Origin of the sequence: Alteromonas macleodii ATCC 27126, from assembly GCF_000172635.2 — a bacterium.
Classification (GTDB): Bacteria; Pseudomonadota; Gammaproteobacteria; order Enterobacterales; family Alteromonadaceae; genus Alteromonas; species Alteromonas macleodii.
The window spans coordinates 3,287,276-3,402,618 of sequence record NC_018632.1 but is presented as its reverse complement, the minus strand read 5'-3'; the positions used below and the strand labels follow the sequence as shown (position 1 = coordinate 3,402,618).

General features: G+C 45.6%; 99 protein-coding genes and 1 pseudogene (2 of these 100 running past the window's edge). 65 read left to right on the top strand and 35 right to left on the bottom strand.

Annotated features, from left to right (window positions below; translation table 11 throughout):
- The 3 genes from MASE_RS14570 to aceK form a co-directional block, all read right to left on the bottom strand.
- Positions 1–780, bottom strand: partial view of a HAMP domain-containing sensor histidine kinase gene (locus MASE_RS14570; RefSeq protein ID WP_014950503.1) — the 5' portion only. Its footprint begins 621 nt before the window's first position; only the first 780 of its 1,401 coding nucleotides appear in the window; it begins with the start codon at positions 778–780; its stop codon lies off the left edge, out of view.
- Positions 777–1,457 carry a response regulator transcription factor gene (locus MASE_RS14565; RefSeq protein ID WP_014950502.1) on the bottom strand — a complete coding sequence of 227 codons (681 nt, stop codon included), beginning with the start codon at positions 1,455–1,457 and terminating at the stop codon, positions 777–779. The genes MASE_RS14570 and MASE_RS14565 overlap by 4 nt, the downstream gene beginning before the upstream one ends.
- Positions 1,458–1,756: 299 nt before the next feature.
- Positions 1,757–3,487 carry a bifunctional isocitrate dehydrogenase kinase/phosphatase gene (gene aceK / locus MASE_RS14560; RefSeq protein WP_014950501.1) on the bottom strand — a complete coding sequence of 577 codons (1,731 nt, stop codon included), beginning with the start codon at positions 3,485–3,487 and terminating at the stop codon, positions 1,757–1,759.
- A gap of 179 nt (positions 3,488–3,666) precedes the next feature.
- Here aceK and MASE_RS14555 point away from each other — a divergent pair, with 179 nt between their 5' ends.
- Complete coding sequence (locus MASE_RS14555) at positions 3,667–4,065, top strand: response regulator (RefSeq protein ID WP_014950500.1); 399 nt, start codon at positions 3,667–3,669, stop codon at positions 4,063–4,065.
- 104 nt (positions 4,066–4,169) lie between these two features.
- Here the strand turns inward: MASE_RS14555 and arsB are convergent, their stop codons facing one another.
- The 6 genes from arsB to MASE_RS14525 form a co-directional block, all read right to left on the bottom strand.
- Positions 4,170–5,198: an ACR3 family arsenite efflux transporter gene (gene arsB / locus MASE_RS14550; protein WP_014950499.1), complete on the bottom strand. Its 1,029-nt coding sequence runs from the start codon at positions 5,196–5,198 to the stop codon at positions 4,170–4,172.
- Between the two features lie 22 nt (positions 5,199–5,220).
- Complete coding sequence (gene arsH, locus MASE_RS14545; RefSeq protein ID WP_014950498.1) at positions 5,221–5,988, bottom strand: arsenical resistance protein ArsH; 768 nt, start codon at positions 5,986–5,988, stop codon at positions 5,221–5,223.
- The gene (locus MASE_RS14540) at positions 5,988–6,455 is read right to left on the bottom strand and encodes an arsenate reductase ArsC (RefSeq protein WP_014950497.1); all 468 of its coding nucleotides are present in this window, start codon (positions 6,453–6,455) and stop codon (positions 5,988–5,990) included. Before MASE_RS14540 ends, arsH begins: the two co-directional genes overlap by 1 nt.
- Positions 6,456–6,626: 171 nt before the next feature.
- Complete coding sequence (locus MASE_RS14535; RefSeq protein WP_041693540.1) at positions 6,627–6,971, bottom strand: metalloregulator ArsR/SmtB family transcription factor; 345 nt, start codon at positions 6,969–6,971, stop codon at positions 6,627–6,629.
- A 142-nt stretch (positions 6,972–7,113) separates the two neighbouring features.
- On the bottom strand, positions 7,114–7,626 hold the full coding sequence (locus tag MASE_RS14530; protein ID WP_014950495.1) for a protein-tyrosine phosphatase family protein: 513 nt from the start codon (positions 7,624–7,626) through the stop codon (positions 7,114–7,116).
- A 347-nt stretch (positions 7,627–7,973) separates the two neighbouring features.
- Positions 7,974–8,741: a hypothetical protein gene (locus MASE_RS14525; protein ID WP_014950494.1), complete on the bottom strand. Its 768-nt coding sequence runs from the start codon at positions 8,739–8,741 to the stop codon at positions 7,974–7,976.
- Between the two features lie 173 nt (positions 8,742–8,914).
- Between MASE_RS14525 and MASE_RS14520 the strand changes: the two genes are divergently transcribed.
- The 3 genes from MASE_RS14520 (at position 8,915) to MASE_RS14510 (ending at position 11,583) form a co-directional block, all read left to right on the top strand.
- Positions 8,915–10,213, top strand: a complete 1,299-nt coding sequence (locus MASE_RS14520) for a sensor histidine kinase (protein WP_014950493.1) — start codon at positions 8,915–8,917, stop codon at positions 10,211–10,213.
- On the top strand, positions 10,210–10,854 hold the full coding sequence (locus MASE_RS14515) for a response regulator (protein ID WP_014950492.1): 645 nt from the start codon (positions 10,210–10,212) through the stop codon (positions 10,852–10,854). The genes MASE_RS14520 and MASE_RS14515 overlap by 4 nt, the downstream gene beginning before the upstream one ends.
- 96 nt (positions 10,855–10,950) lie before the next feature.
- A complete protein-coding gene (locus tag MASE_RS14510; RefSeq protein ID WP_014950491.1) occupies positions 10,951–11,583 on the top strand; it encodes a carbohydrate binding domain-containing protein in 633 nt (210 codons plus the stop codon).
- Between the two features lie 88 nt (positions 11,584–11,671).
- Here the strand turns inward: MASE_RS14510 and MASE_RS14505 are convergent, their stop codons facing one another.
- Positions 11,672–12,829, bottom strand: coding sequence for an S-(hydroxymethyl)glutathione dehydrogenase/class III alcohol dehydrogenase (locus MASE_RS14505; RefSeq protein WP_014950490.1), 1,158 nt, complete (start codon positions 12,827–12,829; stop codon positions 11,672–11,674).
- A 189-nt stretch (positions 12,830–13,018) separates the two neighbouring features.
- Between MASE_RS14505 and MASE_RS14500 the strand changes: the two genes are divergently transcribed.
- The 6 genes from MASE_RS14500 to ung all read left to right on the top strand — a co-directional run bounded on the left by MASE_RS14500 (position 13,019) and on the right by ung (position 22,549).
- Positions 13,019–13,897, top strand: a complete 879-nt coding sequence (locus MASE_RS14500) for a LysR substrate-binding domain-containing protein (RefSeq protein WP_014950489.1) — start codon at positions 13,019–13,021, stop codon at positions 13,895–13,897.
- Between the two features lie 81 nt (positions 13,898–13,978).
- Positions 13,979–16,519 carry an excinuclease ABC subunit UvrA gene (locus MASE_RS14495; protein WP_014950488.1) on the top strand — a complete coding sequence of 847 codons (2,541 nt, stop codon included), beginning with the start codon at positions 13,979–13,981 and terminating at the stop codon, positions 16,517–16,519.
- A 376-nt stretch (positions 16,520–16,895) separates the two neighbouring features.
- On the top strand, positions 16,896–19,361 hold the full coding sequence (gene thrA / locus MASE_RS14490) for a bifunctional aspartate kinase/homoserine dehydrogenase I (RefSeq protein WP_014950487.1): 2,466 nt from the start codon (positions 16,896–16,898) through the stop codon (positions 19,359–19,361).
- A 170-nt stretch (positions 19,362–19,531) separates the two neighbouring features.
- Positions 19,532–20,476, top strand: coding sequence for a homoserine kinase (gene thrB / locus MASE_RS14485; protein WP_014950486.1), 945 nt, complete (start codon positions 19,532–19,534; stop codon positions 20,474–20,476).
- A gap of 118 nt (positions 20,477–20,594) precedes the next feature.
- Positions 20,595–21,878: a threonine synthase gene (gene thrC / locus MASE_RS14480; RefSeq protein ID WP_014950485.1), complete on the top strand. Its 1,284-nt coding sequence runs from the start codon at positions 20,595–20,597 to the stop codon at positions 21,876–21,878.
- A complete protein-coding gene (ung, locus tag MASE_RS14475; protein ID WP_014950484.1) occupies positions 21,878–22,549 on the top strand; it encodes a uracil-DNA glycosylase in 672 nt (223 codons plus the stop codon). The genes thrC and ung overlap by 1 nt, the downstream gene beginning before the upstream one ends.
- A 259-nt stretch (positions 22,550–22,808) precedes the next feature.
- Here ung and MASE_RS19950 read toward each other — a convergent pair whose 3' ends face one another.
- The 3 genes and pseudogenes from MASE_RS19950 to tal all read right to left on the bottom strand — a co-directional run bounded on the left by MASE_RS19950 (position 22,809) and on the right by tal (position 25,970).
- Positions 22,809–22,985, bottom strand: coding sequence for a DUF3545 family protein (locus MASE_RS19950; RefSeq protein ID WP_012519516.1), 177 nt, complete (start codon positions 22,983–22,985; stop codon positions 22,809–22,811).
- Positions 22,986–23,347: 362 nt separating this feature from the next.
- Positions 23,348–24,996: pseudogene (gene pgi, locus MASE_RS14470) on the bottom strand (glucose-6-phosphate isomerase).
- Between the two features lie 14 nt (positions 24,997–25,010).
- Positions 25,011–25,970, bottom strand: coding sequence for a transaldolase (gene tal, locus MASE_RS14465; protein WP_014950483.1), 960 nt, complete (start codon positions 25,968–25,970; stop codon positions 25,011–25,013).
- Between the two features lie 376 nt (positions 25,971–26,346).
- Here tal and yaaA point away from each other — a divergent pair, with 376 nt between their 5' ends.
- Together yaaA and MASE_RS14450 are read left to right on the top strand one after the other, a co-directional pair.
- Entirely contained in the window at positions 26,347–27,123 is a 777-nt protein-coding gene (gene yaaA / locus MASE_RS14455) for a peroxide stress protein YaaA (protein WP_014950481.1), read from the top strand.
- Between the two features lie 44 nt (positions 27,124–27,167).
- Complete coding sequence (locus MASE_RS14450) at positions 27,168–27,521, top strand: RNA recognition motif domain-containing protein (protein WP_014950480.1); 354 nt, start codon at positions 27,168–27,170, stop codon at positions 27,519–27,521.
- 60 nt (positions 27,522–27,581) lie between these two features.
- On the opposite strand, the gene MASE_RS14445 is transcribed toward MASE_RS14450, so the two are convergent.
- On the bottom strand, positions 27,582–28,841 hold the full coding sequence (locus MASE_RS14445; protein WP_014950479.1) for an MFS transporter: 1,260 nt from the start codon (positions 28,839–28,841) through the stop codon (positions 27,582–27,584).
- A 643-nt stretch (positions 28,842–29,484) separates the two neighbouring features.
- Here MASE_RS14445 and MASE_RS14440 point away from each other — a divergent pair.
- Genes MASE_RS14440 through MASE_RS14430 form a run of 3 tightly spaced genes read left to right on the top strand, consistent with a single transcriptional unit; the run spans position 29,485 to position 31,026 of the window.
- Positions 29,485–29,976, top strand: a complete 492-nt coding sequence (locus MASE_RS14440) for a helix-turn-helix domain-containing protein (protein ID WP_080589203.1) — start codon at positions 29,485–29,487, stop codon at positions 29,974–29,976.
- Positions 29,973–30,695: an AzlC family ABC transporter permease gene (locus MASE_RS14435; RefSeq protein WP_014950477.1), complete on the top strand. Its 723-nt coding sequence runs from the start codon at positions 29,973–29,975 to the stop codon at positions 30,693–30,695. The genes MASE_RS14440 and MASE_RS14435 overlap by 4 nt, the downstream gene beginning before the upstream one ends.
- Entirely contained in the window at positions 30,685–31,026 is a 342-nt protein-coding gene (locus tag MASE_RS14430; RefSeq protein WP_014950476.1) for an AzlD domain-containing protein, read from the top strand. Before MASE_RS14435 ends, MASE_RS14430 begins: the two co-directional genes overlap by 11 nt.
- A 28-nt stretch (positions 31,027–31,054) precedes the next feature.
- On the opposite strand, the gene msrA is transcribed toward MASE_RS14430, so the two are convergent.
- Entirely contained in the window at positions 31,055–31,666 is a 612-nt protein-coding gene (gene msrA, locus MASE_RS14425; RefSeq protein WP_014950475.1) for a peptide-methionine (S)-S-oxide reductase MsrA, read from the bottom strand.
- Between the two features lie 430 nt (positions 31,667–32,096).
- Here msrA and MASE_RS14420 point away from each other — a divergent pair, with 430 nt between their 5' ends.
- A complete protein-coding gene (locus MASE_RS14420; RefSeq protein WP_014950474.1) occupies positions 32,097–32,531 on the top strand; it encodes an OsmC family protein in 435 nt (144 codons plus the stop codon).
- 154 nt (positions 32,532–32,685) lie between these two features.
- Here MASE_RS14420 and sodC read toward each other — a convergent pair whose 3' ends face one another.
- Positions 32,686–33,231 carry a superoxide dismutase family protein gene (gene sodC / locus MASE_RS14415; RefSeq protein ID WP_014950473.1) on the bottom strand — a complete coding sequence of 182 codons (546 nt, stop codon included), beginning with the start codon at positions 33,229–33,231 and terminating at the stop codon, positions 32,686–32,688.
- A 419-nt stretch (positions 33,232–33,650) separates the two neighbouring features.
- On the opposite strand from sodC, the gene MASE_RS14410 reads away from it, so the two are divergent.
- The 3 genes from MASE_RS14410 (at position 33,651) to MASE_RS14400 (ending at position 36,916) form a co-directional block, all read left to right on the top strand.
- Positions 33,651–34,292 carry a glutathione S-transferase family protein gene (locus MASE_RS14410; protein WP_014950472.1) on the top strand — a complete coding sequence of 214 codons (642 nt, stop codon included), beginning with the start codon at positions 33,651–33,653 and terminating at the stop codon, positions 34,290–34,292.
- A gap of 235 nt (positions 34,293–34,527) precedes the next feature.
- Complete coding sequence (locus tag MASE_RS14405; RefSeq protein WP_014950471.1) at positions 34,528–36,372, top strand: DUF885 domain-containing protein; 1,845 nt, start codon at positions 34,528–34,530, stop codon at positions 36,370–36,372.
- Between the two features lie 208 nt (positions 36,373–36,580).
- Positions 36,581–36,916 carry a VOC family protein gene (locus tag MASE_RS14400; protein WP_014950470.1) on the top strand — a complete coding sequence of 112 codons (336 nt, stop codon included), beginning with the start codon at positions 36,581–36,583 and terminating at the stop codon, positions 36,914–36,916.
- Here MASE_RS14400 and MASE_RS14395 read toward each other — a convergent pair.
- From MASE_RS14395 to MASE_RS14375, 5 genes are all read right to left on the bottom strand, one after another.
- The gene (locus MASE_RS14395; protein ID WP_014950469.1) at positions 36,913–38,991 is read right to left on the bottom strand and encodes an NADPH-dependent 2,4-dienoyl-CoA reductase; all 2,079 of its coding nucleotides are present in this window, start codon (positions 38,989–38,991) and stop codon (positions 36,913–36,915) included. The two genes, MASE_RS14400 and MASE_RS14395, sit on opposite strands and share 4 nt — an antisense overlap.
- A 331-nt stretch (positions 38,992–39,322) precedes the next feature.
- Positions 39,323–39,796, bottom strand: coding sequence for a DUF4426 domain-containing protein (locus MASE_RS14390; RefSeq protein ID WP_014950468.1), 474 nt, complete (start codon positions 39,794–39,796; stop codon positions 39,323–39,325).
- 96 nt (positions 39,797–39,892) lie between these two features.
- Positions 39,893–40,429 (bottom strand): YggT family protein, encoded by a 537-nt coding sequence (locus MASE_RS14385; RefSeq protein WP_014950467.1) that lies wholly within the window; start codon positions 40,427–40,429, stop codon positions 39,893–39,895.
- 20 nt (positions 40,430–40,449) lie between these two features.
- The gene (gene proC / locus MASE_RS14380) at positions 40,450–41,271 is read right to left on the bottom strand and encodes a pyrroline-5-carboxylate reductase (RefSeq protein ID WP_014950466.1); all 822 of its coding nucleotides are present in this window, start codon (positions 41,269–41,271) and stop codon (positions 40,450–40,452) included.
- Positions 41,272–41,341: 70 nt separating this feature from the next.
- Complete coding sequence (locus tag MASE_RS14375; RefSeq protein ID WP_014950465.1) at positions 41,342–42,028, bottom strand: YggS family pyridoxal phosphate-dependent enzyme; 687 nt, start codon at positions 42,026–42,028, stop codon at positions 41,342–41,344.
- A gap of 27 nt (positions 42,029–42,055) precedes the next feature.
- On the opposite strand from MASE_RS14375, the gene MASE_RS14370 reads away from it, so the two are divergent.
- The 3 genes from MASE_RS14370 (at position 42,056) to MASE_RS14360 (ending at position 44,678) form a co-directional block, all read left to right on the top strand.
- Positions 42,056–43,099 (top strand): type IV pilus twitching motility protein PilT, encoded by a 1,044-nt coding sequence (locus MASE_RS14370; RefSeq protein WP_014950464.1) that lies wholly within the window; start codon positions 42,056–42,058, stop codon positions 43,097–43,099.
- 8 nt (positions 43,100–43,107) lie between these two features.
- Entirely contained in the window at positions 43,108–44,220 is a 1,113-nt protein-coding gene (locus tag MASE_RS14365) for a PilT/PilU family type 4a pilus ATPase (protein ID WP_014950463.1), read from the top strand.
- Between the two features lie 140 nt (positions 44,221–44,360).
- A complete protein-coding gene (locus tag MASE_RS14360) occupies positions 44,361–44,678 on the top strand; it encodes a putative signal transducing protein (RefSeq protein ID WP_014950462.1) in 318 nt (105 codons plus the stop codon).
- A gap of 46 nt (positions 44,679–44,724) precedes the next feature.
- Here the strand turns inward: MASE_RS14360 and ruvX are convergent, their stop codons facing one another.
- The 4 genes from ruvX to MASE_RS14340 all read right to left on the bottom strand — a co-directional run bounded on the left by ruvX (position 44,725) and on the right by MASE_RS14340 (position 47,664).
- The gene (ruvX, locus tag MASE_RS14355) at positions 44,725–45,156 is read right to left on the bottom strand and encodes a Holliday junction resolvase RuvX (protein ID WP_014950461.1); all 432 of its coding nucleotides are present in this window, start codon (positions 45,154–45,156) and stop codon (positions 44,725–44,727) included.
- Positions 45,149–45,715 (bottom strand): YqgE/AlgH family protein, encoded by a 567-nt coding sequence (locus MASE_RS14350; RefSeq protein ID WP_014950460.1) that lies wholly within the window; start codon positions 45,713–45,715, stop codon positions 45,149–45,151. The genes ruvX and MASE_RS14350 overlap by 8 nt, the downstream gene beginning before the upstream one ends.
- Before the next feature lie 128 nt (positions 45,716–45,843).
- Entirely contained in the window at positions 45,844–46,797 is a 954-nt protein-coding gene (gene gshB, locus MASE_RS14345; RefSeq protein ID WP_014950459.1) for a glutathione synthase, read from the bottom strand.
- A gap of 138 nt (positions 46,798–46,935) precedes the next feature.
- Positions 46,936–47,664, bottom strand: coding sequence for a 16S rRNA (uracil(1498)-N(3))-methyltransferase (locus MASE_RS14340; protein WP_014950458.1), 729 nt, complete (start codon positions 47,662–47,664; stop codon positions 46,936–46,938).
- Between the two features lie 908 nt (positions 47,665–48,572).
- On the opposite strand from MASE_RS14340, the gene MASE_RS14335 reads away from it, so the two are divergent.
- Complete coding sequence (locus MASE_RS14335; RefSeq protein ID WP_014950457.1) at positions 48,573–49,415, top strand: mechanosensitive ion channel family protein; 843 nt, start codon at positions 48,573–48,575, stop codon at positions 49,413–49,415.
- Positions 49,416–49,559: 144 nt separating this feature from the next.
- Here the strand turns inward: MASE_RS14335 and MASE_RS14330 are convergent, their stop codons facing one another.
- The gene (locus tag MASE_RS14330; RefSeq protein ID WP_014950456.1) at positions 49,560–50,357 is read right to left on the bottom strand and encodes a M48 family metallopeptidase; all 798 of its coding nucleotides are present in this window, start codon (positions 50,355–50,357) and stop codon (positions 49,560–49,562) included.
- A gap of 501 nt (positions 50,358–50,858) precedes the next feature.
- Between MASE_RS14330 and MASE_RS14325 the strand changes: the two genes are divergently transcribed.
- The 4 genes from MASE_RS14325 (at position 50,859) to prsR (MASE_RS14310) (ending at position 57,850) form a co-directional block, all read left to right on the top strand.
- On the top strand, positions 50,859–52,661 hold the full coding sequence (locus MASE_RS14325) for a choice-of-anchor I family protein (protein ID WP_014950455.1): 1,803 nt from the start codon (positions 50,859–50,861) through the stop codon (positions 52,659–52,661).
- Between the two features lie 407 nt (positions 52,662–53,068).
- Entirely contained in the window at positions 53,069–54,193 is a 1,125-nt protein-coding gene (locus tag MASE_RS14320; RefSeq protein ID WP_014950453.1) for a beta-ketoacyl-ACP synthase III, read from the top strand.
- 147 nt (positions 54,194–54,340) lie between these two features.
- On the top strand, positions 54,341–56,413 hold the full coding sequence (gene prsK, locus MASE_RS14315; protein ID WP_014950452.1) for an XrtA/PEP-CTERM system histidine kinase PrsK: 2,073 nt from the start codon (positions 54,341–54,343) through the stop codon (positions 56,411–56,413).
- Positions 56,414–56,488: 75 nt separating this feature from the next.
- A complete protein-coding gene (prsR, locus tag MASE_RS14310; RefSeq protein ID WP_014950451.1) occupies positions 56,489–57,850 on the top strand; it encodes a PEP-CTERM-box response regulator transcription factor in 1,362 nt (453 codons plus the stop codon).
- 93 nt (positions 57,851–57,943) lie between these two features.
- Here prsR (MASE_RS14310) and MASE_RS14305 read toward each other — a convergent pair whose 3' ends face one another.
- From MASE_RS14305 to MASE_RS14290, 4 genes are all read right to left on the bottom strand, one after another.
- Positions 57,944–58,261, bottom strand: a complete 318-nt coding sequence (locus tag MASE_RS14305) for a GFA family protein (RefSeq protein WP_014950450.1) — start codon at positions 58,259–58,261, stop codon at positions 57,944–57,946.
- A gap of 18 nt (positions 58,262–58,279) precedes the next feature.
- Entirely contained in the window at positions 58,280–60,412 is a 2,133-nt protein-coding gene (locus MASE_RS14300) for a GGDEF domain-containing protein (protein WP_014950449.1), read from the bottom strand.
- Between the two features lie 128 nt (positions 60,413–60,540).
- Positions 60,541–60,864: a hypothetical protein gene (locus MASE_RS14295; RefSeq protein ID WP_014950448.1), complete on the bottom strand. Its 324-nt coding sequence runs from the start codon at positions 60,862–60,864 to the stop codon at positions 60,541–60,543.
- A complete protein-coding gene (locus tag MASE_RS14290) occupies positions 60,824–61,519 on the bottom strand; it encodes an AAA family ATPase (protein WP_014950447.1) in 696 nt (231 codons plus the stop codon). The genes MASE_RS14295 and MASE_RS14290 overlap by 41 nt, the downstream gene beginning before the upstream one ends.
- Positions 61,520–61,744: 225 nt before the next feature.
- Here MASE_RS14290 and MASE_RS14285 point away from each other — a divergent pair, with 225 nt between their 5' ends.
- The 6 genes from MASE_RS14285 (at position 61,745) to prsR (MASE_RS14260) (ending at position 69,215) form a co-directional block, all read left to right on the top strand.
- Positions 61,745–62,485 carry a glutathione peroxidase gene (locus MASE_RS14285; RefSeq protein WP_014950446.1) on the top strand — a complete coding sequence of 247 codons (741 nt, stop codon included), beginning with the start codon at positions 61,745–61,747 and terminating at the stop codon, positions 62,483–62,485.
- An 84-nt stretch (positions 62,486–62,569) separates the two neighbouring features.
- Positions 62,570–63,658: an alpha/beta hydrolase gene (locus MASE_RS14280; protein ID WP_187289714.1), complete on the top strand. Its 1,089-nt coding sequence runs from the start codon at positions 62,570–62,572 to the stop codon at positions 63,656–63,658.
- 235 nt (positions 63,659–63,893) lie between these two features.
- A complete protein-coding gene (locus tag MASE_RS14275; RefSeq protein ID WP_014950454.1) occupies positions 63,894–64,289 on the top strand; it encodes a hypothetical protein in 396 nt (131 codons plus the stop codon).
- Positions 64,290–64,433: 144 nt separating this feature from the next.
- On the top strand, positions 64,434–65,558 hold the full coding sequence (locus MASE_RS14270) for a beta-ketoacyl-ACP synthase III (RefSeq protein ID WP_014950453.1): 1,125 nt from the start codon (positions 64,434–64,436) through the stop codon (positions 65,556–65,558).
- Positions 65,559–65,705: 147 nt separating this feature from the next.
- Positions 65,706–67,778: an XrtA/PEP-CTERM system histidine kinase PrsK gene (gene prsK, locus MASE_RS14265; RefSeq protein WP_014950452.1), complete on the top strand. Its 2,073-nt coding sequence runs from the start codon at positions 65,706–65,708 to the stop codon at positions 67,776–67,778.
- Positions 67,779–67,853: 75 nt separating this feature from the next.
- Positions 67,854–69,215: a PEP-CTERM-box response regulator transcription factor gene (prsR, locus tag MASE_RS14260; protein ID WP_014950451.1), complete on the top strand. Its 1,362-nt coding sequence runs from the start codon at positions 67,854–67,856 to the stop codon at positions 69,213–69,215.
- A 93-nt stretch (positions 69,216–69,308) separates the two neighbouring features.
- Here prsR (MASE_RS14260) and MASE_RS14255 read toward each other — a convergent pair whose 3' ends face one another.
- The 4 genes from MASE_RS14255 to MASE_RS14240 all read right to left on the bottom strand — a co-directional run bounded on the left by MASE_RS14255 (position 69,309) and on the right by MASE_RS14240 (position 72,884).
- The gene (locus MASE_RS14255) at positions 69,309–69,626 is read right to left on the bottom strand and encodes a GFA family protein (RefSeq protein WP_014950450.1); all 318 of its coding nucleotides are present in this window, start codon (positions 69,624–69,626) and stop codon (positions 69,309–69,311) included.
- Between the two features lie 18 nt (positions 69,627–69,644).
- Entirely contained in the window at positions 69,645–71,777 is a 2,133-nt protein-coding gene (locus MASE_RS14250) for a GGDEF domain-containing protein (RefSeq protein WP_014950449.1), read from the bottom strand.
- 128 nt (positions 71,778–71,905) lie between these two features.
- Positions 71,906–72,229: a hypothetical protein gene (locus MASE_RS14245; protein ID WP_014950448.1), complete on the bottom strand. Its 324-nt coding sequence runs from the start codon at positions 72,227–72,229 to the stop codon at positions 71,906–71,908.
- Complete coding sequence (locus MASE_RS14240; protein WP_014950447.1) at positions 72,189–72,884, bottom strand: AAA family ATPase; 696 nt, start codon at positions 72,882–72,884, stop codon at positions 72,189–72,191. The genes MASE_RS14245 and MASE_RS14240 overlap by 41 nt, the downstream gene beginning before the upstream one ends.
- 225 nt (positions 72,885–73,109) lie before the next feature.
- Between MASE_RS14240 and MASE_RS14235 the strand changes: the two genes are divergently transcribed.
- The 6 genes from MASE_RS14235 to MASE_RS14210 all read left to right on the top strand — a co-directional run bounded on the left by MASE_RS14235 (position 73,110) and on the right by MASE_RS14210 (position 82,367).
- Positions 73,110–73,850, top strand: coding sequence for a glutathione peroxidase (locus MASE_RS14235; protein WP_014950446.1), 741 nt, complete (start codon positions 73,110–73,112; stop codon positions 73,848–73,850).
- Positions 73,851–73,934: 84 nt separating this feature from the next.
- A complete protein-coding gene (locus tag MASE_RS14230; protein ID WP_187289714.1) occupies positions 73,935–75,023 on the top strand; it encodes an alpha/beta hydrolase in 1,089 nt (362 codons plus the stop codon).
- Between the two features lie 235 nt (positions 75,024–75,258).
- On the top strand, positions 75,259–75,720 hold the full coding sequence (locus tag MASE_RS14225) for a hypothetical protein (RefSeq protein WP_014950444.1): 462 nt from the start codon (positions 75,259–75,261) through the stop codon (positions 75,718–75,720).
- Positions 75,721–75,908: 188 nt separating this feature from the next.
- The gene (locus tag MASE_RS14220; protein WP_014950443.1) at positions 75,909–77,330 is read left to right on the top strand and encodes a TolC family protein; all 1,422 of its coding nucleotides are present in this window, start codon (positions 75,909–75,911) and stop codon (positions 77,328–77,330) included.
- A gap of 5 nt (positions 77,331–77,335) precedes the next feature.
- Positions 77,336–79,117: an efflux RND transporter periplasmic adaptor subunit gene (locus MASE_RS14215; RefSeq protein WP_014950442.1), complete on the top strand. Its 1,782-nt coding sequence runs from the start codon at positions 77,336–77,338 to the stop codon at positions 79,115–79,117.
- Positions 79,110–82,367, top strand: coding sequence for an efflux RND transporter permease subunit (locus tag MASE_RS14210; protein ID WP_014950441.1), 3,258 nt, complete (start codon positions 79,110–79,112; stop codon positions 82,365–82,367). The genes MASE_RS14215 and MASE_RS14210 overlap by 8 nt, the downstream gene beginning before the upstream one ends.
- A gap of 85 nt (positions 82,368–82,452) precedes the next feature.
- On the opposite strand, the gene MASE_RS14205 is transcribed toward MASE_RS14210, so the two are convergent.
- Positions 82,453–83,667, bottom strand: a complete 1,215-nt coding sequence (locus MASE_RS14205; protein ID WP_014950440.1) for a dipeptidase — start codon at positions 83,665–83,667, stop codon at positions 82,453–82,455.
- Positions 83,668–84,060: 393 nt separating this feature from the next.
- Here MASE_RS14205 and MASE_RS14200 point away from each other — a divergent pair, with 393 nt between their 5' ends.
- The 26 genes from MASE_RS14200 to MASE_RS14075 all read left to right on the top strand — a co-directional run.
- Entirely contained in the window at positions 84,061–84,831 is a 771-nt protein-coding gene (locus MASE_RS14200) for a SapC family protein (protein ID WP_014950439.1), read from the top strand.
- Between the two features lie 158 nt (positions 84,832–84,989).
- A complete protein-coding gene (locus MASE_RS14195) occupies positions 84,990–85,814 on the top strand; it encodes a putative porin (RefSeq protein WP_014950438.1) in 825 nt (274 codons plus the stop codon).
- A 491-nt stretch (positions 85,815–86,305) separates the two neighbouring features.
- Positions 86,306–86,764 (top strand): division/cell wall cluster transcriptional repressor MraZ, encoded by a 459-nt coding sequence (mraZ, locus tag MASE_RS14190; protein ID WP_012519465.1) that lies wholly within the window; start codon positions 86,306–86,308, stop codon positions 86,762–86,764.
- Positions 86,761–87,702, top strand: a complete 942-nt coding sequence (rsmH, locus tag MASE_RS14185) for a 16S rRNA (cytosine(1402)-N(4))-methyltransferase RsmH (RefSeq protein WP_014950437.1) — start codon at positions 86,761–86,763, stop codon at positions 87,700–87,702. Before mraZ ends, rsmH begins: the two co-directional genes overlap by 4 nt.
- Complete coding sequence (ftsL, locus tag MASE_RS14180; protein ID WP_014950436.1) at positions 87,699–88,034, top strand: cell division protein FtsL; 336 nt, start codon at positions 87,699–87,701, stop codon at positions 88,032–88,034. The genes rsmH and ftsL overlap by 4 nt, the downstream gene beginning before the upstream one ends.
- Positions 88,031–89,806, top strand: a complete 1,776-nt coding sequence (locus MASE_RS14175; RefSeq protein WP_014950435.1) for a peptidoglycan glycosyltransferase FtsI — start codon at positions 88,031–88,033, stop codon at positions 89,804–89,806. The genes ftsL and MASE_RS14175 overlap by 4 nt, the downstream gene beginning before the upstream one ends.
- A complete protein-coding gene (locus tag MASE_RS14170; RefSeq protein ID WP_014950434.1) occupies positions 89,796–91,361 on the top strand; it encodes a UDP-N-acetylmuramoyl-L-alanyl-D-glutamate--2,6-diaminopimelate ligase in 1,566 nt (521 codons plus the stop codon). The genes MASE_RS14175 and MASE_RS14170 overlap by 11 nt, the downstream gene beginning before the upstream one ends.
- Complete coding sequence (locus MASE_RS14165) at positions 91,358–92,767, top strand: UDP-N-acetylmuramoyl-tripeptide--D-alanyl-D-alanine ligase (RefSeq protein WP_014950433.1); 1,410 nt, start codon at positions 91,358–91,360, stop codon at positions 92,765–92,767. The genes MASE_RS14170 and MASE_RS14165 overlap by 4 nt, the downstream gene beginning before the upstream one ends.
- A complete protein-coding gene (gene mraY / locus MASE_RS14160; protein WP_014950432.1) occupies positions 92,761–93,843 on the top strand; it encodes a phospho-N-acetylmuramoyl-pentapeptide-transferase in 1,083 nt (360 codons plus the stop codon). The genes MASE_RS14165 and mraY overlap by 7 nt, the downstream gene beginning before the upstream one ends.
- Positions 93,844–93,864: 21 nt before the next feature.
- Entirely contained in the window at positions 93,865–95,397 is a 1,533-nt protein-coding gene (gene murD / locus MASE_RS14155; RefSeq protein ID WP_014950431.1) for a UDP-N-acetylmuramoyl-L-alanine--D-glutamate ligase, read from the top strand.
- Complete coding sequence (gene ftsW / locus MASE_RS14150) at positions 95,394–96,818, top strand: cell division protein FtsW (RefSeq protein WP_014950430.1); 1,425 nt, start codon at positions 95,394–95,396, stop codon at positions 96,816–96,818. Before murD ends, ftsW begins: the two co-directional genes overlap by 4 nt.
- Positions 96,811–97,929 (top strand): undecaprenyldiphospho-muramoylpentapeptide beta-N-acetylglucosaminyltransferase, encoded by a 1,119-nt coding sequence (gene murG / locus MASE_RS14145; protein WP_014950429.1) that lies wholly within the window; start codon positions 96,811–96,813, stop codon positions 97,927–97,929. Before ftsW ends, murG begins: the two co-directional genes overlap by 8 nt.
- Positions 97,929–99,374 (top strand): UDP-N-acetylmuramate--L-alanine ligase, encoded by a 1,446-nt coding sequence (murC, locus tag MASE_RS14140; RefSeq protein WP_014950428.1) that lies wholly within the window; start codon positions 97,929–97,931, stop codon positions 99,372–99,374. The genes murG and murC overlap by 1 nt, the downstream gene beginning before the upstream one ends.
- Position 99,375: 1 nt before the next feature.
- Entirely contained in the window at positions 99,376–100,359 is a 984-nt protein-coding gene (locus MASE_RS14135; protein ID WP_014950427.1) for a D-alanine--D-alanine ligase, read from the top strand.
- A gap of 2 nt (positions 100,360–100,361) precedes the next feature.
- On the top strand, positions 100,362–101,132 hold the full coding sequence (locus MASE_RS14130) for a cell division protein FtsQ/DivIB (RefSeq protein ID WP_014950426.1): 771 nt from the start codon (positions 100,362–100,364) through the stop codon (positions 101,130–101,132).
- 7 nt (positions 101,133–101,139) lie between these two features.
- Complete coding sequence (ftsA, locus tag MASE_RS14125) at positions 101,140–102,369, top strand: cell division protein FtsA (RefSeq protein ID WP_014950425.1); 1,230 nt, start codon at positions 101,140–101,142, stop codon at positions 102,367–102,369.
- Between the two features lie 109 nt (positions 102,370–102,478).
- Positions 102,479–103,645, top strand: coding sequence for a cell division protein FtsZ (gene ftsZ / locus MASE_RS14120; protein WP_014950424.1), 1,167 nt, complete (start codon positions 102,479–102,481; stop codon positions 103,643–103,645).
- Between the two features lie 214 nt (positions 103,646–103,859).
- Positions 103,860–104,771 carry a UDP-3-O-acyl-N-acetylglucosamine deacetylase gene (lpxC, locus tag MASE_RS14115; RefSeq protein ID WP_014950423.1) on the top strand — a complete coding sequence of 304 codons (912 nt, stop codon included), beginning with the start codon at positions 103,860–103,862 and terminating at the stop codon, positions 104,769–104,771.
- A gap of 208 nt (positions 104,772–104,979) precedes the next feature.
- Positions 104,980–105,858, top strand: a complete 879-nt coding sequence (locus MASE_RS14110; RefSeq protein WP_014950422.1) for a M23 family metallopeptidase — start codon at positions 104,980–104,982, stop codon at positions 105,856–105,858.
- A gap of 181 nt (positions 105,859–106,039) precedes the next feature.
- Positions 106,040–108,748 carry a preprotein translocase subunit SecA gene (secA, locus tag MASE_RS14105; RefSeq protein ID WP_014950421.1) on the top strand — a complete coding sequence of 903 codons (2,709 nt, stop codon included), beginning with the start codon at positions 106,040–106,042 and terminating at the stop codon, positions 108,746–108,748.
- Positions 108,748–109,128, top strand: coding sequence for an 8-oxo-dGTP diphosphatase MutT (gene mutT, locus MASE_RS14100; protein ID WP_014950420.1), 381 nt, complete (start codon positions 108,748–108,750; stop codon positions 109,126–109,128). The genes secA and mutT overlap by 1 nt, the downstream gene beginning before the upstream one ends.
- A gap of 374 nt (positions 109,129–109,502) precedes the next feature.
- Entirely contained in the window at positions 109,503–111,410 is a 1,908-nt protein-coding gene (locus MASE_RS14095) for a methyl-accepting chemotaxis protein (RefSeq protein WP_014950419.1), read from the top strand.
- A gap of 36 nt (positions 111,411–111,446) precedes the next feature.
- Positions 111,447–112,994, top strand: a complete 1,548-nt coding sequence (locus tag MASE_RS14090; RefSeq protein ID WP_014950418.1) for a chemotaxis protein CheW — start codon at positions 111,447–111,449, stop codon at positions 112,992–112,994.
- A gap of 19 nt (positions 112,995–113,013) precedes the next feature.
- Entirely contained in the window at positions 113,014–114,051 is a 1,038-nt protein-coding gene (cheB, locus tag MASE_RS14085) for a chemotaxis protein CheB (RefSeq protein ID WP_014950417.1), read from the top strand.
- 14 nt (positions 114,052–114,065) lie between these two features.
- Entirely contained in the window at positions 114,066–114,707 is a 642-nt protein-coding gene (locus MASE_RS14080) for a HEAT repeat domain-containing protein (protein ID WP_014950416.1), read from the top strand.
- Positions 114,700–115,343, top strand: partial view of a CheR family methyltransferase gene (locus MASE_RS14075; protein ID WP_014950415.1) — the 5' portion only. Its footprint extends 211 nt past the window's final position; the window shows 644 of its 855 coding nt (coding positions 1–644); its start codon is at positions 114,700–114,702; its stop codon lies beyond the right edge, outside the window. The genes MASE_RS14080 and MASE_RS14075 overlap by 8 nt, the downstream gene beginning before the upstream one ends.

The following is a 115,343-nucleotide window of genomic DNA, read 5'->3' as shown; positions in this document are numbered from 1 at the left end:
GCTATCGGTCACTGACTTAATATTGTTGACTGAGCTTTCGATAGTATCGAGCATTTGATTAAACACAAATGACAAACTGCTCAGATCGTCCCAATTACTGTCAATTTCTAAACGCTCTTGCAGGTTTCCCGTTTTGATAATCTTATCTGCCGTTTGCGACATGCGGTTAATTCGATTAACCACGTAAACGGCTATAGCGAAGCTCAGCACACTCAAGGTACAAAGCAACACCACAATGATCCAGCTGAACGTTTTACCAAACCACTGTGCGCTGTATAAATCGTCAATGCCGCGACCAACGTAAAGCACGTGATCGCCAAGGGTTACTTCTCTCATAAGTGCTTGGCGCAGCGTTTTTCTCGTTGTGCTATTGGGGCGGGAAATAACTATTTCTGCGGTAGCAAAACTGGCGCTTTTGTGGCGCTCAAGAACAAGGGGAATTGACGACAAATTGCCAGCCACTACTTGTTCATCTTTACTCAGTGCAACAAATGAACGTAGGTGGTCGGACGCTGAGGTGATTGTTGAGCCATTTGGCGAATGTTGGCCATTGTCTTTGGCTATCGCTAACTTAACCGCGTCAATACCGAGGTTTTCATAGAGAGTAATAAGCGCGTTTGTTTTGGCATTAACTGCAGCATTCGATTCCGAAATAAACAAGTCGCTGCTCGTTAATCGCCAAAAATAAACAATTAAAACAATGGCAATACAAGCTAGAGTGGTGAGCAATACGCCTACGCGAAAACTTGAACTACGCGTAAAGTCGCGTATTGCTATCATGCAAGCCCATCCGCTATTCGATATCCTGTGCCTCGCACAGTCTCTATAAGCGGGACATTAAACGCCTTATCCACTTTTTGACGCAAGCGGCTAATGTGAACATCTATCACATTCGTTTGCGGGTCGAAATGATAGTTCCAAACCTGCTCAAGCAGCATGCTTCGCGTCACGACTTTACCCTTGTGACGGAGCAGGCATTCAAGCAATTGAAATTCTTTAGACTGCAGGTCGATCTCTTGATCGCCACGCAATACTTTGCGGTTAACTAGGTCTAGAGTGAGGTCGCCTACTTTTATCAGCGTCTTGTCTTCACCTTCTTTGTTACGACCTGCAAGGCCTTCAACGCGAGCAAGTAACTCTTCAAAGGCAAAAGGCTTAGTTAAATAATCATTAGCGCCTGTGCGAAGGCCTTTGACCTTGTCTTCAACCTGACTTTTTGCACTCAGTAATAAAACGGGCGTTGTATTGCCTTCTTCGCGAAGTTTTTCTAAAACAGAAAAACCGTCGAGTTCGGGCAGCATCACATCCAGAATTACGGCGTCTAATTCGTTACTCGACGCCTGTTGGTAGCCTGATGTTCCATCACCTACAGTAATACATTCATGCCCTTCACCCAATAGTCCATTTGCAATGTGCGAGGCAACCTTTGGATCATCTTCTACAAGTAGCACTTTCATTATTACGCTTCTTTTGTTTATCAACATTCACACACTTGTTTGGCGTTGCTGTCGCCATTATGTGGCGATTAATCGTCAGCAAGCAAAATCAAGCAGTCGCAAAGCAGTATCGCTTTCACATGCTTTTACGAGTGTTAAGTAACGAAACGATCACTTTTAAGCTTTTTCGCATGTAGCGACAATTTGTTCAGGTGTCTAGTGCCCTAGAGGGCGCATGCACAGTGCTTTGGCTTGCTCTACACTATTGAACTACACTGGGGCCCCGGTCAACGTGCATCTTGATCAAACACTTAACTTAGTTAGCCTCTGTCAAAACGCATGCTGGCGTTGTAAGGCGTGAAGTGTTGAACATCGCCTCGTGCACATTTTTCCTGAACTTCGTGCCAATATTCAGGGGTCATCAAATCACCGTGCAACGATTTAAGTATATCTTTGAACTTGCGTTTACCTACAATGAAGTGCTCAAACTGCTCGGGGAACACGTCGTTAGGCGCTACCGAGAGCGTATCAATAGCATAAGGATCGTCAGATTTCGGCAGGGATCTAAAATTGCGCTCATTCATTAAACAAATTTCATCATAGTCGTAGAAAATAACACGGCCATGACGGGTAATACCGAAGTTTTTATGTAGCATGTCGCCAGGAAATATGTTGGCCATGGCAATTTGCTTAATGCACAGTCCAAGCTCATCTAGTGCACGGGTAATTTTCTCTTCATCTGTTTCTTCTTGTAGATACAGATTAAGCGGCGTCATTTTCCGTTCAATGTACATGTGTTTAATGATGAGTTCAGATTCAGTGAATTCTAGACTCGATGCACACGTCTCTTTGAGTTCATCAATTAACTCAGGCTCAATTCTGTCTAGCGGAAACCTAAAATTCACATATTCATGAGTGTCGGCCATTCGGCCCACACGATCTGACATTTTCACGAGTTTGTAGCATTCCTTAACGTGCTCACGCGTGATTTTTTTGCTCTCTGCAAACTCGTCTTTAATAATCTTAAACACCACGCCATAAGACGGAAGATGGAAAACCATCATGACCAGGCCTCGAATGCCAGGGGCCGCCTCAAATTTGTCGTCTGACTCGTCCATGTGCTGCAAGAAGTTGCGATAAAACACTGTTTTACCGTGCTTGTAGTGTCCCATTGCCATGTACAGCTCGAAGTGCTTTTTATTGGGGAGAAGCTCTTGAAGAAAGGCGGCAACTTCCGCAGGGTTTTGAGTGTCAGCCATAAAGTAGCTGCGAGCAAAACCGAAAATAACGCTTAAGTCTTTGCGATCAGTTAACAGCGCATCCACAAACATATGGGGTTCGTTATAGCGTCTCATGGCGATAACAAACGGCAGCGTTTCGTCGGGCATGCAAATTCGCCCAATCAGGTAAGCGGCTTTTCCTCTAAAAAACGTAGGCTTAAGGATTTCCACAGCTTGAACGCTGGCTAGCTGCTCCTTGTTCAACCGAGCGCGAAGCGCGCTTTCAAGGTTCTGTAGGTCTCGCTCGAAGTTTTCAAATGGAATGTTGTATCGATATATCTTAAAAATTGACTCGTACATTTCACGCACCGTGGTGGTGGTGTCGAAGCTGTTAATCACTTTGTCTCTGTCTTGCCCGGGTAAGAAACAGCGGCTGGGCAAGACAAACATCATATCGTTATCGATTTTTCTATGTTTAAACAAGCGACCAATTACAGAATTGTAAAAGGTTTCGGCTAGCTCAAACTGCGGGTGGCCTTCTAGCTGTAAAGCAAATACTTTCTTAAGCTCTTGCCAGAAAGCGTCGTCTTTTTGATGTACTTGAGTTAGCTGATAAATTTCGGCGACAGCGTCTGACAGGCTTTGCTCGTAAATGGTTATTCGCTCTTTAGAGGCAAGCTGAGTTTCTTTCCAATTTCCCTTTTCGAACCTTTCTTGAGCGCCACGAGTGATGCGGGTGAACCATCGATAACTCTTATCGAAATGAGACAAAATTTGATAGGCAACTTTTCTTACCAAACTCTTATCTTGGCTAGTAGCTAACTCTTGCATGGTCGTGTGTTCCTTATTTTGTTACTCGCTATATCTACCACAAAATAGATAGCTTGAAGAGTGAAGTTTGGCGCAGATAGCGATTAAGTTACCAATTATCAGACACTTTTTTGTTTTATTATACTTTCGTTTAATGTATTCTGTTGACGGATTAATAACCAATTATAAGTTTGTATTTGATGGGTTTTAATATTCTTATTTGTGATGACTCGGCGCTGGCGCGAAAAATGGCGAGAAGCAATTTGCCAGATGGCTTTGCTGAAACTATTTACGAAGTGTCAAATGGTATGGACGCGTTGGAAGTATTGGCTCATCACACAATAGACTTGGTTTTACTGGACCTGACCATGCCTGTTCTTGGTGGCATCAGTGTGTTGAGTGAAATAAAACGCCGTCAGCTAGAAACGTTTGTTATCGTCGTGTCTGGCGATATTCAGCCAATGATGCAAGAAAAAGTGATGTCTTTAGGTGCACTGGGTTTTATAGAAAAGCCGATAAAGCGAGACGTGCTAACGTCAGTTTTGCAGCGCTTTGGTTTTATTCTTCCCGATACTTACAAACCAGCGATTGCGGTTTAAGATTTTAACGACTTATAAAGAGCGTTGTAAAAAGCGTCGATAAAGGTTGATGAGAAAAATTGATGAAAAAGGGCGAACTGTGGTTCGCCCTTTTTCATATGCGCTTAGTCAAACCAGTGGCGCGTTTTGTTCGCAAACCACACTAGCGAAAGCATTACGGGCACTTCAACTAATACACCCACCACAGTGGCAAGTGCTGCGCCGCTGTGTAAACCAAATAGCGAAATAGCGACAGCTACCGCCAATTCAAAAAAGTTAGACGTCCCAATCATACATGCCGGTGCTGCAACATTATGCGGCAGTTTCATACGTTTTGCCGCAAAGTAAGCAATGGCAAAAATACCGTAAGTTTGTATTAGTAGCGGTATTGCGATAAGCACGATGTCTTGCGGTTGCGATAAAATAGTTTCGGCCTGAAGACCAAACAAAATAACAATAGTGAGTAGCAGGCCGATAACTGAAAAGGGTTTGAGCTTGCTAACCAATGCGTCAACAGCGCCATTTCCTTGCGTGTTATTGCCTTTATTTTCCAAGCGACGGCGCGTGATATAACCCGCGACCAATGGCAATACAACATACAGTGCAACAGAAAGCAGCAGGGTATCCCATGGTACGGTTATATCTGTTACGCCCAGCAGCATGGCGGTAAGAGGTGCAAAGGCAACGACCATAATCAAGTCGTTAATTGATACCTGGACTAATGTGTAGTTAGCATCCCCTTTGGTAAGGTGACTCCACACAAATACCATCGCTGTGCATGGAGCGACGCCCAGTAGGATCATGCCTGCAATGTACTCAGTGGCAGTTTGCGGATCTACCCAGTCGGCAAAAATGCCCTTAAAAAATAGCCAACCCAATAGTGCCATAGTGAAGGGCTTTATCAGCCAGTTAATCACCAAGGTCAGTACAAGGCCTTTCGGCTTTTTACCAACGTCTTTAATTGAGCCAAAGTCTATTTGTACCATCATTGGGTAAATCATTAGCCAAATAAGTACTGCCACTATCAGGTTTACGTGCGCATATTCAAGCGTCGCAATAGACGCAAATACACCCGGCATGGCATAGCCTAGGCCCACCCCTGCAACAATGCAAAGGCCAACCCACACTGACAAATAACGTTCAAAGAAACCCATTCTGATTCACCTTTGTCTTACTTTACAACGATTTTTGATTAACACGCTTACTCACTTCCTCTGCGCTTTCAACGCGCTCGGAATAGCGGTCAACTAAAAAGTCCTTGTTGTCGCGGGTAAGCAAAGTAAATTTCACCAATTCTTCAACTACATCCACTATGCGGTTGTAGTAAGGGGACGGCTTCATGCGACCATCGTCTTCAAATTCTAAAAACGCTTTTGCTACAGAAGACTGGTTTGGGATGGTTAACATGCGCATCCAGCGTCCTAAAATACGCATTTGATTTACCGCATTAAATGATTGTGAGCCACCAGATACCTGCATGATCGCCAGCGTTTTTCCTTGGGTTGGTCGAACGCCGCCAAGGCTAAGCGGTACCCAATCGATCATGCTTTTCATAATGCCAGTCATGCTGCCGTGACGCTCTGGTGAACACCAAATTTGCCCTTCAGACCACATCATAAGCTCACGCAGTTCTTTCACTTTTGGATGTGAGTCATCTTCAGTATCTGGCTGCGGCAATCCACGAGGGTCAAAGATTTTGGCTTCAGCGCCAAAGTATTCGAGCAACCGCGCCGACTCTTCAATTACTAGGCGGCTGTACGAGCGTTCTCTGAGCGAGCCGTAAAGTAGCAAAATACGCGGCTTGTGATCTGAGAACCTTGATGCAAAGTTAGCCATAATTGGCTTGTGCATTTGCGCCATTACCGCGTTATCAGATGGGCTTTGTGCCGTTGAGCTTTCTTGGTTGCTTGATATATCTTGGCTCATTGATTTACTGTTACCCATTACTGGGCTCCTAATTTTGAGAGTGTCTCTTTAAGCGCTGCTTTATCTAAGTTTTTCTCAGCAAGTTCTGCTAATGCCGCTACACGCTTTTCAATAATATCGATGGTGTTGTTGAATGCCTCTGCTTTCTCTTGTTCGCTACCTTCTAACTTAGACGGGTCTTCTAAGCCCCAGTGCACCTTAAGAGATTTACCGAAATAAACAGGGCATGACTCGCCCGCCGCTGAATCACAAACCGTGACAACAAGATCAGCATCGTAATCTTCAAATTCATCCCACGACTGGCTTTGAAGGCCGTCTGTACTGAACCCGCGCTCTGCAAGGTACTTAAGAGAAAGAGGGTGTACTTCACCGACAGGCTGGCTGCCCGCACTGCGCGCTTCTACATTGCCGTTCGAGGCGTTAGTGATGGCCTCGCAAAGAATGCTGCGGCAACGGTTGTGCGTACAAATATATAAAATCTTCATATAAAACCTTGTTTAATGGTCGAGGCTACTGTGGGTAGCTGTAATAAATAGAATAAGACTTCGAAAAAACAGATACTTGGCGACGTATTAAGCTGCAATTAACACCAAGACCTGTTGACCTTTGCTGTGCATTTTTGCAGCGGTCTTTGTGCCATCCAGAAAGTTTGGAATCTAGCAATTCTCGCAGGACAAATTCGCTAACGCCTCGCTAATATATTCATTGTTATGAATAGCGGTGTTTTTAATGACCTCCAGTGCCCAAGCGGGTAGGTCAGGATGGAGCTGGTAATACACCCATTTACCCTTACGAGTATCGAGAACTAAACCGCACTTTCGTAAGTCAGCGAGATGGCGTGAAATTTTGGGCTGGCTTAATTGAAGCGCATCAGTAAGGTCGCACACGCATAGCTCACCTTTTACACTGAGCATAAGTAGCGTCTTTAAGCGGGTGTCTTCCGACAAGCATTTGAAAAATGTTAAAGGCTGTAGCTGCGAAGAATCAGAACAAGTCGACATAAATCACATCACATATGAAATTTCGTATGTGATGTATCGTATATGAAATTCCGTATGTGTCAATGATAAATCTGAAATTTCATATGTGTTTGGTAAGGACGAGAGGGTCTTAGACCGCCATTATTCTCGGTAAGACAGAAATTTAGTGGTTTTCAGGAGCGGCAGCCTCGAACGACATCGCTACTTCTTTACCGTTTACCTCATTGTAGTGGGCAATTACCTCGTTCATGAAGGCGAACCATGTTGGATTCGGATGCCAAATAGCCATAAGGTCTTTTTGGGCGGCTTGTTCATTTTCACCAAGTACGTTAATTCTGTATAGATACGTAAAAGCAGCGCCTCGCCAATTCAGTTTACAGTGCGTAAGTACCTTGTCTTCTTTGATATCGACGGTTTGCATAAACGCAGCGTAATTTAAAAAGTTGGCTAATGTGGGGCCTTCCCAATCCACGGGCACATTAAAGTAATCGAGTCCTAATTTTGAGGTAGTTAAGATTTCACTGGTTCTATCCCCTGGGATCAAATCTACAACGTGCGTCACCCCTTTTTCTTTCAGTAAAGAAAGGTGAGAGGCATCGGGTAAGCCCGAAGAGAACATATATGGCGCGTTTTCTTGGTAGTTGTTGAGCGTTGTAAGTGTCGGTTTGGTATTCATTTGCGCTTGGTCACTGGTTTGCGGTGTTGAATTGTCTTCATGATATGCGTTCGCATGTGCACTTAAACCTAGCCCTAAACCAATACAGGCCGCACTGACAGCGAGACTACGCTAATACGTTTGAAATGACAGTGTATCTTTCAATATTTTAAGTGCTGCTGATTGGTGCTTTTTCATAATTTAGCGCTCGATGTTCACACTGGTTAGTGGTGGCGTTATTGCCATTTCTTACGTTACACATTTGATGGCTTGTTGTCCAAGTGGCAATGCCACCGTTATGTAAACAGGCCCTAACCGTGGCATTGATAACAACTGCTGAATTGAATTTTTATATATCACTTTTAAGTTTAACTTTTCATTACCTTAGGTTTTAAAGAAGACGTATTACGACCAGATGATTTTGGTTTGTATTTACAGCTAAGCCAGATTGAAAAAGGAACGCCTATAAGGGCAGGTAGAACCCAACTGACAAGTTGTAGTGACGGCGAGCCTTCGAATAATGCGCGTCCTCCAAAGGCAAAAAATGCGGTATATGCACCAATACCAGAGCCAATGATATGCCCAATGTGCTCAGTTACCCACGAACCTGCAACGATGTCTTTTTGATGAACATAGCGCACAATACCAATGGCATTTAACAGTGCAATAGGGGCAAAGATACAAGTTAGCGTGATGCCGTAAGTAATACCCTGATACAACGCAATGGAAGCGACGACAAAAAGCAGTACGGGTAGCCATAAATATTCAATTGTGCGCAGCTGCTCAAGATTTTGCTTCACTTTAAGCACCGCTACAGAATGCCTCACGTTGTTCCACACCAACAGGCTTAACATCAGCAAAAAGATATATTGACCTCTAAGGTATGCAGTGAAATAAGCAACAGACTCAAAGTGCTCGGGCATTGTTGGGTAGATGACTAGCGGAATAAACAACACCATAGTAGAGCTGATAACGCCACTAATAGACGTAAATAGCATTGCTTTTATATAGTAACCACCAAATTGCTTGTGGGCTTTTCCGCCCTTTTTCGTAAGACTAGGCACCCAAAACAGTAAAAGTGACAGAGCACCCGTTAAAATATGAAGCGTTACTATAAAGCCATGAATTGTTTGCATCTTGCTTTCCTTTGGCAATGAACAAAATTGTAGGCTTATAGTGATAACTTCACGAGATTGACAACAGTGCCAGAAGTCATGAAATAAAAAGTGACTTCTGGCCTATGCATTGAACTGTGTTTTTTGTCAAAGTAACGCTATAAGAACGAAAAGATATAGGTAGTCAGAAACGAATGAAAATCTCAATCCCTGCTCATTGGCGGGTGAGCATCGATGTTGAGCGCGCATCTGCATGCATTACGTGGATGTTTGTAAGCGGCTCTGCACTTTACTTCTTGTATCATCAATACTCGTTCATGCATTGGCGAACCCTCTCCGCCATTGCTATTTTTTGTATGCTAGCTGCGACTTTTGTGATTGTCAGTAGGCATGACCACAGTATGCCTTCGTTAAGGCTGCCAACGTTATGGGCGATGTTTCTATTAGCGGTACTTTGCCAGTTTTTGCTTCCCTATGCCTACCTTGCCATCTTCATTGTTATTTGGTCCGCCATTCTTCCTTACTATGTTAATTGGAAAAAGTGCGTCGTACTTTCAATACCATTGGCTTTGCCCACCATCCTCATCCAAGGGTGGGTGTGGCAAGAGCAGCAAGCTGTCTTAACTGGCGCGCTGTTTTGGACATTCAATTTATTTGCCATGATCATGTCGAACACGGCCATTAAAGAATCGAAAGCGCGTGAAGAAGCTGACGCGCTTAATAGACAATTATTAAGTACTCAGCAACTAATGAAGCAGGCGCTTACTCAAGATGAACGCCTGCGTATAGCGCGAAACATTCATGATGTTTTAGGGCATCATTTGACGGCGCTTACTATCAACCTTCAAGTCGCGTCGAGAAAGGCGGATTTATTAGAGAGCACTGAATCGCAAGCCATAAAGCAACACGTTGAGCAGTCCCACAGTATCGCTAAGCTTTTGCTCTCTGATGTTAGAGAAGCGATTTCTGACATTCGGGAAAATGCGGCTATTGATTTTTCATTAGCAGTAAACGCACTAATTAAAGATTTGCCTAGGCCGATGGTAAATCTGCACATTGACGACAATTTAATGTTAACCAACGTGCGAATTGCCGATTGCCTGTTGCGAAGTATGCAGGAGGCGCTAACTAACGTGATACGCCATACACAGGCGCATTATTTTTCCCTATCACTGACGCAACACAACGGCGTTTATAACCTACTAATGCACGACAGTATAGTGCCGCATGCTGCATATGAGAAACTCAGTGATGAGCAGCCAAGTAGCATACAGTTCTTCGACAAAGCACCATGTAGCCATTCAGAAGGCGCTTTTGCAGAAGGGGTTCGAAAGGAAGAGCGATCAAGCGAATCTGACACTTCAAGTCATGTGGTGGCTGGCAATGGTCTAAAAGGAATGCAGGAACGGGTTCATGAGCTAAATGGAACTATCAGCTGGCAGCGAACCGAGCAGGGTTTTCGCATCGCAATTCACATTCCGGAGGGCGAATGAAAACACGCCTTATTCTAGTAGAAGATCAAATGCTGGTAAGGGAAGGCATCAAATCACTTTTGGGGCTTGATGATAGCGTTGAGGTTGTTGGCGAATACGAAAATGGTCAGCAGCTCATTGACAGTGAAAACGGTACACATTGCGATGTGATATTGATGGATATTCGCATGCCCAAATTATCGGGTATCGATACTTTACTTGCGCTGAGAGATAGGGGAATTAAAACCCCGGTTCTAATGCTTACTACGTTTGACGATCACGAGCTGGTAAACGGTGCTATGCGCGCCGGTGCAAAAGGGTACCTGCTTAAAGATGTGTCGCTAGAAACTCTGGTAGACACTATTACGCAAATAAAAAATGGCAAAACGCTGATTCAGCCCGCGGTAACCGAAAAAGTGTTGCAAGGCTTGAAAGGACTGAACGTAGAATTTGAGTCGTTTGAAAATCCAGAGCCACTTACTGAGAAAGAAGTCGAAATTCTCCGTTTGATCGCTGCGGGTTACAGTAATAAAGAAATTGCAGATGCGATGTTCAAATCAACAGGCACCATTAAGAACCAAGTTTCTTCAATCATGGCTAAGCTTGGTGTACGAGATAGAACGAGGGCAGTGCTCAAGGCGTTAGAGCAGGGGGTTATTTAGTTATACTTTTATACAACATGCTAAAGAATAAGATACACAGGTTGGACCACTTGGTAAAATACAATCATAGGATCACATGTGATTTCGGAGAAGTACATGAGCAAGTGGTTAGTAGTTTTATCTTTAGTTTTCGGTGTGAGCACGACAGCTCACGCCAATTTGATTTTAAACGGTAGCTTTGAGAACAACGATATTAAGAGTAATAGCTGGAAAGCCTTCACTGCTGGAACAGTTGATGGGTGGAGTGGCACAAATATGGAGCTATGGGATAACTTCCAAGGGTTAAATGCATTTGATGGTAGCCAATATGCTGAGCTTAATGCCAATGGCAATAATGGCCGATACTTTATTTTTCAAAGCTTCTCTACTGAAGCAGATGCTACCTATGATGTGTCATTTGCTTATGCAGCACGAGGCAAAGGTGAAAGTTTTCAGCTAGACATATTCAGCGATACGGATGACATTTTGTTCAGTCAAGTGTTTGACGATCACGCTATTAAAACTTGGTCTGAATTCTACGGTGATTTTGTTGCGCAAACTGCGCTGACAACCATCCGTTTTTCTACCATCAATACAGGAACCTATGGCAATTTTGTTGATGATATCGTGGTAACTGAAGCGCCTAGATTAGCGAGTGTATCCAGTGTTTCAGTTAGTGAGCCAGCGAGCTTGGCTATTTTGCTACCTCTTTCAGCTTTTGCGTTTATAAGACGTAAGAGAGCCAAATAGATTTACACATATGGTAACTACAAAAAGGCCCGCATTTATGCGGGCCTTTGTTTTTTATGCAAAAATATCTGCGCTTTGGTTCTAATGCTCATTTATCCATATGCACAACAGAGCGGATACTTTCACCTTTATGCATTAAATCAAAGGCATTGTTAATGTCACCAAGACCCATAGTGTGAGTGATAAACTCTTGAAGACCAAAGTCACCATTTAAGTATTGCTCTACAATACCTGGTAGCTCTGAACGACCTTTAACACCGCCAAATGCAGAGCCGCGCCATACACGACCTGTCACTAACTGGAATGGGCGCGTTGAAATTTCTTGTCCTGCACCAGCTACACCAATGATCACAGATTCGCCCCAACCCTTGTGACAGCACTCAAGTGCAGAACGCATCACGTTGACGTTGCCGATACATTCAAACGAGTAGTCAACACCGCCGTCAGTCATTTCGACAATCACTTCCTGAATAGGCTTATCGAAATTCTGAGGGTTTACCACGTCAGTTGCACCAAGCTGTTTTGCTAGGTCAAACTTACTTTCATTAATATCAATACCAATAATGCGGCCGGCGCCTGCCATGCGTGCACCAATAATGGCAGATAGACCGATACCACCTAACCCAAAGATAGCAACCGTGTCGCCTTCTTGTACTTTCGCCGTTTTAAGCACGGCGCCCATACCGGTTGTCACACCACAGCCAAGTAAGCATACTTCTTCTAACGGGGCCGTTTTGTTTACTTTTGCTAGCGATATTTCTGGTAAAACCGTGTACTCAGAAAACGTTGAACAGCCCATGTAATGATAAATTGGCTCACCATCTTTAGAGAAGCGGCTTGTGCCGTCTGGCATTAAGCCTTTACCTTGTGTTTCGCGCACTGCTTGGCAAAGGTTAGTTTTGCCTGACTTACAGAACTTACATTCGCCACATTCTGCGGTGTAAAGAGGAATAACGTGATCACCAACTTCTACGCTGGTTACACCTTCGCCCACCATTTCAACAATACCACCACCTTCGTGGCCTAGAATTGAAGGGAATACGCCTTCAGGATCATCACCGGACAGCGTAAATGCATCAGTGTGGCATACGCCAGTTGCAACGATGCGTACAAGTACCTCGCCTTTCTTAGGAAGCTCTACGTCAACTTCTTCCATCTTTAACGGCTCACCCGGGCCCCAAGCCACCGCAGCTTTTGACTTGATGTGAGTTTGACCTTCTTGCAACGAATCTTTAAACGATGTCATGTGATGACTCCTTAATCATAAATATACGATGATGTTTTATAGGCCAAAGTATAGGAGACGGATTACTAATGATAAATACGGTTTTAGTAAATCACTATTTCATATTTGTAATAATTGATTTGGCCAAATAGAATGTACTCAAATAAACCAGCGCTGTGTTGAACAACGCTAAACTAACGAGTGGCGATAATGAAATATCTAGAAGGCATAGCCGAGTTTTGTGCCGTAGCTGACGTTGGCAATTTTACCGGGGCTGCAAATAAGCTCGATACGTCAGTGGCGCAGATAAGCCGTAAAGTCGCATCACTTGAAAAGCAGCTAGGCGTAAAATTATTACAGCGTACAACGCGCAGCGTATCGCTTACTGAAGCGGGTACGCAGTATTTTCAGCAGGCAATGCCCGCGTTAAAGGCGCTCGAAGATGCCCAGCTAGCTGTGAGCGCACTGCAAGCATCGCCGCAAGGGCTAATTAAACTTACCGCTCCCGTAGCGTTTGGCGAAGCATTCATAGCGCCATTGCTCAATACCTTTATGCAAAAGTACGCTGGCATTAGTGTGCAGTGTACGTTCTCCAATGAAAAACTCGATATTGTGGAGCTTGGTCTCGATCTCGCTATTCGTATTGGCAAACTAGAAGACTCGACGCTGGTTGCAAAAAAGCTGGCTACACGTCATTTGTTTGTATGCGGAAGTAGGGATTATTTTAAAGAGCAAGGTCAACCCAAAAGTATTGAAGAGTTAAAAGAGCACTCGTTGCTGGTGGGGTCACAACCCTATTGGCGTTTACTTATCGATAATAAAATTCAATCAATTCCTGTACAGGGAAGAGTACGGTATAACAGCGGGAATGCCCTATGCAGCGCCGCGGTTGCTGGTTTGGGTATTGCACAGCTACCCGGTTTTTACGTGCGTAAAGCGCTAGCCTCTGGTCAGCTAATAGAGCTGTTTCCCGAGTACAAAGACAAGCAAGAGGCTATTTGGGCCGTATTTCCTTCAAACCGAAATGTTGCACCTAAAATTAGATTGCTGGTGGATTTTTTAGCTCAACATCTCATCTCAGACAGCTGATGTGTTTGTTTAAAAATAGTGATCGAAATACAGCGCCTGTATCTAAATATTCTTTAATAAAGGTGACATGCAGGTGATGAAGTGCACAATGATGAGGGAAAAATTAACGTACGCGGCGCTCGTGTACACAACTTAAAAAATATCAGTATTGATATACCGCGAAATGAAGTGGTGGTGTTTACCGGTGTATCTGGCTCAGGAAAATCTTCTTTGGCTTTCGGTACGCTTTACGCAGAAGCTCAGCACCGCTATTTAGATTCAATATCACCTTATGCCAGACGACTAATTGAGCAGGTGGAGAAACCTGACGTAGACGTGATTGACGGCTTACCGCCTGCTGTGGGCCTGCACCAGCGCCGGGGCGCACCTTCAGTTCGTTCTTCCGTTGGTAGTATCACCACGCTTTCTAATAGTCTGCGAATGCTTTATTCCCGGGCCGGGGATTATCCCAAAGGGCAGAGCATTGTCTACGCAGACGGGTTTTCTCCTAATACGCCCGAAGGTGCATGTGAACATTGTGACGGTATTGGAAAAGTTTTTGACACACAAGCTCATCGCCTTGTACCCGACGACAGCCTCACCATACGTGAGGGCGCTGTGGCAGCTTGGCCTGGTGCATGGCAGGGCAAAAACCTAGTAAGGGTATTGTTGTCGCTAGATATCGATGTTGATATTCCATGGCGTGAACTGCCTCAAAAAACCCGTGACTGGATCTTATTTACCGACGAAATGCCTCAGTTACCTGTATACCGAAACTATAACCTAGCGCAAACCCGTAAAGCACAACAAGAGGGCGAGCCTGCCAGCTACAATGGCAAGTTTATCAGCGCGCGACGTCATGTGCTCGATACGTTTAAAACCTCTCAAAAAGAGAAAATGAAGCAGCGAATTGCTCCCTTTATATCTGTTGAAGCATGTCCGGTTTGCCGTGGAAAAAAGCTTAAGCAAAATGCGCTGGCAGTGAAAGTTGATGGCTTAGATATTATTGAGTTTTCAAGGCTGCCACTACAGCAAGTTCACGAAAAGCTTCAGGCATTAAGAAAGTCAGTCAACGGTGATACTTCAGAGCGTGGTCAGGTGATACGTACTATTACGGGCGACATTATTGAAAGAGTGAAGCCCATAGTAGCGCTTGGGCTTCATTACCTTTCGTTAGATAGAAGTACAACAAGTATCTCAGTAGGCGAACTACAGCGATTGCGTCTGACGACCCAGCTTAAATCGAATTTATTTGGCGTTGTCTTTGTTATGGATGAACCCTCATCAGGTCTTCACCCTCGCGATGTAGAAGGGCTTATTCACGCGCTTCACAATATTACCGATACGGGCAATTCACTGCTCGTTGTCGAGCACAATCCTTACGTCATCAAAGGGGCTAACTGGGTCGTAGATGTAGGGCCGAAAGCGGGAGTGAACGGAGGTGAGCTTGTCTATAGTGGGCCGGTTAAAGAACTGGCAAGCACAAAAAACTCTTTAACGGCAGACTATGTTTTTAACAATAAAGCACTAAGCCAGCGTATAAAACGTAAATCATCAGGGGGATTGCGTTTAAAAGACGTGTCCAGAAATAATGTCAGCCATGTTGATATTGATATTCCACTAGGTGTGATGACCTGTGTCACTGGCGTTTCCGGCTCTGGAAAGTCGAGTTTAATTAGCCAAGCATTAGTTGAGTTGGTCAAAGATGGTTTAAGTACAGCCGAGAAAGAAGGGAAGCGAGCGCAAGAAACAAGAGAAACGAAAGAACTGCTTACTGACGCCAATTCGCTTCTTACTAACGACACTTTTTCACTTAAAAGTGAACCGCGACAAGGCTGTATTGAAAGCGGACTTGAAGCGTTAAGTCGTATAGTTGTGGTAGATCAGTCTCCCATCGGCAGGACACCCCGTTCAACTTTGGCAACCTATACCGGCATATTTGACCAAATCAGAAGTTTATTTGCTTCAACCGAAGAAGCAAAATCCCGTGGTTACGATGCGGGTCATTTCTCGTTTAACGTTGCAAAAGGGCGGTGCCCACATTGTGAAGGCTTGGGTGTGGTATCGGTAGAATTACTATTTATGCCGAGTGTTTATTCCCCCTGTACTGTTTGTAACGGTCAGCGTTTTAACGATAACGTACTGGAAGTTGGTTACAATGAGCATTCTATCGCTGATGTATTATCGCTTACGGTTGAAGAAGCACTATCTGCATTTAGTGATAATCAAGTTATTACGCGGGGACTTACAACGCTAATGAACGTAGGGCTTGGCTATCTAACCCTTGGGCAAAGTGCCACTGAATTATCAGGCGGCGAGGCGCAGCGCATTAAATTAGCGTCAGAACTTAAACGTGCTCAAAATGCTAATACCCTATACGTGCTTGATGAACCTACAACAGGTTTACATCTTTCAGACACTGCATTGCTTATGCAGCATTTAAGCACCTTAGTTGAAGCGGGGAATACTGTGGTGATGGTTGAGCACAATATGCAGGTGGCTGGGGCTTGCGACCACATTATTGATATGGGGCCAGGCGCTGGTGATGAGGGAGGAGAAATAGTTGCTGAAGGCAGACCAGAGGAGGTTGCTAAAGTTCAGCAAAGTGCAACAGCCCCATTTTTAAAGGCGAGTTTGGCTTAAAGAAAGGTTTTGATTGAGTTAGGTTTGAATGATCTTAGAAATAAGTCGTTGTTTAAAGCTACTTGAATACTAGTAAGCCAGCAAAGAAACGGCTTGAACTCGTATTTGTACCTTAAAAAGAAATATTAGTTAAAGAGTGTTGCACTTTTTGCAACACAGTGTAGTGAAAACTGCGGTTGACATATAGACGTCTATACGGCAAATTGCTTGTATGAAAAAGATTCTACTTACTCGCACCACCATTATGTTAATTACCACCTTAAAAAGGGCGGTCGCTGACTAGTGCAAGTAAGCAAAAGACAACGAAAGCCCGCCTAACACAGAGCGGGCTTTTTTTTACACACGTTTTAGCATGCGTAACCTTAAGGAGCAGCATATGAAAGTCTTAAAGTTTGGGGGTTCTTCTCTAGCCGATGCACCGCGATACATGCGCGTTATGGAGATTAGCACGGCGACCCACCAAACCGACGGTGCTGCGGTTGTACTCTCTGCCCCAAAGGGGGTAACGAACGCGCTTTCACTACTATGTGAACAAGCAGCCGCGGGTGAAGATTTCCAGCCGTTATTCAATAAGTTGAACGACACGGTTACCGGCATCGCCAACAACCTAAACGAAGAACTCGACGGGTTTGCACATGCAAGCGTGGTAGAATTCATTAATAGTCACCTTTCCGTATTAAAACAGCACCTTGAAGGTATTAAGCTGCTTGGTGTTGCACCTGATAATGTCGCTGCCGGTATTCTAAGTATTGGTGAGTACATCTCGGTGACGCTTTTTAGCGCTATGCTATCTGCTAAAGGTATTGCTAATCGCGTTATCGACCCGGTTAAGTATGTGCTGGCCGAAGGCGATTACCTAGACAGCATTGCCGATGTGTCGCTTAGTAAAGCCCGCTTTTCAGATGTGCCTACTGACGGCAGTGAATTTCTTGTCATGCCGGGGTTTGTTGCTGCTAACGAAGCGGGCGAGAAAGTCACGCTTGGGCGTAACGGCTCAGACTATTCAGCGGCCATTTTAGCGGCGTGTATAGACGCAAATTGCTGTGAAATTTGGACAGACGTAGACGGTGTTTATAACGCTGACCCGAATCAAGTTGAAGGGGCAGTGCTGTTAGACAAGCTTACCTATCAAGAAGCGATGGAGCTATCTTATTTCGGTGCTAAGGTGCTTCATCCGAAAACTATCGGTCCTATTGCCCAACACCACATCCCTTGTTTGATCAGAAACACACTAAACCCAGCTGCGCCAGGTACGCTAATCAGCAATGAAAAAAGCGAGGTGTGGACGTCAGTTAAAGGTATTTCACAGCTTGATAACGTCACCATGTTTAACGTTGCAGGCCCTGGCCTTAAAGGCATGGTAGGTATGGCAAGTCGTGTGTTTGAGGTGATGTCGAACGCCAATATTTCAATAAGCCTTATTACCCAGTCTTCTTCAGAATACTCAATCAGTTTCTGTATCCAAAGCAAAGACGCCAGCCGAGCGTTAACGCTTCTTGAAGATGCGTTCGCGCTAGAGCTTCAAAATCAATTGCTAGATCCTATTGAAGTGCGTCATGACCTAGCCATTGTTACTTTGGTTGGTGACGGTATGCGTCAAACCAAAGGGTTGGCTGCGCGTTTCTTTAACTCGCTTGCCCAAGCGCGCGTAAACAACGTAGCCATTGCTCAAGGCTCTTCAGAGCGCTCTATTTCAACGGTAATTGAAAGTAAGCGTGCTAAGAAAGCAGTAAAAGTCATTCATCAGAATTTTTTCTCTGACCGCCATACCATCGACGTGTTCCTAGTAGGGTGTGGCAATGTGGGAACCGAACTGCTAGGTCAAATTGAAAAACAACAGCCTGCGTTGTTAAAACGCAACGTGCAGCTGCGAGTTTATGGTATTGCAAATAGCCGTAAGCTGCTGTTAAACAGCCAAGGTATTGATTTAAGCGGTGACTGGAAAGCGGCACTTGAATCGGCAAGCGAAGGATTAAGCGTTGAACGCCTGCATCAGTTTGCTAACGACAATAGTCTGGTAAACCCGGTGATTGTTGACTGTACTAGTCACGAAGCGATTGCACAGCAATATGTAGATATGATGGAAAGCGGTTTTCACGTGGTAACGCCAAATAAAAAGGCGAACACGAGCGCAATGTCTTACTACCGTAAGCTTCGCAAGACCGCGCAATCGACAAATCGTCAGTACCTTTACGAAACCACTGTCGGCGCAGGGCTACCGGTTATTGATAACTTGCAAAAGCTATTCAGCGCCGGCGACACCTTACACCGCTTTGAAGGAATTCTATCGGGCAGTTTGTCTTATGTATTTGGCAAACTTGAAGAGGGCATGAGCCTGTCGCAAGCGACACAAACAGCCAAAGACAACGGTTTCACAGAGCCTGATCCGCGCGATGACTTAAGCGGCATGGACGTAGCGCGCAAGCTGCTTATCATGGCTCGTGAAGCTGATTTAGCGTTAGAACTATCTGACATTGAAATTGAGTCTGTACTGCCAGAAGGCTTTGCTGAAGACTGTTCAATTGACGAGTTTATGCAGCAGCTGCCAGAGTTAGATGCGTCGTTTGGTGAAAAGGTTGAAGCGGCTAAAGCAGAAGGTAAAGTACTTCGTTATATCGGCAGCATTGAAGACGGAAAATGCAAAGTAAGCATTCAGGCTGTACCGGCAAGTAACCCTCTTTCGCAGGTAAAAGACGGTGAAAACGCGCTGGCGATTAACAGTGACTACTATAGCCCAATCCCTTATGTAATTAGAGGATATGGAGCAGGTGGTACGGTAACAGCAGCAGGGGTGTTTGCTGACATTCTGCGTACTATGCCGTGGAAGCAAATGGCGCACTAAGGGCTAAATAACGCTTAGCTTGCTTAGCGTAGATAGGCGGCTAAAGTAAGATATTCGAAGGTGTGACTTAGGCCAGTAATGTTGTGGCATCGATTTAAAGCGCTAATTTATTGAGCTAATTTGAAGCGCTAATATAAAGAGCACGCCACAAGCGAAGTAAGAGTAATAATATGAAAGCATTCACGGCCTTCGCGCCGGCATCAATTGGAAATGTGAGCTTAGGCTTTGACGTACTGGGCGCAGCGCTTGCGCCCGTTGATGGCACTAAGCTAGGTGATGAAGTTGAAATAAAGGCGGCTGAGTCATTTTCACTAGAAACGGTGGGGCGCTTTGCTCACAAACTCCCGGGCGATGCAGACAGTAATATTGTAACCAAGTGCTATCACTATTTCTGTGAGCAAATGGAAAAGGCTGGAAAAACAACCTCTCCTGTTGCGCTTACGCTTCATAAAAACCTTCCAATAGGCAGCGGGTTGGGTTCAAGCGCAAGCTCTATAGTGGCAGCGTTTGCAGCGCTAAATGCTTACTTCGACACCCCGTTCGATGAAGATACTCTACTTATAATGATGGGCGAATTAGAAGGCCAAATAAGCGGTAGTATTCACTATGATAATGTTGCTCCCTGTTACTTAGGTGGTATGACGTTAATGACAGGTAGCGATGCGCCTGTCACGCTGTCGTTGCCGTTAAACGACGAATGGTACTATGCCGTTTGTTATTCAGGCATTAGCGTATCAACGGCGGCTGCTCGCGATATCTTGCCTAAACAGGTGGAAATGGCGACGGCACTAACCTTTGGTCGACAGCTAGGTGTGTTTGTACACGCCTTACATGTAGGTAACTTTGATTTGGCAGCATCGGTAATGAACGATGTCATAGCCGAACCTTACAGAAAATCGCTACTGCCTGGCTTTGATGACGCTCGTGCGTTTAGTGAGCAAGCGGGTGCGCTCGCTTTTGGTATTTCTGGCTCGGGACCTACGGTTTTTGCCGTGTGTCCAAGTAAAGCGCAGGCGGAAAAAGTCGCCGCCTATTTAACAGAGAACTACATTCAAAATGAAGATGGCTTTAGCCATGTGTGCCAAATACCAAGCCAAGGCACCATTGTTTCTTAAGGTACATAGCTTTTTAAGGTACATGGTTTCTTAAAGGCAAATGATTTCCTAAAAGCACAATAATTTTTTAAAAGATTAAAAGGGCAGAGTACTTGCCCACATAAAAAGGTAACAGCAAGTGGAATTGGTAAATTTAAAAGATTCATCGGACACAGCAAATTTTGCTGAAGCCGTTAAGCGGGGCTTAGGTAAAAACCAAGGGCTTTATTTCCCAGAGCATATTCCTACCCTAGACAATATTGACGAATTGTTGGAAAAGCCATTTGTAGAGCGCAGTATTGAAGTACTTCGCGCCCTTATCGGCGATGAGCTGAATAATGGCGAGCTAGAAGAAATTGTTCAGACCGCATTTGCTTTTGGTGCACCAGTTGAGCAGGTCAACGATAACGTATACTGCTTAGAGCTTTTCCATGGTCCAACGCTGGCGTTTAAAGATTTTGGCGGCCGCTTTATGGCGCAAACCCTGTCGCGTATTAGCGAAGGGAAGCCAGTTACCATTCTAACAGCGACTTCAGGTGATACCGGCGCAGCGGTTGCACATGCATTTCACGGCATCGACAATATCAACGTGGTTATTTTGTTTCCAAAGGGCAAGATTAGCTCGCTGCAGGAAAAGCTATTCACTACGCTAGGCGGTAATATTCATACCGTTGCTGTTGAGTCAGACTTTGACGCATGCCAATCACTAGTAAAAACCGCGTTTGACGACCCTGACGTACGTGAAGGCCTTCACCTGAACTCAGCAAACTCAATCAACATCAGCCGTTTACTAGCGCAGGTTTGCTATTACTTTGAAGCAGTAAGTCAGTTGCCAAAAGAGAAACGAGACCAACTCGTTATTTCAGTACCTAGTGGTAACTTTGGTAACCTTACGGCTGGCATGATTGCTAAATCGTTAGGTTTACCTATAAAGCGTTTTATCGCAGCAACTAACTTAAACGACACGGTACCTCGATACCTTAAAACCGGCGAGTGGGAACCTAAGGCGACGGTTGCGACCATGTCTAACGCAATGGATGTGAGTCAGCCTAATAACTGGCCGCGAATAGAGGCGCTTATTGAGCGTGGCTATATCGACAAAGCGTGTCTTAAAGGTGAGATGGTTGACGAAGAATATACGCAGCTTGCTATGCGTCAATTAGCGCAACAAGGCTATACCAGCGAGCCACATGCCGCGATTGCCTATCGCGCAGTAAGTCATGACTTAGAAGACGGCGAAATTGGTTTGTTCTTAGGAACAGCGCACCCGGCTAAGTTCAGAGAAACCGTTGAAAACGTGCTAGGTAATCCAATCAGCTTACCGAAAGCGTTGGCCGATGTAGCAGGCGAAGACAGCTTAGCGGTAGACTTGCCAGCGTCTTACGATGCACTTAAGCAGCATATGATGGATTTGCTTAAGTAATGACACCCTCGGCTACAACATGGCAAAGCGCGCTTGGTGATGAAAAGCAAAAAGACTATTTTGTTACGTTGCTTGAGCGCGTGAAGCACGCTCGTGAAGCGGGAAGCGTTATCTACCCGCCTCAGTCTGACGTATTCAATGCGCTTAAATACACGCCGCTAGACGAAGTAAAAGTCGTGATCTTAGGTCAAGATCCGTACCACGGTCCTAATCAAGCCCATGGACTTTGTTTTTCAGTAAAAGCTGGCGTTAAAACACCGCCATCGCTTAAAAATATGTACAAAGAGCTGTTGTCTGATATTGAAGGTTTCACTGAGCCTAATCACGGCACGCTGACGTCGTGGGCGGAGCAAGGGGTATTGCTACTTAATACTGTATTGACCGTTGAGCAGGGCAAAGCACATAGTCACGCGAAATGGGGATGGGAAACCTTCACCGATAAGGTTATCGATGTGGTCAATGAGCACTGCCAAAACGTTGTGTTTCTTCTGTGGGGTAGCCATGCGCAAAAGAAAGGTAAGCACATTAACCGTGAAAAACACCACGTTTTACATGCGCCTCATCCGTCGCCACTCTCAGCACACAGAGGCTTTTTAGGTTGCAAACACTTCAGCCAAACAAACGAATACCTTATTGCTAAGGGCAAAGAACCCATTAATTGGCAGGTATAGTACTGGCAGAAACAGCAGCTAGCCACACAGCAAGTGTGATTGCCCCATTCAGCGCCCTATCAATAGCTAGCTCACTAGATAAATGCCTAAATAGCTATGAGACCATGTTATGCGGTCTGGCCGCAATTAGGCACAGAGCATATTCCTTAGCTATTACGCTATTACATAGAGCCAGCGAAGAGACACCATGCTTGCAAGTGAAGCATTTACAGCACGCTAGAAAGTAAAAAGGCCGCCTGTTTAACAGGCGGCCTTCGTTTTATCTTTCCAGTGTCTCTAGCTCGTACTCGAAACCACAGTCGAGTTCGGCCAGTTCTTTTTCTAATTTGTAGCGATCTTGTAGCGCTTCGATTTCTCTCCACTTACGTTTTTTGCTTTTGGTTTTTGCTGGGCTTGCTTCGATGTCTAACATGGCAAATAGATCTGATTTATCCACTGGGATCTCCTTTTTATACCACTACAACTAATACAGAGTTTTTGTTTTTAATTCCCTCTGTACAATTTTGTATCACAGCCGCCACTAAAATAAAATAGTTTAATTTACCTTTTATTAACAAATTGTGACGATATGATGACAACGGTAAGGAAATGTCCAGTGTGTTTAAAGCGTGAACAATAACTGTATGTAATTGATCCTATTTGTTTTGTTAGTAATCAATTGTACAGTGTTACGGATATCAAAAATGTCTGTCGTATAGTCGATGAAAACCGCAACAAAAAACGGCTAGCTTCCGAAAAAGCTAGCCGTTCAGTTTGTTATTTGCACCAATTGGGTGATTTTAAATCACCTCGCATTCCTTATTTTGGTGCATTCGCTGCTCTGAATTTGGCAATCAATTGTTGTGTTGAAGCGTCGAAATTATCTTTGTCTGCCTCGCCTTGAATGCCTGCAAGCACTTGGTTTCCTAGTACTTTACCTAACTCTACGCCCCATTGGTCGAATGAGTTAAGGTTCCAGATAACACCCTGAACGAATACCTTATGTTCATACATAGCAACCAGCGCGCCAAGTGTTTTAGGCGTAAGGCTATCAAACAAGAAAGTATTGCTAGGCTTGTTGCCAGGCATGGTTTTATGAGCGGCCAAGCGTTTGCGTTCAGTGTCGTCTAGGCCTTTACCGTCAAGGTCTGCATAACACTCTTCAAAGGTTTTACCCTGCATTAGCGCCTGGGTTTGACCAAAACAGTTAGAAGCAAGCATGGCATGATGCGTGTCGTCTTGATTAGGGACGTTAAGCGGCAACATGAAGTCTGCCGGGATAACGCCAGAACCTTGGTGAATAAGCTGGTGGAAGCTATGCTGGCCGTTTGTACCTTCACTGCCCCAAATAATTGGGCCAGTAGGGTAGTTTACGTTCTCACCTTCTTGCGTCACTTCTTTACCATTACTTTCCATATCTAACTGCTGTACGTAAGCTGGTAAGCCACGAAGATAGTGATAGTAAGGTAATAAAACGTGTGATTGTGCGTCGAAGAAGTTTCTATACCACACACCTAGCAGTGCAAGTAGAACCGGCATGTTTTCTTCTAGAGGTGCGGTTGTGAAATGGGTGTCCATGTCAAACGCACCTTCAAGTAAACCTTTGAAGTTTCAAACCCAAGGGCTAGCGAGATAGGCAGGCCAATGGCAGACCACAGTGAGTAACGACCGCCAACCCAATCCCACATAGGGAAAATATTGTCGGCGCTAATACCAAACTCGGTGGCTGCTTTAACGTTTGAAGACACGGCTACAAAGTGTTTAGCAATATCTTCTTGTGTACCGCCAGACTTTAAGAACCAGTCTTTAGCCGTAAGTGTATTTTGAAGCGTCTCTTGGGTAGAGAACGACTTTGATGACATGACCACCAAAGTTTCTTCAAAATCTACGCTAGATAGCACATCGTGAATGTGGCAACCATCAACGTTGGCAACAAAGTGAACTTTCACGGCATCAACGGTATGCGGCTTAAGTGCCTCGGTCATAATCTTAGGACCAAGGAACGAACCACCAATACCAATTGCCACAATGTGCTTGATAGGCTTGCCGGTATAACCTTTGTGTTCACCGCTGTGAACCGATGCGGTAAACGCTTCAATTTTTGCAAGCGTAGCATGCACTTCAGGCATTACGTCTTCGCCATCTACCAGTACTTTACGGTCTGAGAAATTACGAAGTGCGGTGTGAAGCACAGCGCGACCTTCTGTTGAGTTAATCTGCTCACCAGAAAACATCGCGTCGCGAAGGGTTTCTAGTTTGCACGCTCGGGCAAGGTCGAATAGTCCTTTAAGCGCTTCATCATTTACACGGTTTTTTGAGTAATCAAGAAAAATACCGCAGGCTTCAAGTTGCATCTTGTCCGCTCGATTTGCATCTTGTGCAAACCAGTTGCGCATGTGCGCATCTTTTACCGTTGCAGCATGTTCAGACAGCTTTTTCCATTCAGGAAGAGAAGTTAAAACACTCATTGTTTCAATAGCCCTTACGCGCTTAGTTTTTCGCGAAGCATGGTTTCAAGTTTTTCCTGATCTGCGGCGAAGTTGCGGATGCCTTCAGATAGCTTTTCGGTTGCCATTGCATCTTCGTTCATTGCCCAGCGGAATTCGCTTTCTGTTAAGCGGTCACCTGGTGTTTTTGTAGCGCCATTGTCTTTAAGTTTAACCTCTAGATCGCCAGGCTCGTTTGCCAGTTCTTCTAGCAGTGCTGGGCTAATGGTTAGACGATCACAACCTGCCAACGCTTGAATTTCACCAATGTTACGGAAGCTTGCACCCATTACTACGGTATTGTAGCCGTGCTCTTTGTAGTAGTTGTAAATTTTAGTTACAGATACTACGCCTGGATCTTCATCTGGTGCGTAAGACTCAGTTCCGGTCGCTTTTTTGTACCAGTCTAAAATGCGCCCTACAAATGGAGAGATAAGATAAACACCGGCCTCTGCACAAGCTTGTGCTTGGGCGAAGCTAAATAGAAGCGTTAAGTTACACTGAATGCCTTTCTTCTCTAGCTCTTCTGCTGCCTGAATACCTTCCCAAGTAGAGGCAATTTTAATAAGAATGCGTGACTTATCGATACCCGCGTCTTCATATAGCTGAACCAAACGTTCCGCTTTTTCGATAGTGGCGGCAGTGTCGAACGATAGGCGTGCGTCTACTTCAGTTGAGATTCGGCCTGGAATCGTTGCAGAGATTTCTTTACCAATGGCTACCGCTAGTTTGTCTGCTGCATCGGTAAGCTGCTGGTCAGCGTCGTTTGACTGAAGTTTTGCCCATGCTACAGCATCATCAATTAGGCTTGCATATTGAGGAAGACCAGCCGCTTTTAAAAGTAGCGACGGGTTAGTTGTGGCATCGACTGGTTGATACTTTTTAATGGCATCGATGTCGCCCGTGTCGGCAACAACGGTAGTGATATCACGTAATGAAGCTAACTGATTGCTCATAATTCTCTCTGTTCTTTATCAAAATAAATTTGGACAACTCGCTGGAAAAGCCAGTTGAATAAAACGGTTCGCTTGCGCGTGTGTAGGGCTTCGCGCTTGCGTTCTTTTTTACCAGTTCTTAGTTCTTTAATAAGTACTGGTACATGCAGCGCTTTGGCAATTGAGGTACGTTCACGGAGGGTGTATCTCAATTATTGTTTGAATAATTATTTGTAACGCTATTTATATCAAACCCGTGTGACAATTCATACATTGAATAGCGACAAAATGGCTAATCGGATTTCTCTGTTAAGCCAATTTACGTCTTTCTTATGCCATTTTGCTTTTTGGAGCGTATCAGGTGGTACAATACCAGCGTAAAAATTAAGGAGTCGAAATGTTAGTTGTAGTATCCCCAGCAAAAAATTTAGATTTTGAAAGCGAAATTCCTGTGAGCCAGTTCACTCAGCCTGCCATGCTTGAAGACACTGAACGTTTGATGGAAGTTTGCCGCACCTTATCGCCTGCTGACTTATCATCGCTGATGAAGATAAGCGACAAGTTAGCAACGTTGAACGCCAACCGTTTTGCTGAGTTTTCTACGCCGTTTTCGCCCGATAATGCACGCCAAGCAATGTATGCGTTTAATGGTGATGTGTACACTGGGTTAGATGCTTACTCGCTTGATAGCGAAACGGTCGAATATGCGCAAAAACATCTTCGAATTCTGTCTGGCCTATACGGATTGCTTCGTCCTCTAGACTTAATGCAGGCCTATCGTTTAGAAATGGGTACTAAATTAGCAAACCCTGAAGGTAAAGACCTGTATGCGTTTTGGGATGATCGCATTACTTATGTGCTAAATAAGGCATTAGAAGCACAGGGTGACAATGTGTTGATCAACCTTGCTTCAAATGAGTACTTTAAAGCAGTGAAGAAAAAGTCTTTAGATGGCATGATCATTACGCCAACGTTTAAAGACTGCAAGAATGGTCAGTATAAAATTATCAGTTTCTTTGCGAAGAAAGCCCGTGGTTTAATGGCGCGTTATATTCTTGAAAACCGTGTAGAAGACGTAGAAGGTCTGAAAAACTTCGACGTAGATGGCTATGTGTTTAGCGAAGAACAAAGTTCATCAACGGAACTTGTGTTTCTGCGTAACCAGGAAAGTTAATAACACCCGTTCATCCATAATCAACTTAAAAGTAGGACATAAATTTGAGCATATTAGTTCGCAATTTACCTAAAACATTTACTCAGGAGAATCTTGAAGACTTGTTTTTCGAGTTTGGCACCATAGCGTCGTGCGACTTGGTGATGGATGAGGCTACTGGCTTATCGAAAGGCTTTGGTTTCGTAGAAATGAGCACGCAAGAAGAAACCGATAAAGCCATTGAAAAACTTAACGCCAAAGTTATCGACGGTAAGAAAATTCGTGTTAAGTGGTCAAATCAAGAGAAGAAGCAGGCTGAAGCGATAGCTAGTGCGCCAGCGCCTAAAAGAGACATTCCCGAAGATGTATGGGGAAGTGCTTCTTGCAATAACTCTGATCGTGAAAACGACGCCGAGTAATACCGAGGGAATACAACTAACAAGCGCTGACAACAAAGGTTGTCAGCGCTAAACCTTCATTTAACCAGATACGGTTGCTGTTTGTACTTGAGTATTGCGAGCAGTCATAACAATGGCCAGCCACACCAGTACACCACCACCGGCAAGCGCTAGGCCTACCCAACCCGTTGATGTATAGCCATAACCTGCTGACAGTGTCATTCCTGCCAACCAAGGGCCAAGCGCATTAGCGGTATTAAAAGCCGCATGGTTCATGGCGCCGGCTAAAGTCTGAGCCTCGCCAGCGACGTCCATAAGCCTTGTTTGCAGCGGCACCACCATGCCACCACCGATACCAATGAAAAACAGTGATGCTGCCATTAAGTATGGATTCCCCATCGACGCAGCGTAAGCTGCAGCTGATAGGCCCAGTAAAACCTGAAACGTAATCGCTGAGGTCAGTAGCCTGCCTTCAGAATAGCGGCCTGCAATAATATTGCCCAAGGTTACGCCTATGCCATAGATAAGCAATGTGGCCGAGATTCCCCACTCAGGTGATGAGGTTGTATTGAGGTAAGAGGCGCTGAAATAAGAATAAACTGAGAACATACCACCAAAGCCAATAGCGCCCATAAGTAGTACCAGCAGCACGTCTTTGTTTTTCAGAGCTTTAAGCTCGGTTAGTGGTTTGGCATCTGGATTAGGGCCGCGGTAGGGTGCGGTTTTCCAAACCATTAATGCAGTAACTAGCGCAAAGGCTGAAATAATAAAGAAGCCAGTGCGCCATCCGAACATTTGCCCAATACCGCTAATTGACGGCACACCAATAATATTGGCAATAGCCAAGCCTAAAATGACGTTACTGACTGCTTGCGCCCGTTTATTCTTACCGGCAATGTCTGCAGCAAAGAGCATGGCAATGCCGAAGTAAGCGCCATGAGGTAGGCCAGCAATAAAGCGCGCTATGTTCATTGTCCATTCTGACCACGCTAGCGCTGTTAGTAAGTTTCCGCCAGCATAAAATACCATCAGGGAAATAAGCATGGTGCGTCTTGCAAGCCTGGAAAAAAAGATAGTGATAAGCGGCGCGCCCACTACAACACCAATGGCATAAGCACTAATTGCGTGACCGGCGACATTTTCAGTAATGCCAAAATCTTCTGCAAAGTAAGGTAATAAACCCATTGCCGCAAATTCACTGCAACCAATCACAAAGGTTCCGAAAGCCAGCCAAAAGGTTATAGTGGCCAGTGAGTATTCACCCAACGCTGAGGGCTGCTCTGAAGATGCCTGCTTTGAAGAGGCTTGGTCAGAAAGAATCTTGTCAGTTTGATTCGTCATAAACGTCCTTTTGTTCAATGAGTTCAATCACGTACTTAGTGGCTGTTTTAGCGAGGGGCTGTTGAGCTTTGCTGTGCATTCTTACAATGTCTGTGTGTCATCAAAGATAAAAGACACTCAGCAGACTAGCGCTTTGATGAAACGCAAAAACCGGCTCAACGGAGTGTTTGCCGGTTCTCTTCGAATAGTCGCCCTTATCATCGATAATATTTAGCAATGATCAACAGCCCACAGGTTCGTGCTTTTCGTATTCGTTTAATGCAAGAGATCGTAGCATCGCTCAGATAGCAAGTAACGGTAACTGATAAGGTTTCTTAATCAATTCAGCGATTTAAATGTAGTGCTTTTGTTAATAAATTACGTCGGACCTTTTGCGTTAGAAAGTCGAATGGGCGTTTAAGAAAATCGAAGGTTACTGTTTTCTGTGCACAAATATTGGTTACCTTTTAGTTCATCCCTTTGTCATCTTTTAACATTTGTCACGTATTCCAGTCGTGGCGTGAGCACAACGCCGTATCTATACCCCCATTTAAAACAAACTTCTTGACTTTGAGGTGTTCTATATATAGAACGCTCTTTAAATGGAACGACATTAAGTTGGTAAGGTGTGAATCAATCAACGCTCAACATCCTCGGAAGGCATTTGCAGAAACTCAGGCAAGACAAAGGTGTCTCGCTGTCGCAATTGGCAGCAGGGGCAGGTATCGCTAAATCTAACCTTTCAAGATTGGAGCAGGGCAACGGCAACCCGACGCTAGACACCATTTGGCGGTTAGCTAAACAACTAGACGTTCCGTTCGGTCAGCTAGTTCAGCCTCTTAGCGCAAGCGTTGGAGAAAAGGGCGTAGAAGTTCGTTTAATTGAGCAAGGACAAGGTATCCCGAACGTTGATGCTTATTGGATGTCGGTTGCACCCAATACTTTTCGAGAGGCAGAAGCTCACGCCACAGGAACAGAAGAAACGATTACCGTTGTTAGCGGCTCTCTGGAAGCTGGGAATAGTGGAAATACTCAATGGCTGCATCCGGGTCAAAGTTTAGCATTTAACGCTGATTTGCCCCACGTATACAAAACGGGAGACGAGTGGGCGACATGTCTTATCACAATCGTTTATCACAAAGAGGCAAAGGAATGAGCCAACTTTCATCAAAAAGTGGACTTAAGCAAGGGGTTATTGACGGGTTACCTTTGTTAGGTGGCTATATTCCGGTAGCCATTTCATTTGGCGTGATCGCAGTTCAAGCCGGTTTTTCTACGCTGGAAGCCACGCTAATTTCCATATTCATTTACGCAGGCGCGTCGCAGTTTCTTTTGGTAGCCATGGTGGCATCAGGTGCGCCACTTTGGCTAGCGGTTTGTATGACGTTATTAGTTAATGTACGTCATGTGGTTTATGCGCCCAACTTGGTGCCTTATTTACCGCAAAGTAAAGCTTGGCCCTATTTAATGCACGGCCTTACTGACCAGATTTTTGCGCTAGCCCATACTCGCTTGCCGCTAATGGACGATGCTAAAAAGGTAGATTGGTTTAAAGGTGTATCGATGGTGGCGTGGCTTAGTTGGATCGTAGGGACAGCGCTTGGCGGTATCGCAGGGGACTCCCTTACCCAACAATGGCCAATATTAGACAGCGTGATGCCCTTTGCCTTACCTGCACTTTTCCTTGTGCTACTCGCGCCTAAATTCTCAAGTAAACTGTGGAGCGCTACCTTGCTCGTTACAATGACGGCGGCTCTCTTTTTGGCTCTCAGCGCCTTTAAAAACGCTGCAATTCCACTGGCAGCACTATGCGGTGCGATAACCTTTTATCTTCTCACCTCGCACGTTGAAAGGAAGCAATCTCATGCACGTTGATATTTGGATAGCTATTGTTGTAGCGGCCATCGGAACATATGCATTGCGCGTAGTACCGTTGCTGTGGACTCAGCGTCACTTTAATAAACACAAGGCCAATAACACTGAGGCGCGTTTACCTACGTGGCTAAGCGTGTTAGGGCCGTTAATGATTGCCGCTATGCTAGGAGCGTCACTTATTCCAAAAGCACCGTCAGCGGCGAGTTGGATTGCAACCGCAATAGGCACTGTTGTCACTGTGCTTGTTTGGCGCAAATTCAAAAGCTTAGGGCTGCCAGTGTTTTGCGGCGTGCTTTCTTTTGGTGTGGCTTTTGGTATCGCTTTGGTTTAGCGTTGGGCGTAGATGTTAAGTTGCTGGGCTAAGACTTATTCTTACCCAAGGCTTTCTCGCCCCAAATTTCTTCCAAGCGCTGGTCACGTCCACAGTTCCATCGGTAGAACTTATAGCGAACGGGACTTTTTTTATAAAAATCTTGATGGCCAATTTCGTCGCCTTTTATCGGATAAAAGGTAGAAGCATCGAGTATGGGCGTTACCACCTTTTTATTGGGAAATTGGGCTACCACGTCAGCTTTTGTTTTTTCTGCTATAGCACGTTCTTTATCGTTTGCTACAAAGATGGCGCTTAAGTAACTGGGTCCCTTATCACAAAACTGACCTCGGTCATCGAAAGGGTCAATGTTCACCCAAAAATGATCGAGAATATCATTATAAGAAAGCATATCGCCGTCATAGGTGATCTTTACCGCCTCAAAGTGTCCCTTGTGATTGCCATTATAAGTCGGATTTGGCGCGCTTCCGCCAGTGAACCCCGACACCACATCAGTAACCCCGTCTAGCTTTTCAAAATCAGACTCCATGCACCAAAAGCAGCCCCCAGCTAGTATGGCCTCGTCGGCACTTGTTGATGGCGTAAAAACCGAAGCGCTTAACGCAGTGCTAATAAAAACTGCAGAAAGTGTTAATTTCATCATTCACCTTTTATGTGTTGGTTTAACGTTGTAGCGACCTTCGCGTTTAATTCGTCAGACCCCAGCTTGCGAAGATATACGGTTAACAAATAAAGAACGGTTTAAGCTGAAATTAATTTCATCGCGGTGCAGCGAGTTAATTCCATTTTTGTTTTACAAGCGTACATTTTTTCTAAGCGCACATTGCGAAGCTTGAGGCTTTGCGCGAAAGCATAGGTACTGAAAAAGACTAAAAGGATGTAAGTAAAATTTTCATCTCACTCTGTAGTCTTCTTTCAAAAAGGGAACTGTCTCTGATTCCACCATTTACAAGATGAGGCTGTAAAGCCGCTATGACAAGGGATAGAGCGATTTCTTATGATCGGCAGAGCACTTGCATCTTATCCAACTACATGAAAATCAGTTTAGTTAAAATGAAAGGAAAGATGATATGTCGATAGTCAAATCAGGTAGTGCAGTTTACAAACCGCTAGGTAAAAAGGGAAAGGGGAGCATTTCTACACAAACCGGTGCTTTATCGAACCAGCCTTATGGTTTTAACACGCGGTTTGAAGATGGAAAGGGAACCAACCCCGAGGAATTAATTGGTGCGGCGCATGCGAGTTGCTTCACCATGGCACTCTCTTTTGCGCTTTCAGACGCGGGATACGATGACGGCGAGTTAAATACCACTGCAAAAATCAGTTTAGAGAAAAACGATGACGGCTTTGAAATAACTCAATCGGCACTAAGCTTAGATGCTGAGGTTGAAGGGATTACCGAAGATGAGTTTGAGAAAATTGCACAGGAAGCAAAAGAAAATTGCCCAGTATCTCAACTTCTTAATGCCAACATCACATTGGAATACCGATTGAATATTGAATAAGGGATAAAGGCTATTACTATCCTTATCGAAGATAGGACTCGCTTTGTTAGACAAGACCAGGCAAGTTATTTTTATCAAGTGAAGTATAAAAAGCGGCTTTAGAAGCCGCTTTTTTGTATAAGATGTTGATTGCATAACATGAGGTGGTGTTAGTTTATTTCCCAATTACGCCACATGCTACGCGGTCACCACCGCCACCTAACTTTTTAGGTGAATCAGAGTAATTGTCGCCACCTGCGTGAATCATTAAGGCGCGGCCTTCAATATCATCTAACTCAAGCTCTGGTGCAAAGATAGGCTGGGTTGCGTTTCCATTTTCATCAACATAAAGCACGGGTAGATCACCCTCGTGACCCTTTTCAGACCAAGGAGCACGGTGTTTACCGGTATCTTCTGGATCGAAATGGCCGCCCGCTGCGCCGCCCAACACTTTTTTTCCATCTTTCATTGCTGGTGAACAATCACCATTTTGATGAACATGAAAACCATGAATGCCCGGGGTTAACCCTGACAGATTTGGCGTAAATACTACACCGTCATCATCATAACTGCTCACCACTACTGAGCCCATGCTCATCCCTGTTTCCAGGTTATTCATTATCACTTCTTTTCCATCACTATCATGATGACCTGCGAAACTGCTCGCACTTAACATTAATGTCAGTGAACCTGCTAAGGTAGATAGTAAACGTTTCTTCATCGTGTTCTCCTTCACTCAATTATTAACGAATTTGTTAAAAGCATTGAAGTGAGATGAGCATAAAGTGAACCATTGTGGCGCATAACTCAGGGATACTACGCAAGACTAGGAATACTAGGGCGTTGAAGCGACAACCGAGTTGTGTGTTAGCGCATAGCTACTGGCATTTACGGAAATCATTATATTGGTTACGTGAAAAAGTTACCGACCATTACCTTATCTTTTTGGCTTTTCCTTATTATTTTCACTCTTTTTGAAGGTAGCCTCTTTATATAGTCTTTGGATATGGAGCCTCTCCATAAGTAGGCGGTACTGTCATACAGAAGTTACAGTGTTAAAACTCAGTAACAATATGGCAGTAGCACTTTTTTCCTATTCGACTTACAGTTAGCTCACATTACATAAGCAAGGGCATAGGTATGTATACACTTTACGGATATCCGAAAACTCGCTCGGTTCGCGTGGCATGGGCACTGGAAGAGCTAGGTTTACCTTTTGAGTACAGCTTAGTTGACTTAAAACAAGGGCAACACCTGTCAGAAGAATATAAAGCCATCAGTCCTGCCTCTAAAATCCCAGCGCTTTCGACGCCAGAAGGTACCTTGACGGAATCGGCGGCTATCGTCACTTTTTTAGCTGAACGTCACGGCTTGCATGAATTCATTCCAGAGCCTGGTAGCTTCGAGCGAGCCAAATATGAAGAAATGATGCTGTTCCTTACCAATGAGTTAGAGCAACCGATTTGGAATTTAGCAAAGCACACCTTTGCGTTGCCTAGAGAGCAAAGACTTGAACAAATGCGTGATGTAGCGGTGTGGGAGTTCAAGCGCGTGTTGCCCGTATTTTCTTCTATGCTGGGCGATAAAGAATTTGTATGCGGCACCATGTTTACCATGGCCGACATAATAGCCGGTCATATTTTGGCGTGGGCAAAAGGCAGCAAGCTAGATATCACGCTAGACGGTAAAACAGACAATGTAGCCGCGTACGCACAACGTGTATTAGGCCGTGATGCGTATGAGAGGGCGTGGCGAAAAGAGATGGCTCATTTGCCTGAATAAATGGTGCAGCCCGAAAAACCTTACATGAATAGATACCGTGTGAACCTGTGACTTATTAAGTAAACGCTGAATTGTATTGTATCGGCGGTATGCCTGATATCGGCGTCAGGTACGCATTATTAGGGTTAAATGCGCTTATCACGCGGTATATAGAATCAAGAAAACACATAACGACAGCGCTTTTTTTTGCGAAATATACGCAAAAACAGAGAAGAAATAACAAGGGAACAAAAAAATGAAAGCATTCAAAACACTACTTGTAAGTAGTGCAGTAACCATGGCACTGGGCCTTAGCTCAGCAGTGTCACATGAACACGGCAACGCAAATGTGCAGAGTTCATCAAAAAGTACTTCAGTGTCAAAAGAAGCGTCTGAGCACGAGAAACTTTTTGCGTTATTTGCAGCCGCTGACCAGCGTGATATTGAGCTAAACCCAATCATGGCCATTTTTCGCGGCGACATGCGTTACGCGGACAGAATGGGCGACTTCTTAACAGACTCTCACGCTTTAGCGGGAAAAACAGCGACATTGCTAAACTTGTCAGAGCTTAAACAAATTGACCGCAGTAAGTTAAGCGACACCGATAAACTCGCCTACGACGTATTTAAATACAACGAAGAGCGCTCGCTAAAAATGTCTACCGACGAGATTGAAGCGCTAACGGAAGTGCGTCCTGTTAATCACTTCAGTGGGTTCCACACCTTCTACCCGACCTTCGCGAGCGGAAAGGGCGCAGCGCCATTTAAAACAGTAGAAGATTACGAAAATAACTTATCTCGCCATAAGGATTACATTGCTATTTCTGACCGCGCTATCGGAAAGTTCCGCGAGGGCATGGAAAGCGGTGTTCTTGAAACTAAGCTGACAATCGATCGCGTGATCAAGCAGTTCGATACTCAGCTGGCTATCCCAATTAAAGAGTCACAGTTTTGGGGGCCAATTACTATGTTCCCAGAAAGTTTCTCTGACGAAGAAAAAGCCCGTTTAACCGCTGACTACGAGAAAGCGACGCAAGAGATTTACGATGCAACCACGCGTATGCGCGACTTCCTTCGCGATGAGTATTTGCCTATTGCACGTGAAAGCATTGGCCTTAGCGATATGAAAGGTGGTGCAAAGCTTTATCAATTGATGGTGGAAGGTTCAACGACACTACCAATGACGCCTGATGAACTGCATAACCTTGGTTTAAAAGAAGTTAAGCGTATCAAAAATGACATGTTTGAAATTAAGGACGAAGTGAAGTTTGAAGGGACATTAAACGAATTCTTCGACTATGTACGTACCGATCCTAAGTTCAAGCCTGAAAGCCGTGAAGCGCTAACACAGAGCTATTACGATATTGGCCGTGAAGTTGATGAGAAAATTGATCAGTATTTTTCACTGTTGCCGAAGTCTGAGCTAGAAATCAAACCCTACGACCCTGCTATCGAGCAATTCAGTGCGGGTGGATCATATCAGCCGGGCACGCCAGACGGCTCTCGTCCAGGTACTTTCTACTTTAATGCCTACGATTTGCCTAGCCGCTTAACCACCGGCAACGTTACCTTGTATCTACACGAAGGCGCTCCAGGTCACCATTTCCAAGTGAGTCTAGCGCAAGAAAATGAAGCGCTACCTTCATTCATGCGCTTTAGCTTCCTACCAGCCTTCGGTGAAGGTTGGGCGCTGTATTCTGAAACGCTAGGGTATGAAATGGGGTTCTTTGACGATCCATGGAATCGTTATGGAACGCTTCAAGATGAGCAGTTGCGCGCCATGCGTTTGGTGGTAGACACAGGTATTCACGCGAAAGGTTGGACCCGCGAACAAGCCATCGACTTTATGCTTGATAACTCAGGCATGACCCGCACAGAAGTTATTGCCGAGGTAGAGCGCTATATTGCGATCCCGTCGCAAGCGCTATCTTACAAAGTGGGCGCCCTTAAAATTCAAGAATTGCGCGCGCGCGCAGAGAAGGCATTAGGTGATGATTTCGATATCCGTGAGTTCCACGCACAAGTGTTAAACACGGGAGGCATTCCACTTGCTATTCTTGAGCAGAAAATTGATCGCTGGATCGCTAGTCAAAAAAGTTAAGGAATAATATTTTCATTTAAACTTTTTACAGCGCAATCAGCGTTAGGTTAAGAGCAGTAAGACGCCGATATTTGACGTAAAGCCAGTAATATTCAGTATTACTGGCTTTTTTCTTTTGCGACTAATGGCAGTGATATTGTTCAAAAGCTTCACTAGAGTATTAATTGGTATAAGTGAACAATGGTTACGAAATTTAAGGGAGAATAAAGTGGAGTTAGGGCTATTTTCGTTAAGTTTAACGGTTAAAGACATCAGCAAGTCGAAGACGTTTTATGAGGCCTTGGGCTTTGAAGCCATGCCTTCATGCGGCTCGGTGGAAGATAAATGGTTAATGATGAAAAATGGCACCACCATGATTGGGTTATTCGAAGGGATGTTTGAAGATAACATTATGACCTTCAACCCAAGTGATGTTAGGGCACTTCAGGCAAATCTAGTTGAACAAGGCATCGCTTTAGACGTGCCTGTGAAAGGTGATAGCGGCCCCGGGCATCTAATTGTTAAAGACCCGGACGGCAACGCTATCATGTTCGATCAGTTTTAAATTCGCGCTGCCAGTTCAGCGCCCTGACGAATAGCGCGTTTAGCATCAAGTTCAGCCGCTACGTCAGCACCGCCGATAATGTGCACGGTAAATCCTGCCTCTTCTAGAGGTTGTTGCAGAGGCTTAAACGGCTCCTGACCAGCACATACAATGACGTTATCGACCGGCAATACTTTGGGCGTGTCGTTAATCAGCACGTGCAGGCCTTCATCATCTACTTTCTCGTAGCTCACACCATTTATCATTTGAACATTGTGGTGTTTCAATGATTGCCTGTGGATCCAGCCCGTAGTTTTGCCCAGCCCTTTGCCCACTTTAGACGTTTTACGTTGCAATAGATACACTTCGCGATCTGAAGGCTCTATGGCTTTTTCCTTTAGTGCACCCGGTGCCGCATAGTCTTTATCTATACCCCAATGCGCTAGCCATTTTTCTTTATCTTTGGCTAAATGTTCGTGTTCAACCAAGAACTCTGCTACATCAAAACCAATGCCGCCGGCGCCAACAATAGCCACTTTCTTGCCTACTGGCTTGTGGTCGCGCAATACGTCTAAATAACTCATCACTTTAGGGTGGTCGTGCCCTTCAATTTTAAGCGTACGAGGATTAATACCGGTGGCTAGCACCACTTCATCAAACTTCTCATCGGCAAGTCTTTCTGCGTTAATCTCGGTGTTAAGGTGAACCGTAACGCCCAGGCGAGCTAGCTGATTGTCAAAGTAGCGTAGGGTTTCGTAAAACTCTTCTTTACCCGGCACTTGCTTGGCGTAATTAAATTGACCGCCAATTTCACTGGCTTTATCAAATAGATGTACCTCGTGACCGCGCTCTGCGGCATACATGGAAAACGCCAAACCCGCAGGCCCTGCACCTACTACCGCTAGTCTTTTCTTATTGTGAGTAGGGGGAAAGGTAAGTTCGGTCTCGTAGCACGCTTGTGGGTTTACCAAGCAACTTGCACGCTTTTGTTCGAATGCATGGTCTAGGCAAGCCTGGTTACAGGCAATACACGTGTTGATTAGCTTAGACTCATTGCGCATAGCCTTCGCTACAAAGTGAGCGTCAGCCAAGAAAGGTCGCGCCATCGATACCATATCAGCATGGCCTTGTGCGAGTACCGATTCTGCAACTTCAGGCGTATTGATACGGTTAGTGGTAATAAGAGGGATAGACACCTCTTTTTTCATGCGTTCGGTTATCCAGGTAAACGCCGCGCGAGGCACCGATGTGGAAATAGTAGGTACCCGCGCTTCGTGCCATCCAATGCCGGTATTAATTAGCGTAGCGCCTGCTTTTTCGATTTCTTTGGCTAAATATACAACCTCGTCCCACTTAGCGCCGCCTTCGACTAAGTCCAGCATAGACAGGCGATAAATAATAATGAAGTTAGTGCCCACTTTCTCGCGTACACCTTTTACTATTTCTATTGCCAGACGAGCCCGATTTTCTAGGCTGCCACCCCATTCATCATTTCTATGATTGGTGCGCTCACAGAAAAACTGATTTATGAGGTAGCCTTCAGAACCCATAATTTCCACGCCGTCATAGCCTGCTTGCTGGGCAAGGGCTGCACATTTTACGTAGTCTTTTATTGTGCTTCTTACGCCACGTGAGGACAATTCGCGAGGCTTAAAAGGGGTAATAGGCGACTTCATAGGTGAAGCCGAAACAGCAAGTGGGTGATAACCGTAACGGCCTGAATGCAATATTTGCATGCAAATTTTGCCGTCTTCCTTATGCACAGCGTCGGTAATAACACGGTGCTTTTTCGCGTGGCGAGAGCGGGTCATTCTGCCAGCAAAGGGCGCTACCCAACCTGAAATATTAGGGCTAATACCACCTGTTACGATTAGCCCCGCACCACCTTTTGCTCGCTCAGCGTAAAACGCAGCAAGTTTGTCAAATCCGCCTTTCTCTTCTTCCAAACCTAAATGCATTGAACCCATTAGGGTACGGTTGCGAAGTTGAGTAAATCCCAAATCCAACGGAGATAATAAGTTAGGGAAGTAAGGTGAGAGTTGTTCTGAATTGTGGGCAGACTGTGGTGTAGCTGTCTGAGACGAGGGCGTATTCATAATTGTTCTCTTTTTATTTGCTATGAAGGCAGTTAGTGCATGTCGCTCTTTGCTGCGGCGCAGTGCTCATCTGTCTTTCATGACTTAAGTGCTAATGGTTACACATAATCCGACCACACTAACTTGCCCGACCAGTTGCTTTGATTATTTACCACCACATTCAATTGGTAAAGTGCAGTTACCCTATTTTTAACATAATAAAAAAGCGAGATACCGGGCTAACGGATATCTCGCTTCGTTAATCACTGCTTTTCATCACAAGCATGAGTGCGTTACAGGTGAGCGCTTACTTATGATGTTGGCTTTATTAAAGCAGTGCTCGCCTTATAAATTACTCGTCAACGTACATTTTTTGCTGAAACTTCAGCGTTTGTTTGCTGCTACCTTTTTGAACGTCAATCTCAAACCTAAAGGTTTCCTGATCGCGAAATGGCAGCACGGCAAGGTAATAGATAGCATCACCTTCTTCCACCTTTTTGAAAGTCAGCTTACGCGAGTTACCTAACAGATTCTTAGCCGTACCTATGACATCTGCCCGTTGCGCTTCACCGGAAACTTTGTCTAACACCGAAATGTTAACCAACGCATTAAACTTACTTCTCACAATGCCGTAGCTAGCCGCCACTTCAGGTGTGAGAAATGGCGTACTCACCACCATATAGTGAACATCCCATTCACCAAGCGTTTGCTTCTGCTCGGCAAATGCGGAAACGCTTAAGCATGACATAGCCATCGCAAGAAGTGCTACGTAAGCTTTTTTGATATGTTTTATTCTACCCATGATAGAAACTACCTCTGCCTTCATCTTGTTTTTAATTCTTACCCATTACAGCTTGTTTTGCTCTATGAACCAAACTGCAAGACCAATACTTTCCCTAACAGTGTCTTGAACTGACATTAGTTACATAGGGAAAGTGTCTTGGATCAGAAGCTGTAAAAACTGTAATGCAATGATGGCAATAAGCACTGATAAGTCCAAACCGCCCAATGGTGGAATGACTTTGCGTATTGGCGCTAAAAACGGCTCGGTTAGCTGATACAGAACATAGTCAACCGGAGACTGACCTTGTGACACCCAGCTCAAAATAGCGCGTAGTAGCAACACCCAGAACATTAACGACAGGGTTTCTTTTATCACGCCAATCACTGATAAAATCGCAATGCCGACTGGGTTTAGACTACCGCCAAACATTAAACCTAGGGTTATTAGCTTAAGCGCGCATACCGCTACCGCTAACACAAAGGTAGCGGTGTCGAACCTGCCGATTGACGGAATAATACGGCGCAACGGCCCCACGATAGGGTGGGTTGCTTTTACTACAAATTGACTGAGTGGGTTATAAAAATCTGCCTGAACCATTTGTAACCAAAGGCGCAGAATAACCACCATCAAATAAAGGCTAAATAAGGTATCAACCAAAAATACCGTTGCGTTCATGTTGTGTTTTTCCTAAAACGTTATAGCTGTTTTGCCATTTCTTCAGCACGTGCTACGGCGGCGCGCATCGACTTGCTGACAATATCTTTTAAACCTTCATTAATGAAAGTGTTAACGGCTTCTGCGGTAGTGCCGCCCTTAGACGTAACTTGGGCACGAAGCTCGCTTAATTCAAGGTCTGGGTTGTTACAAACCATTTCGGCTGCGCCTAACATCGCTTGTTGGACCATTAAGCGAGATTGCGCTTTGTCAAAGCCCATGTTCATGGCTTCTTCCTGCATATTTTGTAAGAACAAGAAGAAATAAGCTGGGCTGCTGCCCGCTGCGGCGATAACACCGTTAATACCCTCTTCTTTATCTACCCAAACGGTTTCGCCAACGCTGTTCATTACATCGTCAACGTATTGCCTGTCAGACTCAGAAACCGTGTCGTCGGCATACATCCCAGACATGCCCTTGCCTAACAAGCTCGGGGTGTTTGGCATAATACGAACAACAGGGTATTCACCACCTAGCATTTCTTGCAATCTGGCTACCGGCAGCCCAGCTGCAATGCTCATAAACAACTTGCCCGAAAGGTCATTGTTTTTCTGAAGCTCGCCGCACATATCGCCCATTATTTGTGGTTTTACCGCAAGGACTATGGCATCAGCGAATTGGCAGGCTTCATCATTAGATTGTGTGGTGTGAATACCAAACTCGGCCTTCAGGCCGTCTAACTTTGGTGTGGAAGGGTTTGCCGCAAGGATGTTTTCTTTCGCGTACCCAGATTTGATAAGACCACTGATGATGCTGCGGCTCATGTTACCCGCGCCAATAAATGCTAATTTTTTCTGTTGCATGTAAATCCTATTTGTTGGTTGCATTTAAGTCTGTGTAGCGAGGCGAAGCGCTATCCGTTGGGTTAGCGCGCTAGTTTCGCTTACCGAAAATAGCGGTACCGATGCGCACCATAGTCGACCCGTGTTGAATCGCTTCTGTCATATCACTACTCATTCCTACGGATAGGGTATCAAAATTGCTCAATGATGTATGGTAGTGGTCGAATAATTCTTTTAGCTTAGACAGTGTGGCGCGCTGTTGTTCTTCACTAGGATCAGCTTTGGGAATGGCCATTAGTCCACGCAAGGTCAGGTGCTTTTGAGAGTTAATAAACTCCACTAGCGCATCTAATTCACTTAGGGCTACCCCAGACTTACTCTCTTCATCATCAATATTAACCTGAATGCACACGTTTAACGGCGGCATAGAGTCAGGGCGCTGCTCATTTAAGCGACGAGCAATTTTTTCTCTATCTACAGACTGAACCCAATCAAAGTGTTCGGCGACTACTTTGGTTTTATTCGATTGGATTGGACCAATCATGTGCCACTCTATATCGCTTAAGTGAGAAAGTTCCTGAACCTTTTCAACACCTTCCTGCACGTAATTTTCGCCGAACATACGTTGTCCGGCATCATACGCTTCCATGATATCTGATACGGGTTTTGTTTTGCTAACCGCTAGCAATTTAACGGAATTTGGTGGACGATGTGCACTGGTAGCGGCTTGGTCTATTCCTTTTCGTGCGGAATCTAGTCTTTCTGCTATTGTTTGCATTATTCACCTTGTTTTGGAGAAGTGGTTGTGGATATTACCGAACTTTTGGCTTTCAGTGTTAAGAATAACGCCTCAGATTTACACTTATCAGCGGGCCTACCACCAATAATTCGTGTAGATGGCGAAATGCGTAAACTGAACGTGCCAGCCCTTGATCACAAGCAAGTACATGGTCTCGTTTATGAGATTATGAATGACATGCAGCGCAAAGAATACGAAGAAAACCTGGAAACCGATTTCTCTTTCGAAGTGAATGGCTTGTCGCGCTTTCGTGTTAACGCGTTTGTGCAAAACCGAGGCGCCGCGGCAGTATTACGTACTATCCCCAGTAAAGTATTAACCTTAGACGACCTTGGCGCGCCTGAAATTTTCAAGGAAATTATAAATCAGCCTACCGGCATTGTACTTGTTACAGGTGCCACCGGCTCAGGTAAAAGTACCACGCTTGCGGCCATGGTTGACCATATCAACACCCATAAGCGCGAGCACATTCTTACCATTGAAGACCCTATCGAATTCGTGCACGACAACAAGCTTAGCTTGGTAAACCAGCGGGAAGTGCACCGTGATACGCACTCGTTTAATAACGCACTGCGCTCGGCGCTTCGTGAAGACCCAGACGTAATTCTAGTCGGTGAGCTACGTGACTTAGAAACCATACGCCTTGCCATTTCCGCTGCCGAAACCGGCCATTTAGTATTCGGCACTCTTCACACCAACTCTGCACCAAAAACCATTGACCGTATTATCGATGTTTTCCCGGCAGAAGAAAAAGCCATGGTGCGTTCTATGTTGTCGGAATCATTGCGTGCGGTTATTTCACAGACACTGCTTAAGAAAGTAGGCGGGGGCCGAGTTGCGGCTCATGAAATCATGGTGGGGATCCCCGCTATTCGTAACCTTATTCGAGAAGATAAAGTGCCGCAAATGTACTCGGTTATTCAAACGGGCCAGGCTCACGGTATGCAAACTATGGATCAGTGTCTTCAGCGCTTAGTGGCGATGGGGGTTATCACCAAACAAGACGCCGCAGCAAAGTCAGTTGATAAACAGTCGATGAACAGTTTCTAGAGGCCAATATGTTAGATTCACTACTACAAAAAATGGTCGATACCAACGCATCGGATTTATTCGTAACGGCGGGGTTTCCGGTAAGTGCCAAAATTAACGGCAAGCTTACGCCAGTGACGGAAAGCGCGACCTCGGAAGAGGCATCGCTGGCGCTGGTTCACGAAGCGATGACTGAAAAACAGCAGAATGAGTTTCACACGACCAAAGAATGTAATTTCGCCATAGTACGAGAGGGCATTGGTCGTTTCCGCTGCTCTGCATTTTGGCAGCGTGACCAAGCGGGCATGGTGATTCGCCGCATCGTTACTCAAATTCCGAAAGCTGATGATTTGGGTCTGCCGCGAGTATTAAAAGAAATTATTATGGCTAAACGCGGTCTTGTTCTATTTGTAGGTGGAACAGGCACGGGTAAGTCCACGTCATTGGCTGCGCTTATTGGGCATAGAAATGAAAATTCGCACGGGCATATACTGACTATTGAAGACCCCATTGAATTTGTGCACGAGCATAAAAACTGTGTTATTACCCAGCGCGAGGTGGGCATAGATACTCAGTCTTTCAACGACGCCCTTAAAAGTTCGCTACGTCAGGCACCTGATGTCATTCTTATTGGTGAAATTCGTTCAATGGAAACCATGGAATATGCCATGTCGTTTGCTGATACAGGGCATTTGTGTGTGGCTACGCTGCACGCTAACAACGCGAACCAAGCTATTGAACGTATTATGCATTTAGCGCCGAAAGATCAGCACGATAAGTTGCGTTTTGACTTAAGCTTAAACATCCGCGCCATTGTTGCGCAGCAACTAGTACCTACGCCAGACGGCAAGGGTAGGGTTGCGGCAATAGAAATATTGCTAAACTCGCCGCTAGTGCGCGACCTAATACAGCGCAATGAAATAGGCGCGTTAAAAGAAGCAATGAAAAAAGGCAAAGAGCAGGGCATGCAGAGCTTTGATATGGCGCTGTATGATTTGTACAAAGCGGGTAAGATTGATATGGACCAAGCGCTGCACCACGCCGACTCGCCTAATGACCTGCGCTTAATGATCAAGCTTGATACCAGCGACGGTTCTAGCTTAGGTACACTGTCAAATGTATCTATTGATATGGATGACTAATTGCTTTCGCTTTATGCTGAAATCCCTTTAGGGGGAGCTGCATTTGAAACGCTTACTGAAATAAAGCAGTAGAGAGACACGTTTTTCTCGCATGATGAGCAGCCCACGGGCTGCTTTTGTGTTTAACAAGAGGGTAGCCATTGAAAAAACTCTTCACTTCACAAGACGCTTTTGAACTTCAAGCGGTTCGCAGCGAGCTTGATGCTTTATCTATTCCTTATATGGTAAAAAATGAGTTTGCCAGTGGCGCAATCGGAGAGCTGCCTTGGCAAGATTCTCAGCAGGAAGTGTGGCTTGTTGACGATAGCTGGTATGCAAGAGCGTCGAAAGTTATTGAGCCCTTCATTCAGAAATCAAACGATAAGGCATTATCTAGTGAAGACTGGATTTGTGGTAAGTGCAGTGAACAAAACGGCGCTGCTTTTGATGTCTGCTGGCAGTGTGGGGCAGAAAAATAATAACAGCAAGAGCCAGCAGCATACAAAGGGCAACAGGCCCTAACAATTATTCGTACTGACTCTCGCTCCAGCTAGCGAATATTACACAGGCCGACACACTATCAACCTTATCTTTAGTCAGTTTCTTATAGCCACCTAACTCAAACAGCATGGCTTTAGCGTCTGTGGTAGTCAGTCGCTCATCACAGGTGTCAACGGCCACTTTAAAACGCCCATGTAGACGGTTTGCAAATTTGCGGGCGCGTTGAGTCATCTCCTGCTCAGTACCATCCATATTAAGCGGTAAACCCACCACCACGATTTGCGGTTGCCATTCTTCGTAAAGCTTTTCTATTAACGTCCAGTCAGGAATACCGTCTCGTGCCTTCAGCGCTGCAAGAGGGGAAGCCGTACCGGTAATTTCCTGACCTACCGCCACGCCAATGCTTTTGGTACCAAAATCAAACGCAAGTACCGTACGATTTCCTATATCAGGCATGTCCCGCTCCCGGTGCTAGCTGCCATACATCCACACCGAGTTTATTTACTGTTGCTTGCCATTTCTTGTGCATAGGCGTGTTAAACAGAATTTCTTCGTCAGCTTCGATGGTGAGCCAGGCGTTTTCCTGCATTTCCTTCTCAAGCTGACCGGCTGTCCAGCCCGCGTACCCCAAAGCAATCAAAACGTCTTCAGGGCCTTCATCATTGGCAATAGCAGTCAAAATGTCCTTGGAGGTGGTCACCATAACCCCGGGTGCAAGCTTTAAGCTAGATGCCCACTCTCTTTGCGACGAGTGCAGCACAAATCCTCGCTCTTGGCTTACAGGACCGCCAGCCAGCACGATTTGCTCTGCTTTGTCGTCAGACACAGTGAGTTCTTTGTCAGTCTGTTCAAGAAGCTGCTTCACGTTCATGGTGGAGGGTTGATTTACTACAATACCCATAGCACCTTCAGCGTTGTGTTCACAAATATAAATGAGTGAGCGAGAAAAATACGGATCGTCCAAACTAGGCATCGCGACCAGAAAATGATTTTGTAGGCTTTTTAATTCCGTCATAGTTTGTCTTTTATCTACTATCTTTTGCTCTGTGAGGGCCTTTACACTATTGAAGCTAAAGGCGCTCTATCCACTCATATTTGCTTTTTACGATACGAACTGCACTGTGTTACCAATACAACCTTACTTTATTTACTGGCTAAGCGCTTTTCAATGGCGTCAAACAGCGCACCCATTATATTAACATCGTAAGCTGCTTCTATTTCTCTTACGCAAGTTGGGCTAGTAATGTTTATTTCAGTAATTTTGCTGCCAATAACATCAAGTCCTACAAATAAAATGTTATTTTCCTTGAGCGTTGGCGCGATGGCTTCGGCTAGGGCGCGGTCAGAATCTGAGATTGGCTGAGGGCGTCCTGTACCGCCAGCGGCTAGGTTACCTCTGGTTTCCCCTTTTGTAGGCAGTCGCGCTAAGCAATACGGCATGACTTCACCATCAACGATGAGTACGCGCTTATCGCCGTCTTTAATCTCTGGAAGGTACTCTTGTACCATCATGTAGCGCGTGCCTAACTTAGTTAGGGTTTCAATAATAACGCCTAAGTTATTGCCATCAGGCTTCACTCTAAAGATAGACGCGCCACCCATACCGTCTAAGGGTTTACAAATAATGTCTTGGTGCTTGGCGTGAAACTCACGGATAAGCGCTTGGTTGTTCGTGACTAAGGTATTGGGAATGTGTTCTGGGAAGTACGACGTAAACAGCTTCTCGTTGTAGTCGCGAAGCGCTTGAGGGTTATTCACAACTAGCGCTCCCGCGTCCTGCGCAAGCGACAGCACCTGAGTCGCATACAAAAACTCGCTGTCAAAGGGTGGATCTTTGCGCATGAGTAACACATCAATGTCGCCTAAATGCAAGGTCGACTCGTCTTCAATGGTGTAGAAATCTGTAGCTTGATCCTTGACCGATACAGTTTTACCTAAACCCATAGGCTTACCATTGTCTAAATACAGGTCTTTTAATTCAAAATATACAACCTTTGCACCGCGGCGCTGAGCTTCAAGCATCATCGCAAAGCTTGTATCTTTATGTGGCTTAATGCTCGCGATGGGGTCCATAATTACGCCAACGGTATATTGCATAATGTTTTCACCTTGAATGTTGATAAAATGCCGGCTCAGATGGCCCAGCTGATTGTAAACATATATGGGGGCACACCTGAATTCTTCAAGTTACTGAGCTAGCACTATGCTTGCTATATAGCTGCCTAAAATACTGACTTAGAAGTCGCCGTGCTGAGCTTGAAGAATACTTAGGCTTGTAATCGCCGCTGTCTCGGTGCGCAAAATACGTGGGCCCAAACTTACCGACTGATAACCGTTTTCGTTTGCCTGATGAACTTCTGTTTCAGATAACCCACCTTCAGGGCCAATAAGCAAACGAAAGCCTTGAGCATTATAAGGTTGTCTTGCCAAACTTTGTTCAGCGCCCGGTGCGAGAACTAATCTTGTGGTATTGGTTGAAGACGACAACCATTGATTAAGACTAACCGGGGCGTTGAGCGCGGGAATAATGTTGCGACCGCTTTGTTCACAGGCGCCAATAATAATCTTCTGCCATTGCTGAATTTTCTTTTCCCAGCGCGACTCGTCGAGTTTAACCGTACAGCGTTCAGTGATCACGGGCGTTATTTCTGATACGCCAAGTTCCACGCTTTTTTGTAGCACGGTATCCATTCTATCGCCTTTAGATACCCCTTGACCTAAGTGCAAATGAAGCGGGGATTCTTTCGCTAGCGATAAACAAGCGTCGGCTTCAACCGTCACTTTTTTTCTTTGAACGCTAATAATTTGCGCACTGTATTCATTGCCGTCGCCATTAAAAAGCACAATAGGGCGATTGGGCTTTATGCGCAGTACCGTCGCGATGTGATGACCGGCGCCTTCAGTTAACTCAAACTCTTGTTCTAACGGGATTGGGTTGGGGTAATAAACTCTTGGTATACGCATAACAAATCAGATGTGTAGTTTTAACGCGTATAATACGTGTGTGAATACAGGTTGCAATGCTGTCGACAACATCGCGTAAGTAAATATGCAAAAACTTACGCAAACGACAGCATGCTGCCTATTTAAGAATCACATGACTCACTCTCTAGGCCGCGGAAGGCGAAGAGTTTCTCGAAGTAGATTTCAACACGTTGGATGAAGACTTCGATTGGGCTGCTGGGCGGTAGTCCGCTCTTGCGTACTTAGTATGTTTTCCTTTATCGGTGCGCAGTGAATATAAAAATAAACACAAAACCACCGAAAACAGGGTTATGAGAAGCAACATGCGTTAATCCTTTACGTGACATAGTTTGCTAAAGCTCCTTCATGAAGTTGCTCAACACACACTGATGAGGCGTAGTGAACAGTCAACTTTCATGAGACTTTAGTCTAAAACTTTGAGGCTAAAAAATCATCAAAAAAAATGTCTTATAACTCGGTAACTTCCAAAAAATGGAAAAGAAACACAAAGCGCATTTAAGCTTCGTGATGAAGGATGCGCTTGTTGAGTGACAAGCGTGTGACAAGTGAAGAAAATACGTTCATTTTTTGTTTTTTCATTCTAGCGCCTATGTGCCACCTATAAGGCATAGAAACTTGTCGATTTAGAGCTACTAGACCGTCAAACACCCGCCTTGCCTAGATGGCCAACAAACCGCGGCAAAAATGTACAAAAAAGGACAGTGGATCCTAAAGTAAAACAAATGAATTTCCTCTACTTTTGTATAATGCTAACGCTTTTAAACACCTATGTAGCTTAGACTTTAGAGCAAATTTACTGTGTTTGAGCCCATATTATATTGGTCTTAAATCAAATAGCTGCTACCGTATTTGAGTAATTATCAACTAACCATGACAAGGACCATATTATGGAAGAAAAACTTTCGCTTTTTTCTGCAAGCGATGTTGAAAGGTACATAAACGATTACGCCATCCCGTGGGGGATTAACATTCTGATGGCAATCGCGATTTATGTAATAGGTAGGATCGTAGTTGGATTCATTTTATCTGTATTTAGACGCCTAATGGCCAAGTCTAAATACGACAACATGCTAGTGGACTTCCTGGAAGCTATCCTTAGCGCCATTCTAATGCTGTTTGTTATTGTCGCTTCGCTTGATCAGCTAGGCGTAGATACAACGTCATTAGTTGCTATATTAGGTGCTGCTGGTTTAGCTATTGGTTTGTCATTGCAAGACTCGCTTAAGAACTTTGCAGCTGGCGTAATGCTTCTGGTTTTCAAACCATTTAAAGCGGGTGATTTTGTCGAAGCTGCAGGTACTGCTGGTTCGATTGTTAAGATTGGTATTTTCACAACAACAATGAACACACCAGACAATAAAGAAATTATTGTTCCTAATGGCAACATCTACGGTGGCAACATCACTAACTATTCAGCAAGAGACACGCGTCGTGTAGACATGGTTGTTGGTATAGGTTACGACGCTGACCTTCTTAAAGCGAAAAGAATTCTTGAAGAAATGGTGGCGGCTGATGAGCGTATTCTTGCAGAGCCAGCGCCTAAAATTGCAGTATCTGAACTGGCCGACAGCAGCGTGAACTTTATTGTTCGTCCATGGGTGAATTCTGCCGATTTCTGGGGTGTTAAATTCGACTTCACTGAAAACGTTAAACTGCGTTTTGATGAAGAGGGTATTTCAATTCCATTCCCACAAATGGATGTACATCTTCACAAAGCAGACAGCGAATAATTTCGTTGGTTTCAAACAAAAAACGCTGCATTTCGCAGCGTTTTTTTTATCCTAAGATTACGTGCGACGTAACACGCCGCGATTACGAACGTTTTAACTCTCGATGAGCGGGTAATGACCTATGCGGAATGGTATTACTTACTTTTAGCGACAGTTCGGGCGGTAAGCAGTAGCTTGATAGTCTGCATAGGCGTTAGGCATGTTCGCTTGTAAATTATCAATTCTGGTTTGAGGTGCTGGGTGAGTCGACAAAAGTTCCATTGGGCGGTTGCCGCCGCTTGCTGCGTCCATGTTTTGCCACAAGTTTACAGATTGTCTTGGGTCAAACCCAGACTTCGCCATTAGCTGAAGGCCAATGACATCGGCTTCAGATTCATGAGTTCGGCTAAAAGGAAGTTGGACACCGACTTGAACACCTAATCCGATCGCAGCCATGATGGGACCCGACTGAGGCACTTCATTCGCGGCTAAAACTTGGCCTACCGCCTGACTGCCCATATTTATCAATGTTGACTGCGACATTCTCTCATTACCATGCTCTGCAATAACATGACCTACTTCATGGCCAATGACAGCAGCAAGTTGATGCTGGTTTTCTGCAACGTTGAGCAAGCCTGTATAGACACCAATTTTTCCACCGGGTAGCGCAAATGCGTTAACTTGTTCATCGTCGAATACAACGACTTCCCATTGACCATTGAATACCGTGGCTGGTACTTGAGCAGTGATGGCATTTGCAACGCATTCTACGTAAGAATTTTGAACCGCTTTATTCGAAATTTTTAATTCTTCTTTCATGCCCGTGAATGCCTGATCACCCATTTGCGCGAGCTGAGTTTCAGAATAGAGCAACACTTGATTTCTACCCGTAGGAGATGTTGCACAGGCTGTTAAAGTAAGCGCTGCGGCAATAACTGCCGAAGCTGTGAATTTCAATTTCATGGTTAATCCTTTTTTATCACTGAATGTTCTCGCTTCGCTCACTTTTGCGCGCTAAAGCACTATCCCATTCAGTTTATACGTCTATTTGGCAATATTAGTATCAGATAGTGCTTATAAATAAAACTATACCTTTGAAAAAGCGAAGCGTGTTCCGCTGTTAAGCTAAACCGTTTTTCCTTACACGCATTAGGATATTTGAAATATATGCTTACAATTGCATGAACGAAGTGTGATTACTTTGAGCCTACTGCTCCGTGCTGTCCATATTTAAAGCGGCGTGTGTGCCATCATTGTTATAGAAAAGTTACGCGCTTTTGCCTATTTAATATTTGTGTCATAAACTGATTCTAATTTATACATAGAAGTTACATAAAATTTCTGGTGTACTAAGGTTAGGGATCCCTGTTTTCTTCCTTCGCTTTGCGAGAACAAGGTGGAAAAATCCTCGGGTTTCTCGAGCCTCATAACGTACGACAAAAATACAAATAAAAAGGAAATCAAATGGCAGTGCGTAATAAGTTTAAATACGGGTTACTTGCATTTTTAGTATCAGCGGCGCTCACGGGATGTGGCCTTGATGGTGACGACGGTGCGCAGGGCGAAACAGGAGCTCAAGGACCTCAAGGGGAACAAGGTGACCCAGGGACAGACGGAAGTGATGGTACCGATGCGTCAATCGGCATTGCAATGGATATCGTTGGTCGTGCTTTCTTAGGCAATCAAACGGCCGCAGAAATTGTTCAATACCACGCTGAGACCAATACGATTTACGCGACAAACGGCGAGACGAATACAATAGCAGTTATTGATGCCTCTAGCGTAAGCACGGCTACTATGGCTGATCCGATAAACACCACTACGCTAACGCTTACCACTATCGCACTGCCTGCCGATATAAATGGTGTGACTTTAGGTAGCTTAACAAGTATTGCGGTTAGCGGTGACCTTATGGCTGTAGCTGTACCTGCAGACGTTAAAACTGATAACGGTTATGTGTTGTTCTACAACGGGCTAGATAGTTCTGCTCCAGCCTTTTTGGATTCTGTCGAGGTTGGCGCACTACCGGATATGGTCACTTTTACGCCAGATGGTGGCAAAGTGTTGGTAGCGAACGAGGGTGAGCCTTCTGATGACTACACCATTGACCCTGAAGGTTCTGTTAGCGTCATTAATATTCTTGCAAGTGGTGAGCCAGAAGAAACGGGGACGACCGTTGGCTTTACTGCTCTAAACGGTACTGAAGCAGATTTGATGGCGCAGGGAATGATGTTTCCTAACCCAGCAGGACGCACGATTAACGGCACAGCTATTACCTCAACGGTAGCGAAAGATCTGGAACCAGAATACATCACCGCTACTAACGACGTTGCATACGTTAGTCTCCAGGAAAACAATGGCCTTGCGATTATTGACTTGGAAGAGTTAACGGTAGATGTCGTCGGCCTAGGAACTAAGTCTTGGGCTGGACTTAATATTGATATCCAAGAAAATGATGCGGTGAGTTTTGGTCAGTACACAGGTATTTATGGTGTATACCAGCCTGATACCATTGCTAATTTTACGTGGAAGGATGCGACTTTCATTCTTACCGCTAACGAAGGCGATGCCCGTGAGTACTTCTTTGACGCTGCTGATGAGGCGGCATGTACTGCTGCAGGTGGTGTTGATTTTGACGAAGATGATGGCTGTCTAGCTTATACAGACGAAGTTAAAGTAGAAGATCTTACCGCTGCCGCCAACTCTGAATTAGCTATGCTACAGGCGACAGGTGAAGCGGACGACTTACGTGTAACTTCAGCTATGGGTGATGCTGACGGAAACGGCGAGTACGATGCAGCGTACGCTTACGGTGCACGTTCATTCACAATCTGGGATCAAAACGGTTTAGTGGTTTATGACTCGGGTGATGATTTTGAACGTATTACAGCGTCGGTTCATGGGGCGCAGTTCAACAATGGTGACGATGAAAATGCAAGCGACTCGCGCTCGGAGAATAAAGGTCCTGAGCCAGAAGCGTTAACCGTGGGTCAAGTTGGCGATCGCACTTATGCGTTTATCGGCACAGAGCGCATGGGCGGTATTTTCGTATACGACGTTACTAACCCTTATGATGTTCAATTTGCAGAATATGTAATTAACCGTGACCTAACCGAAGGTTTGACAAGCGATGATGTCATTGGTGACCTAGCGCCAGAAAGCCTGGTTTTTGTTAGCGCTGAAGACAGCCCAAGTGGTGTGCCTCTTCTTGTAGTAGGCAACGAAGTTAGCGGCACAGTAACAGTGTGGCAAATCAACCAGCTGTAAGTTCCCGTATTGATTACATGAAACCCCGCTTTGAAGCGGGGTTTTTTATTGGTAGCTTGCCAGACCTTCCCGAAGGCCGAGTTCAAAGTGTCCTTAATCTTTGTTGTGTCACCTTGATGTAGAGCCACTATACCTTCGAAAACACGCCACGATTACGAACATTTTAAGTCTCGCTGAGTGGGTAATTATCTATGCGGGCTGGTATTAAACGGAGGAATAGAGCTTTCCTTGCGTTCACTATGGTTACACCGTTTAAGGATTAGGGTAAGCTATAACACATAAAACGCAGTCGTATTTTTAAAGGTAAATACGATTAGGCTCAATTGCACTGGTATAGATGCGTTTAGGACACAGAGTAACGCAATGCTCAATACCGCCATAGTGCTATCAAATAATAGAGAATGCCTATGTCTCAGCAAGTTGTGATTAGTGGTGTGGGTGTATGGCACCCTAAAGACAGTATAACTAACGAAGAGCTCGTAGATAGCTACAATGCTTACGTAGATGCGTTTAACGAAGAAAATAAAGCGCAAATCGAATCAGGTGATGTAGCAGCAATGCCTTATTCAAGTGCAGAGTTCATCGAAAAAGCATCAGGAATTAAAAGTCGCTACATCTATCGAAAAGAGGGTGCGCTAGACATCACTCGAATGAAGCCTAAGATTGCCCCTCGAGCAGATGACGAACTTTCTCACCAAGGTGAAATTGCCGTCGAAGCGGCCAAGTTAGCTCTTGCATCCGCCAATGTTACTGCCGATGAGATTGATGCTGTGATTGTGTCGTGTGCATACACCCAGCGTGCTTATCCTGCGATTGCAATTGAAGTACAAGAAGCCCTTAATATTGAAGGGTTTGGTTTCGATATGCTAGTTGCTTGTTCTGCAGCAACGTTCGGTATGCATCGCGCCTATGAAATGCTGAGCGCGAAAAATGCGACTCGCGTGTTGGTTATTAACCCTGAGTTGGTCTCACCGCAAATTAACTACGCTGATCGCGACAGTCACTTTATTTTTGGCGATGTGGCTACGGCGACGGTGCTTGAGCTTGCTGAAACCGCCAAAAGTGAGCACGTGTACGACGTGCTAAGCACCAAAGCATTGACGAAATTCTCAAACAATATTCGTTCTAATTTTGGTTACATGACACGTGCCGAAGACGTTGATCCGTATGGACCTGATAAGCTGTTCCATCAAGCGGGTCGCAAAGTTTTCAAGGAAGTGTGTCCATTGGCAGCAGCGCATATTGAAGCGCATTTAGCGAGTCACGACATTACGCCAGAAGGCGTCAAGCGTTGGTGGCTTCACCAAGCTAATATCAATATGAACACCTTGATTTGCAAACGCCTGTTAGGTCGCGATGCTGACCGTACCGAAGCGCCAATTGTGTTGGACGAGTATGCCAACACGGCTTCTGCGGGTTCTGTGATTGCGTTTGGTTTAAACCATGAAGACCTGGTTGCCGGTGACGTGGGAGTACTTTGCTCTTTCGGTGCAGGGTATTCAATTGGCTCACTAGTGATCCGTAAACGATAGTTTTTATCATAGCGCGGGCGATGCCTGCGCACCGTACCTAGCTAAAAAACGTTATGTGCTGTATATCGAAGGTTTCAGGGACGTTGCATCAATGCGCCTCCCTGTATTTCATCTCCTAAATAATGATAATAAAGGTGAGATAAAAGGATGATTTCAGATGTAGGCTATGGGTTAAATAGTCTGGCGCACTTAGCCCTTTTATTGCTGTTGTTAACGGTACGCAAACCCGGCGTAGCCAAGCATTTATTGGTGTTGGCGACCGCAGCCACCTTTTTATGGTCTACAACCTTAATCACTTCGCTATTTGGACCTATCTCGCTAAGCTGGTTACTCAGCGCTGACGTGCTTAAGCAGCTCGCATGGCTACTCTTTTTGGCTGGCTGTATACAGACCAGCTTTAGTAATATCTTCGACGTTCTAAAACGACCTGTAACGTTAATTATTATTGCCCCCGCACTAGCAGCATTGCTCGCCCCTTATCTATTGGTAGTAAATCCCGCGTGGAGCTTTCTTGTACTGATCGTGCTGTCATTAGAAGTGCTTGTTCTTCTGGAAGTTGTGTATCGACAGGCGGGGCGTGAGCAGTGGGCGTTTAAACCCATTATTATTTATCTGGGAGCTACCAACCTGTTTGAGTTCGTTACCTATGCAAACGCTACCATGGTAAACCAGGTTGAAATTGGCTACATAGCGGCACGAGGCTATATTTACTTCTTGTTAATGCCCTTACTCGTCATATCGATTCGACGAATTCATCACTGGGGCATTGATATCTTTATCTCGCGGGACGTGGTATTGCACAGCTCTCTACTCTTAGTGGCGGGCGGTTATCTTTTTGTGATGGCTGTTGTCGGCTACGCCATAAATTATATGGGAGGCAACTGGGGAGCGACGGTTCAAATCATATTGGTTGTGATGTCATTCGCATTGCTCGCCACGGTATTCTTGTCCAACGGCTTTCGCACTAAGATAAAAGTATTTATCACTAAACATTTCTTTGCGAATCAGTTCGACTACCGGGTTGAATGGGTGAAATTAACGCAGTGGTTAACACGTGCAGGGGATACCTCATCAGATGTTTACCACGCTGGCCTAACCGGAATGCTTAACGCCATTCAATATGAGTCAGGTCTGCTGTTTAAAGTAACGCAGAATGGCTATGAATGCGTGGCTAAGGCATCACCTATTACAAACACTGCGTCAACAGATAACAATGAAGCGTCAACTGATTCGAAAGAAAACAACGCTACCTGTACAACGTTGGAAACGCTCGCAAGTTACAGCGACAAAAATGGCTGGATCATTGATACGGACGCCTACCTCGTCAAACCATTCGATTACGAGGGGTTAAAGCTAGATAGAGATGCACTAAAAGCATGGGGCTACCAACTCTTCGTGCCTTTCTTAAAAGAGGGAAAACTGTGGGGATTTGCTGTTCTCGCGTCAGGAGACAATGAAAAAATCACTTTAAATTGGGAAGTGAAAGACTATCTAACCGCCGTATCTGAGCAAGTAGGCACATACATGCAGCACCACGAGGCCGCTCAAGTGGTAGCAGAAAACGCCCAATTTGCGGCATTCAATCGAATGTCTGCGTTCGTTTTACATGACTTAAAAAATGTACTTGCTCAAGTCGACCTTATTCTTGCCAATGCTCAACAGCATAAACACAACCCTGAATTTATCGAAGACACCTTCGAAACCTTGGAGCATACTAAGGCAAGAATGGAAAAAATGCTCAAGCAGCTGACTGATAAGAAGGCCGTTGAAGAAGGTGTAAACTCAGAATTTTTGATTTCGGAGCTGGCCAAAGATGTGGTCAACAACCGCTGTTCAGGTTTACGTCCGCTACCAACAGTTCATGTGCTAAAAGAAACGGCCGTGACGGTTGATAAGGATAAGGTGGCAAACGTGCTTTATCACCTAATCAGCAACGCTCAGCAGGCAACCGCAGATGACGGAGAAGTCGACGTGGTGATTACTGGAAATTCTGACAACAAAACGCAGCTAGTTTTGATAGAAGATACAGGGTCAGGTATGGATAAAGCGTTTATTGAAGAGCGACTATTCAAGCCATTTGATACCACGAAAGGCAATGCTGGTATGGGTATTGGTGCATATGATGCAAAAACATATATCGAGTCTATCGGTGGCAAACTAACTGTTCAAAGTGAACCTGGACGCGGTAGCTGTTTTACGCTTTATTTTCCGATAGGATAGGGTGTATAACTAAAAAGTGGATATTATCAAATCCACTCCCTTTCGATGGATGAAGTAGAATAATAGGATGATGAAATGACCGATACCATTTTGGTAGTAGATGATGATTTAGGTATCCAAAAGCAACTTAAATGGAGTCTTACCGATTACAACGTTGTTTTTGCGGACGATCACACATCTGCCATAGCCCAACTCCGTCGTTTTGAACCTAAGGTTGTTACCCTAGATTTAGGGCTTCCGCCAGATCCAGCGAATGCGTCGGAAGGTTTGCGTATTCTTCACGACATCATTGCGCTAGCGCCTAGAACCAAAGTTATCGTTGTTACAGGTAATAACGATAAACAACACGCATTAAAAGCAATCGATTTTGGGGCATACGATTTTTATCAGAAGCCTATCGATTCAGATACCATCAAATTATTGGTGCACCGTGCGCTTAACCTGTCTAAGTTAGAGCATGAGAATAGCATTCTTGCCCGCACCCGTTCTGGCATGTCCAGAATAGTGGGTAACAGCGAAGCTATTCAAAAAGTGGTACGTCGCGCTGAGAAAATTGCCAATACCGACATAAGCACTCTGTTACTTGGTGAAAGTGGCACAGGTAAAGAAGTTTTCGCGCGCAGTATTCACGAACACAGCCCTAGAAAAGACAAACCTTTTGTTGCTATTAACTGTGCGTCTATCCCAGAGAACTTACTAGAAAGTGAGTTGTTCGGTTACGAAAAAGGGGCGTTTACTGGCGCGAACAAAACCACCGTCGGCAAGATAGAAACAGCACAAGGCGGAACACTGTTTTTAGATGAGATTGGTGATATGCCCATTGGTCTGCAAGCTAAGATGCTTCGGTTTTTGCAGGAGCGCGTGATCGAGCGCGTTGGTGGACGCAATGAAATTCCCGTTGATATACGCGTAATTTGTGCAACGCACCGCGATTTACAGGCTATGGTGGCGCAAGAAACGTTCAGGGAAGATTTATATTACCGTGTGGGGGAAATGCCGATCATGATCCCTCCTTTACGTGAACGAGACCAAGACATTATTTTACTTGCACGTACGTTCTTGAATATTTATCGCGAAGAATTCAAAGCTAAAGCGAAGAGCTTTTCAGAAACTGCAGTTAACGCCATGCTAGCCCATAAGTGGCCGGGCAACATTCGAGAAATGCAAAACAAGCTAAAGTCGGCGGTTATTATGGCTGAAGGTACGGTAATTCAACCTGACGATTTAGGCTTGATGCCTGTAGATGCTCATGATGAGCCTGAAACGTTGAATCTGCGTGAAGTGCGAGAAATTGCTGAAAGTCGAGCTATTCGCAGGGCCTATCAAAAAGCAGATAAGAATATGTCGAAAACGGCAGAATTACTTGGCGTCACTCGTCCCACGTTGTATTCGCTCATTGATAAATACCATATGGAAGACATCAAAAATAGCGACTAGGGTAGACATGACTACCAAACAGGAGAGAAATGTACTTCTCACCTGTTGGTATCTGGGCGAACTCGCAGTTCGCCTTTATCCTTGTGTACCCACCTAAAAGACAAACTGGCAGTGAGACTCTGCTAAGACGTCATGACCGCTGAAGGTCACCTCAACCGACACTTGGTTAGAGCCACGCTCAACAAAGATAACGCTCCCACAAGTGTTACACACGTGGTGGGTTTCGTCATTAGCCTCGTGTAGTTCCGCTAGCGCTGACGGTGCACAGTCAATAACCAGCTGCTCTTTTTCAATTGTAACGCGCAGTTCACTGGTATCTGAATGGCTTAGCGTTTCGTCATCGGCGTCAAGCTCTCCGATATGATCTATTTCATATTGAATTGCTTGGCAGCTGCAGCTTCCTCTGTACATATCTCTATTCCTCTACTGCTATTTCTCGAGGGTCTCCGGCCATTTGATACTTGCCACGTTGTTGAACGATGTGGCAATTCTCGAACCAGGAAAATTAAACTTCGTATCTAGTGGAGTGGGGTATTCCCTTGGAGTTTTAAGCGTTTCGATTACGCCAACCCATCCATTTCTCCCTGATAATTTGGTGGCATACAGCGCGTAATCGATAACGGCGAATGTGCGTTTCCACGCGGTATCAAAGTCTTCCTCTCTATCTGGAGGAAGCAGCGAAAAGCCAATGCTACAAGTAATATTGATTGGTTTTTCTAAGCCGATATCAAAAGGAGTGTTAGCGACCATTTCTCGGCAGCGCTCGGCAACCTCAGGGAGCTCTTCACGAGTAGATTGGCGACAAACCACCAAAAACTCCTCGCCTCCCCATCGAATAATTAAATCCGTTTGTCTGAACACCTCTTTGAGGACATTGGCAAACGCTGATAGCACTTTATCGCCGGCAATATGCCCATAGTCGTCGTTGATGCGCTTAAAGTGGTCGATATCAATAAGTAAGCAAAGTAAGTCTTGTTTCGTCTTTCCTGTACTGGGGCTTTGTTTTGCCGAGAACTGGCTGCGCCTTATTTCACCGGGAAGCTGCGATTCGAGGTAGTGCCTATTGTACAAACCCGTTAACGGATCGCGCAGGCTTACCTCTTCTAGCGTTTTATAGGCTCTTTCCAGTTCTTGATTTTTTTCTTGAAGATTTAGTGTTTGCTGGCGTACTTCTCGGCGCAAAATAATCGTTTGCTGACGTTGTTTGTAGCGGCTCCACACTAAAAACGTCAAGAGTAACGCTGCTAATGATATACTCCAAAAAAGAGTCGTCTGCAGGTTTTCTCGCTCAGCTTGCGCTAACGCCAGCTGCTTGGACTCTTCCAGTTTCTCCAACGTCCTAGATTGCCTCACAAGCTCAATCTCAGCCTGCAGGCCTTCAATGGCAGACTTGTTTTCTGAATCAAGTAGCACCTCACGCAACTGCTGCATAACAGATTGAATATCTAAGGCTTTTTTGAATTCGCCTAGTGATACAAAGGCGCTTAGCTGTAACGACAGAAAACTAAGCTGTCCTCTAAGGTCTCTATTTTTTCTCGCGTCAATAGTACCCGTGCGGGCCTCTTCTAAGGCTAATTCGAAACTCTGCTCTTTCATATAGGCTTGCGCTAAAGCGAGTCTGCCTTCTTTGACCAATTTTGCCTGACCCGATGAATCGGCAAATTGCATGGCTTCTTGCAATAACTCTCGCCCTTTAGCTGTATCGCCGTTTTCAACCAATGCTCTTCCCAATAGCATTTTTGCTTCGGCTATGGCCCCTACATCAAAGGTGGATAGCAGGAGTTCAAGACCTTCGTTAATTGCTCTTATTGCTTGGTCTACAGAGCCTGTTTTGAGAGATAGGGCACCAATACGAGTTTTGATCACACCAAGTAATCGGGTCTCCTGTGTTTCCTCGATACTGTCGAAAGCGTCTTGGTAGTAGGTATGAGCCAAAGTAGCTTGATTGAGCAAACTGTATATCTCACCGATGCGTAGCAACGTAACACTCATTTCACTGGCCATGTTATTTTCACGAAAATAACGTAGCGCTTGCTTTAACGGCTCCAAAGCGGTTTCAATTTCGCCTTGTTCTTGTTGAATTATGCCTAGCTCAAGGTTCAATTTAGCCTTAAGTAATTCATTACGCTCAATTTGAGCAATAGACATAGCGCGACGCACATAAGTCAGTGCAATGGAATAATTTGAAAGGTGTCTTTCTGAGGTGGCTAGTTGTAATAGCGTTGACGCCATTTTGTTTAATTCACCATCTGTGGTGTAGCGCTCTAAGGCGGCATTAAAAATGGCTTTTGACACCTCAAAACGCGATGCGTTTTGAAGTAAGAGTCCGAGGGCAGAAAATGTATCAGCAGACATTTGTTGCTGTTGTAGCGCTTGCTCTAAAAGCAACAGTGCCTTGCTATCGGCGTCAGCATATTGCTTGGCATTTAAAAGGTTCTCGACATCAGCAATCTCGGTATTGAAAAGCTCGAACGCTTCTACCGTTTTTACCTGTGCGCCATGCACAGCAATTAGCAGGGCACACACCAGCACGCGCACTGTGCTAAATCCTTCACGGCCCATTCGATTGTATCTCCTATACGCTGTCAGAACATGCTGTCGGTGAGTATCCCAGTAGGCTAACGCCAAGGCAACATTATTATTGTGAAGGATAAAACGAATGAAATACGTATTTGGATTTATACTTTAGTCTAATTTATGCTGTTATTTTCAATCCACTCTCGAATCAGTGCAGACTTGGCTTTACCTGTCTTTTGGGCAATGTTTGCAAGTTTTTCAATACATTGCGGTGTTAACGTAAAGGTAGCATGTCGCATACCTTCTGATTTTGCAGGCTTTCTTATCGGCACAACGCGGTCTGTACGAACGTCTTTTAAATCGTTTTTTGCCGCCGATGGTTGCTTTTTATCCACTTTACCTTGGGCATAAAGCAGCGCATCGTCGATAAAATCTTCTACAGTTCGTAGATTGGGCTTAGCTAACGGCTTCGACTTTTTGAGGTTGAGTAAACTCATAAGCATCCTCCACTTTGCCAGCTAGTAGCTCTTCAAACAAGGTTCTTATTTCTGTGGCCGCTTTACCTTCTGGTTCACTCTCAATAACTGACTGCCCTGACTCTTCTGAATCGTCATACATGTTTCTACTAAAAGTAACAGAGTTTAGGACGGGAATACCAAATGAGCGACACACTTCTTTTGCCTCTAGAATACGGTTTGCCAGGCTAGGTAGAGAAGGGCACTGTGTGATAACGAACGCGGCGTTCATTTTCGGGTTAACCATTTTACAGGTAGATAAAATATCTTCCATGTGAGGTACCGTTTTGAGATCGCGACGTTTGGGTCTAAGTGGAATCAGTATATGGTCAGCAACCGCCATTGACGAGCGAAGCGCTAGGTTATCTTGTCCACCACAGTCTATTACAACGTAATCGTAATACTGACGCAGGCTAAGTAATTCGTTACGTATTTTACCGTATAACTGAACACAGTTAATTTCAGCGAGACGAGGGTTAGCTTTACGCTCTTGGATCCAGTCTGAGGTCGTTCGCTGCGGGTCACAGTCGACCATTAACACCTTGGCACCTTTTTCAGTGCGAAGATACACTGCAATGTTTTGTGCCAGGCAGCTCTTTCCGCTACCGCCTTTTTCTCCACCAACCAAAATAATCATGGTGATAACCCTCGAATATCGCTTATGTTAAAATACTGAGCGTTACGGTGGGTCGTGAATGGTGTTACGACCGTACCTAACCTCCACTCAAAGCATAGGCAGGCTATCAGCTAGGTTCAGCATCAAAATCGATATTAACGAATGTAAGACAATACCTATTGATTTGTGCAAAAACTCATTCTAGTCTTCTTACTTTATAATTGAGATTACCGATAAGAGGTTGTTATGTCAGAAAGTCGCTTCACTTCCAAAGAAGGCCAAAAAGTACCTAGCGTTTCATTTCCGTGCCGAGAAGGTGAGACGTGGGTAACGAAAACGACAGATGAATTATTTTCTGGCAAAAATGTTGTGGTCTTCTCACTTCCAGGTGCTTTTACACCAACCTGTTCTTCTACCCACTTGCCTCGCTATAACGCTTTAGCGAAAAAGTTTGCGAAACACGGCATTGATGAGATTGTTTGTGTATCGGTAAACGATACTTTCGTTATGAATGCATGGGCCGCAGATCAAGAAGCCGCTAACATAACCGTTATTCCCGACGGTAACGGAGAATTTACCGATGGCATGGGTATGCTAGTCGATAAAGCGGATTTGGGTTTCGGCAAAAGAAGTTGGCGTTACTCGATGCTAGTGAAAGATGGCGTGGTAGACAAAATGTTTATTGAACCTGATGTAGCTGGCGACCCGTTTGAGGTGTCGGATGCAGATACCATGCTGGCTTACATTGCGCCAGAGGAGCAAACTAACGCACCTGTTTCTATTATCACAAAACCGGGTTGTCCTTTCTGTGCTAAAGCGAAAAAACTGCTTGATGAAAAAGGCTACGAGTACGAAGAAATCGTGTTGGGCAAAGATGCATCACTAACCAGCTTAACGGCGATTAGCGGTCGTGAAACTGTGCCGCAGGTCTTTATCGGTGGTAAACATATCGGTGGTTCTGACGATCTAGAGGTTTACTTTAGCTAACGTAATATACGTATTAATCGTCACAAGAAACGGGAGCATGGTAAACTGCTCCCGTTTTTTATTAATTATCCGTAGCGGAGAATAATAGTGTCATCGAAGTTTTTTGTAAAAATGCTCATAGGTATTGTTGCGCTTTTAGGTGTAAATATGGCTATAGCCGCAAATTTATCTATACCCGATACGAGCGAAATGAAAAGCAGAAGTTTTTCAGACCTTCAAAATCAGTTCAAAGCATTTTACGAAAAAGAGTGGGGCCAAACCCAGCCGTGTAGAGAAACGGCACTCAATCGTTTTTCGGTATGCAGCAACGTATTGCGCAATGAAGGCAATTCGCCTTTCATGCTGACCAACAAATCAAGCAGCAAGGTGGCAGTGCTTATCCACGGCTTAAGCGACTCACCTTTCTTTATGCGTGAAATCGCCAACATCTTATTTGAACAGGGTTTTACTGTAGTCGTGCCGCTTTTGCCTGGGCATGGTAAACGAGATGCAGATGATGACATGTCTGACTGGGATTTAGCTGAGCGCTGGCAGGGGCATGTTGATGAAGTCATTAAATTGGCTGATAGCATGGGTGATACTTTGCTTGTAGGTGGCTTCTCTACAGGTGGTGCGCTGGCGGTTGAACATTATCTGGATAGTGCAGGAAACGAAGTAAATAATATTGATGGTCTTATGCTATTTTCTGGCGCGCTGGCGCTGTCTGATAATGCTGAAAGTATGTCTCGAATTTGGGGCATTAAACTTTTAGCCAGAATTATTGATGGAACCTATCAAACTCATGGCCCCAACCCTTATAAGTATCCAAATGTGGCAGGTTTAGCAGGGTTGGAATTGATGGATTTAATAAACATCATTCGGGACAAAGTCGAGGAAGGACAGCAAATTGAAGTGCCGCTATTTGCCGCTCATTCTCAAGCTGATGTAACCACGCCAATTCGCGGCATAGAGCAGTTAATGGACGCAAGTAAAGGTCCGAATACCTTTTTCGTTATCGATGAATCGTACGGGTTGTGCCATGCAGATTTAGTTGTGAATACAAGCTTGCTCAATAAAATGAATTTCAACGCAAGCATGGTTAATCAGCAAGAAGAGTGTGCGGTACCTAAAGCAAACCCGCTATTTTCAACCATGGGCCTTATGTTGCGAGATTACCTGTCTCAGTTTGAATAAGTTACTGGGGCTTGTTGACCTTTGGTGTACAATAAAGGTCAACAGGCCCTAGCTTAGCGACATTAACGGCTGGCTTTACTGCTTGGTCACATCACGCTATTATTTCGTTGCACAATAGACAGCAATATTTTGAGTACAGTATTTGAGAAAGTTTCGGATTAGTTTAACGCGCAAACGGTATAGGTCGGCGAATGCAAGTTCGTTTATCCTTACACTGTTTTTAATGGTGGCCCTCGTGTCGTCAGGTAGCGCTGTATCTATCGAACATTCATACGAACATGCTCATTCAATGGCGGTGATGACACCGCAGTCGGATGCTGCTCATGCTAACCATCAGGTTCGAATGCCTGAGTCTGCTAATACACATTGTCAGCACCAAGAATTGTCATCACAACATGCGGATTTAAGTGCTAAAAACAGCAAGAGCAAACCCGCTCAGCTCGACGGCGTCCAAGTTAGCAATGCAGGCGTGAAAAGCGTGAAAGCATCGCAGATGAGCGACATGCCTTGCTGCAAGGATGAATGTAATTGCCCAGCCGATCACTGTTTTAATCTTAGCGCGAGTGCTGGTATTAAACGGAGGAATAGAGCTTTCCTTGCGTTCACTATGGTTACACCGTTTAAGGATTAGGGTAAGCTATAACACATAAAACGCAGTCGTATTTTTAAAGGTAAATACGATTAGGCTCAATTGCACTGGTATAGATGCGTTTAGGACACAGAGTAACGCAATGCTCAATACCGCCATAGTGCTATCAAATAATAGAGAATGCCTATGTCTCAGCAAGTTGTGATTAGTGGTGTGGGTGTATGGCACCCTAAAGACAGTATAACTAACGAAGAGCTCGTAGATAGCTACAATGCTTACGTAGATGCGTTTAACGAAGAAAATAAAGCGCAAATCGAATCAGGTGATGTAGCAGCAATGCCTTATTCAAGTGCAGAGTTCATCGAAAAAGCATCAGGAATTAAAAGTCGCTACATCTATCGAAAAGAGGGTGCGCTAGACATCACTCGAATGAAGCCTAAGATTGCCCCTCGAGCAGATGACGAACTTTCTCACCAAGGTGAAATTGCCGTCGAAGCGGCCAAGTTAGCTCTTGCATCCGCCAATGTTACTGCCGATGAGATTGATGCTGTGATTGTGTCGTGTGCATACACCCAGCGTGCTTATCCTGCGATTGCAATTGAAGTACAAGAAGCCCTTAATATTGAAGGGTTTGGTTTCGATATGCTAGTTGCTTGTTCTGCAGCAACGTTCGGTATGCATCGCGCCTATGAAATGCTGAGCGCGAAAAATGCGACTCGCGTGTTGGTTATTAACCCTGAGTTGGTCTCACCGCAAATTAACTACGCTGATCGCGACAGTCACTTTATTTTTGGCGATGTGGCTACGGCGACGGTGCTTGAGCTTGCTGAAACCGCCAAAAGTGAGCACGTGTACGACGTGCTAAGCACCAAAGCATTGACGAAATTCTCAAACAATATTCGTTCTAATTTTGGTTACATGACACGTGCCGAAGACGTTGATCCGTATGGACCTGATAAGCTGTTCCATCAAGCGGGTCGCAAAGTTTTCAAGGAAGTGTGTCCATTGGCAGCAGCGCATATTGAAGCGCATTTAGCGAGTCACGACATTACGCCAGAAGGCGTCAAGCGTTGGTGGCTTCACCAAGCTAATATCAATATGAACACCTTGATTTGCAAACGCCTGTTAGGTCGCGATGCTGACCGTACCGAAGCGCCAATTGTGTTGGACGAGTATGCCAACACGGCTTCTGCGGGTTCTGTGATTGCGTTTGGTTTAAACCATGAAGACCTGGTTGCCGGTGACGTGGGAGTACTTTGCTCTTTCGGTGCAGGGTATTCAATTGGCTCACTAGTGATCCGTAAACGATAGTTTTTATCATAGCGCGGGCGATGCCTGCGCACCGTACCTAGCTAAAAAACGTTATGTGCTGTATATCGAAGGTTTCAGGGACGTTGCATCAATGCGCCTCCCTGTATTTCATCTCCTAAATAATGATAATAAAGGTGAGATAAAAGGATGATTTCAGATGTAGGCTATGGGTTAAATAGTCTGGCGCACTTAGCCCTTTTATTGCTGTTGTTAACGGTACGCAAACCCGGCGTAGCCAAGCATTTATTGGTGTTGGCGACCGCAGCCACCTTTTTATGGTCTACAACCTTAATCACTTCGCTATTTGGACCTATCTCGCTAAGCTGGTTACTCAGCGCTGACGTGCTTAAGCAGCTCGCATGGCTACTCTTTTTGGCTGGCTGTATACAGACCAGCTTTAGTAATATCTTCGACGTTCTAAAACGACCTGTAACGTTAATTATTATTGCCCCCGCACTAGCAGCATTGCTCGCCCCTTATCTATTGGTAGTAAATCCCGCGTGGAGCTTTCTTGTACTGATCGTGCTGTCATTAGAAGTGCTTGTTCTTCTGGAAGTTGTGTATCGACAGGCGGGGCGTGAGCAGTGGGCGTTTAAACCCATTATTATTTATCTGGGAGCTACCAACCTGTTTGAGTTCGTTACCTATGCAAACGCTACCATGGTAAACCAGGTTGAAATTGGCTACATAGCGGCACGAGGCTATATTTACTTCTTGTTAATGCCCTTACTCGTCATATCGATTCGACGAATTCATCACTGGGGCATTGATATCTTTATCTCGCGGGACGTGGTATTGCACAGCTCTCTACTCTTAGTGGCGGGCGGTTATCTTTTTGTGATGGCTGTTGTCGGCTACGCCATAAATTATATGGGAGGCAACTGGGGAGCGACGGTTCAAATCATATTGGTTGTGATGTCATTCGCATTGCTCGCCACGGTATTCTTGTCCAACGGCTTTCGCACTAAGATAAAAGTATTTATCACTAAACATTTCTTTGCGAATCAGTTCGACTACCGGGTTGAATGGGTGAAATTAACGCAGTGGTTAACACGTGCAGGGGATACCTCATCAGATGTTTACCACGCTGGCCTAACCGGAATGCTTAACGCCATTCAATATGAGTCAGGTCTGCTGTTTAAAGTAACGCAGAATGGCTATGAATGCGTGGCTAAGGCATCACCTATTACAAACACTGCGTCAACAGATAACAATGAAGCGTCAACTGATTCGAAAGAAAACAACGCTACCTGTACAACGTTGGAAACGCTCGCAAGTTACAGCGACAAAAATGGCTGGATCATTGATACGGACGCCTACCTCGTCAAACCATTCGATTACGAGGGGTTAAAGCTAGATAGAGATGCACTAAAAGCATGGGGCTACCAACTCTTCGTGCCTTTCTTAAAAGAGGGAAAACTGTGGGGATTTGCTGTTCTCGCGTCAGGAGACAATGAAAAAATCACTTTAAATTGGGAAGTGAAAGACTATCTAACCGCCGTATCTGAGCAAGTAGGCACATACATGCAGCACCACGAGGCCGCTCAAGTGGTAGCAGAAAACGCCCAATTTGCGGCATTCAATCGAATGTCTGCGTTCGTTTTACATGACTTAAAAAATGTACTTGCTCAAGTCGACCTTATTCTTGCCAATGCTCAACAGCATAAACACAACCCTGAATTTATCGAAGACACCTTCGAAACCTTGGAGCATACTAAGGCAAGAATGGAAAAAATGCTCAAGCAGCTGACTGATAAGAAGGCCGTTGAAGAAGGTGTAAACTCAGAATTTTTGATTTCGGAGCTGGCCAAAGATGTGGTCAACAACCGCTGTTCAGGTTTACGTCCGCTACCAACAGTTCATGTGCTAAAAGAAACGGCCGTGACGGTTGATAAGGATAAGGTGGCAAACGTGCTTTATCACCTAATCAGCAACGCTCAGCAGGCAACCGCAGATGACGGAGAAGTCGACGTGGTGATTACTGGAAATTCTGACAACAAAACGCAGCTAGTTTTGATAGAAGATACAGGGTCAGGTATGGATAAAGCGTTTATTGAAGAGCGACTATTCAAGCCATTTGATACCACGAAAGGCAATGCTGGTATGGGTATTGGTGCATATGATGCAAAAACATATATCGAGTCTATCGGTGGCAAACTAACTGTTCAAAGTGAACCTGGACGCGGTAGCTGTTTTACGCTTTATTTTCCGATAGGATAGGGTGTATAACTAAAAAGTGGATATTATCAAATCCACTCCCTTTCGATGGATGAAGTAGAATAATAGGATGATGAAATGACCGATACCATTTTGGTAGTAGATGATGATTTAGGTATCCAAAAGCAACTTAAATGGAGTCTTACCGATTACAACGTTGTTTTTGCGGACGATCACACATCTGCCATAGCCCAACTCCGTCGTTTTGAACCTAAGGTTGTTACCCTAGATTTAGGGCTTCCGCCAGATCCAGCGAATGCGTCGGAAGGTTTGCGTATTCTTCACGACATCATTGCGCTAGCGCCTAGAACCAAAGTTATCGTTGTTACAGGTAATAACGATAAACAACACGCATTAAAAGCAATCGATTTTGGGGCATACGATTTTTATCAGAAGCCTATCGATTCAGATACCATCAAATTATTGGTGCACCGTGCGCTTAACCTGTCTAAGTTAGAGCATGAGAATAGCATTCTTGCCCGCACCCGTTCTGGCATGTCCAGAATAGTGGGTAACAGCGAAGCTATTCAAAAAGTGGTACGTCGCGCTGAGAAAATTGCCAATACCGACATAAGCACTCTGTTACTTGGTGAAAGTGGCACAGGTAAAGAAGTTTTCGCGCGCAGTATTCACGAACACAGCCCTAGAAAAGACAAACCTTTTGTTGCTATTAACTGTGCGTCTATCCCAGAGAACTTACTAGAAAGTGAGTTGTTCGGTTACGAAAAAGGGGCGTTTACTGGCGCGAACAAAACCACCGTCGGCAAGATAGAAACAGCACAAGGCGGAACACTGTTTTTAGATGAGATTGGTGATATGCCCATTGGTCTGCAAGCTAAGATGCTTCGGTTTTTGCAGGAGCGCGTGATCGAGCGCGTTGGTGGACGCAATGAAATTCCCGTTGATATACGCGTAATTTGTGCAACGCACCGCGATTTACAGGCTATGGTGGCGCAAGAAACGTTCAGGGAAGATTTATATTACCGTGTGGGGGAAATGCCGATCATGATCCCTCCTTTACGTGAACGAGACCAAGACATTATTTTACTTGCACGTACGTTCTTGAATATTTATCGCGAAGAATTCAAAGCTAAAGCGAAGAGCTTTTCAGAAACTGCAGTTAACGCCATGCTAGCCCATAAGTGGCCGGGCAACATTCGAGAAATGCAAAACAAGCTAAAGTCGGCGGTTATTATGGCTGAAGGTACGGTAATTCAACCTGACGATTTAGGCTTGATGCCTGTAGATGCTCATGATGAGCCTGAAACGTTGAATCTGCGTGAAGTGCGAGAAATTGCTGAAAGTCGAGCTATTCGCAGGGCCTATCAAAAAGCAGATAAGAATATGTCGAAAACGGCAGAATTACTTGGCGTCACTCGTCCCACGTTGTATTCGCTCATTGATAAATACCATATGGAAGACATCAAAAATAGCGACTAGGGTAGACATGACTACCAAACAGGAGAGAAATGTACTTCTCACCTGTTGGTATCTGGGCGAACTCGCAGTTCGCCTTTATCCTTGTGTACCCACCTAAAAGACAAACTGGCAGTGAGACTCTGCTAAGACGTCATGACCGCTGAAGGTCACCTCAACCGACACTTGGTTAGAGCCACGCTCAACAAAGATAACGCTCCCACAAGTGTTACACACGTGGTGGGTTTCGTCATTAGCCTCGTGTAGTTCCGCTAGCGCTGACGGTGCACAGTCAATAACCAGCTGCTCTTTTTCAATTGTAACGCGCAGTTCACTGGTATCTGAATGGCTTAGCGTTTCGTCATCGGCGTCAAGCTCTCCGATATGATCTATTTCATATTGAATTGCTTGGCAGCTGCAGCTTCCTCTGTACATATCTCTATTCCTCTACTGCTATTTCTCGAGGGTCTCCGGCCATTTGATACTTGCCACGTTGTTGAACGATGTGGCAATTCTCGAACCAGGAAAATTAAACTTCGTATCTAGTGGAGTGGGGTATTCCCTTGGAGTTTTAAGCGTTTCGATTACGCCAACCCATCCATTTCTCCCTGATAATTTGGTGGCATACAGCGCGTAATCGATAACGGCGAATGTGCGTTTCCACGCGGTATCAAAGTCTTCCTCTCTATCTGGAGGAAGCAGCGAAAAGCCAATGCTACAAGTAATATTGATTGGTTTTTCTAAGCCGATATCAAAAGGAGTGTTAGCGACCATTTCTCGGCAGCGCTCGGCAACCTCAGGGAGCTCTTCACGAGTAGATTGGCGACAAACCACCAAAAACTCCTCGCCTCCCCATCGAATAATTAAATCCGTTTGTCTGAACACCTCTTTGAGGACATTGGCAAACGCTGATAGCACTTTATCGCCGGCAATATGCCCATAGTCGTCGTTGATGCGCTTAAAGTGGTCGATATCAATAAGTAAGCAAAGTAAGTCTTGTTTCGTCTTTCCTGTACTGGGGCTTTGTTTTGCCGAGAACTGGCTGCGCCTTATTTCACCGGGAAGCTGCGATTCGAGGTAGTGCCTATTGTACAAACCCGTTAACGGATCGCGCAGGCTTACCTCTTCTAGCGTTTTATAGGCTCTTTCCAGTTCTTGATTTTTTTCTTGAAGATTTAGTGTTTGCTGGCGTACTTCTCGGCGCAAAATAATCGTTTGCTGACGTTGTTTGTAGCGGCTCCACACTAAAAACGTCAAGAGTAACGCTGCTAATGATATACTCCAAAAAAGAGTCGTCTGCAGGTTTTCTCGCTCAGCTTGCGCTAACGCCAGCTGCTTGGACTCTTCCAGTTTCTCCAACGTCCTAGATTGCCTCACAAGCTCAATCTCAGCCTGCAGGCCTTCAATGGCAGACTTGTTTTCTGAATCAAGTAGCACCTCACGCAACTGCTGCATAACAGATTGAATATCTAAGGCTTTTTTGAATTCGCCTAGTGATACAAAGGCGCTTAGCTGTAACGACAGAAAACTAAGCTGTCCTCTAAGGTCTCTATTTTTTCTCGCGTCAATAGTACCCGTGCGGGCCTCTTCTAAGGCTAATTCGAAACTCTGCTCTTTCATATAGGCTTGCGCTAAAGCGAGTCTGCCTTCTTTGACCAATTTTGCCTGACCCGATGAATCGGCAAATTGCATGGCTTCTTGCAATAACTCTCGCCCTTTAGCTGTATCGCCGTTTTCAACCAATGCTCTTCCCAATAGCATTTTTGCTTCGGCTATGGCCCCTACATCAAAGGTGGATAGCAGGAGTTCAAGACCTTCGTTAATTGCTCTTATTGCTTGGTCTACAGAGCCTGTTTTGAGAGATAGGGCACCAATACGAGTTTTGATCACACCAAGTAATCGGGTCTCCTGTGTTTCCTCGATACTGTCGAAAGCGTCTTGGTAGTAGGTATGAGCCAAAGTAGCTTGATTGAGCAAACTGTATATCTCACCGATGCGTAGCAACGTAACACTCATTTCACTGGCCATGTTATTTTCACGAAAATAACGTAGCGCTTGCTTTAACGGCTCCAAAGCGGTTTCAATTTCGCCTTGTTCTTGTTGAATTATGCCTAGCTCAAGGTTCAATTTAGCCTTAAGTAATTCATTACGCTCAATTTGAGCAATAGACATAGCGCGACGCACATAAGTCAGTGCAATGGAATAATTTGAAAGGTGTCTTTCTGAGGTGGCTAGTTGTAATAGCGTTGACGCCATTTTGTTTAATTCACCATCTGTGGTGTAGCGCTCTAAGGCGGCATTAAAAATGGCTTTTGACACCTCAAAACGCGATGCGTTTTGAAGTAAGAGTCCGAGGGCAGAAAATGTATCAGCAGACATTTGTTGCTGTTGTAGCGCTTGCTCTAAAAGCAACAGTGCCTTGCTATCGGCGTCAGCATATTGCTTGGCATTTAAAAGGTTCTCGACATCAGCAATCTCGGTATTGAAAAGCTCGAACGCTTCTACCGTTTTTACCTGTGCGCCATGCACAGCAATTAGCAGGGCACACACCAGCACGCGCACTGTGCTAAATCCTTCACGGCCCATTCGATTGTATCTCCTATACGCTGTCAGAACATGCTGTCGGTGAGTATCCCAGTAGGCTAACGCCAAGGCAACATTATTATTGTGAAGGATAAAACGAATGAAATACGTATTTGGATTTATACTTTAGTCTAATTTATGCTGTTATTTTCAATCCACTCTCGAATCAGTGCAGACTTGGCTTTACCTGTCTTTTGGGCAATGTTTGCAAGTTTTTCAATACATTGCGGTGTTAACGTAAAGGTAGCATGTCGCATACCTTCTGATTTTGCAGGCTTTCTTATCGGCACAACGCGGTCTGTACGAACGTCTTTTAAATCGTTTTTTGCCGCCGATGGTTGCTTTTTATCCACTTTACCTTGGGCATAAAGCAGCGCATCGTCGATAAAATCTTCTACAGTTCGTAGATTGGGCTTAGCTAACGGCTTCGACTTTTTGAGGTTGAGTAAACTCATAAGCATCCTCCACTTTGCCAGCTAGTAGCTCTTCAAACAAGGTTCTTATTTCTGTGGCCGCTTTACCTTCTGGTTCACTCTCAATAACTGACTGCCCTGACTCTTCTGAATCGTCATACATGTTTCTACTAAAAGTAACAGAGTTTAGGACGGGAATACCAAATGAGCGACACACTTCTTTTGCCTCTAGAATACGGTTTGCCAGGCTAGGTAGAGAAGGGCACTGTGTGATAACGAACGCGGCGTTCATTTTCGGGTTAACCATTTTACAGGTAGATAAAATATCTTCCATGTGAGGTACCGTTTTGAGATCGCGACGTTTGGGTCTAAGTGGAATCAGTATATGGTCAGCAACCGCCATTGACGAGCGAAGCGCTAGGTTATCTTGTCCACCACAGTCTATTACAACGTAATCGTAATACTGACGCAGGCTAAGTAATTCGTTACGTATTTTACCGTATAACTGAACACAGTTAATTTCAGCGAGACGAGGGTTAGCTTTACGCTCTTGGATCCAGTCTGAGGTCGTTCGCTGCGGGTCACAGTCGACCATTAACACCTTGGCACCTTTTTCAGTGCGAAGATACACTGCAATGTTTTGTGCCAGGCAGCTCTTTCCGCTACCGCCTTTTTCTCCACCAACCAAAATAATCATGGTGATAACCCTCGAATATCGCTTATGTTAAAATACTGAGCGTTACGGTGGGTCGTGAATGGTGTTACGACCGTACCTAACCTCCACTCAAAGCATAGGCAGGCTATCAGCTAGGTTCAGCATCAAAATCGATATTAACGAATGTAAGACAATACCTATTGATTTGTGCAAAAACTCATTCTAGTCTTCTTACTTTATAATTGAGATTACCGATAAGAGGTTGTTATGTCAGAAAGTCGCTTCACTTCCAAAGAAGGCCAAAAAGTACCTAGCGTTTCATTTCCGTGCCGAGAAGGTGAGACGTGGGTAACGAAAACGACAGATGAATTATTTTCTGGCAAAAATGTTGTGGTCTTCTCACTTCCAGGTGCTTTTACACCAACCTGTTCTTCTACCCACTTGCCTCGCTATAACGCTTTAGCGAAAAAGTTTGCGAAACACGGCATTGATGAGATTGTTTGTGTATCGGTAAACGATACTTTCGTTATGAATGCATGGGCCGCAGATCAAGAAGCCGCTAACATAACCGTTATTCCCGACGGTAACGGAGAATTTACCGATGGCATGGGTATGCTAGTCGATAAAGCGGATTTGGGTTTCGGCAAAAGAAGTTGGCGTTACTCGATGCTAGTGAAAGATGGCGTGGTAGACAAAATGTTTATTGAACCTGATGTAGCTGGCGACCCGTTTGAGGTGTCGGATGCAGATACCATGCTGGCTTACATTGCGCCAGAGGAGCAAACTAACGCACCTGTTTCTATTATCACAAAACCGGGTTGTCCTTTCTGTGCTAAAGCGAAAAAACTGCTTGATGAAAAAGGCTACGAGTACGAAGAAATCGTGTTGGGCAAAGATGCATCACTAACCAGCTTAACGGCGATTAGCGGTCGTGAAACTGTGCCGCAGGTCTTTATCGGTGGTAAACATATCGGTGGTTCTGACGATCTAGAGGTTTACTTTAGCTAACGTAATATACGTATTAATCGTCACAAGAAACGGGAGCATGGTAAACTGCTCCCGTTTTTTATTAATTATCCGTAGCGGAGAATAATAGTGTCATCGAAGTTTTTTGTAAAAATGCTCATAGGTATTGTTGCGCTTTTAGGTGTAAATATGGCTATAGCCGCAAATTTATCTATACCCGATACGAGCGAAATGAAAAGCAGAAGTTTTTCAGACCTTCAAAATCAGTTCAAAGCATTTTACGAAAAAGAGTGGGGCCAAACCCAGCCGTGTAGAGAAACGGCACTCAATCGTTTTTCGGTATGCAGCAACGTATTGCGCAATGAAGGCAATTCGCCTTTCATGCTGACCAACAAATCAAGCAGCAAGGTGGCAGTGCTTATCCACGGCTTAAGCGACTCACCTTTCTTTATGCGTGAAATCGCCAACATCTTATTTGAACAGGGTTTTACTGTAGTCGTGCCGCTTTTGCCTGGGCATGGTAAACGAGATGCAGATGATGACATGTCTGACTGGGATTTAGCTGAGCGCTGGCAGGGGCATGTTGATGAAGTCATTAAATTGGCTGATAGCATGGGTGATACTTTGCTTGTAGGTGGCTTCTCTACAGGTGGTGCGCTGGCGGTTGAACATTATCTGGATAGTGCAGGAAACGAAGTAAATAATATTGATGGTCTTATGCTATTTTCTGGCGCGCTGGCGCTGTCTGATAATGCTGAAAGTATGTCTCGAATTTGGGGCATTAAACTTTTAGCCAGAATTATTGATGGAACCTATCAAACTCATGGCCCCAACCCTTATAAGTATCCAAATGTGGCAGGTTTAGCAGGGTTGGAATTGATGGATTTAATAAACATCATTCGGGACAAAGTCGAGGAAGGACAGCAAATTGAAGTGCCGCTATTTGCCGCTCATTCTCAAGCTGATGTAACCACGCCAATTCGCGGCATAGAGCAGTTAATGGACGCAAGTAAAGGTCCGAATACCTTTTTCGTTATCGATGAATCGTACGGGTTGTGCCATGCAGATTTAGTTGTGAATACAAGCTTGCTCAATAAAATGAATTTCAACGCAAGCATGGTTAATCAGCAAGAAGAGTGTGCGGTACCTAAAGCAAACCCGCTATTTTCAACCATGGGCCTTATGTTGCGAGATTACCTGTCTCAGTTTGAATAAGTTACTGGGGCTTGTTGACCTTTGGTGTACAATAAAGGTCAACAGGCCCTAGCTTAGCGACATTAACGGCTGGCTTTACTGCTTGGTCACATCACGCTATTATTTCGTTGCACAATAGACAGCAATATTTTGAGTACAGTATTTGAGAAAGTTTCGGATTAGTTTAACGCGCAAACGGTATAGGTCGGCGAATGCAAGTTCGTTTATCCTTACACTGTTTTTAATGGTGGCCCTCGTGTCGTCAGGTAGCGCTGTATCTATCGAACATTCATACGAACATGCTCATTCAATGGCGGTGATGACACCGCAGTCGGATGCTGCTCATGCTAACCATCAGGTTCGAATGCCTGAGTCTGCTAATACACATTGTCAGCACCAAGAATTGTCATCACAACATGCGGATTTAAGTGCTAAAAACAGCAAGAGCAAACCCGCTCAGCTCGACGGCGTCCAAGTTAGCAATGCAGGCGTGAAAAGCGTGAAAGCATCGCAGATGAGCGACATGCCTTGCTGCAAGGATGAATGTAATTGCCCAGCCGATCACTGTTTTAATCTTAGCGCGAGTGCGCTTATTCAGCCTACCGTTGAAACCGAAATATCGGTAGCCAGAATGGCTGCCACTGCACCTATACTGGGGCAGCGCTCATCTCCTCACTTCGGGCAGTTTCGCCCACCTAAGTCACTTTTCACAGCATAGATCTATCTCGCGGATTTATTTCGCAGCAGAGACGTTTTTATGTCACGACGTCGTCTAGTCGTTTTGAGATGTCTCTAATCTTTTATCTATGTAACGCGTGGTAAGCCTTTTTGCTAATTCCCTTTGTCGAATTTAGCGAAGAGCGGGGCAACGTCAACACGCCTTACACCTGAAAAGTGATGTTATACATGAGCAACTATTCGGTACCTAAAAAAGTGAACGAAAGCGCTAACAGACCTTGTAAAGTAAGCGCCTTGTTCGCCTTAATTTTTGTGCTTTCTTCTTTTTTGATGGCTAATAAGCCTGTTGTCGCGCAGACCCTAAGCCTGGAACAAGCGCTGCAGTTAGCTATTCAATACGACCCTTTGCTTAAAGGGAATGCGCATCGAAAGGATCGCTTTAATGCAGAAGCTGAAGCGTCATCATATTGGGCAAATCCTCAGGTTTCAGCGTCTGTACAAAACTTGCCTACCGACGGCTTCGCATTTGACCAAGAGCCTATGACGCAATTTAAAGTTGGGTTGAAGCAGCAGTTACCGCGAGGTGATGAAAACCTCTACAGCCAGCAAAAGTATCAGGTTATGGCTGATCAAATGTCGGTAGAGAGCCAAGCTAGAAAGGCGTGGCTTAAACGTGAAGTTACCCTTACTTGGTTAGATTGGGTCTATGCAACACGTCGCATTGGATTATTGGACAAAGAGAAATCATTGCTTACACAGCTACTCGATTTTACTGACTCCAGATACAGCCAAGGCGTTGGTGCAGCGGCGCAGCAAGACATACTGCAAGTGCGCTTGGCATTGTTGTCACTAGACGACAAATATGTGCAGGCCTACCAGCAAAAAAGTGAAGCGAGATCGGCACTTTCAAAATGGTTTGGTGCGCCGCTAGATGACTCTGTAAGCGCACCGCTGGCTCAATCAACGCAAGAATCAACGCTTTCTTATCCAAAGCGTATCGAGCTCGATGCTATCTTAAACGACAGCAACCTCAGCCTTTCTTCGTTCTTGACGGTTATTGAGAGCAGTGAGCCTTTTTCAATACTACAGCATCACCCCGAGGCAACATTACTTAAGATTCAAACCCAGATAGAGGCGCAAAATTTAAATATAGCGCGAGAACAAACTAAATCTCAGTGGGCATTTGAAGCAAGCTATGGATACAGACAAGACGCGCAAAATGGTGCGAGCCGGGCTGACTTTGTGTCATTGGGTGTTCAAGTAGACCTTCCGCTTTTCAATAAATCTCGTCAAGACGCTTCAATAGCCGCGGCGGCTTCCAAAATGAGTGCGTCTGAAACGGACTTCCGCTTGAAAGTGAACGAGCTTGCCGCGAATGCAGAGGTGCTTAAATCACGCTTGTCGGCGCTAAGTGAGCGCAAAGCGCTTTATGAAACGGCGTTAATTGGAGAAACACAGCAACTTTCTGAAGCTGAACTGACAGCTTATACCACAGACACCGGTGATATCGGTGATGTTGTCAATGCCAACCTCAAGCAAGTACAGGTACAGGATGATTTACTCAAAATCGACATAGAGCGCGCCAGAACATTGGCGTCACTTGCTTATTTGTACCTGCCCACTCACGCCCATTTTTCGAATAAAGAGTAGTTAATATGACATCTTCAACTAACCCTGCTCCAGATACAAAAAGCACGCTAATAAAGGGCTTGCTAATAGGTCTGCTATTTGGCGGCCTGATAGCGTTCGGCTTGGCCTCACTATTGTTGTCTGATTCATCAAAACACGGAAATGGTGAAAGTGCCCACAGAGGTGACAGTGCCCACAGCGATAAAAGTGCCCACAGCGATAAAAGTGCCCACAGCGACGAAACTGATAATAAAGCCCCTTTATATTGGGTAGCGCCTATGGATGACAGCTATCGCCGTGACAAACCAGGAAAGTCACCAATGGGAATGGACTTGGTGCCCGTATACGCCAATGACGACGCAACGTCTGCGAAAAGTAATGAGCGTTCGCCTGGTACCGTAATGATTCCGCCAAATGTACAGCACAATATAGGGGTTAAAGTCGCGCCCGTTACCATTGGAACACTTCAACAGACTGTAACGGCGGTGGGCAACGTTGCTTACGATGAAGATAGCATTGTGCACATCCACCCTAGAGTATCAGGTTGGGTCGACAGGCTTTTCATTAAATCTCAAGGTGAGCAAGTAGAAAAAGGACAGGCACTTTATACCCTGTATTCGCCAGAATTAGTTAGCGCACAAGAAGAATACGTTTTAGCTCTTAAGCGAGGAGATTCACGTTTAATTGAGGGTGCAGCCGAGCGCCTAAAAACTCTAGGGCTATCAAAGGGCGTTATCGAAGAATTGCAGAAAAGTAGACGGGTAGCACAAACCGTCACATTTAACGCGCCGCAAAGCGGTGTAGTAGAAGCGCTGAATATCAGGGAAGGATTTTACGTTCAGCCCGGGACAACCTTGATGAGCATCGCACAGCTAGATACGGTGTGGGTGATTGCTGAGGTACCTGAAAAATACGCGCAAATCATAGCGCCTCATAATAGCGCTGTGGTTACCCTCGACGAAATGGACCATGGGTCCGATGCTAAATGGGAAAGCCACGTAGAGTATATTTATCCGTCTTTGTCAGAAACAACCCGAACCCTGAAAGTGCGCATACCGCTAAACAATAACAACCACACGTTAAAGCCCAATATGTTTGCCCACGTTGGAATAAAGCCTACTCAACGCAAGGCGGCGTTACTGGTTCCTCGCAGTGCCGTTATTCGCACGGCCGAGGGCGCAAAAGTAGTACTCAGTGATGGCGATGGCAACTTTAAGTCGGTACGCGTCACGCTGGGGCAAAGCGATAGTACACATTTTGAAGTCGTCGAAGGCTTGCTGCCAGAGGATGATGTTGTGGTATCAGCACAATTTTTGATTGATTCAGAGTCGTCGAAAAGCAGTGACTTTGAGAGAATGAAAGCGCCCGATCATCAGGCCACGACAACAGGTACTATTGAGGCAATTGAATTGCCGGCTGACACCGAAACGAATAGCGCTTCGAATAACGCAAAGTTAGTGATCGCTCGCGGGCCGATTGAAAAATGGGGACGGGGACCTGCGACAATGTCATTTGCGGTATCAAAGCATATTGACTTATCTCAGTTCAAAGAAGGTGACAACATCATGTTTACCTTTGTGACTGGCGAAGAATTCACGGTTATTGATATGCGTAAACATAGTGAACATGCGGTGGACAAGGGCATGGTGCATAACTCAGGTCACAGCAATCATAACCATAATGCGGGCGAGCGGAAGGGCGATGGATATCAAAGCGATGCTCACGAGTCAATGGTTCATAAGTCAATGGTTCACAAGTCGGCAGAACAAAAATCGATAAATCATAAGGAGCATATGCACCATGATTGAATCGGTAATTCGCTGGTCGGTAAACAATAGAATACTGGTATTGCTGAGCGCTATTATGCTCAGTATTGCGGGTGTCTGGGCGGTGAAAAACACCCCCGTTGATGCTATCCCTGATTTATCTGATGTCCAAGTTATAGTGAAAGTAAACTATCCCGGTCAGTCGCCGCAAGTGGTGGAAGATCAGGTGACATTTCCTCTCACCTCTGCGCTAATGTCAGTGCCTGGCGCACAGACGGTGCGAGGGTATTCATTCTTCGGCGATGCCTACGTATATATAATCTTTGATGACGATACAGACATGTACTGGGCTCGAAGCCGCGTTCTGGAATACCTAAGCCAGGCGTCTTCGCAACTTCCAGAAGGCGTGACACCTCAGCTAGGTCCAGATGCGACAGGGGTAGGTTGGGTTTACATTTATGCGTTGGAGAACGATGCTAGTCAGCCAAATGCGCTAGATGCTGGTGAGTTAAGGGCGTTGCAAGACTGGTTCTTGAAGTTTGAGCTTCAGTCAGTTGAAGGCGTATCTGAAGTTGCGTCTGTTGGAGGGATGGTTAAACAATACCAAGTTATTGTCGACCCTGAAAAATTACGTGCCTATAACATCCAGCCATCCATGATAGATATTGCCCTTAAACGGGGTAACCGTGCGTCAGGCGCTTCGGTTTTTGAAATGGCCGAGGCAGAGTACATGGTTAGCGCGCAAAGCTATATTCAGGGCATTGATGACATACTGGCGTTGCCCACAGGCGTTATCAAAGACGGTGTTAGCATAACGATTAACGATGTAGCTCAAGTGGTAGAAAGCCCGTTGATGCGCCGCGGTATTGCTGAACTAAACGGGAATGGCGAAACCGTGGGTGGCATTATAGTGATGCGCTATGGCGAAAACGCAAAAGCCACTATCGATGCGGTTAAAGCTAAGCTGGATACATTAAAAGCGAGCTTGCCGGAAGGGGTGAATATCGTCCCCGTTTACGACCGCTCCACCCTTATTGATAAGTCCGTCGATACCCTCACCAATAAGCTAGTGGAGGAATTGCTAGTTGTTGGTTTGGTATGCGCTATCTTCTTGTTTCACATACGTTCATCTATGGTTGCGCTAATCAGTTTGCCCATTGGTATTCTCGCCGCCTTTATCGTAATGAAGCTGCAGGGACTTAATGCCAACATCATGTCTTTAGGTGGCATTGCTATCGCTATTGGTGCAATGGTGGATGGCGCTATTGTTGTGGTTGAAAATTTACACAAGCACCTTCATCAGCATGCTGTTTCATCAAGTCAGGGAGCCTCAGCGAGTCAAAGGGATTCAGCAAGTCAGGGGGGGGCAGGGAGTGCCCAGTCGCGAACATCTATACCAGCCTCTGCGCCAACATTTGCAAAGCTTTCGGCAGCCAAACGCTGGGAACTGGTGATTAAGTCGACCACCGAAGTTGGTCCAGCTTTATTCTTTGCGCTCCTAATTATAACCGTATCCTTTATTCCTGTTTTTGTATTAGAAGCGCAAGAAGGTCGTCTTTTTGCGCCTCTTGCCTTTACCAAAACCTATGCCATGGCAGCAGCTGCGGCGCTGGCAATTACTTTAGTTCCTGTGCTGGCGGGTTATTTTGTACGCGGAAAAATACGATCTGAAGCCCAGAACCCGGTAAATCGAGCTTTAGAACGTGTGTATCAGCCATTGCTAACGCGGCTGCTTAACTACCCACTGCTCACCCTGGCGGGGGCATTTTGCTTATTGCTTTCCATGTACTGGCCGTTAAACCAACTAGGTAGCGAATTTATGCCCGAACTGGACGAAGGCGATTTGATGTATATGCCTACTACCTATCCGGGTATTTCAGTGGGTAAAGCCAGAGAGCTTTTACAGCAGACGGACAAGCTTATTGCAACCTTGCCCGAGGTTGAAACGGTATTCGGGAAAATTGGACGCGCAGATACGGCCACAGACCCTGCACCATTGACGATGATTGAAACCTTCATTCAGCTTAAACCGAAAGCCCAGTGGAGGGCGGGCATGACCACTGAAAAGCTCAAAGAAGAGCTTAACGCTCTGGTGCAATTTCCAGGGCTGACCAATGCGTGGGTAATGCCAATTAAAACCCGTATCGACATGTTGGCAACCGGGATAAAAACCCCTGTTGGGATCAAGATTGCGGGGCCTGACCTAGCAGGCATTGAAGCCATAGGAAAGGATATTGAGATACTGCTTAAAGACCTGCCCAATACAGCATCAGTATACGCTGAGCGTGTGGTGGGTGGCCGTTACGTTTATATCGATATCGACAGGCAGTTGGCGGCGCGCTACGGCATGACGATAGACGATGTTCACAGTATTGTAGGCTCGGCAGTGGGCGGCAAAGTGGTTACACAATCAGTGGAAGGGCGTGAGCGTTTTCCTATTGCCATGCGCTTTTTACAGCACTACCGCGATACGCCTGAATCTTTAGCATCCATGCCTTTCGTCACACCAAGCGGTGTTCACATTACCCTTGGCGATGTGGCGACCGTGCGTATTGACGACGGGCCGGCTGGGATTAAAAGTGAAAATGCCCGATTAAACGGATGGGTATACATTGATATCTCGTCAGACTCAGCCACGGGTATTGACTTAGGGGGTTATGTAGATAGCGCAAAACGTCATTTGTCAGAGCAACTTGATTTACCCACTGGATACTCCATTACGTGGGCGGGGCAGTTTGCTTACCTTGAGCGCGCGAAAGCAAAACTGTCGGTGGTTATACCGCTAACGTTAGCCATTATCTGCCTTTTACTTTATCTGGCATTTAAACGCCTTCGCGATGTGGCACTCATACTCGCGACCTTACCGTTGGCGCTGGTGGGCAGTGTATGGTTGCTTTACCTTCTTAACTTCAATCTGTCGGTGGCGGTAGGTGTCGGGTTTATTGCCTTAGCAGGTGTAGCGGTAGAAATAGGCGTTATCATGTTGGTCTATCTAAACCAATATGTATCAGATGCACTTACTAAGCACGCAACAGAAAATGGCAACACTAAAAAAGATGTGCTTGTGAAAAAGGCTATTGTCCATGCCGCCTCGGCAAGACTTCGCCCAGTTATGATGACATCGCTTTCTATTATTGTTGGCTTGTTGCCTGTGCTTTATGCCACTGGAACTGGTAGTGAAGTGATGCAGCGCATTGCGGCGCCTATGGTAGGCGGTATGGCGAGTGCACTGGTATTAACACTGTTGGTATTGCCAAGCGCGTTTTACTTAATTGTGTCACGCAAAAAATAATAGAGTTGAAAGTGCAGTAGAGTAGATAAAGCATGTGGAAGCGATAACACGCTTCCCTACGCTTCATTTTTAAAGCATTGCGCGACTAGTGCGCTTTCGCATAGTCTTCCACTTGTTGCCAAACGCGCAAAAGGTTTCCGCTCAATATCTTTTCAATGTCGGTACGGCTATAACCTCTATCCAGCAATCCTTGTACTAGGTTTGGAAAACTCGCCACGTCTTTAAGCCCAATGGGGAGTGAGTCACCTACACCGTCATAGTCTGAACCAATACCCACGTGATCAACACCAATCAGTTTTACCACGTGATCGATATGGTCAAGCACTTCATCAAGGGTTGAATAAGGGTATGGCACTTCTTTGCGATAATTCTCTTCAAAGTTCTCTAGCTTAGGGCTGTCTTCGCCTTCTTTTTCAACCAAGGCTTTGCGCGCTGCAGTAAGGCCACTACGCCACTTTCCAGCTTCTTTAGATACAAAACTAGAACCAAAGTTAATCATAATAACACCGCCATTTTCGCCGAGTTTTTTGATCATCTCGTCGTCCATGTTGCGCTCAAAACCGGGGGTAAAGCGGCGCAGTGAAGAATGTGACGCTATAACTGGCACCTTTGTTAACTCAATAACTTGGTAAAAGGCGTCGTCAGACACATGGGAAATATCCAGCATAATACCAATGTTGTTCATTTCGCCCACTAAGGTTTTGCCAAACGGGCTAAGGCCTTTCCATTTTCTGCGCAGGTCATACGAAGAGTCAGAAATGTGGTTAGCTTGACTATGAGCAAGGGTGATGTAGCGAATCCCGCGCTCGTAAAAAGCCGTTAGATTCGCCAAGTCACCTTGAATAGGAGAACCATTTTCCATGCCCATTGGCAGTGAAATTAACCCTTTTTCAAATTGGGCTTTTACGTCAGAAGGGCTTTTAGCAATGGCAAATTTATCAGGTGCACGGGCAACAATGGCTTCTACTGAATCGATGAGCTCATGGGCAAGCTGCGTAGATTCTGGAGAGTTGTCTAAACTAGCAGGCACGTAAATACTCATAAAAGGGGCGTTCAAACCACCAGATACTGCACGAGGGTAGTCGAAGTCGCCGTCCTGCGTGGCTTTAGTGACATCAACCCACTTTTCCTTTACGCGATAAGGAACATCAATGTGTCCATCAACAATAATAGTTTCTTGTGCGATCTTGATAGCTTTTTCAGATGCTGAATAAGTAGAGGTCTCAGCAAGTACAGAGTGTGAAGCAAAAAGCGCAGAGATAAGTAATGCGCAAGATGAGAGTGGGAAGCGCCCCTTCATAGAAAATCCTTATTTTGTTTTTTTATCGCTTAGGTCAACAACCGCTAACTTAATAGCTATACGAGACTAAAGGATAATGCGCACTGCGACAATAGGCTTTTACTTGCTATGCATTTACCCCAGATTGCTCTCGTTAAGCCCTAAATTAGTCGATATTGCTCATTTTTAGAGCGCTTGTGCTTGTTTACTTCAAGTTTACATTGCAATAAAAATTTAAAACTTGTTATGGTGAAGACTGCGTGACTTCATTGCGCGAATACGGGATACTCCCAAGCGCTCCGCCAATTATCGATGACTACTATGCATCAGCGCGGCCGACGTAATTTTTTAGTGGCACCCGCTCTTCTCACATAATCAAGCCGGGGCCACAGCTAACAAGTATGAGAAATAAATATGGCTATTAATTTTGTACCGCTAGATAAAGAAAAGCATAAAGACCTAAAGGTTGCGGTAAATACATCTTTCAGCTTTGCGAAAAATACACACCTTGCAGCAGCAACGATCCGTGAATTTGCACAACTAGCTGCGACAATGCCGCTAGTGTTCATTGAAGACACTACATCAAAGCGTCACCACGTTGTGACTATGCTTGGTATGGAACAAGGTCAAAACCTTTTTCTAACTGGCGACAGCTGGAAAGGCCCTCACGTTCCAATGAACATCCTTCGCTATCCATTTGACGTGCGTCCAGACGGCGACAAGCTTGGCGTTTACATTGATGAAAACTCTGACCTTATTTCTGACGAAGGCCAAGCGCTATTCACTGAAGCTGGTGAAGCAAGCGAGTTCCTAGATAACCGTCAGAAATTCCTAGCAGACCTTGCGAATAGCGAAATGCTAACTCAGCGTTTTGTTGCGAAAGTCGTTGAACTGGACCTTCTTGATCCAATTCAAATTCGCCTTACTTACCAAGATGGTAAACAGCGCAATGTTACCGGCATGATGAGCATCAATGAGAAGAAGCTTCTTGAGCTGCCAGAAGAGCAGGTGCTTGAGCTACACAAGCAAGGCTTCCTAGGTGCTATCTACGCAGTAATGATGTCTGTTGGTCAGCTAAACCGCCTTGTTGAGCTTTCTAATGACACAGAAAACCCAATTCGCAGCATGCAGCTTTCTGCGGTTAAAGCAGAAGAAGCAGCACCTGAAGCGGCGCCAAACGCGTAATCGCTCCCTCATTTTGAAGTTTAAAAGCCCGCAAAGTTGCGGGTTTTTTTGTACCTAAAATTCACGTTCAGACTTCGTCATGTTTCGTTCAGAAACCGTTAAGTTTTAATGTCTTATCTTACACCTCGTTCCCAACACATTTTTTAAGGACAAAAGACATGAACACTAACACTAATAAGCTAAAAACTACGCTAACTGCACTATCACTTATCACGGCTTCAGTATTTACAGTCTCAGCAGCACATGCAGCTACACAAAACGAAGTACAGGTAACTGCTGTCGATTTTGAAGGGGTAGATGACAACCTCTACGGTGCAAGATATGTGCGCTACCTGGAAGAAGTTAGCGGAAACAGCGGCGCTTACCTTATCAACCCTTATCTTCAGCGTGTATCGAGTTTATCTGGTGGTTACGCCAATTTAGATGGTATTGACGTATTTAATTTAGGCAGCACTTTTTACCTAGACGATACGTGGATGCTTGCCATAGAAGGCGCTCACAGTAAATTTGACGACGAATTCAGTGAAGAGGATTACACAAATATTGATTTAAAAGTCGGATTTAACTTATCCCGTCAATGGCAAATTGGTGCAGGTGTCATCTATCAGCGTGCCACTTACGACATTAATACTGGTACAGATAATTACAGCGAAAGTGAGAATGAGACTTCACCACTTGTATTTACACGTTATACCACGGTAGGGAATGCGGGAACAGGCTGGGACTTTACCGCTCAGTACGTAGCAGACGATATTGACGTTCTATCAGGCAGCGCCAGATATTTCTTCACTCCAGGTTTGAGCGTTCAGGGAAGCTACAGCTATACCAACGCACCTGATGGGTTCGATAATGTAAAAACCGCAGGTGTTGCGCTTGATTACTGGGTAAATGAGCAGTTTTCAGTGTCTGCTAGCTATGAAACAGATATAGATAGTGACGTTGACAGTGACGTGGCCTCGCTAACCGCATCCTATCGTTTCTAAGTTAGGACACCTTGATTATCGCTATGCGTTAGCACGCGTTGATGTAAATGCAGTGAGTTAGCACTAGTCGGGTTAACTCACTCGTTTTTTAACGTGCTGATGTGGCGCAGCTGTTTGAATTACGACTCAGCATACGTGCAATAGGGCTGAAAACAGCGTTAAACATAATCGTGAGATCTCGCCGCTTATTTACGGTCAAAAACAGCAGTTCATCGATTAATTACACCTTTATTTTTTCTCACCTGAATATTTTTTAATCTTTTTTACACGCCTAATCATACACTTCCTAAAAACACTGTATATCCAACCAGTTTGAACCCAGTGTTTATGCGGCCTTCACGCCTTTTTTCTACTTGACAGTGGGGATCATTGATACCTAAACTGTATCACAGTGGGTAAATGTGGCGAATTGTGGATCAAATCATCATCACTTTGCAGATTAGTACTCAAAAAACAAGAAAACCAAGAGCAAATAATAAAAGGCTAGGGGAATGTTCCGCGGCGCTAACGCAATCAATCTGGATACAAAAGGCAGACTGGCTATACCGACGAAGTATCGTCAGTCGCTGCTGGATGATTGTCAGGGACAACTGGTCTGTACAGTCGATACACAACAAAGTTGTTTGCTACTTTACCCACTTCCCGAATGGGAAGAGATTGAGCTTAAACTCTCTAAACTTTCAAGCATGATCCCAGCCGAGCGTCGCTTGCAGCGATTGCTACTAGGTTATGCTTCTGAAGGTGAGATGGATAAAAGCGGGCGCATTCTTGTTCCTACTCCACTGCGAAGTTTCGCAAAACTCTCAAAAGAAGTCATGTTAGTTGGTCAGTTAAACAAATTCGAAATTTGGGATGCCGATATTTGGGCACAACAAGTTGAAGCTGATATAGACACCGAACGCAAAGGCGAATTTGAACTTACCGAACGATTACAGGACTTTTCTCTATGACGCAGCCTAGCGAATTTAAACATATTTCAGTATTGCTTGATGAATGCATTGAAGCCCTAGCGATTAAACCGAACGGTATCTACATTGACGCCACTTTCGGCCGTGGGGGGCACTCAGCACATATTTTGGATGCATTGGGTGAACACGGGCGTCTCATCGCCTTTGACCGCGACCCGCAAGCAATCAAAGCGGCAGAACGTTTCGCCGATGATAAGCGTTTTAGCATTATCCACTCACCATTTGGTGATATGGCAGAAGAAATCGAAGCGCTGGGACTAACCGGTAAGATTGACGGTGTGCTTATGGATTTAGGGGTGTCTTCACCTCAGCTAGATGATGCCGAGCGTGGTTTTAGCTTCCTTCGTGACGGCCCGCTGGATATGCGTATGGACACCTCACGTGGACAAAGTGCTGCAGACTGGTTGGCTAACGCCGAAGAACAAGACATTACGCAGGTTATTAAAGAGTTTGGCGAAGAGAAGTTCGGCAAACGCATAGCCCATGCCATTGTAAACACGCGAAAAGAAACACCCATTACGCGCACAGCTCAGCTAGCCAAAATTATCGACGAAGCGGTTCCTGTAAAGGATAAGTTTAAACATCCGGCAACCCGTGCATTCCAAGGTATTCGCATTTATATCAATGCGGAACTTGAGCAACTTCGTGTTGGCCTTAAAGCCGCGACACAGGTGTTGGCGAAAGAAGGACGTCTTGCCGTTATTTCGTTTCACTCTCTTGAAGACCGTTTAGTAAAACGCTTCATTAAGGATCAAAGTAAAGGGAAATCAGTACCGCACAACTTACCGATTACTCAGGCTGAAATAGATGCAGATAAAGTGTTAAAAGCCTTGGGCAAAGCGATAAAACCTTCAGAACAGGAGATTGCGAACAACGTTCGCTCTCGCAGTTCGGTATTACGTGTGGCAGAAAAGTTATGACCAAAGCCGCGCCAGACAAGGCCAGCACTAATTTTAAATTACTGCTAATAATTGTTTCAGATTTGACCCGCAACAAGTTGCGGGTTTTGTTGTATTTAATGGTTATCACAAGTGCCATGGCAGTGACACTAAGCAGTCATCACAACAGACAGCAGGTCATTGCCCTTGAAGACCTTATGCAAGAGAAAGATGAGCTTGATGTCGAGTGGCGTAACCTAGTGCTTGAGCAACGCGCGTTGACCGAGCATAACCGCATAGAAAACCTGGTTGAAAAACAGTTAGAAATGTACCGTCCAACCGCAGACGATGAAGTAGTGGTGAAGTTAAAATGAGTACAACAGCACTTTCTCGCCAACGTAAAAAAACCGGTGCAAAACAAAATGTCACGCCAAGCTTAGTGCACTGGCGCTTTGTCGTTGTGCTTGTTGTTATTATGCTAGTTTTCAGCGTGCTCGCCGCCCGTGCAGCCTATATTCAAGTTATTGAGCCAGACGAGCTAATTCAACAGGGCGACAACCGCACACTAAGAACCCGTGATATGCCAACCTATCGCGGGCTCATTACCGATAGAAATGGTGTTGAGCTGGCGGTGAGTGTGCCTGTTCGGGCCATCTACGCAGACCCTAAGGTTATCCATGAAAACAACGGCTTCGAGGAAGAGCGCCGTTGGGAAGCGCTGGCAGATGTACTGCGCCAAGACGTGAATGAACTCAAAGAAAAAGTGGCAAACCCCAAACGCCGCTTTGTTTACTTGCAGCGTCAGGTGTCGCCTGCCATGGCAGAGTACGTTGATAAACTGGACATTCCAGGCATTTATCTTCGCCGTGAAAGCCGCCGCTACTATCCTACAGGTGAAGTTTCAGCGCAGTTGATCGGCGTAACCGATGTTGACGACATGGGCGTTGAAGGCTTGGAGCGCATGTATAACGAGTGGCTAACGGGCACGCCGGGTTCTCGTAAAATTCGCCGCGATGCGAAAGGCCGTCAGGTAGAGATCTTGGAAACAAAGTCTGGTGAAAAAGCCGGTGACCTGCAGCTGACCATCGATCAGCGTATTCAAGCACTTGCTTACAAAGAAATTAAAGAAGCCATGATTTACTACCAATCAAGTTCGGCTTCCGCCATTGTCATCGATGTAAAAAGCGGTGATGTATTAGCCATGGTGAATGCACCGTCGTTCAACCCTAACGATAGAAGCGATATTTCTGCGCACAGAATGCGTAACAGGGTTATTACCGATGCGTTCGAACCAGGCTCGGCGCTAAAACCGCTGGCCGTCCTTACTGCATTAGAGTTTGGTGAAGTGGAGCCTGAAGACTCAGTAAACACTCATCCAGGATGGATGCGATTAGGCGGCAGCCTAGTAAAAGATTCGCGCAATTACGGCGAACTAACGCTAGAAGAAATTATTCAGCATTCCTCAAATATGGGGACGTCGAAGCTGGCGCTTTCTGTGCCTAAACAGTTCCTGCTGGATACCTATTACAATATGGGCTTAATGAGCGATACCGGGCTTAATATGGCGGGTGAGAGTAGCGGTATCTTTCATGAGCGCAGCCGCTGGTCTGAATTTGAGCTAGCCACGCTGTCATTTGGATACGGCATTTCTGTGACAACTGCACAGTTGGGGCGTCTTTACGCAACGTTGGCGAACGGCGGTATTAAAACACCGCTTAACGTCATCAAGTCGCCAGAGCAACCTTCATGGCAGGCTCAATCTGAGCGGGTGATCAGCGAAGAAAACGCTAACGCTATTGTTCAAATGATGGAAAGCGTAACCCAGCGTGGCGGCACAGCAACAAAAGCGTCGGTACCAGGTTATCGCGTTGCTGGGAAAACAGGAACAAGCCGAAAAGCGGTGGCCGGCGGGTACGGCGAAGAGTACGTCAACATTTTCGCCGGTATCGCACCTGTGTCTGACCCCAGGCTAGTAACTATTGTATTGATCAACGAACCTGGCGGTGATTTGTATCACGCGGGGGATACCGCTGCACCTGTCTTTTCATCAATTATGGGTGGCGCACTGCACATGTTAAACGTTACGCCCGATGACAAGCAGGTTACATCTAGCCGCTTATTGAAAGGAGGTCAAAGTGGTAGTTAGTGCCTTTATTCAAAGTATAAAAGCTTTATTGGCGAAATTTGGTGTAGACGCCCCAGATATCCGCATTGAAGGTTTAACGCTAGACAGCCGAGAAGTGAATACACGCTTAGCGTTCTTGGCAATTAAGGGCCACGAACGCGATGGTCGAGATTTTATACCCCAGGCAATAAGTTTAGGGGCCCGTGTAATTCTGGCGCAAACTGAAGACAGTAGTGCCCATGGTCAGATGGAAATGCGTGACCACAGCGTCATTATCTCGCTGTATGAATTACCACAAATGCTCTCTGCATTAGCTGCTGCATTTTACGACTACCCTGCTCAGAAAATGACGACGGTAGCAGTGACAGGGACAAACGGAAAAACCTCTACAGTTCAATTGCTTACCCAGCTTAAGGATGCGTTAGGTACACGTAGTGCAAGCATCGGAACTCTAGGGAGCAGTGTGTTTGAAGGCGATGAAACCCAGTGGTCGAACACGCCGGCAGCAAACACTACGCCCGATGCCATACGTATGCAGTATTTGTTGGCAGACTTTGTGCAAAGTGAAGTGCGCCATACGGCCTTCGAAGCAAGTTCTCACGCATTGGTTCAAGGGCGGCTTGGTACAGTAAAAACCGATATCGCTGTTTTCACCAACCTTACTCGAGATCATCTCGATTACCACGGCACCATGGAAGAGTACGGCAAAGCCAAGCGCTTGCTGCTTCAGCAGCCAGGTTTAAAGGCTGTTGTATTAAACGTTAATGATGATGAAAGTAAGAAGTGGGATGGTGCAGCAGATAAGTCGATTACACGCATCTGGACAGGTATAGACGAAAGTGGTCTGGATGGAAGCGGTGAAAGTGAGTGCTTGCGAGAGCATAACAATCCTCAAAGTCGCCATTGTTTCGCCACAAATGCTTCTTATCATGCAGGTGGATGTAGCTTTGAACTGGTGAGTTCGTGGGGAAGCGCTGCTATTTCGCTGCCACTATTCGGAAAGTTCAATATCAGTAATGTATTGAGTGCTATAGGTACGTTACTCGCTGAAGGTGAGCGTTTTGATGACGTGGTTAACGCGGTAAATGCGATCACGCCTGTACCCGGGCGAATGGAAGTTTTCCCTGTAACGGGTGCGGCTAACTTGGTGGTGGACTACGCGCATACACCAGACGCTCTGGAGAAAGTGCTGTTAAGCGCCAAATTCCATACAACGGGCAAAGTGTGGTGTGTGTTTGGCTGTGGCGGGGACAGAGACAAAGGCAAGCGACCGTTAATGGGGCAGGCTGCCGAGGTTGGTGCTGACGCTATTGTGATCACCACAGATAACAGTCGCAGTGAAAGCCCTGAATCTATCGCCGAGGATATCATTGCGGGTTTGAAAAACCGTGAGCTGGCAGTGTCTATTCCCGATCGCGAGCAAGCTATTCGTCATTGCCTTGAGCATGCGCATGAAAGCGACATCATCATCGTGGCCGGAAAAGGCCATGAAGATTACCAAATTATCGGTGACAAAAAGACTAACTATAACGAACGTGCAGTTGTGGCGCGACTGCAACAGGAGTACAGCAAATGATAACAACAACGCTGTCATGGATAGCCGAAAAGGTTAATGGAAAATTATTGAAAGGCGCTGCTGACGTTGAAGTGTCTGCAGTAAGTACCGATACCCGCACCCTAGAAGATGGCGCAGTTTACTTGGCCTTGAAAGGTCCGAATTTTAACGGCCATGATTTTATTTCAACGGCGGAGAAAGCGGGAGCAAGTGCGGTTATTGCCAGTGAAGACGTAGCAACCTCGTTACCTGTCATCATGGTTGAAGATACCAAAGAAGCACTTGGTCTATTAGGTGCGGCAGTAAAAGCTTATGTGGCACCCAAAACGATTGCGATTACCGGAAGCAGTGGCAAAACCACCGTAAAGGAAATGTGTGCCGCTATTTTGGAGCGAAGAGGCAATGTATTAGCCACAAACGGTAACTTCAATAATGACATTGGTGTGCCGCTAACCCTTTTACGCCTAGAGCCTCAGCATGAATACGCGGTTATGGAGTTAGGCGCAAATCACATTGGTGAAATCGCCTATACCACGAACCTTGTTAAGCCGGACGTCGCGACTATCGTAAACGCCGCCGCTTCTCATCTAGAAGGCTTTGGAAGTTTGCTAGGTGTAGCGCGCGCCAAAAGTGAAATTTTTAAAGGCTTAGGCAGTGACGGCGTGGCGGTAGTCAATGTTGATAGCCAGTTTTCTGAATTTTGGCAAGGCAAACTTAAACAGACCAAAACGCTAACGTTTTCGCCCCAGCAGAAAAACGATGCTGATTTTAGAGCAGAAGATATCACTATTGGGCTAGATGGGTGCGCCGCATTCCACTTGGTTTGCCCGCAAGGAGATATGTCTATTCAGCTTACTATTCCTGGCGTTCACAACGTAGGGAATGCCCTTGTTGCTGCGGCATTAACGCTGCAAGTTGGCGCCTCACTAGAAAACGTGCGCGACGGCTTACTTGCCATGAAGCAAGTTAGCGGCCGCTTGAATGTAAAGCAGCTTACCGAACAGGTTCGCCTGTTAGATGACACCTACAACGCCAATGTGGCGTCTGTAAATGCGGCAATTGATACGCTAAGTAGCTTTTCAGGTATCCGCGTTCTTGTTCTAGGCGACATGAAAGAGTTGGGTGAAAAAGCGCGTTTTTACCACGAGCAGGTGGGGGAATACGCTAAACAAAAAGGAATTAATTACCTGTATACCATGGGTGTTTTGAGTCAATCAGCCAGTGCTGTGTTTAATGAAAATGGTGGCCATTTCAGCGATGTTGAAAGTTTGTTGGCCGCAATGGAGAGTGATTTGTTAGTGCAGCAGCGCGATATTTCAATTTTAGTTAAAGGTTCACGCAGTTCCAGAATGGAACGTGTGGTAGAGGCGGTAGAGGCCTCTGCGCTGGGAAAGCACGATAGCCGTCGGGAGCGAATAGCATGTTAATTTGGCTAGCCGACTGGCTGACACAATTCGATTCAGGGTTTAACGTATTTTCATACCTTACCCTTCGTGCAATTTTAAGCACGCTGACCGCATTACTTATTGCCATTCTTATTGGCCCTAAGATGATTCGTTATTTGCAGCGTATGCAAATTGGTCAAACTGTACGAGACGATGGCCCGCAAAGCCATTTGTCAAAATCAGGCACACCCACTATGGGCGGGTTACTAATACTCGCAGCAATTGTAGTAAGCGGCCTGCTTTGGGCTGACCTGACTAACCGTTATGTGTTGGTAACCCTTACCGTGGTTGTGGCCTACGGTATTATTGGGTTTGTTGACGACTACAGAAAAGTGATCCGCAAAGATTCGAAGGGGCTTATCGCCCGTTGGAAATATTTCTGGCAATCTGTGGTTGCGTTAGGCGTCGCATTCTATCTATACAGCAGTGCAACAATAAGCGCTGAAACCTCACTACTGGTGCCTTTCTTCAAAGAAGTGTTCCCGCAGTTAGGTGCGTTCTTCATCATTATTACCTACTTTGCCATTGTAGGCACAAGTAACGCGGTAAACCTTACCGATGGATTGGATGGACTTGCCATTGTGCCCACTATATTGGTGGCAGGCGCATTTGCCATTTTCGCCTATGTGACAGGTAATGCGAACTTTGCTGAATACCTGAATATTCCTCATATTCCGCTTACCAGCGAACTGGTGATTGTGTGTACCGCCATGGTCGGTGCAGGCTTAGGCTTTTTATGGTTTAACACGTATCCGGCACAAGTATTTATGGGTGACGTTGGCTCACTAGCGCTAGGCGGCACACTAGGTGTGTTAGCTGTATTAGTGCGCCAAGAACTCGTGTTAATCATCATGGGTGGTGTTTTTGTTATGGAAACCCTGTCGGTCATCCTTCAGGTAGGTTCTTACAAATTGCGTGGCCAGCGTATTTTTCGTATGGCGCCTATTCACCATCACTATGAATTGAAGGGCTGGCCAGAGCCGCGCGTAATAGTGCGTTTTTGGATCATTTCAATCATTTTGGTGTTGGTGGGTCTTGCTACCCTCAAACTTAGATAAGCGGTAAAGAGATAAATCGTAATGTCGTATAACGTACGTGAGCATAGTTATGTAGTCGGTGGCCTAGGTGTTACAGGTCAGGCTTGCGTGCGCTTTTTGTTGCAAAAGCAGGCAACGGTTAAAGCATTTGATACCCGTGCTAATTTTACTCTAGTTACCGACCCTGATTCTGATCTTGATACCGACATGCAAGCGTTTATGGCAGAGAAGGTCACTTGCACTGCTCTAAGCGAAGATTACTTTGATGGTGTAGACACCTTGGTGTTAAGCCCAGGGCTTGCTCTTGATATTGAACAAGTGGCTTTAGCGCAAAAGTGTGGTGTTGAGGTGATCGGCGACGTGGAATTGTTTGCCCGTTTAAATGCCTCCACGAGTGATGCTACGCCAGCTAAGCGCGTAGTAGGTATCACCGGCTCTAACGGTAAAACCACGGTTACTTTATTAGTGAACCATCTGCTCAAAAACTGCGGCGTAAAAAGTATTGAAGCGGGTAACGTAGGTCGCCCTGTGCTTGAAGCGCTTCAAAGTGATGCAGATGTAGTGGTGATGGAGTTATCAAGTTTTCAACTTGAAACAACGTCTAGCTTGGTGCTCGAAGCTGCTACTGTCCTTAATATTTCCGATGATCACCTAGACCGTCACGGTACCCTTGAAGCCTATATCGATGCCAAGCATCGCATTTTTGATAACGCGAAATCTGCGGTTGTGTGGCGAGACGGTGAGTTTGTAGCACCTTACGAGCAGCTTATTACCGATGCTAAGGGGATTGCTGCATCAAATGCAGTATCTGATGGCGAATCTAATGCCGCGTCTAATGAAGAGTCGCTAGCGTCAAAAAATATCGTTGAATATGGACTGGGAGAGTCGACCACAGGGTTTGCGATTGCGTCTTTTGACGGTGACGATAGTGCTCGTGACGATGAACAAAGTCTATATATAACGTTTAAAGACGAAAAGCTTATTGCCCTTAGCGATATTCATTTGGCGGGCATGCACAACGTACTAAACATCATGGCTGCATTGGGTATCTGCCTTCAGCTAGGTGTTTCGCCAGCGCTCGCTGTTAAACATCTACGCAGTTTTAAAGCTGCGCCACATCGTTGTGTGGAAATAGCCCGTGTAAACGACATCCGCTATATCGACGACTCCAAAGCAACCAACATTGGCGCCACTGTAGCTGCCCTTGAAGGGTTAGCCCCGACTATACAAGGGAAGCTCATTCTTATTGCAGGTGGTGACGCTAAAGGCGCTGATATAGCCAGCCTCTCGCCTTATCTAACTAAATATGTATCGCACGTGTTTGCTTTGGGCAAAGATGCACACCTGTTTGAAAAGAGTTTTGCGCATACAACTCGTGTGGCAACGATGAAAGACGCCGTAAAAGCAGCAACAAGACTTGCTGCCCCTGGTGATGTTGTGCTGCTTTCGCCTGCGTGTGCAAGTTTAGATATGTTTAAGAACTATATGCATCGCGGTGACGTGTTTAAACAAGATGTACACGACCTACTTAATCTACACAGTAAGAACGACGACGCTGTGGAGGCCACATCATGATTGCTGCCTCTACCAAACTTAGCGCGTTATTTGCCGCGAAGCACGACGGACAACCTTCGGCAACGCACCCCTATGACGTGACGCTTATCTTAATTGCGCTCGCGCTAATGAGTATTGGCATTATTATCGTCACCTCGGCGTCGATGCCGGTGGCCGATAGGCTGCACGACAACCCCTTCTATTTTGCTATTCGCCACGGTATTTACATTGTTGGGGCGATCGTTGCCGCTATGGTAGTGCTGAATTTGCCCATGCAGTTTTGGCGCATGACCAATCCCTATCTTCTGCTCGCGGCCATCGCGCTATTGTTAGCAGTTCTGGTAGTGGGAAGAACTGTAAACGGGAGTACCCGTTGGTTGGCGATTGGGCCTATAACCATTCAAGCTGCCGAGCCTGCTAAGCTCTTTTTCTTTGCCTATTTGGCGGGTTATCTGGTTCGCCGCTACGAAGAAGTGACCGAAAATCTAAAAGGATTTATTAAACCCCTTGTCGTGTTCTTTGCGTTAGCGATGCTATTACTGCTACAGCCAGACTTAGGTACCGTCGTTGTGATGTTTGCAACCACGATTGGCTTGCTGTTTTTAGCGGGTGCACGACTTTGGCAGTTCTTCGCACTGGTGTTTGCAGGCATATTGGCGGTTGTAGCGCTTATCGTGTTTGAAGAATACCGAATGAAACGGGTTACTTCCTTTTTAGACCCTTGGGCTGATCCGTTTGGCGCTGGTTATCAGCTAACCCAGTCTTTGATGGCCTATGGCCGCGGTAACTGGTTTGGGCAAGGCCTAGGCAATAGTTTGCAAAAACTGGAATTCTTACCCGAAGCACACACTGACTTTGTTATGGCCATCTTAGCGGAAGAGTTAGGCTTTGTTGGTGTGCTTGCCGTACTCGGCCTAATTTTGTGGATGGTGTTGCGTGCGCTGAGCATTGGAAATAAGGCACTTGAAAAAGGGCGAGCGTTTGATGGTTACATGGCTTACAGCATAGGCATCTGGTTCAGTTTCCAAACGGCGGTAAATATTGGTGCAAGCGCAGGTATTCTGCCAACAAAAGGGTTAACACTGCCGTTAGTTAGCTACGGCGGCTCGTCACTTATCATCATGTCAGTAGCAGTAGCCATATTACTTCGTATCGATTTTGAATTACGGGTTGATGGCGTACAGGCGATTGGCCGGGGCGACAGCAAATCCGGTAAGAGCAAGGCCCGCCGTAAAAAGCCTATTCCTACAAGCGCGTCGCAAACTAAAGCGTCACAAGCTGAAGGTGAGGCAAGTGTAGAGAGCGGGGCCGATGAAGCGGATTTTTCTACAGCGACGGTTGAAGCTAAACCTGGCGCCAAAACATCAAGTGCAGAAGATGAAGGAAAAGCTGGCATTAAAGCTATACTCGCGCGGGTAGCGCAGGAGGCTGATAATGGCTAAGCGTTGCTTAATTATGGCTGGCGGTACAGGCGGGCATGTTTTCCCAGGCCTTGCAGTGGCAAACGCGCTTCGAAAGGAAGGTTGGGACATTCATTGGCTAGGCACCGCCGAGCGGATGGAAGCGCAAGTTGTGCCTAAGCACGACATACCTATTCACTTTATTCCGGTAAAAGGGCTTCGTGGCAAAGGTGTTACGGCACGTCTTCAAGGTGCTGTTGCGTTAGTTAAAAGCTTATTTTCTGCAAGGCGAATTATAAAGCGCCTTCAACCTGATATCGTTGTTGGGTTTGGCGGTTACGCTAGCGGCCCTGGTGGGGTTGCTGCAAAAAGCTTAGGTATTCCCGTTATTGTGCATGAACAAAATGCAGCGGCAGGCATGACCAATAAGCTTCTTAGTAAATTCGCAAGTCGCGTGCTTCTGGGCTTTGACGATGCCAAAGAACAATTTTCAGGTGGCGCTACTAAGGTGCATACTGTGGGCAATCCTGTTCGTGATGAAATTTGGCAGGTGAAGCCCAAATCTGTAGACATTGACGCAGACGCTCGTGAAAACACCACAGAGCATAAACAAGGCCTTAATTTACTTGTTGTAGGCGGCAGTTTAGGCGCACAAATTCTCAATGAAACCGTGCCGGAGACTTGCGGGGTGCTAGAAGGTTTATCAATCAAACACCAATGTGGAAAAGGTAACAGTGAAGGTGTCATTAAAGCCTACACGTCGGTGGGCGCAGATATGTCGAAAATCGATGTCAGTGACTTTATTGATGACATGGCCGCAGCTTATGAATGGGCAGACTTTGTTGTCTGTAGAGCCGGTGCGCTTACGGTAAGTGAAGTTGCAGCTGCCGGACGCGCGGCGATTTTCGTACCGCTACCTTTTGCGGTAGACGATCACCAAACAAAAAATGCGCAGTCGTTAGTTAAGCAAAATGCGGCACTGATGATTGCTCAATCTGTATTAAAAGAAAATTTAGGGCAGGCGGTGCGTCAGTGGTTACAACACCCTGAAGACTGCTTAAAGATGGGCGCTGTAGCAAAAACATGTGCAAGCACTCATGCCACGGAAAATGTAGTAAGCCACGTAAAAAGCGTGGTAGGAGTAGGGGACTAATGGTTTTTAAAACCCCATTTGAAAGCCCGCAAATGCGCAGGGTTAAAAATATATTCTTTATTGGTATCGGCGGTGCCGGTATGGGTGGTATTGCCGAAGTATTATTAAACGAAGGTTATGCTATTGCTGGCTCTGACATTCAAGAAGGGCCAATGACACAGCGGCTAAGCGAATTAGGTGCTGATGTGAAAATAGGCCACCGTGCGGAAAATGTTGAAGGCATGGACGTTATTGTGGTGTCTAGCGCCATCAACGAGCAAAACCCAGAGATTATCGTGGCTCGTGAAAAGCGCATTCCGATTATTCGCCGTGCAGAAATGCTGGCAGAATTGATGCGATTCCGCCACGGTATTGCGGTGGCGGGTACCCACGGCAAAACGACCACAACCAGTTTAATTTCAACGATTTTCGCAGAAGCGGAGTATGACCCTACGTTTGTTATCGGCGGTTTGCTTAACAGTGCTGGTACGAATGCGCGTTTGGGTAAAAGCCGTTATCTTATAGCAGAGGCTGACGAGAGCGATGCGTCCTTCCTTCACTTGCAGCCGATGGTTTCCGTGGTGACCAATATTGAAGCCGACCATATGGATACTTATGGTGGCGATTTCTCAAAGGTGAAAGATACCTTTGTTGATTTCTTGTCGAACCTACCCTTTTACGGGCAGGCCATCGTGTGCGGTGACGATGCAAATATTCAAGAGATTCGCCCTCGTATAGGCCGAAGTATTCTGACCTACGGTTTTGAATCTCACAATGACTATCGCGCAGAAAATGTTTCACTGTCATTCGGTAAAGCGAATTTTACGGTTATTCGCCCAGAACGCGAACCGTTAGATATAACGCTGAACCTCACCGGTAACCACAATGTGCTTAATGCGCTTGCCGCTATCGCTGTAGCAACGGATGAAGGTGTAGATGACGACGCTATCATTCGCGCACTAGCTAGTTTTGGCGGCATAGGTCGTCGTTTCGAGCAGCTAGGTACGTTTACTACCAGTAAGGGCGAGGTGTGTTTGGTGGATGACTATGGTCACCACCCAACCGAAGTAAGAGCGACTATCGCTGCGGCTCGTGCAAACTGGCCTGATAAGCGCTTGGTTATGGTTTATCAACCACATCGCTTTACGCGAACCCGCGACCTTTACGAAGACTTTGTTGAAGTACTGTCGAGTGTTGATGCCTTGTTGCTTCTGGATGTTTACGCAGCCAGTGAACAACCTATTGAAGGCGCTGACAGTAAAGCGTTGTGCCGCTCCATTCGTCAGCGTGGTCAAATCGAGCCTGTATACGTAGGTGACAAAGACGCCTTACCAGCTATTTTGGCGAATATCATGCAAGATGGCGACATCGTCATGACACAAGGGGCGGGCAACATCGGACAAATTGCTAAGCTCTTAGCTCGTCACGCGCTAGAGCCGATCACACTTGCAAAGGAAGGGGAATAGGATGTTTACACCTTCAGTAAGTATTCACTCACAGAAAACCCACTCGCCGAACGAGTATGGCAAAGTAGCTGTGCTGCTCGGCGGTGACTCTGCCGAACGGGAAGTATCGCTTAATTCGGGCAATGCGGTGTTAAATGCATTGTTACGACAAGGCGTAGATGCGTTTGCGTTTGACCCAGCAGAGCGACCTCTGACCGACCTTATCGACCTTAACGTCGATAGAGCGCTCATTATGCTGCACGGTCGCGGTGGTGAAGATGGCTCTATGCAAGGAGCCCTTCAGTTCCTAAAAATCCCCTACACGGGAAGCCGAGTTTTAGGTTCTGCGCTGGCAATGGACAAAATTCATACTAAGCAAGTGTGGCAAAGTTTAGGCTTACCCACTGCAAAATATGAAATTGCTGATAAAAGGCACTTTGAAGCTGGTAAGTGCAGCGCTATAATGGATAAATTGGGGAATGAAGTCATGGTAAAACCGGCCAGAGAAGGGTCGAGTATTGGCATGGCGAGAGTGACAAGCGCTAAACAGCTCGAAACTGCCATTCAGGACGCCTTTAAATACGATAATCAAGTCCTGTTAGAGCAGTATATAGATGGCCCCGAATTCACTGTTTCTGTATTGCAGGGACAGGCGTTGCCGTCTATTCGCATGTCTACTCCACATACATTCTATGATTATGCTGCGAAATATCAGGATAATACAACAGAATACTATTGCCCAAGCGGCTTGTCTGAAGAGCAAGAAGCACAGCTAGCAAAACTAGCATCCCGTGCTTTTGATGCTATTTCTGGCAGCGGCTGGGGTAGAATTGACGTTATGCAGGACAACCAAAGGCAGTTTTATTTGCTAGAGGCGAACACAGTGCCTGGCATGACAGAAAAAAGTTTGGTGCCTAAGGCAGCCAAAGTTGCAGGATTAACTTTTGATGAACTGGTATTAAGTATTCTTTCTACCAGTTTTGATGACGTTGCAAACAAGGCGTAAACGTGGCTGATACCAACACTAATCAAGGTAAGCCCGCTTCTGCAAAGAACGGCAAAAGTAAAACGGCAGTGTGGGGCGGCGTCGCTTTCTTACTGTTTGTTATTGCTGGATTAGTGTTTGGTGGGCTTAAAGCAAACCAGTATTTGCAGGATGAACAGCAAATGCCGGTACAGGTTATCGATTTTTCTGGTGATTATCAGCACATCGATATTACCAAGCTAGAGCGGTTAATACGCAAGGCGCAGCCTGGAAGCTTTTTCGCGCTTGACGTCAACGAAGTATTTGAGCTTGTTGAAGCGCAGCCCTGGGTTTATCGCGCGTCAGTAAGAAAGAAGTGGCCAAATACGTTAAAAATTTATTTGGTTGAGCAGCAGCCGGTTGCGCAATGGAATGAAGATTTGTTGTTAAACCCTTATGGCGATACGTTTAACGACGAAGGCGTGAAGTTAGACTTACCGCGTCTTTATGGCCCGGGTGGCAGCGAAAAAACCGCCCTTGAAGGCTACAACGCCATGCACGCGTTGATTGCGACGACGGATATGACGTTAGACGAGCTGTCCTTAAGCGAGCGATTTGCATGGCAAGTGCAGTTGAAAAACGGCATTAAATTGAATTTAGGACGCCAGGAGTTTATCGATAGGCTACAACGCTTTATTGATGTTTATCCACTTCTGGCGCAACAAGAGAAGGCGGTGAAATACGTCGACCTTCGCTATGACACGGGCGTAGCAGTCGGATGGAAAGACGACAGCGCCACAGATGAAGAGAGTTAAGGAAACCATGTCAAAACCTGCTGAACGCAATTTGATTGTAGGACTAGATATCGGCACCAGCCAAGTAAAAGCTGTGGTGGGTGAATTACTAGAAGATGATCAAATCAGTATTGTTGGCGTGGGCACCCATGCATCGAAAGGCATGGATAAGGGCGGCGTTAACGATTTGAACCTGGTGGTTAAGTCAGTGCAGCGTGCTGTGAACGAGATGGAGTTAATGGCAGATTGCCGTGTGTCTTCAGTTTTCATGTCTATCTCGGGTCGCCACGTTAAGTGCCAAAATGAAAATGGCATGGTACCGATTAACAATCAGGAAGTAACACAAGAAGACGTAGATAACGTTATTCATGCAGCGCGCAGTGTGCCAATTGCAGCTGAACGTCGTCTACTACACGTGTTACCACAAGAATTTACTATTGATGTGCAGGAAGGGATTAAAAACCCTATTGGTATGTCAGGAGTAAGAATGGAAGCTGATGCTCACATTATTACCTGTGCCGACGATATGGCAAAAAATATGGTGAAATGTGTAGAGCGTTGTGAACTTAATGCCGATCAGTTGATCTTCTCAGCATTGGCATCGAGTTATGCGGTTCTCACTGACGACGAGCGTGAGCTTGGCGTATGCGTGGTTGATATCGGTGGCGGCACAATGGATATGGTTATATTCACAGATGGTGCCATTCGTCACACCGCCGTTATACCGGTTGCGGGTAATCAAATTACTAGTGACATCGCTAAAATATTTAGAACGCCTATTAGCAATGCAGAAGAAATTAAGGTGAATTACGCCTGTGCATTGAAAGATATGGTGAGTATGGAAGACAGCATTGAAGTACCTAGCGTGGGTGGACGCCCAGCTAGAGTGATGTCTCGCCATACGTTAGCTGAGGTTATAGAACCTCGCTATCAAGAGCTTTTTGAGCTGGTACATGATGAAATTCGTGCCAGCGGTCTGGAAGAGCAAATCGCAGCAGGTCTTGTACTTACTGGCGGTACCGCTAAGATGGAAGGTGCTGTGGAATTTGCCGAAGAACTTTTCCAGATGCCCGTGCGCGTGGGCAAACCCATCAACGTAAAAGGCTTCTCCGAATATGTTGATGATGCTGGCTTTGCGACAGTCGTAGGACTGCTGCAATATGGCAAAGTACAATCTGATAATAAGAAGTCCAGTACGCAGAAGACCGGTGAAAGTTTATTTCATCGAGTGCAAAGCTGGTTTAAAGGTGAATTTTAATTTTATTTTGGGGGCGCTATAGCTACGGCATCAAGGCTAGCAGGAAGCAATTAGCCTAAGGGAATGACCTGGCGTAGTGTTTAAAAAGACGTACAACCGGAGAGTAAGTATGTTCGAATTAATGGATAGTCACGGCGAAGAAGCCGTAATCAAAGTCATCGGTGTCGGTGGCGGCGGCAGCAATGCTGTTGAGCACATGGTGTCTCAAAGCATTGAAGGCGTAGAATTTATTGCAGTTAATACCGATGCACAGGTGCTTCGTAGCTCAAGTGCAGACGTTACACTTCAAATTGGTTCAAGTGTAACGAAAGGGTTAGGTGCGGGGGCTGATCCGAACATTGGTCGTGAAGCAGCACAAGAAGACAGAGAAACCATTCGTCAGGCGCTAGACGGTGCAGATATGGTTTTCATCACTGCCGGTATGGGTGGTGGTACAGGTACGGGTGCAGCGCCAGAAGTGGCGAAGATTGCACGTGAAATGGGTATTCTTACGGTAGCTGTGGTAACTAAGCCATTCCCATTTGAAGGTAAAAAGCGTACTTCGTTTGCTGAACAGGGTATTGTCGAACTGTCTAACAACGTTGACTCGTTAATTACTATTCCAAACGAAAAACTACTTAAAGTAATGGGTCCGGGCACGCCGCTTCTTCAAGCGTTTAGCGCAGCAAATGACGTATTACGCGGTGCAGTTCAAGGTATTGCTGAACTGATTACCCGTCCTGGTCTAATCAACGTTGACTTTGCAGACGTACGTACTGTTATGTCTGAAATGGGTAAAGCCATGATGGGTAGTGGTGCTGCAAGCGGTCCTGACCGTGCTGAAGAAGCTGCTGAAGCAGCGATTGCTAGCCCACTTCTTGAAGATATCGATTTGTCAGGCGCGCGCGGTATTCTTGTGAATATTACGGCTGGTCCAGATTTCGCTATCGACGAGTTCGAGACTGTAGGTAACGCCGTTAAAGCATTTGCTTCAGAAAATGCCACAGTGGTTGTGGGTACGGTTATCGATATGGAAATGACAGATGAGCTTCGCGTTACGGTTGTTGCAACCGGTATTGGCGCAGAGCGCAAGCCTGACATTTCGCTAGTTAGCTCTGAAGGTTCTCGTCTAACTCAGCCAGCAAAAGAATATGGTAGCACGCAATCAAGTGAGCCACGTTCTGCAGTAGGCGGTACAGAGGGTAACCAGGCGCTAAAAGCTGATGATAGTGCGCAGCCAGACAACGATTTGGAATACTTAGATATTCCTGCGTTTCTTCGTAAGCAGGCAGACTAATTTAGCTGCTTGAAACGGAAGGGAATTATTTTGCGTTTGTGATGTCTTACCCAGTAAGGTGTATTTACACAACGTGAAAAATTTCGCGTGGATAGGTTGATTAAATACGTAATCTGACAGAGTAAAATCCGTCAGATCGGGTGTTTTTTGACATGTGAGTAATAACTCACTATAATTCGCGCCCGCTTTTTTTAATAGGTAAAAGCTTAAGCAGATGATTAGACAACGTACAATCAAGCAATCGGTACAAGAGACCGGAATTGGGCTTCATAAAGGGGAAAAGGTCACAATGACTCTCCGACCTGCGCCAGCAAACACGGGTATCGTGTTTAGGCGTGTTGACCTTGAACCACATGTTGACATACCTTCGCGTGCGAACGCGGTAGGTAATACCATGCTGTGTACGTGCCTGAATAACGAAGACGGTGTGACTATCCAAACGGTAGAACACTTAGCGTCTGCGCTTGCAGGTTTAGGTATCGACAATATTATTGTTGAAGTAGACAGTAACGAGCTGCCAATTATGGACGGAAGTGCTAGCCCGTTCGTATTCTTACTTCAATCTGCCGGTATCGAAGAGCTAAACGCGCCTAAGCAATTTATTCGTATTAAAAAGCCAGTTCGTGTAGAAGATGGCGATAAGTGGGCCGAATTAGTGCCTTATGACGGTTTCCGCGTTGATTTCCAAATTGACTTTGATCATCCTGTGATCAGTCAAACTCGTCAGCATATGGTGATGGATTTTGATTCATGCTCGTATGTGAACGAAGTAAGTCGTGCGCGTACCTTTGGCTTTATGCGTGACTTAGAGTACATGAATGCTAACAACCTAGCGTTGGGTGGCAGCATGGAAAACGCGGTGGCGCTAGACGAATTCCGCGTGCTTAATCCTGAAGGGCTACGTTACGACGATGAATTCTTAAAGCACAAGATTTTGGATGCTATTGGTGACTTGTACCTTGGCGGCCACAGTCTAATTGGTGAATTGCGTGCGTACAAAACAGGCCATGGTCTGAATAACAAGCTATTAAATGCAGTACTTGCGCAAAAAGAGTGTTGGGAGTTCGTGACCTACGACTCGCAGGAAACAGCACCAATTCGTTATGCTCAGCCCGCATTAGCGTAAGAATTTTAAAAAGCCGCCTTACGGGCGGCTTTTTTTCGTATGGCATTTACTGAAATAAATGATACAGTAGCCGAATAATTAATATAAATTTCACCCATGTGACATAAAAACTATAGGTCGAAGGTTGTCGCCTTTGGCTAAAAACACATTCATCGTTGTATGAAGTGGTATGAAAAGAGTGGCGTGAAACAGCAATTTTCTTCGTGGTATGAAACTAACAATTACACTCGCTGGTAAAAATAAACGCTATAGGCACAGTATTAGTGTCCGTACGCTTGTGAGCGCAACCGTGCTCTCGTCTATTTTTATGCTAGTGTCGAGCCGTTCAACAGAATCGGTATCAGAAGATATTGCACGAGTTCGTTTGGCGCAGACTGAAGTCAACGAACGACAAAAAGACGTTGAAGCGTTAAAACAGCAAACAACGGTCAAATTACAAGCTTTGCTTTCTCACGTCGCAGAGTTATCTGCGCAGGCTACATTGCTGGACGAGAAAGGTAAGCAAATCGCAACAGAATTAGGTATGTCAGCGGCTGACCTGGACGCTTTCGTACCGGTATCGATACCGGATAACCTTCAAGATGATCCCATCCTTCACGAAATAGCCAAACTAGAGCAATCACTCGATTTGAAGTCTCAACAGTTGTCTATGCTTGAAAGTTTGGTCAGGGGTCACCATATCCACGAACAGAGCCAATTATCTGGTCGTCCGATAGAGTCAGGGTGGTTGTCTTCTTATTATGGTATGCGGGCCGACCCGTTTACCGGCGAACCAACTATGCACAAAGGGCTAGATTTCGCTGGTAAGGCAGGGGAAAACGTAGTGGCAACTGCTGCAGGTATTGTGACCTGGGCGGGTGATCGCTACGGCTATGGCCAACTTGTAGAAATTGATCACGGTGATGGTTTTGTTACCCGCTATGGGCATAACGACACCCTTACTGTCTCAATAGGCGACGTGGTAACCAAAGGGGAACCTATCGCTAAAATGGGCAATACGGGGCGCTCAACTGGCGTTCATGTTCACTACGAAGTAATAAGAAACGGAAAACAAGTCGATCCTCTGCCTTTTGTCTACAAAAAGTAGCATAGGTAGCAGCCAGGTAATTCTCGTAGACGGTGCCTTTATTAATTAAAAGTCATCTAAAACGAAGAAGCATAATTTTAGAACATCGCAAAACACAACGTGGTTACCGTTGTGTTTTATACGTTTAATTTAGCTGTGCACATTGTGCGGCGCCTCGACAAGTAGTGGAATAATAAAGCTAATGTTTTCAAGCATCCTTCGAAAAGTATTCGGTAGTAGAAACGACCGACTATTAAAAAAATTACGCAAAAACGTAGATGCCATCAATGCACTGGAAGCAGAATTTGAAAAGCTTTCCGATGAGGCGCTAAAGGCTAAGACAGACGAATTTAAAGCGCGTATTGAAAAGGGTGAAACCCTTGACGATATTCTTGTAGAAGCCTTCGCTACTGTGCGTGAAGCAAGTAAACGCGTATACGGCATGCGTCACTTCGACGTTCAGATGCTAGGTGGTCAAGTACTTCACCAAGGTAAAATTTCAGAAATGCGCACGGGTGAAGGTAAGACGCTTACTGCTACCTTGCCAACTTACCTTAATGCTTTGTCTGGCAAAGGGGTTCACGTTGTTACTGTGAATGATTACCTTGCTCGTCGTGATGCTGAGTGGAGTAATCAGTTATTTACTTACCTAGGTATGCGTGTGGGCTGTAACGTGCCTGGTATGTCGCCGCAGCAAAAGCGTGAAGCTTATCAAGCTGACGTAACCTATGGTACGAACAACGAATTTGGTTTTGACTACCTTCGTGACAATATGGCATTTAGCCCACAAGACCGCGTACAGCGCCCGCTTAACTATGCGGTAGTGGATGAAGTTGACTCAATTCTTATCGACGAAGCCCGTACACCACTTATTATTTCTGGTCAGGCCGAAGATAGCTCAGAGCTGTATCGCCGCATCAACACCATTATTCCTAAACTTGTTCAGCAAGAAAAAGAGGATGAAGAAGGCCAAGAGGGCGATGGTGACTACACGATTGACCTTAAGGCAAAACAAATTCATCTTACCGAGCGCGGTCAAATTCACGTTGAGGAAATTCTTCAACAAGAGGGCATGCTGCCTGAAGGCGAGTCGCTGTTTGCTGCAGGTAATATTTCACTGCTTCATCATATTAACGCTGCGCTTCGTGCACACAAGTTGTTTGCTAAAGACGTAGACTACATCGTTAAAGAAGACCAAATCGTTATTGTTGACGAGCATACGGGTCGTACGATGGAAGGCCGTCGCTGGTCTGAAGGTTTACACCAAGCTGTAGAAGCGAAAGAAGGGGTTCGTATTCAAAACGAAAACCAAACCCTTGCGTCAATTACCTTCCAGAATTATTTCCGCTTGTATAACAAGCTTGCGGGTATGACAGGTACAGCAGATACAGAAGCCTTCGAATTTAATCATATTTACGGCTTAGAAACGGTAGTTATCCCAACAAACCGTCCTATGCAGCGTAAAGATATGGCTGACCTCATCTACCTAACGGCAGAAGAAAAATACGAAGCCATTGTTGAAGACATTAAAGAGTGCGTTAAACGCGGTCAACCTACGCTTGTGGGCACTGTGTCTATCGAGAATTCAGAACTCATTTCTCGCATTCTTAAGAAGTCGAAAATTCCTCATAAAGTGCTTAACGCTAAGTTCCACGAACACGAAGCAGATATCGTCGCTCAGGCTGGTAAGCCAGGCGCGGTTACGATTGCGACTAACATGGCAGGTCGTGGTACCGATATCGTGTTAGGTGGTAACTGGCAGGCAGAAGTAGAAAAGATTGAAAATCCAACTGAAGCGCAAATCGAGAAGATCAAAGCCGAATGGAAAGAAAGCCATGACGCTGTGCTTGCCTCAGGTGGTTTACACATTATTGGTACAGAGCGTCACGAGTCTCGCCGTATTGATAACCAGCTTCGCGGTCGTTCGGGCCGTCAGGGTGACCCGGGTTCAAGCCGTTTCTACCTTTCATTAGACGACGCACTTATGCGTATCTTTGCCTCTGAAAAAATGGGCAACATGATGAAGCGTTTAGGTATGGAGCGTGGTGAAGCCATTGAGCATCCGTGGGTAACTCGCGCCATCGAGAATGCACAGCGCAAAGTAGAAGGTCGTAACTTCGACATTCGTAAGCAGTTGCTTGAATACGATGATGTGGCCAACGACCAGCGTAAAGTCATCTACGAGCAGCGCAATGAGCTTCTTGATGAAGGCGATATTAGCGAGACTATCGCGGCTATTCGTGAAGACGTTATTTCAAGTGTTGTCGATGAGTACATTCCGCCACAGTCTCTAGAAGAAATGTGGGATGTAAGCGGACTTGAAGAGCGCATGCGTGCCGATTTCGCCGTAGACTTGCCAATCAAGACCTGGCTTGAAAATGACGACAAACTTTACGAAGAGAAGCTTCGCGAGCGCATTCTTGCCGAAGTCGTTGATGCTTATAAGCAGAAAGAAGCGGTAGTGGGCGAGCAGGTACTGCGCCAGTTTGAAAAAGCGGTAATGCTTCAAAACCTAGACAGCCATTGGAAAGAGCATTTGGCGGCAATGGATCACCTGCGCCAAGGTATTCATTTACGCGGCTATGCGCAGAAAAATCCTAAACAAGAATACAAGCGTGAGTCGTTTGCTTTGTTCTCACAAATGTTAGAAGCGCTTAAAGTTGAAGTGATCACTATTCTTGCGCGTGTAAAAGTACAAGCTGAAGAAGACGTGCAAAAAGTAGAAGAACAACGTCGTCAAGCTGACGATGTGCCAAAGAACTTCGAGCACGAAGAAGCGAACGCAACGCCAGAAGAGGCAAGTGACAAAGTACGTACGCAAGTTCGCGAAGGTGCGAAAGTGGGCCGTAATGACCCATGTCCTTGTGGCTCTGGTAAAAAGTATAAGCAGTGTCACGGCAAGCTTAAGTAATGAAAGTAGTACATGTTGCTGTGGGCGTTATCGCCCGCGGCGATGAAATATTCATTACTCTTCGCCCTGACAATGTTCATCAGGGCGGAAAATGGGAATTTCCCGGCGGCAAAGTAGAAGACGGTGAGACCGTTCTACAGGCGCTGAAGCGAGAGCTTGCTGAAGAAGTTGGGATTATTGTGAACCGCAGCGAGCCTGTGATTGTGATCACCCATGATTACGGCGACAAGCAAGTTAAACTAGATGTTCATCGCGTGTGTGATTTTACCGGCGAGCCGCACGGCAAAGAAGGCCAACAGTCGCGGTGGGTCAAGGTAACGTCACTAAAAGCCTCTGACTTTCCTGAAGCAAACGTTCCCATAATTAACGCTTTACAATAGTTCTGCGTTATCCACCGTACAAAGTGAAGCGGCGTTCAGCCGCTTTTTTCTTATACCTAAGTATAAGTTGCTAATTCCTCGGTAATTTTTTTAAAAATTAATCTCAATCCTCAGAAGCGCATTAGACTATTGTACTTTGACAAAGTCGCTAGCATCATCTTTCTAGAACACACGTATATAAGTTTTTGATTTTATATTGATATGTAAAAAAGTGTCATTTATGACATTTGCGCCATTTTGCCGTTGAATTATGTTTCTACGGAAACAACGTACCCCTCTCCATACAAACGTATTTCGTTTAATACATTAATGCGCCCGGTTCTCAACGATATTTGAATAGTGTTTTTACAGCCATTCACATATCGAGGTTACTTATGGCGCTCAAAAAATCTACCGAACAAACAGTCGCTCCAGCAGTGCGAGTTGATGCAAAGATGCGTAAAGAAGCGGAAGAGGAGCGCCGCAAAGCAAGAACACTCGCGAGGCAGCAGCAAGCCGCAGAGCGCGTTGCTTCCGCCACGACTGAATTAGCAAGTGGTATAAATCAGGCCTCAAGCGCAACCGATCAGTTATCCACTGCAGTTAACGAAATTGCAGCAGGCGCCGAGGAATCGAGCAGTGCAAGCCAAGAAAGCTTAGCGGCTATCACTCAGATTTCAGGTGGCCTTGTTGCACAGCTTGAATTGGCAGGCTCGACAATGGACAAAACCAACGAGCTTCAAACGTACCTTGAGCGTGTGGTTGGCGATTTAAGCACCATGATGACCAGCGTTAAAACTGCGTCTGAGCATCAATCACGCTCAGTGGTCATGATGAGCGAGTTAGAGCAACAAGCATCAAACATCGGCGAAGCTGTCAAACAAGTGACCCGCATTGCTGATCAGACGAACTTGCTAGCGCTTAACGCTGCTATTGAAGCGGGACGCGCAGGTAAGCACGGGAAGGGATTTGCTGTAGTTGCCGATACGGTTCGCGCGCTCGCAGAAGTCTCAGACAAGAGTGCTGCTGATATAGCTAAGCAGATAGAGCGTATTCAAGAGCAATCAAATCGAGTCTCTGACGCCGTTAAATCCTCCTCAGAAGCAGCGCTTGAAGAAGTAACGAAAGGCGAAGCGGTTACAGAGCAACTCATTACGATTAAATCAGATATGCAAAGTATCGCAGACGGAGCAGGTGAGTTGCAGGCACAGGTCAAGGGGATGGATGCCGCAGCCAAAGAAATACAAACTGGTTCAGAAGCAATCTCGTGCGCAGCCGACGAGCAGTCAACCGCTGCCCAGGAAGTGTCATCTAATGTCTCTGAGCAGAGTGTTGCTTTGTCTCAAGCTGAACAGGCTGCACAGTCACTAGAAATAATCACCGAAGAGCTTAAAAACAGCACAGACATTAACAAGAGCGCAGAAGAGGTGGCATCGTCAGCTGAAGAGCTGTCAGCAACCCTCGAAGAAATCAATCGCTCATCAAGTGAAATAATGACGGCGTTGACTCAAGTGAATAACGGTTCGCAGCAGGCAGCAAGCTCTGTCGACCAAGCCGTGGGAAATATCGACCTGTTAAGAGAAGGTGTTGATAAAGCCTCAGCGCAGTGTGATGTAGCGTTAGAGAAAGGCAATGCTATCACTGGATTACTTAAAGAAAACCGTGCGCTGATTGAGGGAATGGTTAGCGGCATAAATCTGGCGCTTGAAACTAGCAAAGAAAATGTGAGTGCTATCAGTGAGATGGAAGTTATGACGCGCCAAATAGACAAGGTTATCGACACTATTACCACGGTATCAGTGAAAACCAGCATGTTGGCAGTAAACGGCGCAGTAGAAGCGGCGCGAGCAGGTGAGTATGGCAAAGGTTTTGCGGTTGTGTCTGCAGATATTCAAAGCCTAGCAGATGAAGCTGCTGAAAATGTAGAGCAGATAAAAGACCTCATCAAAGCCATTCAAGACCAGACAATGAGCGTAAAAACAGACTTAACTAATGTTGCTGAAAGTGCATCTAGAGAGGTCATGAAAGCGAAGCAAACTACGCAAGATGTCGAGCAAATTGCGACTGACATCAACGAAGTTGTGCAATATAACCAGGCAATGAAAGAGCGGGGTGAAGAAATTGCCGCGGGTGTTACACAGGCCCAGCGGGGACTAGAGCAAATTGCGACGGCAAATGAGCAAGCGAGCAGTAACTGTCAGCAGGCACTTAACGCAGCAGACCAGCAAAGCAAAGGCATGAAAGTGTTGGCCAAGTCCATTGAAGAAATTGCTTCAGTGGCTGACGAAATGCAAAACGGCTAATTGATAGCGCTTGTGTCTAATAGAGGAGCTTGCCTCATGAGTAACGAAAATACGAATAACGAGACCGCAAACGAAACTGAGCCAATGTCAGGTGGTGAACAACAGTTCGTGTCCTTCATGGTCAACGAGGAGCGTTTCACTTTTCCCATGCTTGCGGTGGGCGAAATCATTCGCGTACCGACTATGGTGTCTGTCCCCCTTGGTCCCGCACAAATGATTGGCTTAGCAAACTTACGTGGGAACGTGTTGCCCGTGTATGACTTAAGCACAATCTTACTTGGAGCGAAGTCACAAGAGAGTGACGTGACCCGCGTAGTTGTAGTGGAGTCTGAGCTTGGTAGCGTAGGATTTCTGGTAGACAGAGTACTGCGCGTCTACAGTGTTAGCAGCGATGCTGTTATCGATAAAACCTCAATGACGGATTCTATCGCCTACGACTATATGCAGGGCATCATTAAACAAAGCGACCAGCCTGTAGAGCAAATCCTTGATGTTTCTGCGCTTGCAAAAGCACAGGCAGTCGTCAAGCAAGATGGCAATACTATGCAGCTGTCGGGAATGCAGCATATTGATAACGATGCGCCTGAAGATTCTCAAGAGGACGAGAATTTGCAGCAGTTAGTGTGCTTTTCGCTAGAGGAACAAGAGTTCGCATTTCACCTTCAAGACGTAGAAGAAATTGTGCGTGTTCCCGCAGAGATATCGCAACTTCCGGACAGTGCACCTTCTGTTTTGGGGCTGGTCAATCTGCGCGGCCGCATCATTCCCATTGTCGACTTGTCGAACTCCATTGGCATGATGCGCACTGAAATTAACGAAGCATCGCGCATTGTAGTAACGCAAAACAGCGAGTTTGGTAGCGTTGGCTTTGTGGTAGCCAAAGTCAGTAATGTGGTGTCTATTTCTGAAGCTGAACTGGAATCTGTTCCTTCGGTATGTAATGACGGCGCGGAATCGGGGCTGCTTGAAGCGGTCTACCGCAGCGATGGCGGCAAACGTCTGGTGTCTATTATCAACCTTTCTAACATCTACAGCCGTGCGCTGATGAGCGCTTTAACCAGTCTTGATGCCGATATTCAGCAGGAGTCTCAAATGAATGATGGCAACGATTTAGCAATTGATGAAGATGACTGCGAGCAATACGTCATCTTTTGGATTAATGGGCAAGAATACGGTGTAAGCATTGACGATACGCAAGAGATTACGCGAGTACCAGAGAAGCTTGAAAGTGTGCCGAGTACGCCAGATTACCTGAAAGGTATTGTTAACCTTCGCGGTACAGTGTTGCCGGTTATCGACTTGCGTAGCCGCTTAGGCATGCCGTGCAGCGAAACGTCAGAACGTCAGCGCATCGTTGTTCTTACCAAGGATAAACAGCGTACCGGGTTTATCGTTGATGGCGTTGCCGAAGTGAAGACCGTCGTTAGACAGACTATTGAAGAAGCGCCTTCTCTTTCTGAGATGCAATCTGAGTTCTTAAACCGCCTGATTAAGCTGAACGATGAAAAACGCATTATTCAAATTATCGAGCCCAAAGTCTTGCTCGATGACAATGCGGTATCTAAAGCTCAAGAGCAATGCTAGCTAATATTCGAGGTTATTTATGACAGTAAAAGTACTTATCGTCGACGATTCCGCGTTAATGCGAAAGCTGTTTACGCAACTCTTCGAGAAAGAGGGCTTTATTGTTCAAGTAGCACGTAACGGCGAAGAAGCGCTAACTAAAGCTGTAGAGTTCGAGCCAGACTGTATAACACTGGACATTAATATGCCGGTAATGGATGGCATGACGTGTCTGGCGATGCTCAAGAAACTTTATCCTTGTCCTATTATCATGGTGTCTTCGCTCACGCAAAAGGGGGCCTCCATTACCCTAGAGGCACTCGCGCTTGGCGCAAGTGACTTTGTGTTAAAAACAGGGGGTACTGTTTCGCGGGATATTTCAGATTTAGAGGCGCCTTTAATAAACAAAATTCACGCCCTAGCCAAAACTGGCAAACCACAGCGTCCTACAATTAAACCGCCCCCAGTCGTGACACAGAAAGTTGTTCGCCACAAAACGAGCGTACCCTTTGAAGTCGTTCTGGTAGGCGTTTCCACTGGTGGTCCCAAAAAGCTTGAACACCTGGTAGCTAACTTAAGCCCCGCATTTCCGGTTCCTATCGTTATTTCACAGCACATGCCAGCCTCTTTCACCAGTGCGCTGGCTAAGCGCTTGGACGGAATCAGTCCGCTCAACGTGGTTGAGGTGAATGCGAAGATGCCCATAAAGGCTGGCAATGTTTATCTTGCAAAAGGGGATGCTGATCTTGCCTTCTCAAAAATCGGCGGTGAAGTCTCAGCGCGCCCTGTGCCATCAAGCCCAAGTTTTCTGTGGCATCCAAGTGTGGATCGTATGGTAGACAGCGCACTTAACTGCTACAAGCCACTTTCTATGCTGTGCGTACAGCTGACCGGAATGGGGTGTGATGGTGTTGCCGCTATGAGCAAAGCGTTTAAAGAAGGTGCGACAACGATCGCAGAGAGTGAGGCGACCTCAGTTGTCTTCGGTATGCCAAAAGAGCTTATTGAAGCGGGTTGCGCCAGCTTCGTACTAGATAGTCCCAAAGTCGCATCTAAATTGAACGCGCTTTGTCGTTAAGAGGAGAAGTAATTATGGGTCTCAAGAAGAAAGTAGAACCTATTGCCGATGTTTCCGATGACTTTGAGGAAAAGCGCGAACACCCTCGAACGAAAGAGCAACTCATTAGCGACCTAAACTCGAGCGACAGTGATGTGCGCCGGTGGGCAGTAAGAGATTTGAGTGGCCAAAAAGATGCGCACGACGCTTTTATATATCGATTGCCACAAGAAGATGACCCCACAGTGATCGAGGCTTTATTTAGTGCGCTCGAGCATGATATGACTCAAAGTCATGCCTCGCAGGTTATTACCATGCTTAAAAGCGAACACGTGCAATTGCGAAATGGGGCTATTGAGCTTATGCAGCAAAACCCTGATATTTTTGCTGCGAATGTCAATTTACTCATGCACGACGAGGACCCTGACACCCGTATTTTCTGCGTAGACATTATAGGTGCGGTTGCTCACATAGATGCAGTGAACTGGCTGCACCAATTCGCTCTAAATGACGACAATGAAAACGTTGTGGGTACTGCACTGGACAAACTGGCTGAAATTGCTGATGTGTCTACTTTGGATATTTTGCAAACTGTTGAAAGCCGATTTCCGAATCATAACTACATTCAGTTTGTTATTTCACTAATTCGTAATCAAGTGAGAAACGCCGATGAATAGTGTAGCACTAGACAAAATAGGTGCTGCCGATTTCGAACGGTTCCGCTCTATGTTTTACCGAAAAACCGGGATCCATTTCGAAGACTCGAAGCGCTATTTTGTAGACAAACGTCTTCATGAACGCATGAAGGCTACAGGTCATACGAGCTTTAAAGGTTACTTCACTTACATGCGATTCCAAGCGTCAGGTGAAGAATTTCAAAACCTCGTGAATTCAATGACTGTCAATGAAACGTATTTCTTTCGCGAAGAATATCAATTTGAAGCGATGACAAGAGAAATAATGGATGAGTTAGACGGTTATCGTCCTGCCGGAGAAGATTTGCGCATTTGGTCAGTACCCTCAAGTACGGGCGAAGAGCCATACTCAATAGCGATATATCTTATCGAGTATTGGAAAGGGTTGGCGCACAGAGATGTAGAGCTCATCTCTTCTGATATTGACAGCAACGTGCTGGCATCAGCAAAAAAAGGGCTTTATTCCAAGCGCTCTGTTCAGAACATTCCGCTCCCGCTGGTGAAGAAGTATTTCAAAGAAATCAATGGGCAATTCCAGCTTAGTGAAGATATTCGTGAGTCGGTGTCATTCACATTGGCTAATATTTTGTCGGGCAGCAACATGAAACAGTTTCGGCA

Coding starts and splice junctions, on each gene's coding strand:
- MASE_RS14565 (WP_014950502.1), bottom strand. CDS start 1,457: ATGAAAGTGCTACTTGTAGAAGATGATCCAAAGGTTGCCTCGCACATT.
- aceK (WP_014950501.1), bottom strand. CDS start 3,487: ATGCAAGAGTTAGCTACTAGCCAAGATAAGAGTTTGGTAAGAAAAGTT.
- MASE_RS14555 (WP_014950500.1), top strand. CDS start 3,667: ATGGGTTTTAATATTCTTATTTGTGATGACTCGGCGCTGGCGCGAAAA.
- arsB (WP_014950499.1), bottom strand. CDS start 5,198: ATGGGTTTCTTTGAACGTTATTTGTCAGTGTGGGTTGGCCTTTGCATT.
- arsH (WP_014950498.1), bottom strand. CDS start 5,988: ATGGGTAACAGTAAATCAATGAGCCAAGATATATCAAGCAACCAAGAA.
- MASE_RS14540 (WP_014950497.1), bottom strand. CDS start 6,455: ATGAAGATTTTATATATTTGTACGCACAACCGTTGCCGCAGCATTCTT.
- MASE_RS14535 (WP_041693540.1), bottom strand. CDS start 6,971: ATGTCGACTTGTTCTGATTCTTCGCAGCTACAGCCTTTAACATTTTTC.
- MASE_RS14530 (WP_014950495.1), bottom strand. CDS start 7,626: ATGAATACCAAACCGACACTTACAACGCTCAACAACTACCAAGAAAAC.
- MASE_RS14525 (WP_014950494.1), bottom strand. CDS start 8,741: ATGCAAACAATTCATGGCTTTATAGTAACGCTTCATATTTTAACGGGT.
- MASE_RS14520 (WP_014950493.1), top strand. CDS start 8,915: ATGAAAATCTCAATCCCTGCTCATTGGCGGGTGAGCATCGATGTTGAG.
- MASE_RS14515 (WP_014950492.1), top strand. CDS start 10,210: ATGAAAACACGCCTTATTCTAGTAGAAGATCAAATGCTGGTAAGGGAA.
- MASE_RS14510 (WP_014950491.1), top strand. CDS start 10,951: ATGAGCAAGTGGTTAGTAGTTTTATCTTTAGTTTTCGGTGTGAGCACG.
- MASE_RS14505 (WP_014950490.1), bottom strand. CDS start 12,829: ATGACATCGTTTAAAGATTCGTTGCAAGAAGGTCAAACTCACATCAAG.
- MASE_RS14500 (WP_014950489.1), top strand. CDS start 13,019: ATGAAATATCTAGAAGGCATAGCCGAGTTTTGTGCCGTAGCTGACGTT.
- thrA (WP_014950487.1), top strand. CDS start 16,896: ATGAAAGTCTTAAAGTTTGGGGGTTCTTCTCTAGCCGATGCACCGCGA.
- thrB (WP_014950486.1), top strand. CDS start 19,532: ATGAAAGCATTCACGGCCTTCGCGCCGGCATCAATTGGAAATGTGAGC.
- ung (WP_014950484.1), top strand. CDS start 21,878: ATGACACCCTCGGCTACAACATGGCAAAGCGCGCTTGGTGATGAAAAG.
- tal (WP_014950483.1), bottom strand. CDS start 25,970: ATGAGCAATCAGTTAGCTTCATTACGTGATATCACTACCGTTGTTGCC.
- yaaA (WP_014950481.1), top strand. CDS start 26,347: ATGTTAGTTGTAGTATCCCCAGCAAAAAATTTAGATTTTGAAAGCGAA.
- MASE_RS14445 (WP_014950479.1), bottom strand. CDS start 28,841: ATGACGAATCAAACTGACAAGATTCTTTCTGACCAAGCCTCTTCAAAG.
- MASE_RS14435 (WP_014950477.1), top strand. CDS start 29,973: ATGAGCCAACTTTCATCAAAAAGTGGACTTAAGCAAGGGGTTATTGAC.
- MASE_RS14430 (WP_014950476.1), top strand. CDS start 30,685: ATGCACGTTGATATTTGGATAGCTATTGTTGTAGCGGCCATCGGAACA.
- msrA (WP_014950475.1), bottom strand. CDS start 31,666: ATGAAATTAACACTTTCTGCAGTTTTTATTAGCACTGCGTTAAGCGCT.
- MASE_RS14420 (WP_014950474.1), top strand. CDS start 32,097: ATGTCGATAGTCAAATCAGGTAGTGCAGTTTACAAACCGCTAGGTAAA.
- sodC (WP_014950473.1), bottom strand. CDS start 33,231: ATGAAGAAACGTTTACTATCTACCTTAGCAGGTTCACTGACATTAATG.
- MASE_RS14410 (WP_014950472.1), top strand. CDS start 33,651: ATGTATACACTTTACGGATATCCGAAAACTCGCTCGGTTCGCGTGGCA.
- MASE_RS14405 (WP_014950471.1), top strand. CDS start 34,528: ATGAAAGCATTCAAAACACTACTTGTAAGTAGTGCAGTAACCATGGCA.
- MASE_RS14395 (WP_014950469.1), bottom strand. CDS start 38,991: ATGAATACGCCCTCGTCTCAGACAGCTACACCACAGTCTGCCCACAAT.
- MASE_RS14390 (WP_014950468.1), bottom strand. CDS start 39,796: ATGAAGGCAGAGGTAGTTTCTATCATGGGTAGAATAAAACATATCAAA.
- MASE_RS14385 (WP_014950467.1), bottom strand. CDS start 40,429: ATGAACGCAACGGTATTTTTGGTTGATACCTTATTTAGCCTTTATTTG.
- proC (WP_014950466.1), bottom strand. CDS start 41,271: ATGCAACAGAAAAAATTAGCATTTATTGGCGCGGGTAACATGAGCCGC.
- MASE_RS14375 (WP_014950465.1), bottom strand. CDS start 42,028: ATGCAAACAATAGCAGAAAGACTAGATTCCGCACGAAAAGGAATAGAC.
- MASE_RS14365 (WP_014950463.1), top strand. CDS start 43,108: ATGTTAGATTCACTACTACAAAAAATGGTCGATACCAACGCATCGGAT.
- ruvX (WP_014950461.1), bottom strand. CDS start 45,156: ATGCCTGATATAGGAAATCGTACGGTACTTGCGTTTGATTTTGGTACC.
- MASE_RS14350 (WP_014950460.1), bottom strand. CDS start 45,715: ATGACGGAATTAAAAAGCCTACAAAATCATTTTCTGGTCGCGATGCCT.
- gshB (WP_014950459.1), bottom strand. CDS start 46,797: ATGCAATATACCGTTGGCGTAATTATGGACCCCATCGCGAGCATTAAG.
- MASE_RS14340 (WP_014950458.1), bottom strand. CDS start 47,664: ATGCGTATACCAAGAGTTTATTACCCCAACCCAATCCCGTTAGAACAA.
- MASE_RS14335 (WP_014950457.1), top strand. CDS start 48,573: ATGGAAGAAAAACTTTCGCTTTTTTCTGCAAGCGATGTTGAAAGGTAC.
- MASE_RS14330 (WP_014950456.1), bottom strand. CDS start 50,357: ATGAAATTGAAATTCACAGCTTCGGCAGTTATTGCCGCAGCGCTTACT.
- MASE_RS14325 (WP_014950455.1), top strand. CDS start 50,859: ATGGCAGTGCGTAATAAGTTTAAATACGGGTTACTTGCATTTTTAGTA.
- MASE_RS14320 (WP_014950453.1), top strand. CDS start 53,069: ATGTCTCAGCAAGTTGTGATTAGTGGTGTGGGTGTATGGCACCCTAAA.
- prsK (WP_014950452.1), top strand. CDS start 54,341: ATGATTTCAGATGTAGGCTATGGGTTAAATAGTCTGGCGCACTTAGCC.
- prsR (WP_014950451.1), top strand. CDS start 56,489: ATGACCGATACCATTTTGGTAGTAGATGATGATTTAGGTATCCAAAAG.
- MASE_RS14305 (WP_014950450.1), bottom strand. CDS start 58,261: ATGTACAGAGGAAGCTGCAGCTGCCAAGCAATTCAATATGAAATAGAT.
- MASE_RS14300 (WP_014950449.1), bottom strand. CDS start 60,412: ATGGGCCGTGAAGGATTTAGCACAGTGCGCGTGCTGGTGTGTGCCCTG.
- MASE_RS14295 (WP_014950448.1), bottom strand. CDS start 60,864: ATGAGTTTACTCAACCTCAAAAAGTCGAAGCCGTTAGCTAAGCCCAAT.
- MASE_RS14290 (WP_014950447.1), bottom strand. CDS start 61,519: ATGATTATTTTGGTTGGTGGAGAAAAAGGCGGTAGCGGAAAGAGCTGC.
- MASE_RS14285 (WP_014950446.1), top strand. CDS start 61,745: ATGTCAGAAAGTCGCTTCACTTCCAAAGAAGGCCAAAAAGTACCTAGC.
- MASE_RS14270 (WP_014950453.1), top strand. CDS start 64,434: ATGTCTCAGCAAGTTGTGATTAGTGGTGTGGGTGTATGGCACCCTAAA.
- prsK (WP_014950452.1), top strand. CDS start 65,706: ATGATTTCAGATGTAGGCTATGGGTTAAATAGTCTGGCGCACTTAGCC.
- prsR (WP_014950451.1), top strand. CDS start 67,854: ATGACCGATACCATTTTGGTAGTAGATGATGATTTAGGTATCCAAAAG.
- MASE_RS14255 (WP_014950450.1), bottom strand. CDS start 69,626: ATGTACAGAGGAAGCTGCAGCTGCCAAGCAATTCAATATGAAATAGAT.
- MASE_RS14250 (WP_014950449.1), bottom strand. CDS start 71,777: ATGGGCCGTGAAGGATTTAGCACAGTGCGCGTGCTGGTGTGTGCCCTG.
- MASE_RS14245 (WP_014950448.1), bottom strand. CDS start 72,229: ATGAGTTTACTCAACCTCAAAAAGTCGAAGCCGTTAGCTAAGCCCAAT.
- MASE_RS14240 (WP_014950447.1), bottom strand. CDS start 72,884: ATGATTATTTTGGTTGGTGGAGAAAAAGGCGGTAGCGGAAAGAGCTGC.
- MASE_RS14235 (WP_014950446.1), top strand. CDS start 73,110: ATGTCAGAAAGTCGCTTCACTTCCAAAGAAGGCCAAAAAGTACCTAGC.
- MASE_RS14220 (WP_014950443.1), top strand. CDS start 75,909: ATGAGCAACTATTCGGTACCTAAAAAAGTGAACGAAAGCGCTAACAGA.
- MASE_RS14215 (WP_014950442.1), top strand. CDS start 77,336: ATGACATCTTCAACTAACCCTGCTCCAGATACAAAAAGCACGCTAATA.
- MASE_RS14210 (WP_014950441.1), top strand. CDS start 79,110: ATGATTGAATCGGTAATTCGCTGGTCGGTAAACAATAGAATACTGGTA.
- MASE_RS14205 (WP_014950440.1), bottom strand. CDS start 83,667: ATGAAGGGGCGCTTCCCACTCTCATCTTGCGCATTACTTATCTCTGCG.
- MASE_RS14200 (WP_014950439.1), top strand. CDS start 84,061: ATGGCTATTAATTTTGTACCGCTAGATAAAGAAAAGCATAAAGACCTA.
- MASE_RS14195 (WP_014950438.1), top strand. CDS start 84,990: ATGAACACTAACACTAATAAGCTAAAAACTACGCTAACTGCACTATCA.
- mraZ (WP_012519465.1), top strand. CDS start 86,306: ATGTTCCGCGGCGCTAACGCAATCAATCTGGATACAAAAGGCAGACTG.
- rsmH (WP_014950437.1), top strand. CDS start 86,761: ATGACGCAGCCTAGCGAATTTAAACATATTTCAGTATTGCTTGATGAA.
- ftsL (WP_014950436.1), top strand. CDS start 87,699: ATGACCAAAGCCGCGCCAGACAAGGCCAGCACTAATTTTAAATTACTG.
- MASE_RS14175 (WP_014950435.1), top strand. CDS start 88,031: ATGAGTACAACAGCACTTTCTCGCCAACGTAAAAAAACCGGTGCAAAA.
- MASE_RS14165 (WP_014950433.1), top strand. CDS start 91,358: ATGATAACAACAACGCTGTCATGGATAGCCGAAAAGGTTAATGGAAAA.
- mraY (WP_014950432.1), top strand. CDS start 92,761: ATGTTAATTTGGCTAGCCGACTGGCTGACACAATTCGATTCAGGGTTT.
- murD (WP_014950431.1), top strand. CDS start 93,865: ATGTCGTATAACGTACGTGAGCATAGTTATGTAGTCGGTGGCCTAGGT.
- ftsW (WP_014950430.1), top strand. CDS start 95,394: ATGATTGCTGCCTCTACCAAACTTAGCGCGTTATTTGCCGCGAAGCAC.
- murG (WP_014950429.1), top strand. CDS start 96,811: ATGGCTAAGCGTTGCTTAATTATGGCTGGCGGTACAGGCGGGCATGTT.
- murC (WP_014950428.1), top strand. CDS start 97,929: ATGGTTTTTAAAACCCCATTTGAAAGCCCGCAAATGCGCAGGGTTAAA.
- MASE_RS14135 (WP_014950427.1), top strand. CDS start 99,376: ATGTTTACACCTTCAGTAAGTATTCACTCACAGAAAACCCACTCGCCG.
- ftsA (WP_014950425.1), top strand. CDS start 101,140: ATGTCAAAACCTGCTGAACGCAATTTGATTGTAGGACTAGATATCGGC.
- ftsZ (WP_014950424.1), top strand. CDS start 102,479: ATGTTCGAATTAATGGATAGTCACGGCGAAGAAGCCGTAATCAAAGTC.
- lpxC (WP_014950423.1), top strand. CDS start 103,860: ATGATTAGACAACGTACAATCAAGCAATCGGTACAAGAGACCGGAATT.
- MASE_RS14110 (WP_014950422.1), top strand. CDS start 104,980: ATGAAACTAACAATTACACTCGCTGGTAAAAATAAACGCTATAGGCAC.
- secA (WP_014950421.1), top strand. CDS start 106,040: ATGTTTTCAAGCATCCTTCGAAAAGTATTCGGTAGTAGAAACGACCGA.
- mutT (WP_014950420.1), top strand. CDS start 108,748: ATGAAAGTAGTACATGTTGCTGTGGGCGTTATCGCCCGCGGCGATGAA.
- MASE_RS14095 (WP_014950419.1), top strand. CDS start 109,503: ATGGCGCTCAAAAAATCTACCGAACAAACAGTCGCTCCAGCAGTGCGA.
- MASE_RS14090 (WP_014950418.1), top strand. CDS start 111,447: ATGAGTAACGAAAATACGAATAACGAGACCGCAAACGAAACTGAGCCA.
- cheB (WP_014950417.1), top strand. CDS start 113,014: ATGACAGTAAAAGTACTTATCGTCGACGATTCCGCGTTAATGCGAAAG.
- MASE_RS14080 (WP_014950416.1), top strand. CDS start 114,066: ATGGGTCTCAAGAAGAAAGTAGAACCTATTGCCGATGTTTCCGATGAC.